The organism is Neorhizobium sp. NCHU2750, from assembly GCF_003597675.1.
In the GTDB taxonomy this organism is placed as follows: Bacteria; Pseudomonadota; Alphaproteobacteria; order Rhizobiales; family Rhizobiaceae; genus Neorhizobium.
The window spans coordinates 1-112,364 of record NZ_CP030830.1; the positions used below are offsets into that span (position 1 = coordinate 1).

Here is a 112,364-nt window from a genome sequence, read left to right on the forward strand (position 1 = left end):
ATGGCGAAGACCGCCGCAAAAATTGTCCCAACAGCCGAAGGACTGACCGCTTTGATGGAGCGGCATGCCGAGGCTTTGTCGACGCAGTTGCAGGCGCATCACCTCAAGGTTTTTCCGCCAACTGCCGAGAAAGGGATTCGATCCTTTGGTCCGTCAGAAGCCGCGAAGCTCTTAGGTATTGGTGAGTCCTATCTTCGCCAAACGGCAACCGAGATGCCAGAGCTTAACGTGAGTGTCAGTCCCGGTGGACGGCGTATGTTCTCGATCGAAGATATCCATGAGATTCGCAAGCATCTCGATCAGGTCGGCCGGGGTAATCGGCGCTATCTGCCGCATCGCCGGGATGGTGAGCAGCTCCAGGTCATTTCCGTGATGAACTTCAAAGGTGGTTCAGGAAAAACCACTACCGCGGCTCATCTTGCCCAGTATCTCGCGATGCGCGGCTATCGGGTTCTGGCGATCGATCTTGACCCTCAGGCAAGTTTATCGGCCCTTTTCGGCAGTCAGCCCGAGACGGATGTCGGCCCCAATGAGACATTGTACGGAGCAATCCGATATGATGACGAAAAGGTTCCTATCGAACAGGTAGTTCGCGGGACTTACATTCCCGATCTTCACCTGATTCCCGGCAATCTTGAGCTGATGGAATTCGAGCATGATACACCTCGTGCCTTGATGAAGCGCAAGGAAGGGGACACGCTTTTCTATGGGCGCATCAGCCAGGTGATCGAGGACATTGCTGATAATTACGACGTGGTCGTCATCGACTGCCCGCCGCAACTCGGATACCTTACGCTTTCTGCGTTGACTGCGGCCACATCCATTCTGGTGACCGTTCACCCGCAGATGCTTGACGTCATGTCGATGAACCAGTTTCTGGCGATGACATCGAATCTTTTGCGAGAGATCGAGAATGCTGGCGCACGGTTCAACTTCAACTGGATGCGATATCTCGTTACGCGCTTTGAACCGAGCGATGGTCCCCAGAACCAAATGGTCGGTTATCTGCGGTCTATCTTCGGTGAAAATGTCCTCAATTTCCCGATGCTGAAGACCACGGCCGTGTCCGATGCCGGCCTGACCAATCAGACGCTGTTTGAAGTCGAGCGCGGGCAATTCACGCGCTCGACTTATGACAGAGCCCTCGAGGCTATGAATGCTGTCAACAATGAAATCGAGGGTCTGATCAAGAAAGCATGGGGAAGGTCTGCATGAGCCGCAAACATATCCTGGGTGTCGCCACAGATGCGAGCGAGATATCAGCGAGCGATAGTCGTACGGCCCGACCCCGGTCCATGCCGTTGCTTGGTGTTGCTCGCAAGGAGCGTGATCCAGCGACGAAGTTGACTGCCAATATCGGCAATGCATTGCGCGAACAAAATGATCGCTTGGGGCGAGCGGAAGAAATTGAGCGGCGCCTTTCGGAAGGGCAGAGTGTTGTCGATTTGGACACTGCGGTCGTCGAACCCTCCTTTGTTCAAGACCGCATGTCGGACGACATTACCGGGCTGCTGAACTCGATCGAGGAGCAAGGCCAGCAGGTGCCAATCCTTGTTCGGCCCCATCCTGACAGACCAGGCCGATATCAGGTGGCCTTCGGCCATCGACGGCTTCGCGTGGTCGCAGAACTTGGCCGCACCGTCAAGGCTGTTGTCCGGGAGCTCAGTGATGAACAACTCGTCGTCGCCCAAGGGCAGGAAAACAACCAGCGAGAGGACTTGACCTACATAGAGAAGGCTCGTTTTGCCCACCAGCTCAACAAACAATTCTCTCGTGATGTTGTCATCGCTGCCATGTCGGTGGACAAAAGCAACCTCTCCAAAATGCTCCTGCTCGTCGATGCGCTTCCGCCAGAACTGATCGAGGCGATCGGACCCGCGCCGGGGGTCGGCAGGCCGAGTTGGCAACAAATGGTTGACCTGCTTGAAAAAGTGCCCTCCCCTCTTCGTGTGGTGGAGTTCGCACAGTCAGCTGATGTCCAACATCTCGCGTCCGCACAGCGGTTCAAGTCGATTTTCGCGAGTTTGAAGCCTCAGCGTGTACCACGTGGCATTCCTGAGGTTCTGTCGACGCCAGGCGGTGATCGCTTGGCTCAGGTCACGCAGAGCAAATCCAAACTTGAGATATCGATCGATAAGAAGGCAACGCCGGAATTTGCGGCGTTTGTCATGAAATATCTGCCGGTGCTCTATGAGGAATACCGATCCAAAGAGAATAGTAACAACGGAGAGTAAGCCGGAAAAGAAAAAGGCCCCCAACGGTTGTCCGCGGAAGCCCTTCTCGATGTCTAAGCAACTTGAGAATCGCATTTCCACGAATCGCAGTCAAGTCATTTTGGCACCGCTTTGGTGAGCGCTTTTTCTTTGCCTGAAGAAAGGTGAAGGGAACGATGCGAACTGGACAAGTCACGACGCCTTTCGGGCGGCGGCCGATGACGCTTGCCCTGGTCAAAGGGCAGCTTCAAACGCCTGCCGGCCAGATAAGCCGTCCCGTCGAGAAATGGAAAGTGTTTCGCGATATCGCAGAAGCGCGCCAGTTGCTTGGTCTCCAAGACCGAGCGCTTGCGGTTCTCGACGCGCTCCTGACCTTCTATCCGAGCAACGAATTGTCATCAGACGACAAGCTGGTGGTGTTTCCGTCGAACGCGCAGCTTTCCGTGCGTGCCCATGGCATTGCCGGCACGACGCTGCGGCGCCACCTCGCAGCACTGGTCGAGGCGGGGCTGATCCATCGCCGCGACAGCCCTAACGGCAAGCGCTATGCCCATCGCGGACAGGGCGGCGAGATCGAGGATGCGTTCGGTTTCGATCTTGAACCACTGTTGCTGCGTGCTGCGGAACTGGCAGGCCTTGCCCAGCAGGTGGCGGCCGAGCGGATCCGGTTCAAGCGGGCCAAGGAAGCACTCACTCTGTGCCGTCGCGATATTCGCAAGCTGCTGACGGCCGCCATGGAAGAGGGCGCCGAGGGAGATTGGGGCCAGATTGAAGAGATCTATGTGTCGCTGATCGCCCGCCTGCCACGCGCGCCAAGCCGTGAAAATGTCGAAGCGATACTCGAGGAAATGGCGATGCTGCGCGAAGAGATCGTCAATCGATTGGAAATGCAGGTAAAAACACAAAAAACAGACGGCAATGATGGCCAAAATGGGCGTCACATACAGAATTCAAATCCCGAATCCATCCATGATCTTGAACCCAGCTCTGAAAAAGAGCAGGAGGCGAAACCTGAGCCAACCAAGGTGCTGCAGAGCGAGACGCTGAAGGCATTTCCGCTCAGCATGGTGCTGAGGGCCTGCCCGCAAATCGGTGATTATGCGGTGGGCGGCGCGATTTCCCATTGGCGCGAATTCATGGCGGCCGCCGTTGTCGTTCGATCGATGCTGGGCGTCAGCCCGTCGGCCTATCAGGATGCCTGCGAGATCATGGGGTCTGAAAATGCGGCGGTTGCCATGGCTTGCATCCTGGAGCGGGCGGGACACATCAATTCGCCCGGCGGTTATCTGCGCGATCTGACATCGAAGGCGCGGCGCGGCGAATTCTCGCTCGGCCCGATGCTGATGGCACTGATGCGGGCAAATGGGGAAAGGACAAGATTGGTGGGGTAGCTACGCCCGCGATTGACCGAAATGTCGGTTTAGCCGGGGCGTAACCAATTCTGAGGCGCGGATCTCGACAAGGCGAGAAAAAAAGCGAGTCTTCGCGCCGCCGGGGCTGGTTCAGGCAGCGTCCTGAACCAGCAGTTCCTTCCGGTCATCGACTTCGACGGTCTGGTTTACTTCCGGTTCCGTATTGGGGGTACGGACCCGGTACCAGATCGCATAGAGTGCCGGAAGGAATAGCAGGATGATGACTGTGCCCACGGCCGTGCCGCCGATCAGCGTGTAGGCCAGCGCTCCCCAGAAGACCGAGAAGGTCAGCGGGATGAACGCCAGGACTGCAGCCAGCGCGGTCAGGATGACCGGGCGGGCACGCTGTACCGTGGCTTCGACGACAGCGTGGTAGGTGTCGAGGCCTTCATGCATATTCGTCTTGATCTGTTCCATCAGGATGAGCGTGTTGCGCATCAGGATGCCAGAGAGGCCGATCAGGGCAAGGATTGCCGTGAAGCCGAAGGGCTGGTGGAAGATGAGCAACGTCGGAACGGCGCCGAGCAGGCCCAGCGGAGCCGTCAGCAGCACCATGAACATTGCCGAGAACGACCGGACCTCGAGCATGATGACGAGCATTGTCAGCACGATCATGATCGGGAAGACCTTGGCGAGTGCCACGTTGGCCTTCAGGGATTCCTCGACGTCCGCGCCGACCTGGATCTTGTAGCCTGCCGGAAGCGACTGCATCAGAGGCTGCAGCGACTTCGTGATTTCGGCTGCCACGTCCGGAGGCTGGACACCTTCTTCCACGTCGCTGCGGACGGTGATCGTCGGAGTGCGGTCGCGGCGCTTCAGGATCGGATCCTCTGTCGTGACTTCCATCTTGCCGATCTGATCGAGCGGGATCGTCTTGCCATCAGGTGCCACGAGAGTGAAGTCACCGAGACGGGCAGGATCGAGGCGCTCTTCGCCATCGCTGCGAGCCACGACGGCAACATTGCGGATGTCTTCGCGGACGGACGTGACGTTCACGCCAGTCAGGAGGAACTGCAGCTGCTGGGCGGCCTGCACCGGAGAGAGGCCAATCAGCTTGAGACGCTCCTGATCGAACACGAACTTCACAGAGGCGACGCGTTCACCCCAGTCGCGGTTGACGGTGCGGGTATGCGGGTTTGCACGCATCACTTCGAGTACCTGGTCGGCGATGTCGCGAACCTTCGTTTCATCAGGGCCCATGACGCGATATGCGACGGGGAACTGCGAGTACGGGCCGAAAACGAGCTGGGTGACGCGAACACGACCTTCCGGGGCGAGACCGTCGGCAACCTTCTCGCGAAGACGGATCTTCAAAGCTTCGCGTGCCTCTGCATCGGGCGTCAGGACGACGATCTTTGCGAAGGAAGGATCGGGAAGCTCAGGCGCATAGGAGAAGAAGAAGCGTGGAGCGCCCTGCCCGACATAGGACGTGACGATCTTGGCTTCGGGCTGAGTGCGAACATAGTCCTCGACCTTCTTCACGGCGCGCTCAGTCGCCTCAATGCTCGTGCCCTCAGGCATCTGCACTTCAAGCAGCAGCTCAGGACGGTCGGATGCCGGGAAGAACTGCTTCTTGACGACGGTCATGCCAGCGCCGGCGGCGACGAACATGACGAATACGACGGATGCGACCAGGAACTTGCGATGGACGGCCCACTTCACGACGGCACGCAGGCGACGGTAGTTCGGAGTGTTGTAGATCGCCTCATGACCACCTTCGACGGGCTTGATGGTCGGCAGCAGCTTGACGCCCAGGTAAGGCGTGAAGGCGACGGCGACGAGCCACGATGCGATCAGGGCAAAACCGACGATCCAGAAGATATTACCGGCATATTCACCCGAGCTCGACTTCGCGAAACCAACGGGCATCAGCCCAATGATCGTGACAAGCGTGCCCGACAACATCGGTGCGGCGGTATGGCTCCATGCATAGCGGCGGCACGAATGCGATCCATTCCCTCCTCCATCTTCACGACCATGATCTCGATCGCAATGATGGCGTCGTCGACAAGCAGCCCAAGCGAGAGGATCAGCGCTCCAAGAGTGATGCGATCGAATGCGCGGTCTGTCGCCATCATGACGAGGAAGACGATGGCGAGCGTCAGCGGGATCGCAGCGGCGACGATAATGCCGCTTCTCCAGCCGAGGCTGATCAGGCTGACGAGAAGTACCACACCGAGGGCGACGAAGAACTTGAGCATGAACTCGTCGACAGCCTCTGAGATGTTGACTGCCTGGTCCGTGACTTTTTGCAGGCTGACACCAAGCGGAAGCGAAGAGGTCAGTTCGGAAGCCTTCTGCTCGAGAGCGGCACCGAGATTGAGACCGTTCCAACCATCCTGCATGACGACGCTGAGCATCAGCGCATCCTCGCCCTGATGGCGAATGCGGTAAGTGGCCGGATCCTCGTATCCGCGGCGGACCGCGGCAAGGTCCGAGAGCTTCATGTTGCGGGTGCCGACGACGATCGGTGTGTCCTTGATCTTCTGGACATCGTCATAGCTACCATCGACGCGGAGGTAGACCTGCGGGCCGTTGGTGTCGATCGAACCAGCCGGCGCCACATTGTTCTGCAGTTGAAGGCTCTGGAACACAGCCTGGGGGCTGATGCCAAGGCCAGCAAGGCGGGCATAGGAGAATTCGACGAAGATCTTCTCGGCTTGCTCGCCGAGGATGTTGACCTTCTTGACGCCCGGCACATGCAGGAACTCCTGACGGAGATCTTCCGCCTGGCGAACGAGTTCACGGGCAGGCATTCCCTGTGCCTTCAACGCATACAGAGCAAAGCTGACATCGGAATATTCATCGTTGATATAGGGCCCGAGCACGCCGCTCGGCAGCTTCAGGGCTTCGTCGCCGACCTTCTTGCGGGCCTGGTAAAATTCCTCGGGAACGCTCGCCGGCGGCATGCTGTCGAGCAGGCTAACGGTCATGAAAATTGCGCCCGGCCGCGCGATGGTCTCGACGCGGTCGTAGTAGCGCAGTTCCTGAAGCCGCTTTTCGAGAGGTTCGGCGACGAGCTGCTGCATTTCCTTTGCTGTGGCGCCCGGCCACACTGCGGTGACCGTGAATTGTTTGATGGTGAAGAGCGGATCTTCCGCTCTGCCGAGTTTCAGAAAGGCGAAACCGCCCGCTATCGCGATGGCGATGATGAGGAAGAGCGTGATCGCACGTTCCTTGACGGCGAAGGCCGAGAGATTGAAGCCGCTCATTTCGAAGCAATCCTTTCGTCGCCAACGCGGACAGCCATGCCGTCGTTGAGCAGATTGACACCTACGGCCACCACGACGGCGCCGCGCTCGATACCAGTGACCACTGCGTTCTCTTCACCGATCTTCAGAACCTTGACGGGTTCGAAGGCGACCTTGTCGGCCTTCACGACCCACACGCCCGTGCCGGAGCCACGGTCGAAGACGGAACCGATCGGCACGTCGACGGCGGGTTCCGCCGAGGCATTCGACTGCAGACCGATGGAGACCTTGATGGTTGATCCTAGCGGCACATCGGCAGCGTTCTGCAGCACGTAACGGGCTTCAAAAGTTCTGGTGGCCGGGTCGGCCGCACTGGAGAGCTGACGGAGGCGGACCTCGATAGGGTTCTCGTCCTCGCCGTACATCGTCGCGGTTCCCGTCGAGCCGATTGCCGGACGGACGGTTTCGGGGAGGTTGACGCTGGCTTCGCGCTCGCCGCCATGGGCAAGCTTGACGACGGGCTGGCCTGCTGCAACCACCTGGCCCGGTTCGGCGAGGGTCTCGGTGATCACACCGTCGGAATCGGCGACCAGCACCGCATACGAGGACTCGTTCTTCGCGAAGTCCGCATCCGCAATAGCGGCGTCGAGTTGCGCGACGTTCGTGTCATAAGCCTGCTTGGCTTGATCGTAGAGCTGCTTTGAAGCGGCGCCAACCGCCAGCAGCCTTGCGAACCGCTTCTCGTCCGCTTCGCTGCGTGCAAGCGCTGCCTTGGCCGACGTGACGGCGTTTTCTTTGGCGCGCAGGGCAAGGCCGAGGTCGATGTCGTCGAGACGCATCAGAGGCTGGCCCTTCTGGACCGTCTCACCCACGTCGACGAGGCGCTCGACGATCTTTCCGTTCACCCGGAAGCCGAGGTTGCTTTCGACACGTGCCATGACGATCCCGGTGAAGGAACGCTTCCCGGCGACGATTTCTTTTGCGAGCGCAGTCCTGACCACAGGCGCCTTCAAACGCGGGTCGCCCGCGTCGTCAGCGAAAGCCGGAAGTGCGATCATGATGGTTGATGCGAGGGTCGCTTTTTTCAGGAAGGACAGGACACTGCCTCCCCCGATTTGCTTCGTATTCTTCATTTCACTCTCTCCTATGTAGGTTGATATCAACCTATTATGACCAAATTTTCGGATATTTCGTCTGATGTCTGCGGCGCCGTTGCGCGCTCTTCAATAGCCTGGGAAGCCGCAGGCGAATGTGCGGCCCGCCAGATATTCAGTCCCTGCCCTAAAAGTTCCCGCCCGTCGTCAGTCAGCGCGACGGCACCTCTCCGTCCACCGCGGGACGGGAGCTTTCTTATTGCCTTCCGCTGCTCGAGCGGACGGAGTATTGCGGCGACCGTCGGACGGTCCATCACGAGCGCAAAGCCGATCTCGGAGTCCGTCGCACTCTCTTCGAGCTCGATGACATAGAGGGACGCGAGCTGCCAGTTCGTCAGTCCGACCGGAGCCAGGGCCTCGTCGTGAGGAACGGCTTCAGTTGGCGTCACGCGCTTAAGGCTGAGGCCCGTCCTTTCATCGAATGTGTAGATCCTCTTGAGGGCCATCGACCCATCTCCATTTAAGTTGACATCAACCTATATTATCCGGCAAAATCATGCGTTTCTTGCGGTGATAGATGCCAGAGCATTAAGAACACCGTCTTTGTCGGAAGCCACCGCGGAACTGATCTCCTCGTTGACGGACTGCCAGACCGGATACGTTTCCTCGAGCACGGCAATCCCGCTCTCAGTGATCTCGATACGGCGCGCACGGGCGTCGTCCTCGTCCACCTTGATCGAGATCAGTCCCATCCGCTCCAGCGGCTTGACGTTCGCTGTGATCGTCGTTCTGTCGACGACGAGCGATCGAGCCAATTCGCTCACGCTCATTCCGCCCGGAACGTTGACCGTCATCAGCAGTGCAAACTGCCAGTGGTTCACCCCGGCGCTCCGGAAGGCATCGTCGAACTTCTTCGCGACCGCCCTGCCCGCCCTGTGGATGTTCAGACCGAAGCAGCTCCGATCCACCATCAATCTTGCTTGAAAGTCCAGTTCTTGTGTCATTCTTTCAGAATAGGATGATATCAACCCATTGTCAATCTTGCCGACTAACTTTCTTCCGTTAGCTCACGCTGCGAAGATTGCTGGCGTGGTCCTGCCCTCGCCTATTAACGACCCTGCTCGAGGACCCTCTAGCCTGAGTCGGAGGCGCGTCATTTGCCTCGCCGCGGTCTACTCGATATCAACCAAGCCTGATGGTAGAATCATGGCTTGGCGTTGCATTTTGCCCTCCATCGCGCTGCCTCCGGTCGACACCATCCCGCATTCTTATTGTCTCTTCAGCTGCTTCCCAAGACTTTCTCCGTCGCCACGGCGGCGCGCAGCGATTGAGGCATCAGTGAGGGCCGCAGCATCGAGTGCTTGCCAGGTATCGTTAAGTGTGCCGACAATCCTGGAAACAAACGGAGCCTATATGCTCTGTCGCGTCTCGCGAAATTTTTCGAATGCCGCTCGGATGGAACTTGGTCAAAGTAACTATCAACTTGGTGGAGGGAGTGTGATCAAGCGACCGACGACGTATTCTAGCGGAAAGCTCGTGCCCAAGGTACATAGAGCAGGTGGTGGGCAGATCACAGGAGCTGTTTTTGATTGCAGAAAGTCGCGGCTGTTCCCTTGCCCATCGGAAGCTGCTTTACGCTCAATCAGGCATCTGACGCAAAGCCGCTAATCGCGCAGGATGGTTTCGGCAAGCTCAGACCTGCATTCATTGCAAATTTGAAGAATAAATTTAACGCTGGGGTCCTCCGATCGAAAGATGTGGTCAGCTGACCACAGGCTTATGTCTCTGATAATATGTAATTTTTCGCTGGTCTAGATTGTGCGTGCCTTCGTCGAGACCCTGCAGAGCGGGCTAATATCCGCCGATGACGCGCCACAATTGGGGAGGACGCCTCTTGGACTGCTGTGGCGCCGTGTCCTCCCACCTTGAGCCTTTGAACGACCTTACGAATGTCTCGCGTTTCCTGAGCTTTTGAGCCCTTCATCGGCAAGCGACATTTCCGTCAGTTTATAAGTTTGGTGGGCATGGCGTGCCGCGTATATCGATCAATGCACGAACCGCTTACACTTCCACAGCGCACTTGGTGATGGCGTGACCAAGGGCCGAGGGAGGCATGGTACTAGGTCCCGAACGTGGGGGCCTGAATGCCAATTCAGTCTGAACCTAACGCCTCACTGGGCTCGCAAGGAGAATTCGTGCAGCTTGAGAATTGTGAAAAACCATTCGCTGCACGCAGTCCATCCTCGGGCGAGTGGTTACCCGGCAATGGTCTGGGTCAGTCAACCTTGGAGCATCAATCACATTGATCGAACGAGAAGTATAGGGGACGCTGTGACCGAACAAGCTCGCCCCCATATGCGAGGCGATCACAGCTTGAGGCGCCATCACCATTCGAGCAGGCGCGTACTGCACTCGGAAGGTGTTCACGTCTTCCTTGGCGGCGGCCAACCGGGGCAATTGGCACAGCATGCAATCAGCCTCCTAGCGAGCCCATGAATCCGAACTCGGCGCAAGCCCTCCCCTCGCCCGGCACGTCAATCTTGTCGATCATGTCGTGTTTCGCTGCCGCCTCTGGTGCTCGGTGGCGGTGGTGGCTCACAGCGTCTTTGCATCGCGTCCGCCTCGTCGGGTTGCGTTGTTGTAATAGCTGGATGCTTGTTGCACTGATCTACGTAGCGACTGCTTCATCGCCTCGGCCCGCGGAATCTCTCGATTGGCCGCTTCGGTTAGATGCCCCGACCGCAACCCATGCCCCGAATTCTCCCGAGGTTCTGGCCCGGCCATAGCCGCCCGCCGCTTGACGATACCATTGACCGATTTCGGATAGAGCTTCCGCTTCGACACGTTGTCTTAGCGGTCCACCTTGTGAAACACGGAGCCTTTATCGATCCGTGCTGCCCCAATCCATGCATTCAACGCCTCGACCGGCCAATGAGATAAACGACCTCATCGTGATCGGCATCGGACACTTTCGTCCGCCAATATGAATGACAAGCGAGGGGGGGAGCCCGTCCTAGACGGGCGATTGGGGGCTCGACGGTCAGCTGCACTCACGCAATCCGGCGATCTCGCTGCGCCAGGGCCCGCCCAAAACAAAGGCGACCATCAAGATCGCTCGGTCGTGAATATCGCGGAGGCTGCCACTTGCGCAGGTCGCCAGCATTTTTTGCCAGTGTATCGCCTATGACCGCCCTGGCGTCTTTCTTTTTACGCGGCCGCGGCGTGGCCCGGACGGCGCGCCGGATAGCTGACTTGAGAGCAGCGGTGGCGAAGGCACCAGTGAAACCTCGCCATTTTGTCAGTGTCGATCATGTTGCCAGCCGCCTGCTGACCGTGTGCGGCGCACGCGGGCCTACCGCCTTCAGAAAGCCTTGGCCACGAAGATTTTGCTCGATCTCGGCCGGCGTCCCATGCTCCGGATCGTTTTCCCGTTTTTGCGAGTCTCACCGATGATGAGCGACGAATTTCAGAAGTAGCGCTTCGGGGTGCCGGTCACGGCAGCGATTTTTTGTATCCGCTAGGGACCAGGCCTGCAGATAGGCTAGATCGGATGTCAGGGCGCGAAGGGTGTTTTCGCCCATGCCTTCATCGGCCAGATAGCGAAGCATTTTGACATCCTGATCGGTCAATAGCTTGGCGAGTTCGTCGCGGCGATCGACGGCGTTCATCTTGGCAGTCCATGTTCGTCGCGGCTGGAGATGGCACCGCCTGGTACGTCCGCTCGCCCTTCGGCTGCCAGCATCCAGATGTCATCCAGAGTGAAAGCAGACTTCGGGATTGCTGCCAGCTCTGCGACCGGCTTTCCAGAGCGGGGGATCACGATCGCTGCACCACGGAGCGCAAGCTTGATCAGTTTCTCAAACGGCGCGGCGGCTTCAGCGACAACAACGGAAATACGCGTTCTCTTTCTCCATCCAGACATGGCCGCCAAACATCCAGGTGATAGCTGTCCAGCGGCGGGCAAGCCCCCTTTGGTGTCGCGACGATCGGGTGCGCGTGATGTTGCAAAACTCCGTAATCTCCGTAAATTTCATGAAACGGACTCTTGACATGACCTCCACAGCCAAGGCTGTTACAGTCTCCAAAAAATTTGGCGCCTACCAGGATGCCGCCGTCCGTGATCCGGTGATCATCACTAAGAACGGCCGCCCGCGCACGGTGCTGAACGCCTATGAGGATTATTTGCGGCTGACAAGGCGCGACCGCTGCATCGAGCTGACGAGCGCGCTCGGCGAAGACGATCTCGCCGCGATCGACGCTTCGGAGATGGACGGGTCGCACGATCATCTCAATGCCAAGCTGCTGTGAGATGCCGCCCAATCGACAAGTTGATGTTCCGCGCGTTCAACGACGGATGAGACCAAACCGATACGCCTCATCCAGCAGCTGGCGAACCGAGGAAGGTTGCCATTTCCGCCCGCCTCCTGCCGGCCCCTCTCCCATCTGATTCAGTTCGGCGGCAATATCGCGCAGCGACAGTCCGGGATCAGCAATGGCAATCGCCGCAACGAGTTTCATCAGGTGGTCTTCCGGGGCGCGCCGTGGCGACCGCGCCAGAAGCTCGGGGTCGGCAAGCTTCTCGCGGACCATCCGATGCACCGCGCGGCGCAGGCGTTCCACCGTCCAGTCATGGCCGCGGCGATTGAGAACCCGTACGACATTGTCCCAACTATGCTGGGGCCGAAGTTGCCGGACCATGGGCAGCCAGGTTTGGGCGGACGAGATCAGCGCGTCGAGGTAGAGCTTTTCGCGCGCCTTCGAGACTGCCTTGATCGCTTCCGGTCGCCGCTCTCGCAGCCCGGGGTTACCCGGCAGCCTGCCACGGGCCTTCGCCGCCTTGATCCCGGCCTTGGTTCGCTCGGCAATGAGCGCCCGCTCTAGCTGTGCGACGGCTCTGAGAACTTGGAGAGAAAACATCCCCTGTGGCGTGGACGTGTCGATGGGATCGCGGACCGATCGAAAATGGACCCCGCGTTCTTCAAGGTCCCCGATGACCTGCAACAGATGGCTGACGGAGTGGGCAAGGCGATCCAGCCGAACTACGACAAGCACGTCGCCGGCAACGAGGTCTTCGAGCAGCCTGGTCAATACCGGCCGAGCCCTTGAAGTGCCGGATCCGAGCTCCTGAAAAATGCGCTCGCAGCCAGCGGCGCGCAATTCGCCCATCTGCGCATCACGGACCTGATCTTCGGTAGAGATGCGGGCATAACCGATAAGACGTTTGGGGGCCGGCGTCAGATTGGCAGCTTGTCGTTCTGTCATGATTTTCTCGGGCGAATCCAGATAGCGCTATACAGACAAAAAAATGCGTTAATAAAGGTGCCTTTGCAAGCGTGGTTTATTGTCCAAATAAAGCCATGTCAGGCTTGAAGTCCAATGGTGGATGGGATCTCTCACCGCAACCAGTGCGGAACACGCTCTGGCGACCGTCTGTGGCGGAAATGCCGGAAACTAGAGCGTTCGAGGGGAGGGGAGGGAGGTGAGAAGCGCTGACCGAGGCGGAGATTGCAGAGAAATCCGCGCTCGCTCGAGAGGAGAGGGCTGCTCGGCGCGGCTCTTGTATCCACGCTATTGCGCCGATGCCCGCCGAAACCTGAAAGGTCGGAAAACCAAATGATTGCGGTTATCCACGCCGGCCGACATTCTGATTTGCTGGGCAAAGTTAATCAACCATCGATAAGAGGTAGAAATCGTGGGACCGCTTCCAGTCGGCGCGGCGAAGCTCAGCAGGCCTTCAATCCGGTCCTTGTGGCCGAGAGGCAACATAAGGCTTCAGACAAGCGCAAAAAGACGACTTTTAAAGTCAAGTAATTGAAGGCAATTTCCATAAAAGCTATTCAGCATCATCGGGTGGTTTCTCTGGGGCATCTTATGACAAACTATGATGATGAACTGGTGGGTGTCTTTCTGGACAACGAGTCGTCATTGAAGCGATACCTTAAAAAGGTCAGCGGCTCCCACAACGACGCAGATGATATGTACCAGGAAGCGTGGATCAGGCTATCGCGGAACAGGCAGGCGGCGGCGGCCACACCTGTGCCTTATCTGGTGCGGATCGTACGCAACCTTGGGATCGACTATAGCCGCGCCAAACGCACGAAATTGACCCGTGAGGATATTGCGGCATCTCTATCAATTCCCGATGATCGACCAGATCCTTACCGCCAGTTGGAAGATCGAAATCAGTTGTCCCGCCTCATGGACATTATTGAGGATCTGCCGGAGCGGCAGCGCGGATTGCTGCTTGCAGCGCGGCTCGAACAGCGTAGCCATGCTGCCCTGGCGAAAGAGTTCGATATCTCGGTAAGGACGGTGGAGCTCGAGATCCGCAGGGCGCTCGATTATTGCACCGATCGGCTAGCGAAAATAAATCGCACCTAATATTTCGGTTTGTTGTTCTCCCGTCGTCTATAGATATAGAGGCTTGTCAGGCGCAGGTTTTGCGTGGGGCCGAGCATTACAGGGGACGGACTTGAGCGACGACATTGAGGCGCTGAAAAAGGAGGCGATGGCCTGGATTGTGCGGCTCACTTCCGGGGAGGCGACGACGGATGATCGCGATGCGCTCATGCGTTGGCGAGCAAGAAGCCCAATTCATGAGGAAGCCTTCAGGGAGGCGACCCGGCTCTGGAAGAATATGGGGCCAGCGTTGTCTCACTACGCGGAGCCTCAGGCCGGGTTCATGAGCCGACGCACCTTCTTTGCCGGGAGCGCAGGAGTGGCTGCCGGCGCAGCTGCGGCCTGTTTGGGTCTTTCGGAACTGGGAATCCTGCCAACCATCGATGCGTTGACGTCGGATTACTCGACGGCCGTCGGGCAACAGAAGACAGTGCAGCTAACGGATGGCTCAACTGTCACACTGGATGCTGGAACCGTGCTCAATGCGAATTTCTCGGGGCAGATGCGCAAAGCCGAACTCATCGCCGGTGCGGCGGTTTTCAATATCGCCGAGGAACCCCGTCCATTTGTCATATCAGCTGCCGCGGGCATTTCGACCGTAAGGCAGGCCTCGGTCTCCATCAAACATGGTGCTGAAGACGTTCTGATCGACTGCATCGATGGCGCGGTTGATGTCGAGTGTCGGGGAACGGCGGCTCTGCAGAAAGGGGAGGGAATATCCTATTCCGTGTCTGGCCTTGGCGAAAAGCGGGACTTGGACCCAGAAACAGCCGCCTCATGGCGCCGCGGGCTTCTTGTCTTTCAAAACCGGCCGCTCGCAGATGTGGTCGCGGACATCAATCGGCATCGTCGCGGCAAGGTCATGATCGCGAGAAGCAGCCTGAGTGCAAGCCGAGTTTCGGGCGTGTTCCATCTCGACCGGCCGGAAGAAATTCTCGCGCATCTGGAAAATACGTTGCAGGTGCGCCCGATCAACCTGGTTGGCGGCATTGTGCTCCTTCAATAATTCAAGGGTGCACGCGAAGAAATTTCAGGAAAATTTGCGGGCGCGCGATTTCGCATCGTTGATAGGTATAGAGGGGTAGCAGAGGGGCTCCCCGAGTATCTATTGGGGCGTATAATGGGGCAGACCGGAGTTTCGTTTTTTGAATTTCATGGTGGCGGATCATACAGGCGCAGGCGGCTGATCGCGCGGCTGATGGCTTCGATTGCTTTTGGGGCCGTTACTATCGGCACCACCGTCGTACAGGCCCAGCAGAATGTCAGCTATTCGATCCCGGCCAGCTCCCTTGACACCGCCCTAACGCGATTTGGCGCGACAAGCGGCATCCAGGTTCTTTACAGTGCCGCATTGACTGAGGGACTTCGCAGCCAGGGTGCAAGCGGCAATCTGTCGCCTCAGGCAGCCATCACTCAGCTTCTATCCGGGACCGGGCTCGCATATCGCTTCACCGGTCCGAATGCCGTGACGATTTCACGGTCATCGGGCGGTCCGGATGCGGCCTCGGGCGAAGCAAACACCCTCCGGCCAATCGTAATAAAGAGCGCCAATCCGAACTCAACCATCGACCTGCCCGAGGCTTATGCTGGTGGACAGGTGGCGACGGGCGGTCAACTCGGGCTGCTCGGCAATCGTGATGTTATGGATACGCCGTTCAGTCAGACGAGCTACACCAGCAAGCTCATCCAGGATCAGCAGGCGAGGACCGTTCAGGACGTGTTGAACAACGATCCTTCCGTCGTCGCCAGCAATTCAAATGGTACGCCCCACGACTATCAGGTCATAAGGGGGTTCGGGGGATATGGAACCGACGGTACCCGCACCCTCAATGGCGTGCCCGGGATGGCGCCCCTGTTCTTCCCATCGACCGATTACATTGAGCGCGTGGAGATCCTCAAAGGCCCAAGCGCACTCCTGAACGGTATGGGGCTTTCATCGGCGGCCGTCAGCGGCGCTGTGGGGGGCTCGGTCAATCTGGTCACGAAGCAGGCGACAAGCGAACCAGTCACGCAGCTTACGACCCGCTACGAGTCGAACTCTCAAATCGGCACACATCTTGATGTTGGCCGCCGCTTCGGTGCCGGCGACGAATTGGGTATCCGATTTAACGGATCCATCGACGGTGGTCATGCTCCGATTGATTTCCAGCACTCAAACCTCGGCACCGCGGCCATCAACCTCGATTATGCCGGGGAAAGTGTTCGCCTTTCGGCGGACTTCGCACACCAATACCAGAAGCTGGAGTCGAACAGTCCGTATCTTTACGCACGCAATATCGCCGACTCGCTCACCACCTTTCCCCGTGCGCCGGGCTCGACTGTCAGTCTCCTTCCTCCAGGATCGGAGCAAACTACCAAGTCGACCATGGGGATGATCCGCGGGGAAATCGATCTGCTCGACAATGTCACTGCTTACGCTGCCATAGGCAAGCAGCGCGCGGATTATGACCTGAAGGGCTTCGAATATGCCTGGCTGCTCGATGGGGACGGGCAATACGGAATTGCGCCAGGAATACAACACTATACGCGAGATATCCTGACCATGCAGGGCGGCGTTCGCGCAACGCTGGACACCGGGCCGGTTAATCACGCGCTGAGCCTCAATCTGTCTCGTTCCGACCTCACATATAAAACGGCTGAGGCTGAAGGCGATTTTTACACAATCGGTTCGATGTACGATCCGGTATTTCCGAGTATCATTTTTCCGGCAGACCCCGGAGATCCCAAAAAAGCTTACGACGTGGAGGTTTCAAGTATCGGCGTCGCAGATGCATTATCGATACTGGATGACCGCATACAATTCCTGGCCGGTGTTCGTTATCAGGAAGTGGGCATAGACAACTTTAGCACCACGACGGGGCTGAAGACGTCAAGCTATGATGCAAATGCCTGGACGCCTTCTTTCGGATTGGTCGTCAAACCGTGGGAAAACGTCTCGCTCTATGCCAACTACATTGAGGATCTCAGACCGGGAGCAACTGTCAGCACGGCCTATGCAAATGCCGGCGAGGTTTTCTCACCCTATGTCAGCAAACAGTATGAGGCAGGTGTCAAGGTTGACTTGGGTCAGGTGATGACCACCTTGGCTCTCTTCCAGATCGCCATGCCCAACTCGATTGCAATAGATGATCCCCTGGGTGGGTTGCCGACACTGAGCCAGGACGGAGAACAACGCAATCGCGGCATCGAATTGAACGTCTATGGTGAACTGACGTCTGACATTCGGCTGATGGGCGGGTTGACCCTCATAGACCCGCGCCTGACCAAGACGGACGGCGGTATTCTCGACGGCAAGAGAAACGATACGACTCCAAAAGTGCGGGCAGTCATCGGAGGGGAATGGGATACGCCCTTTGTGGAAGGGCTGACGCTGACGAGCCGGCTGACCCATACCGGCGATGTGCTGGTCGCGGCTGGTGCTGACGTCACGATCCCTTCCTGGACGACGTTGGATCTTGGCGGACGCTACACCTTCAGATCCCCGTTGAACGAAAAGCCGGTCACCGTCCGCTTCAATGTCGATAATGTCTTCGACAAGGACTACTGGGCGGGAGCCTATGCAGCCGGTCTCGTCCACCGTGGTGCACCAAGGACATTCCGCCTGTCGACGGAATTCAAGTTCTGATGCGGAGCAGTTTTCCTCAAATGCGCCTTGCGGCTCGAACCAGAGCAGGATCGCTCGTGCGCTCGGCGATCGGGATGTGTTTATCCAAAACGCTTCTTTGCATCATGTTGATACTGCTGGCGGGCGTTTGCAGCGCCCGCGCTGACATAGTCGTGACCGATATCAAGGATCGCGAGGTCACCATGCCGGCTCCGGCAACACGTATTCTCCTGGCGTCGTCGTTCCAGTATCCCGCTCTCGCAATCCTTGACGTGGATGCGGCAAAGCGGGTCGTCGGGATAGGCGCAAATCCTGGCGAGACCTTGCCTGAGGCGGAGCGGGACCTGTCCGACACGCCGCGCGTCGGGAGCATCTGGTCTCAGAGCTTTTCAATTGAAAAGACGCTTGAATTGAGGCCGGATGTCGTCATCGCAGCACCCCTATCCCCTGTCTGGTCGCAGAAGCTAGAGACCGTATTATCCAAGGCAGGCATACCGATCGTCTATGTCGATTTCGACGAAAATCCATTCAGAAATACCGATCGAAGCTTCGAGATCCTCGGGCGCGTTCTCGGAGCGCAAGACAAGGCGAGCGAGTTCATCGACTTCTACCATCAGCATGTACGGGCGATAACCGAGCGCATGGCAAGGCCTGAGCTTGTCCGGCCGACCTTGCTCATGATGTTGCGCGGCCCCGGGGTCCCATGCTGCCTGGCATTGCCGGCCAATGACGTCACGGACTATTTTGGAGCGACAGGCGTGGAAAATATTGCCGGGGTCACGAACGGTGCGCCCGTGCAATTGAGCCTCGAATCCATCATCGAACGTGACCCGGATATCTTCGTGGTCATCGATGTCTTTTCCGATGCCCGTTCCCTGTTCGGCTTGCCGCGTACCTTGGCGCACGGCATGGCCGCGCTCAAGACGCTGAGGCAGGAACCGGGCCTTGGCGGAATTGCCGCGATGCGCAGCGGTCGTGTCCATGCGCTCGATTCGTATCTGATGAGATCACCGCTGAGCTTCCTGAGCTTCGAGGCACTGGCGAAGTGGATTCAGCCCGAGCTTTTCGCTGATGTCGATCCGCAGGCGACGCTGGACGAGATCAACCGTCGCTTCCTGAAGACACCGCTGAGGGGGCCGTTCTGGACAAGTTTCGATCCGACCATCGATCGAATGCCCGGTGGAAACCAATGACGAAGGATATCGTCAGTCCGGGCGATGCTATCGCGGATCGCCGAGAGGCCGTGCTCTCTGCCTATGGACGGCAAAACCGACGACGGGTCGTGATTGTGGTAGCGCTTGGTGCAATTCTCATCGTATCTTTCTTCATCGACCTGGCAATGGGGCCGTCGAGCCTCGGCACAATCGATACGCTCCGCGCAATCCTGTGGCCGGGGGAAGTGCCCCGCTCGGCGTCCGTCATTGTCTGGGATGTGCGCATGCCCGCCGCGATCATGGCGGTGCTGGTTGGTGTCGCTTTATCGCTCGCTGGAGCGGAGATGCAGACCCTTCTCAACAATCCGCTGGCCAGCCCCTTCACGCTCGGAGTTTCGTCCGCTGCCTCGCTGGGTGCCGCACTCGCCATCGTGCTCGGTATCGCTATCCCCGGCGTTCCCGAAAGCTGGATCGTCACCGGGAACGCTTTCGTCTTTGCCTTTGCCTCGGTGTTGCTTCTGCAAAGCCTGACGGGAATGCGCAGCGCCAGTGTCGACAGTCTTGTCATGCTCGGCATTGCGCTGGTGTTTACCTTCAACGCGCTGGTGGCGCTGATCCAGTTCGTCGCTTCGGCCGATGCGCTCCAGCAACTTGTCTTCTGGGGCATGGGCAGCCTGGCACGCGCCAACTGGGAATCCATCGCCACCCTTGGCTTTGTTACCGTCTTGACGATGCCGTTCTCGCTTGGCGCGGCATGGAAGCTGACGGCGCTTCGCCTTGGCGAGGATCGAGCCCGTTCCTTCGGCGTGAACGTGACGCGGCTCCGATTCTTCTCGCTTTTCAGAATCAGCCTGTTGGCCGCAACGTCCGTCGCCTTCGTCGGCACGATCGGCTTCATCGGCCTTGTCGGCCCCCATATTGCCCGGCTCGTGATCGGTGAAGATCACCGTTTCTTCCTTCCGGCTAGCGCGCTGACGGGAGCGGTCGTCATGTCGTTGGCAGATATCGCAAGCAAGACCATCGCGCCGGGCGTCATCGTACCGATCGGGATCGTCACGTCGCTCGTCGGTCTGCCGGTCTTCTTCTCGCTGATATTCCGTCGTCGGGAGGGTTTCCGATGAATGACATTCCCACACTCATTATCTCCGGCCTTTCAGCAGGTTACCGCAACCGCCCCGTGCTGGCGGGATTGAGCCTTGCGCCGCTCGAACCCGGCAAGGTGACCGCGCTGGTCGGCCCCAATGCAGCCGGCAAATCGACCTTGCTCCGCAGTCTGGCAGGATTGGTCCCCGCGATCGGTTCCGTCCGGCTCGGCGATCGCGACCTCAATGCGCTCGGCCTCGCCCAGAGAGCACAATACGTCTCCTATATGCCGCAGACGCTACCGCAGAATGCGGAGCTGACCGTCCTCGAGGGTGTGATCGGGGCTTTGAGGGCAACGCGGCTCTCGGATTTCGACGGTAGCGAGATGACGGCGCACCATCGTGCCGTCAACGTGCTGGACCGTCTCGGCATCCTCAACCTGGCGATGGAGGGTATCGGCCGCCTTTCGGGAGGACAGCGGCAGCTTGCCAGCCTTGCCCAGGCGATCGCTCGCGCTCCACAACTCCTTCTCCTCGACGAGCCAACCAGCGCGCTCGATCTGCGTCACCAACTCGACGTGATGACGATCGTGCGCGAACTGGCTCGCGAAGGCCGCATCGTCGTCGTGGTACTGCACGACCTGACACTTGCGGCAAGTTGGGCCGATCACGTTGTCGTTCTCGACCGCGGAACCGTCGCCGCCGAGGGACCGGTCGAAGAGGCGCTGTCGCCATCCATTCTTTCCACTGTCTATGGCGTGACGGCCCGCCTCGAGCACTGCTCGCGCGGCCGCCTGCACGTGATGGTGGACGGTCCTGCAACATCTCCGGAGCTACCCCATGCTAGCTGACCCTCCAAACGCTGCGTGGTCTCGTCGGTCGAAGCTTGAAATCGCGGTTGGCGAGCCTGAACGCCTCGTCAGGCGGCTGATCGAGCATTTCGCGGCAAACGATGCCGAAATATCACCTGTCACAGATGGTGCTTCGGCGACCTTCTTCTACAGTCAAATCATCATGCAGGCCCGTCCGAATGCGGTGGCAATAGAAGTAGTCGCGGGCGACGATGTGGCTCTTTCTCATATGAAATCGGTCGCGGCAGCTCTGTTGATTGAGTATTCGGATGGTGGACGACCACGGTTGAAGTGGATCGGGCATGGCACCGGCGCTACTTCCTTCCCTAATTTCCGAGAGATGACAGTCGCGCGGATTGCCGATGTGACGCCGCATATGCGCCGTATCACGCTATCGGGCCACAACCTCGATGAACGCTACGCAACGCACGGTCAGCATTTCAAACTGCTGGTGCCGCCGGAAGGCGTCGACAGGCCGGAATGGCCCGTTCCTGGCGAGGATGGGTTGCCGATCTGGCCGGCAGAGGACAAGCGACCGAAGGTGCGCACCCTGACAGCGCGGCGCGTCGATCTTGGCGCAGGTACCATCGATGTGGATTTTGCACTGCACGGCGACCTCGGTATTGCCTCTCGCTGGGCCTTGAACACACGGCCGGGCGACATTGTCGGCATTCGTGGCCCGATCGGCCAACCCGTGCCTAAGGCTGACTGGTATTTGCTCGTCGGCGACGAGACAGCGCTGCCAGCCATAGCGCGCACGCTCGAATCCTTGCCTGTCGGCACCAGAGGTGTTGCAATCATCGAGGTTTCGGACGAGAGCGAGCGTCAATCGATCCACCACAACACGGATATTGAACTGCGCTGGCTGTACCGCAATGGAGCAGAGGCAGGCACGACCTCGCTGCTCGTCGATGAGATCTATGCCGTCGAGATGCCGCCTGCCGGAACTATGATCCATGCTGCCGCCGGTGTCGAATACACTGCCTTCAAAGCGATTCGCAGATACTGGCGGGACGAATTAAAGCTCGACAAGAAGCAAGTGCTACCTGTCGCCTATTGGCGCAGGGGCCGCGCCGAAGGCGATACCGTCCCGGATGACGAGGAGAGTTAAGTACCATGATGCAAAAGCTCCTGATGCCCTTTCCAATCAGTCACAACGCAGCCTTTGACGCTTTGACAGCGGCATAAGGAATGACATGGCGTCTCAAATGATATTTAGATGGGGAGCGGGAGATCGAAGATATAGCGCAATGTAAAGGACCCCACAAATGGGCGACGGCTAAATCGCCATGGGTACTAATGGGAGGCTGATAGCGAATGCAACTTCTGTTAAATCGAAGCAGTGGTGGCTCTTCACAGCATCCTTGCAGCGCGTCCACTGTGCCGGGTCGCGTTGTTGTAGTAACTCGACGCCTGTTGAACCGACCGATGCCGTGACTGCTCCATTGCTTCGGGCAGAGGTATGCCGCGGTTGGCCGCTTCGGTCAGATATCCAGACCTCAGCCCGTGCGCCGAAAACTCCCCCGGATCGAGCCCCGCCATCGCTGCCCGCTGCTTGACGATATCGTTAACCGATTTCGGATCGAGCGTCCGCTTCGACACATTCCCCCAACGATCCACCTTGCGGAACGCGAAGCCTGCCTCGATCTTCGCCGCCGTCAGCCAGGCATTCAGCGCCTCGACCGGCCGGCCGGTGAGATAGACCACTTCGTCCTGATCTGCACCGGATGTTTTCGTCCGTCCGAGATGAATGGCAAGAGAGGGGAGGGGAGGGCCGTCCGCGACGACGATCGGCGGCTCGACAGTCAGCTGCTCGCAGCGCAACCCGGCAATCTCGCTGCGCCGGCGGCCACCAGAGGCAAACGCCACCATCAGGATTGCCCGGTCACGGAGATCACGCAGGCTGCCGCTTGCACAGGTCGCCAACATCTTGGCCAGGACATCGCCGGTGACCGCCTTGGCACTCTTTCGCTTTCGTGGCCGCGGTGTGGCGCGCACGGCAAGACGAATGGCCGACTTGAGGGCAGGGGAGGAAAAGACGCCGGAAAGGCCTCGCCACTTCGTCAGGGTCGACCAGGTCGCCAGCCGTCGGCGCACCGTGTCAGGCGCATGCGGGCCGACCGTTTTCAATAAGCCCTGGTTCCGAAGGTTCTGATCCACCTCGGCCGGCATCCCGTGATCCGGGTCGGTCTCGCGCCTTGCCGAGTCCCAAAGATGGTGCGCCACAAACTTCAGCAGCAGCGCCTCGGGTGCCGGCCAGGGCAGAGAGCGTCCGGTTGCCGCCAGCGACCACGCCTGAAGATAGGCGAGATCGGAGGTCAGGGCGCGAAGCGTATTCGCGCCCATGCCTTCGTTGACCAGATGGCGCAGGGTTTCGACGTCCTGATCGGTGAGCAGTTCGGCGAGCTCGTCGCGGCGCTCCATCGGCAGGACGGCAGCAATCGTATCCAGCTCGTTGGCGCGACGATCGACAGCGCTCATTTCGGCAATCCGTGTTCGTCGTAGAAATCGTCGTGGTTTGAGGTGGCACCGGCTGGTACGTTCGCTCGCCCTTCTTCTGCCAGTGCCCAGACGTCATCCAGAGTGCCAGCGGGTCTTGGAATCGCAGTCAGCTCCGCGACTGGCTTTCCCGAGCGGCAGATCAGGACCTCATCACCACGAGCCGCCAGTTCAATCAGTTCCTCAAGCCGTTCAGCGGCCTCGTCCACATCAACAAAAATCTGCATTCTCTTCACCTAACCCAACATGACCGCTACACATCTGATCCGTAAAAACCTCGGCGCCCGACGTGAGACGACCCAGCGACGCATATGCCGAGGGCAGGCTCCCGTTGCAAAACTTCCGTAATTTCCGTATATTCCGTAAAAAGGAGTTTTGACATGACGTCCACAGTTACGGCTGCAGCAGTCTCCAAAAACTTTGGCGCTTACCAGGATGCCGCCGTCCGCGATCCGGTGATTATTACCAAGAACGGCCGGCCACGCACGGTGCTGATCGCCTATGAGGATTATCTGCGGCTGACAAAGCGCGACCGGCGCGTCGAGCTGACGAGCACGCTCGGCGACGACGAGCTGGCCGCGATAGAAACTTCGGAGATGGACGGATCGCTCGATCATCTCAATGCCGAACTGCTGACGGGCAAACATGCTGCCGACTGAGCCAAAAGTTGGCTGGGTGTTTCGTTACTCGTATCTCTGGCACTGGCAGTTCGTCGAAGGTCGCGAGGAGGGCGACAAGGATCGCCCGGCGCTGGTGCTGGCGATCGTTGCGCATCTCGACGACGGTACACCGGCCGTGCGTGTCTTGCCGATCACTCATAGCCCGCCCAACAATCCGGACGAGGCGATCGAAATCCCGCCGGCGACCAAGCGGCGCCTGGGGCTTGACGACGAGCGCTCGTGGATCGTGCTGACGGAAAGCAACCGGTTTGTCTGGCCGGGTCCGGACATGCGGCCGGTCGACAGCGACACCGGCTACTTTGGACCACTGCCGCCGGCACTGTTTGCCGAGGTCAAACGGCGGTTCGTCGATCTGGCAAAAGCCCAGCGGCACCGGGCGGCGCCACGCAGCGAATAATCTTTTTGGCATCATTTTCCGATCTCCGGAAGGCAGCCTGAACGGCACAAACAGCGTGTGTTGTAACAATTCTCGATTGTCGATCGGCTTCATTCAATGGAAGCGTTCCCGCTCTTTCTATATAGTTTATTATCTCCCCAAATCACCGGACTCCTCCAGATTGACCGCAATGCGATAAATTCGACTGCCGCAGACTTCACCTTTGCAAATTCGCAAACGTCGCAAATTAAGCTCTCCGCCACCGGCGGCTGCACCTTGTTAAATCAGAGTGATGCAGCATGGGCGCGCAGGGACGTATGCGTTTACTGAAACACTTGGCAATGTGTCCCAGCCAAAAGCTGGCGTCACAGTACTTTCTGAACCTCGATTTCGAAGCTTTGAACGTGATGCATGGAGACCTGTTCTGCACGTCCCCCATCCCCGCTGCAAACAGCCTCTAGCATTATGATCTGTTCTCGCAGAACATCCTCCAGACGAGGGACGAGAACCGGAAATCGCTTCATTGAGACATAGAGAATGCGCAGCGAGAGATTGTGGTAATGTTCAAGGGTCTCCTGCAAATATCGGTTCTTTGCAGCCCGATATATGAAGCGGTGAACCCGACGATCCAGTGCCAGAATATCGTCGAGCTCCATAGGACCGACGGTCGCCTTCAATTCGTCTATAAGCGCCCGGGCTTCTTGGCGCTCATATTCTCGCAACCGCTCTGTAGCCAGGCGGGTGGCGTAGGATTCGATACGCGCCCGCGCCTCGTACACGGCCGTCAGATCGCTGAGATCGATTGTGCTAACGAAGGTTCCGCGCCGTCCGCTGACGACCACAAAGCCATCTCGCTGCAGCCGCTGAATTGCTTCGCGAACAGGTGTTCGACCAGCGTCGAGGCGATCCATAAGTTCAGTTTCCCGCAGTATTGTACCAGGCGGAAGCGCTGTCGTGATAATTTCCTCGCGTAGCTGAACGTACGTGCGATCAGCAATTGTTGGCTCCGATTCAATGTAATCGGCGTGGAGTGCCAGCATATTGTTCATTTCCTTCAGGACCCATCCAGTTTTTCATCAAATAGAGCAAAATTGCTCATTTTATGGGCATTACATGATCGTGCTTGACAGAAGGCAATATATGGATATCGTCAATATATCAGCAATATATAAGAGGGAATGCTGCTAATGAACACTGGAATTTTTGGGAAGTCTGTCGCACGCGGACTTTCTGCATTTGCTGGCCTTGGTCTGATTGCTCTTGCCATGGGTGGCGTCACCACTGCGCAGGCGGAAGATTTCGAACTTATCAAGCCAGGCACTCTGACCGTTACGATTCAGCCTTACATGCCCTACACCGCGGCAAAGGACGGCAAGCTCGTAGGTCTCGACAGCGACATCCTGTCGGCCGTTGCTGACAAGCTTGGCCTCAAGATCGAATACAGCGTGACCGACTTTGCCGGCATGCTCGGCTCGGTCCAATCGCAGCGCGCCGACATAACCATCGGCGGGATCGCCTGGTCCGCAGCGCGCCAGAAAGCCGGCCTGTTTACCGATCCGCCGTATTACTCGCCGCCGGCGATGGCGGTCCTCGAGTCGACCAATCTCCCCGACGTGACGAGCCTCGAAGGGAAAAGCCTCGGCACTGTCACTGGGTATGTTTGGGCGAAATCGATCGCTCAGGTTCCGAATGCCACCGCGCGCAATTTCCCGTCCGCAGATAGCGTGTTCGCTGATATTGCATCGGGTCGCCTGGATGCCGGTTTCCTCGATCCGCTGCTTATTACCTACCAGCAGCAGCAGCGGCCAGACATGAAGGTCAAGATCCAGTACATGGCCGCGCCGACGGCCGAGCAAATCAAGGCGCACCCGGACTACAAATACTTCGAGCCGTATATGACGTCGTTCTATATGCCGAAGCAGGCTGTAAAGCTGGAAAAGGCCATCTCTGCCCAGATCGACGCCATGTACAAGGATGGTTCGCTGGCCGCCCTCGTAACCAAGTGGGGTGGTGATCCAAAGCAGTTCCTGACGCCGTCAGCCGACATGGCGGCACAACGTCAAGGCGTTGATCGTCCTGCCGACTGGGTCGCTCCGTCAATCCAGTAAACTGTAATCCTATAAGGAGCCGTGGCCTTGTTCACAGCATTTGAAAACCTGTTCCAAGTGCCATGGAACGACTATCTGGGAAACATTGGCGAGGGTCTGTTACGGACCCTCGGCTACACAATAGGAAGTTTTATCGGAGCCACAGCGTTGGGGCTGGCTATTGCGCTTATGCGGCTCAACCGGTCGAAGCTGATCCGCTTCATTGCGGCGTTCTATACCGAAATTTTCAAGAACATTCCGCTCTTGGCGATCATCTTCCTGACCTATTTCGGTCTCCCGTCGGTCGGAGTTAAGCTGCAGGTCTTTGAAGCTGGTGTGCTCAGCCTTGTCCTGTTTTACGCTGCCTATCTCTCCGAGATATTCCGTGCGGCGATCTCCGGCGTTCATCGCGGCCAACAGGAGGCATCGGAGGCGCTTGGCCTCAGCAGGGGAAAGACATTCTCCCATGTCGTTCTTCCGCAAGCGGTCCGCCTCGCACTTCCCGGAACGAATACGATGTTCGTGGACCTGATCAAATCGACATCGTTGCTCGTAACGATATCGGCTGCTGAGCTGATGACAAATGCACAGCTGATCGCATCCGAGACATTCCGGTCACTTGAGGTCTACCTCGTGATCTCTGCAGTGTATTTTGCCATCTGTTATCCTGTTTCTCAGTCATTGCTGTTCCTGGAGCGCAAAATTCACGCGGGGATCCCGCTTTCAATCGGCAGGAGGCGCCGCCTCACACTCGCCAAGACACTTCTGGCCGAGGGGAGAAGCTGAGCCATGGCATCGATGAAACTTGAAGTCGTGAAAGACGCTGGAATCGCTGTCGATCGGCCTGAAATAAAGATCTCGGGCCTGCGCAAGTCCTTCGATGGGCGGCTGGTGCTGGATCGCGTTGATCTCGATGTGCCGAAGGGCAAAATTGTTACCATCATCGGCCAGAGCGGTGGCGGCAAGACTACGCTGATGCGGTGCGTGAACCTTCTTGAGCAACCGGATCACGGCTCAATCACGATTGGCGACGAGACCATATTTTCGGGCGACAAAGTCGTTTGTCGAGATCTAGCCAAGCTGCGCCAGAAGGTTGGCATGGTGTTTCAGCGCTTCAACCTATTCCCACACCTTACAGCAGTCGAAAATATTGTACTGGCGCAAATGCATGCCGCTGGAATTTCAGAAGCTGAGGCGGTCAAGACGGCCGTGAAACTCTTGACCCGTGTTGGGCTGGCAAAACGGGCAATGGCCTATCCTGACCAGATGTCTGGCGGTGAGCAACAGCGTGTCGCTATCGCGCGAGCGCTCGCATTGGGTCCATCAGTGCTTCTCTTCGATGAACCAACGTCGGCTCTGGATCCTGAATCGACTGGTGAGGTGTTGCGTGTCATGCGGGAACTGGCCGCCGACGGCATGACGATGATTATCGTCACACATGAATTGCCGTTCGCGAAGGATGTTTCCGACTGGGTTGTCTTCATTGACGGTGGACGGATCATCGAGCAAGGCACTGCAATCGACGTTTTGGAGCGCCCGAAGGAACCGCGTACCGCAGCGTATGTTGCTCGCTATGCAAACCCAGGCTGAGAGTTATCAAGTTAGCCCACAGCGTAACATGCCGACGAGATGTAGTGCCAGGCTTTCCTGGACACGATCTTCCGGCTTGCCTCCATCAGAACAACTGAAGTCTCATGCAAAAATTGAATACGGATATTGCTGTCATTGGCGGCGGTGTAATTGGGTTGGCTATAGCGCTGCAGTTGCAGACGGAAGGCCGTGAAGTTGCCCTCATCGAGCCGAATGAGCCTGGATCCGGAGCATCTTACGGTAATGCTGGAACGGTTGCAGACTATGCCGTTCTTCCGGTCGGGACGCCATCAGTCTTAAGAAACATAGCATCGCTGCTTCTCAACGCCGACAGTCCTCTTTCTATCCGCAAGGCGGCCCTGCCAACCCTGTTTCCATGGCTGATGCGGTTTGCCTACGAATCCTTGCCGCACCGGTTCCATGACAACACGCGAAAACTCTCGGAACTGCTTTCCGACACTTCATCGGAATGGCTAGACCTTGCGGCACAAATCGATGCATCCGCCTTGTTGAGCGCCAAAGGCTGCCTTTACCTCTATCAGACGGAGCAGGCATTCAAGGCGGCGCAATCCGATATTGCTCTGCGCCGTAGTGTGGGCATCGATCAAGAGCTGATGTCACCGGATGAGGTCAGCCGGATGGAGCCAAACCTGCCGCGGATCGACGGCGGGGGACTGTTCTTTCCGAAAGCCATCAACTTTACCGATCCGGGAATGGTGATGAAGCGGCTGGAACAGGCAGCGCTTGCTGCAGGGGTGCTCTTCGTAAAGGACACAGCCTCAAAGATCGTGCGCGAAAGTGGTAGCGTGCGGGTGACGGGCAATACCACGGTCGTTGCGGCCAGGACGGTCGTCATCGCAGCAGGGGCGCATTCAGGGCGGCTTGCAGCCCAGACCGGCGACCGGGTCCAACTCGATACCGAGCGCGGCTATCACCTCGAATTCGACATGGATGAAATGCCGGTCAAACGCCCCGTCTGCCCGACGCATCACGGTTTCTATTTTTGCCCCATGGCGGGGCGTCTACGTGTTGCCGGCACGGTCGAGCTTGGGGGGCTGACGGCTCCGGAAAACCAGAGACGGCTGGATGTTCTTCTCTCAAACGCACGGCGCGTGTTCCCCGATCTCGGCGCTCCGAGCCGGAGTTGGATGGGCTTTCGCCCGTCCATGCCGGATTCTGTACCGGTCATCCGCCCGTCCAAGGGCGGCAAGGACGTTATCCTTGCCTTCGGTCATGGCCATATCGGACTGACGCTTGCGCCGCGCACGGCCCGCATGGTGAGCGGTATGATCGCCGCATAGATGCACGGGGAGCAATCGTGACCTACCGAACGACACTGGCGAACAAGATGTGGGTATTCGAGGACCTGAAGACGTTGATGGCAAAAGCCACTCCGCCGAGGTCCGGAGACGTCCTCGCGGGTATCGCCGCCGGAAGCAGCGAGGAAATGGTTGCGGCCCGTATTTGCCTGGCCGACGTTCCACTGAAGACCTTTATTGCTGATCTTCTCATTCCCTATGAACAGGATGAGGTTACCAGACTGATCGTCGACACGCATGATGCGGTCGCCTTCGCGCCGGTTTCGCACCTTTGCGTCGGTGAATTCCGGGACTGGCTTCTTTCGGATCATGCGACGGGCGATCGGCTGGCACGCCTTGCGCCCGGGCTGACGCCGGAAATGGTCGCAGCCGTCTCGAAGCTGATGCGTAACCAGGATTTGCTCAAGGTCTCCGCAAAAATACAGGTGACCACGCGGTTTCGCAACACGATCGGGCTTGCCGGTACGATGGCGACCCGCCTACAGCCCAACCATCCGACCGACGATCCGCGCGGGATTCTCGCCTCGACCATCGAAGGCCTGACCTATGGATGCGGCGATGCGGTCATCGGTATCAATCCGGCATCGGATTCGCCGGCAGCGGTCGCACAAATCATTCACCTTCTGGATGAGTTGATCACGCGCTACGAGATCCCGACGCAATCCTGTGTGCTGACGCATGCGACCACGTCGATCAAGCTGATCGAAAACAATGTTCCGGTCGATCTGGTGTTTCAGTCGGTCGCCGGCACGCAAGCCGCCAATGCCAGTTTCGGCATTTCGCTTGCAACACTCCACGAGGCCTATGAGGCCGGCCTTTCTGCAAAACGGGGGACGGTCGGCCAGAACGTGATGTATTTCGAAACCGGACAAGGTTCCTGCCTTTCAGCTGATGCACATCACGGCGTCGATCAGCAGACATGCGAGGCGCGCGCCTATGCGACATGCCGCCCTTTCGCGCCGCTTCTGGTCAACACGGTGGTCGGCTTCATCGGTCCCGAATACCTTTATGACGGAAAGCAGATCATCCGGGCCGGCCTTGAAGACCATTTCTGCGGCAAGCTGCTGGGCCTGCCGATGGGTTGCGACATCTGCTACACCAATCACGCTGAAGCGGATCAGGATGACATGGATGTGCTTTTGACGCTTCTGACATCGGCCGGGGTGAATTTCATCATTACCGTGCCCGGCGCCGACGACATCATGCTGAATTATCAGTCGACCTCTTTCCACGACCAGCTTTATGTCCGCGATCTTCTGGGTGCACGCAGATCCCCGGAATTCGCGGAATGGTTGCTCAAAATGGACATTGCATCGGCTGACGGCAGGCTCAGACCATTGCAAAAAAATCACCCGCTGAACGTCGGCGCAATGAGGCTATCGGCATGAGCGCAGATGCGATTGGAGTGCAATCCGCTTCGGCGGTCGATTTTGTAACGCGCGATACGGTGCCAATCCCGGCCGATGCGACCGCGGCCCGCCTGGGGCTCGGAAGGGTAGGGGGCAGCCTGCCGACACGGGCAGTGCTCGACTTTGCCCTGGATCATGCGCGCGCGCGCGATGCGGTGCATGCTCCGTTGGATTTCGACAGTGTTCGGCAGGCCTGCGTCGGGCTGGAGCTTGAGCAAATGGTTGTCGAGAGCGCTTGCGGCGACCGGCAAATCTATCTTCGCAGACCGGATCTCGGGCGGCGTCTTTCTGGAGCGTCGCGCATGACTCTGTCTAAACTGGAAGCCGATGACAGTGATGTTGTCATCGTGGTCGCCGACGGCCTCTCGTCAAAAGCAGTTCAGCAAGGCGCCTCCGCCTTGCTCGCGCCGCTGGTGGCACGTTTGCGATCGATGCGCCTGTCGCTGGGGCCACTTGTGTTCGCCAGACAGGCGCGTGTCGCCATTGCAGACGAAATCGGCACGCTCTGCAAAGCGCGGCTATCGATCATTCTTGTCGGAGAAAGACCTGGACTTTCGGCGGCCGATAGCCTTGGCGCGTATATCACCTTGGGGCCGAGATCAGATCGGACGGACGCCAATCGCAACTGCGTATCGAACATAAGGGATGGGGGGCTCAGCTACGAGGCCGCCGCATTTAAACTTGCCTGGCTTGTTGGGCAGGCATTTCGATCCGGAGCAAGCGGCGTGCAACTGAAAGACGACAGCGACAGTGCTTTTATGAGTATTGGACAGCCCATCAAGACCCAGAGTGCGCCCGTCGAATAGTTTAAAACATCTATGCGGCAATCGAGCGCCTGGGATTGGTGCGCTGCATTGGCGGAGGCTGGAAATCCTAACGTGCAAAGCAGGGCAGGCAACAATCGGGATGATTTCCTGCCAGTCTCGCTTTGTCGCCAAACAGTCAATAATGCGACGTTCTACGAATTTAGCGACGTTATAAGAGCCTTGCCGCCCGTCCGCTGCGTCTCGTCGCGCTGTTATAGTAGCTCGACGCCTGTTGCACCGAGCGATGCCGTGACTGCTCCATCGCCTCGGGCAGCGGAATACCACGATTGGCGGCCTCGGTCAGATACCCCGACCGCAGCCCGTGCGCCGAAAACTCTCCCGGCTCCAACCCCGCCAGCGCCGCCCGCTGCTTGACGATATCATTGACCGATTTCGGATCGAGCGTCCGCTTCGACACGTTGCCCCAGCGATCGACCTTTCGGAACACGGAGCCTTTGTCGATCCGTGCTGCCTCAATCCAGGCATTCAGCGCCTCAACCGGCCGGCCAATGAGATAGACGACCTCGTCGTGATCGGCACCGGATGTTTTCGTCCGTCCGAGATGAATGGCAAGAGAGGGGAGGGGAGGGCGGTCCGCGACGACGATCGGCGGCTCGGTGGTCAGCTGCTCCCGACGCAATCCGGCGATCTCGCTGCGCCGCCGGCCGCCGGAGGCAAACGCCACCATCAGGATCGCCCGGTCGCGGAGATCGCGCAGGCTGCCGCTCGCACAGGTCGCCAGCATTTTGGCCAGCACATCACCGGTGACCGCCTTGGCGCTCTTGCGTTTACGCGGCCGGGGCGTTGCCCGCACGGCAAGGCGGATTGCCGACTTGAGGGCAGGGGAGGTGAAGGCTCCGCTTAGGCCACGCCATTTCGTCAGGGTCGACCAGCTTGCCAGCCGCCGGCGAACCGTGTCCGGCGCATGCGGCCCGGCCACTTTGAGAAAACCCTGGCCGCGGAGGTTTTGCTCCACCTCTATCGGCATCCCATGCTCCGGATCGGTCTCCCGTTTTTGCGGGTCCCAGAGATGGTGCGCGACAAACTTTAGCAGCAGCGCTTCGGGCGCCGGCCACGGCAGAGAGCGTCCGGTCGCCGCCAAGGACCACGCCTGCAGATACGCCAGATCGGAGGTGAGGGCGCGAAGGGTGTTTTCGCCCATGCCCTCGTTGACCAGATGGCGCAGGGTTTCGACATCCTGATCTGTGAGCAGCTCGGCGAGCTCGTCGCGGCGCTCCATCGGTAGGACGGCAGCGATCGTGTCGAGTTCATAGGCTCGACGATCCACCACGTCGGTGGCTGTTCGCTTAGTCGCCATGGGCGAATGGTCCAAGAACGGTAACACCCTCTTTACGCGCGGCAGCGGCCAGTTTGCGGTCGAGCGTTGCGAGCGGCGCGCTGCGATTGAGGGCAAGCGCCAGATAGGCCGCGTCGTACGCACTGAGCCCATGATTAGCCGCCAGCAGCAGAACATAACTATCGCCGCCAATGCCGGCATCGTCGAGCGGCAGCCGGCGCACCCGCTCCATGTTAACAAGGGCGGCACCGGCCGCAATCCGGCCGCGGCGCTCGGACATCGCCAGAATGTTGCGGATCTCGAAGAAGAACAACGAGGGCACAGGGCAAGGGGCGTCGATCGTGGCAATCACGGCCTCAGCCGCATCCGAAAACTCTTCCGGCAGCAGCCAGGCGGCCGCCATCGAGGCATCGATGACAAACATTAGCGGCGGCCTTCGTCGCGCCAGGAGAGGATTTCCTCATGGGTGGACACGGTGGCCTTGAGCCGGGCGGCGCGGACTTCGGCGAGCAGCAGCTGCAGGTCGTTTTCCTTGGCGATACGGGTCACATGAGCGATCGGATCGTTGCCGCGGGCGATGACAAAATCCTCGCCGGCCTCGACGCGGGCCAGCAGGTCGGACAGATGCGTTTTCGCTTCGGAAATTTTCACGGTTTTCGTCATCGGCGCGGGTCTCGGCGTATGCTTTGGCACGAGATTAGGCGGCCCAACGAAGTTGGTCAAGCGGTTGGTCTGATCACTTCCGATAAGGAGTACTTATCGATGGTTAGAACGCCAACCATCAATCATACCATGTGAGGAACCATAATATTCATATAGAGTTCCTTTAAAAGATCGTTTACCATAAAATCAATGGCTTACGATCTCGCGAAAATCAGCATATCAAACTTGATGGGTACTGCTTTTGACGCGGCCGTCGCCCTGACCCGTCTCGACGAGCGCATTGCCCGCTCGCTCATCGGATCCGGCTTTCTCAAGCGTATGCACTTTGCTGACGCTTGTGCCTCCCTCTGGATCGACGGCGAATTGGTGCATCTCGAAGACCTCGTTCTTCACGACGCGTTTCGCGATACCCGCACCCCAACCCACGAACTCACCATTGCCCGCGACGTCCTTCGCACCCGCCGACGGATTTCGGCGCAGTCACCCGACTGGGCTCTATCCGCCGACGGTATCCGAACCCTGCGACAGTCGTCTGACACCGGTGGAGGTGGCGTCGAAACTGCTGGGCCGGCCGGCGTTACCAGGCTCACAGTCCAGGTGGATGTCGAAGGGGAGTGGCATGATCGTGATGACGCCGAAGATCTGCCCGGCGTCGACTATGCCGCCATCGATGCGACGCTGGCCCGATCGTCAGCCGCGATCGAAAACGCAACGCGTCCCGGCCATGCCGTCGGCCGTGCGACGGCCAGTCGTTCCGAAAAGGACCCGATGATCTATGATCTCGACTGGGACGAAAATGCCCGGCTCGACGAATGGCGCGGCGTGCTGCGGCAGGCGCAAGACTTGCCAGCGGTGCTCCAGGCGATCATCGCCCTCGATGCCTGGAACGAGCTTTCCGTGCTTAAGCATGCCCCATGGCTCGGCAGACTGTTGGCCGCTTCGATCCTGCGGGAAGCTGGCATCACCACCGGCGCCCATCTCGCCGCCATCAATCTCGGCCTCAAAACCATTCCGGTTGATCGGCGCCGGCATCGCGACCGTGAAACGCGGCTGCTCGCCATCGCCCACGGGCTTTTGGCGGCCGCCGAGATCGGCATGAAAGAGCATGACCGGCTGGTGCTGGCCCGCACTCTGTTCGAGCGGAAGCTTGAGGGGCGGCGAACGTCTTCAAAACTGCCGGAACTGGTCGAACTGGTGATGGCGCGTCCGCTTGTGTCAGCCGGGATGGTGGCGAAAACGCTCGAGGTCACGCCGCAGGCGGCGCGGCGGATCGTTTTGGAACTCGGCCTCAGGGAGATGACGGGGAGGGGGAGGTTTCGGGCCTGGGGGGTGATGTAAACTATCAGTTTCGAGGCAAAAAATACCAATTGAGCCAAGAGATCCGCGCAACTAAGTTGGTTTGGATGCTTCGGGGAGCCTGCTATGAGTAACGCACAACGGATTGATGCCCAAGGGGCCGTCAAGTATGACGAGGCGGACCTGAAAGCTATTGTGCTCACCAAGCTCCTGTCTGAGAAGGTTGCCGATAGGAAGTCATTCATTTCCAATGAATTCAAGTTGGGACCTGAACGAAGGGCCGACATTGCTCTTTTCAATGGAACTGATTTTATCGGTGTCGAAGTGAAAAGTGATTTCGACAACCTTAAGCGACTGGAAGGGCAGCATTCGGCTTACTCGAAGGTATTCGACCGGATAATTGTCGTTGTAGCTGAGCGACATCTCTCACGAATAGTTCATGGCCATTGCGAGAGAGCAGATCTCTGGTCCGTTTCTCCTTTTGGCCAGGTGCGGCTTATTCGCGAGGCTCAAGAAGCACCAATTGCTTCCAAGACTGCGTTGGCCGACCTTCTGCAGAAGTCAGATCTTGCAAAGCTGGTCGGCGTGGAGAGAGGATCGAGAATTACTCGTGCCGCGCTGTATTCTAAGCTTGAAGAAATTGACGTGGAGGCAGTCCGCGCGGCCGTTGTTCAATCATTCAACGGGCGTTTTGAGATATCAAGTCGACGATTTTTCAAGAATGTTACAGGCGTCGAGGTAATGCCTAGACATCTCACTCGATTGAGCCGATTTGAACAGCAGCGAAAAAACATTCGAATTCATAAGCGTCAGAACGAGCAATTTTGGAAAGAATGGGCCAAAGTCGCTGACGAAGTATTTGCGGTTTCTGATTAAAAATCAGTCCAATCCTCATCGGTGTCATACTTCTCGCTCGGAGGCGCACCGTAATACGACTGCTCGTGCAGATGAAGGTTTATCCGTACCGCAGTTGATCGAGCAGGTGAAACGATTGCGTCATCGTCTTCATTCGCCGTTCGTTCTATCATTTGCGTCCCCCAAACTTTCAAGAGCGGATCCCATGCTGAAGACTCTGTCGCTCGGGTAGCTGCGTCGAAATATGCTTGATCGCGGTCGCCCTGATCTTCTTCTCGGTAAAACTCCCATTGCGAAGCAACGGCGAGATCAACCCGTGGAGCTGGCGTGCCCCCTCCACCCAGTTGGCGTTCAGCACGTGCACTTCCTCGATCGCTGTAAATGAACGCCCGTTCCGGATGCAGATCAGAGACAAGACGGTGAAATTGCCTTTCGTAAATCTCTTGGGACACTCGGCCGACGAAATCACTAGGAAACGAGGTGGCCGACAAAGCTATCGCGGCATTGGGCATCACTCCCATGATTGCAATCGAGATACCGTTTGCCGCCGCTGCTCGAGTTAGCAGCTCAGAGCTGGCTTGCTCGTAATCGATTACGAAGCAAACCTCGTCTTCGCTGAAGTGTTGGGAGACCGATTGAGCGATATTCACCGATTGGCCAAAAGCTTGCTGAGGCAATCTAATGACTAAGCCTCTTTCGAGGGTCGCCAGCCGAGCAAGCTGGGTTGGGAGCTCTACGAGATTCGCCAGCTGTAACGATGGTATATAATGCTCTCGAGCTTCAAGGAATTCGAACCAGTTACGATAGCCGTCCGTCGGGTTCCTTAATTCAGCGAGCTGTTGATGGACGGGACGTGGCTGACCTTCTATCGGCTCATTTGAACCAGCATCAATGATGACCGGCCGGGCGCCATAAGCTTCCTCAATGCGCACAAGTGCGTTGTCAAGTTGCTGGGCTGTGGTCCAGGGCCGCAAAAACATAAAAGGAAGAAGTCTATCTTTCGTTTTTTCGGGAAGCTCTTTGAGAGCCCGAATTTCGGCAGGACGAACAGACAGCAGAGGAACATAATCGACCTCTGATAACTCTCTTGGAAACATAGCCTCTCCCGTCGCGCCTATTCGATCCCGAGTCGAATTTTCATTGCAGCCTCAGATACTCCGAAGCGTTTTGCAAGGTAAGCGACAGGCTCATCCGCCCTTATTACCTCAGCCGTTTTAAGAGCACCTTCAACTAACGGTTCTGGCATCAATATATCTGCCGCGATCCGATTCGCTTCTGCTTCTCTGCGATCAGACAAAGTCGAGCGATAAAGCACATCGTCAGATATGCCATTCCCAATTTGATCGCGGTGAAGCAAGAAATGCCCCAGTTCGTGGGCTACAGTGAACCTCTGTCTACTAGGGGGATCGTGCCGGTTGACCTTAATTATGTACCGCCCAGGATTCTCGATATCGGGCCTGATCTCTCCGGAAATACCCGGAGGAAGCGTTGACGCCTTAACAGGGACACCAAGCGCCTGCGCAAGAGCGGAGAGTTTTATGGGATAGCTGGTTTGGAATTGTTGGATAGTTGCCCGAACGTCGGCGGGCAAGCCGTTCCATTCTCGACTGCTCATATGCCCGTCTCCTTAGTGCTAAGCGCCATATTCTTTTTCTTCGTCCCCCATGGGGTTGTCGTTATCATCTTCGTTAGCGCGTATACTAGGACCAGATATCAGGAACCGGTCTGCGCGCTCCTCAAGAATTCTCCTCAGCTTGCCGTCGTCCATTTGTTTGATAACTTCTTGAACGAGTAGCTTATTCAGCTCATCTCGTAGCTGACCTTCTTCCAGCTCGCTTTTCACATGGTCTAGTGCCGCGTTGGAAGCTGCCACTTTGAATTGCGAGTATCCCCAGAGTGCCAGGATCGCCATGAACACGCCCAGAACGGTCACAAGTACGCCCACAGCGCCCAGCATCAACGCTGCCATGTCAGCGTAGCTCATGGTCACTCCGCCATTTTCCGCCATCTCAGAGTTCTCAAAATGAAGGCCTTTTAGATAAAGGGAAGATACTATCCCCCCACCCAAGAGCCCCGCGCCGAAGACTTGGAAGTAGTAGTTTGATGCCCGAGCCATGACGAAGCCTAATATATGTTCCGCTTATGTTCACTTCAAGTGGCAGCCCACGAACCTATCTTTTGCTAGCGGCCAACCGTGAATTGTGCAAGGCCGGTAACGCCAGCATGACCCACACTTGAGTCCTTCTGTGGGAAAATTTCAGAAAACCTGGGGCCATATCGTATCTGGCACTGAAGATGATCGAGCGAGTCTAAATGCGTAGAATAATCAACGCAGAGCGCTTGGTTCTTCGGATGTTGGAAAGTTTGGCCTTTGATACGGCAAAATCACAAATCCTTCAGCCGTAGGAGTTCTCGCTCCACTTCGCGTTCAAACCGGCGTAACTGCCGCAAAATCAGGTCACCATTATCGAAAAGACTGGCACTACGGCGGGCGTAAGATGAAAAATTTCGGGCAGCGACTGATGTGAAACGCTTGCGCAGCTTCTTGGTGTAGACCTTGGACGCTTTACCCTGAGCGATCGCCTTGGTCGCAACCTCACGGGTCCGGCGTACACCTTTGCGCATCTTACGCCATTGCCTAGACAGGGAGCTTGGGCGGATTGCGGCGCCGTCGCCATGAAACGTAAATCCGAGGTATTGCGCGGCTCGCCTGGAAGCGAGCGCGGCGTTCGCTGGGTCGAACTCAGAGACTTCCGTCTTGTCTCGGCTGATTTGCAAAGCGTCTGCTTCGAGGAGAACTTCAATCTTAATCTCGACATCTCGAGCATGGGCGAGTTTGCACACGACGAGGATATCGTCCGAATATCGCCGATAAAGGGCTCCGATTGACCGGCAATAAGCACTCATCTCGACATCGAAATCTAGCATATAAAGATTGGAAAAAGCCGCGCTGATCGGGGTCCCTTGGGGTATGCCAAAGAAGTTCGGATTCTCGTGAATGGGAATGCCCGCTCGCTTAACCTCCGCGATGGTGGCAATCGGGTCTCGTGTCTTTTTCTGGAGGCTAAGCAGGAATTCGGGGCGTGTGCGAAGATCATCAAGATGGACGAAGCGAAACTTTGTCATAAATCGATAGATCTTGAACCAGTCGTCCGGCAAATTCTGATGGCCAAGAAGGTTACGAAGGCGGGTCTTTAGCCGGCGGTGATCAAGCGTGTCGAAGAACTTGGTGACGTCGTACGCAAGTATGGCAACTGGCGCGTTGGAAAGAGCGTACCGATAGACGTCTGACGCAAAATGATAGTTTCCTTTGCCAAGCGACCTATAAGCTATGACGCTCTCGCCGATAGTCTTCGCTGCATAGGTTTCTTCAAGTCGCTTATTCAACAGCCACGCATAGTACGAGAGGATACAGGCGTCGCGGTGGGACGCGTACATGATCGAGCGATCTTTGGCCTTTGTTTTGTGGTCCTTAGCTTTGTAGCGCTTTTCTGACTTTACATAGTGAATGAGCGGCGAAAACGAGTGTTGCTCCACGGATTTCGGCTGGGAAACAGCTTTGGCATAGGATAGCCCAACTTGCCGATCAAAATGCCGATATCCGCGAGGAGAAAACCAAGAAGAATCGTTCAAGCGTTGCGGCTCCGCAGAGTTCGGGAAGTTGACCCTGACCCTGGATCCCAGCTGCTATAGCCGGACACTTCCCGAACGCACGCCGCCATCTGCCTGTACCTCAATCGAATGGATCGAATGCGATTCCGACACGGGTCTGTTAACGCGAGGCGGTATTATATAACCATGGAGGTCCGAGCTATGCTCGATGTCTCGTTCATCATCACCTTCTTGCTGGCGCAGATCATCGATCTGGTCCTGCCTGGAAGCAACTTTCAACTTGACAGTCTCAACGGTCCGACCCGCTGGCCAATTCCAGGGGCATTCAAAACATAGGTGTGGTCATGCGATTCTGCAACTCCTTCGTCCCGGTCCCACCTTGCTCACAATGAGTGGTCTAGGGTTCGTGTCCGTTCAAGAGCGTAACGTCGAGCTCCATGCCGACCATCTCGGCAAATCCATCGGGCTAATAATATGAGTGAACAACTCTAGTATTGATATATCGACGATCTCGCGATAACGAAGCCGAATGCTGATGGGGCAAGATAGGTTCGAGCCACATCTTACTCGTTGGCGCCACATGACCGCTTGAACCGCCCAGAGAGGTTGCCGCGTGAGCGCGAGCTTCACCGACATATTTCTGAGCAACCGAAAGGCGCTGATCGGAACGGTTGTTAGGATCGTCGGAGATCATCAGGCCGCAGAGGATGTCGCGCAAGAGGCCTATGTGCGTGTCAGTCGGGCAGTCGAAGGCGGTACTGTCGAGCACATCGAGGCATTTCTCTTTCAAACCGCCCGAAATCTCGCCCTGAACCACAAGCGAAGTCGCCAGATCCGCGGCTCCGTGGAGCGAGACGATGTCTCTGAGACGGATGTCGAAACGATCGCTTCGCCAACTCCATCTCAGGAAGCCGAGATCATCCACCGTCAGCGCCTCCGTCTGTTGGAGGAGGCAGTGTCTCGGCTTCCCGAGCGGGCACAGAAGGTCTGGGTTTTGAGCAAGATCGAGAAATGGCCATACCCGAGGATCGCGGAGCATCTCGGCGTGTCGCCCAATACGGTTTTCAATGACTTGAAGATGGCTCATGCCCACTGCATGGACGCACTAGCTAAAATTGACCGAGGATGACGGCCTGATGCGGATAGGAAGAATTTTTGTGAGATTTCCTGGCGTTGACTGTCTCCTGTATAAGGCCACCGTCGTCGCCGAACCCGTGATGGGATGGAACTGAGTGGGACACGATCGATCAAACTCTGTTGGCGAACAAGCGTTCATCCATCCCGACCCGGTGATGGACGCTGCTCTCGACTGGTTCTTCAGGCTGCAGGGCGAGCCGGGTAATCGCGATCTGGCGGCACGTTTCGAGGCGTGGCGGGTCGCAGATCCGTCACATCAGAAGGCATTCGAAGCGGTTGGTGAAGCGTGGGAGCTTCCAGAGGCAGAGGAAGTCGCCCGGAATATTGCCGAGCAGATTTCTGGTGCCGAGGTTCCGGAACCTGCAAACGTCGTCCCGTTGCGGCGGCCTCGGCGCGCCATCCTGCCCTGGCTTGGCGCAGCGGCAGCAGCCATCCTTCTGGCAATCGGCGTTCAGCAGTATCCCGCCCTGAGAATCCAGTGGGAAGCGGATTACATCACGGACGCCGGCGTGCAGCGGGAAGTCGCCTTGCCTGATGGATCAAAGGTTATTCTGAACACTGATACCGCCATCGCCGTCGATTTCGAAGGGACCAAACGGTCCGTGCGGCTTCTGAAAGGCGAGGCCTATTTCGATGTCGTGCATAACCCTTCGCGTCCATTCGACGTCACAGCCGCGTTCTCTCAGGTCGAGGTCAAAGGGACCGCATTTTCGGTCCATCGAGATGACGACGAGGATGCTGTTGCACTCGAGCGCGGTCATGTCGAGGTGACCAGTCTGGGCGATCCAAGCGAGAAGGTCGACTTGGAGCCAGGGCAAGCTATCACGGCGTCAGCCTCCGACATTTCAACGGTGCGGTCTATCGATGGAGCGGTGGCGTTTGCGTGGCTGAAGGGTCAGGTCGTGTTTCAGGATCAATCATTCAAATCCGTCCTGCACGATCTTCAGCGATACTATGGTCACGCGGTGGTGCGAACCGGCTCGGCGTTTGATGATGTGAAGGTCAACGGGCGCTACCGTCTCGACGATCCCGAGCTTGCGATCCGGTCCTTGGCGACCACTGTTGGGGCGTCTGTAACCCGACTTCCGGGCGGCATCTTAATCCTTCGATAAAAATTCAACTTTTTTTGTGAGATCCGCCTTCGCCGCGTGTCCCTGTATCAGAGGCCGATTTCCGACGGGGAATTTCGGTCGCTTGAGTTTTGTCGAGAGGGATATGAAATGCCGGGGCATAGTTTCATGGGTGGTCAGCAATCCGCAGCGAAGACGGGGGGCAAGCGCCAAACGTCTCACCGAATTTTCCACATTCTGATTGCATCCACGGTGCTTGGGACCGCGATGGTTTCCGCATCCCATCAGGCCCATGCACAGCAGTCTGTCCAGACCTCTAGCTTCAACATCCCGGCACAATCTCTTTCGTCGGCCCTTTCTGCATTCATGCGTGCCAGCGACTGGGATGTATCCTTCACCTCCGAGGCGGTCGCGGGTAAGCGATCGGCAGCCGCTATCGGCCAGATGACTGCGGAACAAGCTCTTCGCACTCTTCTCTCGGGAACGGGGGTTTCCATCCGGATGGCTGGTGCCAAATCCGTGGCACTTATCGTTGCTCCGGCCGGAAGTGCCCAAGTCGGGCCAGGTGGAGCGACGGCACTTGAGCCCATCGTGCTCAAGGCTCAAGGGGCAACGACGGAGGGCACGAGCTCATATACGACCAGTCAGATGAGCAGCGCGACTGGCCTGCCTCTCTCGATCAAGGAGACACCGCAGTCCGTGTCCGTCGTCACCCGCCAGCAGATCGACGATCAGAACTCGACGTCGCTTACGGATGTCTTGCGCAATACGACCGGCGTTGCCGAGAGCGCCTACGATACCGAGCGCTCGTCATTCAACTATCGCGGTTTTTCCGTCGACAGCTATCAGTATGACGGTGTTCCGACGACGTTTTCATCACCCTATGCCGCCGGTGAGTCCGCGCTCGATTCCATCATTTATGATCGCATCGAGGTTGTTCGGGGCGCCACCGGCCTGATGAACGGTGCTGGAAACCCCTCCGCATCAGTCAATCTGGTTCGCAAGCGAGCGACTTCCAAGGAACTGACCGGCGAAGTCAGTGCCTCTGCGGGATCATGGGATAACTATCGTAGCACATTTGACGTCTCCTCCGCGCTCAACGACAGTGGAACGGTTCGTGGCCGTCTTGTCGGAGCCGGTGAATATGGAGAATCCTTCCTTGACCATTACAGCAAGAAGTCGGGCATTCTCTACGGGACGGTCGAAGCCGACCTGACCGAGGATACGACCCTGCGTGTCGGCGCCGACTATCAGAGAAATCGCCCGAAAGGCTCGACCTGGGGCGGCGCGCTGCCGACCGGGTGGTTCAAGACAGGTGAAGAAATCGATTGGCCAGAATCTTACAATGGCTCTCCGAAGTGGTCGAGCTGGTCCAGCGATACCCAGACCCAGTTCTTCACACTCGACCACGAGTTCGACAATGGCTGGAAGGGCCAGGTGGGCTATACGCATAGCAAGCAGACCTATGATGCCAAGATGGGCATGTCGATCGGTGGTCTGATCGATCCCACGACGTGGACCACATCGAGCACCAAGGTGTATTCCAACTGGTACGAGGGATATCGGGAGCAGAATTCCATTCATGCCAAGCTCGATGGCGAGTTCGATCTCTTCGGACGCACGCACGAGTTCATGGTTGGTGGCTCATCAACCTGGCAGGAAAACTACGGAACTGTCCGCTTGCCGCTGTCACGTGCCGACTACATGGGAAGCCTGCTGGATTGGACCGGCGACTATCCGGAGCCGGTATGGGGAGAGAAGGAGCCTGAGCTCGACAATCGGGTCCGCCAAGTCGGCCTTTACAGTGCGGCTCGTTTCTCGGTCACCGACGACCTGAAGCTCATTATGGGCGCGCGATATACGAACTACGATAACGAGGCGACGGATATTTTTAACGTCGTTTCGCCCTATGCCGGCATCGTCTACGATCTCACCAACAATTTCTCCGTCTATGCCAGCTACACCGATGTGTTCCAGCCACAGGAATATCTCGACCGGAACGGCAAATATCTCGATCCTATTCAGGGCACGAGCTATGAGACGGGTATCAAGGGGTCCTTCCTGGACGACCGCCTGACCGCATCGCTGTCATTCTTCTATACGAAACAGGACAATGTCGCAGAGGCCGATAACGACAATGTCGTGCCGGGTTCGCTTGAGCAGGCCTATTACGGTGTCGATGGCACGACCAGCAAAGGCTTCGAGTTCGAAGTCGGAGGCGAAATTCTACCCGGATGGAACGTCAAGACCGGCTACTCGCTCTTCAGCCTGAAGGGACCGGACGGTGACGAGCTCAGCACTCAGATCCCGCGCCAGACATTTAATCTCTTCACCACCTACCGGTTCCAAAGCGGTGCGCTCGAAAAACTGACCGTCGGCGGCGGGGTCCGCTGGCAAAGCGGGATAGACTACACCGTTTGGGGAGCCGACGAGAGCGGTGCATTTGTCCAACGCAAGGCAGAGCAGGATGGCTACGCCGTCGTCAACCTGATGGCCCGCTACGATTTCACGGAGCAAACCGCACTTCAGTTGAACGTGAACAACGTCTTTGACGAGAAGTACTATTCTCAGATCAACTTCTACAACACGCGAAACTACGGAGATCCGCGCAACTTCACCGTGAAGCTGACCCACAAGTTTTGACGCGGCACCTAGCCGGCCCTCGGGCCGGCTAGATCGCGAGGAGTTTGCATGCAGTCGGCAGAGATTGAAATCCAACGTGACGGCCCCGCCGGCATCAATCGTCGAGCAGTTTGCTTTGGGATCGCTGGTGTTCTCGTGAACGGCTTCGCTCCTGCGCTCGCTGGGGCATCCGCGGAAGGCTTCCCGCGGACGGTAAGGCATGCGCTTGGAACGACGGTAGTGACAGCTCGGCCGCGCCGGCTTGCTACACTTGGATGGAACTCAGAGGATATCGTCCTGGCATTAGGCTTGATCCCGGCTGCAATGGAGCGGCGTGGGCTTTTCGACAGCGGCATCTTTCCATGGAATGAGCCACTTCTGGGAGCGGAGATGCCGGTGCTGCTTCAATCGGAAATGCTTGATTTTGAGCAGATCGCCGTGCTTCAGCCGGACCTGATCATCGTTCTCGCCGCCTATTCCAACTTCAGTGCAATAGCCTATGAGAGATTGAGCCGGATCGCACCGACAGTGGTCCATCAGTCTATGGTGGGACGGGCGCCATGGCGTGTGCAGACCGCATTCGTTGGGAAGGTGCTCGGACGCACCGATGCGGCAGATGCCAGCGTTGCCGCGACCGAGCGTTTCCTTGCGGAGCTAAAGTCTCGATATCCATCGGCTTCGGGCAAAACATTTATGTTCGCGACCTATTCCGCCGGCGACGGCAATCTGGGCCTTTACCTCGCCACCGACCCCCGCATGCAAATTCTCCAGCAGCTGGGTCTCAAAATAGCACCAGCTGTCGAGCGGTTGACGGCCGCGAACCCTGGAAAATGGCGCACGTCGATCAGTCTGGAGCGGGTTGATGAGTTGGAGGCTGATATCTTCGTCTTCGGCTATGGCAGCGAAATCCAGCAGAGCGTCGAGGCCAGCAATCTTCTCCAGCAGGTCACTGCCATTCGAACCGGTAAGTGCGTCTACCTCGATGACCCTGAACTGGTCTGGGCTTCTTCGGCACTGAGCGTCTTGTCGATCCCCTATGCCTTTGGCTCATTTTTCCAACGAATTGCCGATATCTTTGAAAGTGAGCGCGGATGAGCGGACCTCGATATCTCCTCGGTGAGGTGATCAGCCACCACCATGTGACCCCGTCGATGATCCGAATCGTGATCGGTGGAGATGACGTACGGAGCTTTTCATCATCGCGGAAAGCCGACGAGTGGGTCAGACTGGTTTTCCCGCATGCAGAGACCGGTCAAGTGACGCTGCCGGTGTTCACCGGGTCAGGATGGGCGACACCCGAAGGACAGTTGTCGAGCGAGAGCCGTCCCTATTCCATCCGCGCCTGGGACACTTCCAACGGCACCGTCACCATCGACTTCGTTGCGCACGAGGGTGGCGTGGCCTCGACCTGGGCGATGAATGCGGTCACCGGGGTCAAGATTGGTATCGGCCCGGCGGGGGGCAAATATGATCCGCCGGAGGATCGCGACTGGACGTTGCTCCTGTGTGACGTGACAGGATTGCCGGCTGCGTCCCGTATCATTGAAGAGTGCCCAAAAGGCTGCCGTATACTGGCGAATATCGAAATTCCTGGTGAACGTGACCGACAGCGAATCCAGACCGAGGCTGATCTTTGCCTTTGCTGGCAAGAGAGTTTTGGAACGCCTGAAAAGTCCACCTGCCTCGTTGATATGGCCCGCGCCATCGAGCTACCTGAAGGTAATGGCTACATTTGGATTGCTGGTGAAGCGACTGCCGTCTCTGACTGCCGCAAGCACTTTCGAGATGCTGCCGGCATTGATAAGAGCAGGATCGTGTCCGTTGGCTACTGGATAGACGGTCAGGCCCGCTGATGGGTAGCGTGCAGCAACCGGCTGGCACAAGCGCGACATCACGCGCAGCTCGCCCGGAATTTTCCCAGACCCGGGTCCATTTACTGGCGGTTGGCTTTGTTTTGATTGTGCTTGCCTGTGCGCTCAGCTTCATGGTTGGCGCCAGACCGATTGCGTTGCGAACGGTCACAGAAACTCTTTTCGGGTATCATCAGACGTCGCTCGAGCAGACCATCATCCTCGATTACCGCTTGCCTCGCACGCTGCTTGGCCTGTTGTGCGGCGCGGCTTTGGGCGTCTCCGGCGCGCTGATCCAGGCGATGACGCGCAATCCGCTGGCCGATCCGGGCGTGCTGGGAGTGAATGCGGGTGCCGCCTTCTTCGTCACGGTGGCAGTCGGCATCTTCGGCGTCTCGATGATCTCTGGCTATATCTGGGCATCGCTCGCCGGTGCTATGGTCGTCACGGCGGTCGTCTACGGGATCGGTGCTGCGGGTAGGGATGGTGCCACGCCCGTCCGCCTCGTTCTGTCCGGCGTCGCCATTGCCGCCGTGCTATCCGGTTTCGGCTCTTCGATCACGCTTCTCAACCCGCAAGCCTTCGATGCACTGCGTATCTGGTCGATCGGCTCGATTGCCGGTCGAGGCATGGCCGTGGTGGAGACGGTCACCCCATTCATTCTGGTGGGACTGGTGGTGGCCTTTGCCGCAGCAAGGCCACTGAATGCCGTAGCGCTTGGCGACGATCTGGCATCCACGCTCGGCGCCAACATGCTGCGGGCGCGCATCCTCGTCATCATCGCGGTCACGCTTCTCTCCGGTGCTGCAACGGCCGCCGCGGGTCCGATCGCCTTTGTCGGGCTGATGGTGCCGCATGTGGTTCGTTGGCTGGTCGGGCCGGACCAGCGATGGATCATCGGGCTGACCATGCTGTTCTCGCCCATACTCCTACTCTCTGCCGATATCCTCGGTCGGCTTGTGCTTTATCCGGGCGAACTTGAAGCCGGCATTGTCACGGCCTTTGTCGGAGCTCCCGTTCTTATCCTGCTGGCTCGCCGCAGCAAGGCGACCGGCCTATGACGCAGGAAACCGCCAACCACGCCATTCACGGCTTCCACCGCAAAACCCTTCGTGTTCTCGGTGAGCGGGTCTCGATGCAGGCCGATCCATGGGTATGCGGCCTATGTGTCCTTCTGGCATTCGCAGCATTTGGTATCGGGGCGTTCTCGCTGACCAGCGGCACCTATCCGATTTCTTTCGCTGGCGCGCTCGAGGTTCTGGCTGAAGCTGTCACCGATCCATTCGAAGGCTTTCAAGGCTCCTTGGCTGGCCAGGATGCCGGCAATGGCAACGTGATCCGGATGGTCGTGGTCGAATGGCGCCTGCCAAGGGTTGCGCTCGCCTTTCTGCTCGGTGCCTGCCTTGGCATGAGCGGTGCAATCTTCCAGTCTTTGACACGCAATCCGCTGGGTTCCCCCGACATCATCGGCTTCTCGGCCGGATCCTATACCGGTGCGCTGATCGTCATCCTTCTCTTTTCCGGTGGGTATTACGAGACGGCGGCTGGAGCTCTGGTGGGCGGCATCGCAACCGCTTCGCTGGTCTACCTGCTGGCCTGGCGACGGGGTGTTCAGGGGTTTCGGTTGATCATAGTCGGAATTGGCGTTGCAGCCATGCTCGGGGCGTTCAATGCCTGGATGATCCGTGAGGCGGATCTGCAGGTGGCGATGTCGGCCGCGATATGGGGGGCAGGCTCACTCAACGGACTTGGGATCGAACAACTGATCCCGGTCATGATTGCGGTTGTGATCCTCGTGCCTGCGACACTGCTCTTCGGCCGGCCGCTGCATCAATTGGAGATGGGCGATGACGTGGCCCGTGCCTCGGGCGTCGATGTCAGCCGGGCGCGGCTGATCCTGATGACACTGGGCGTTGCACTGACGGCGATCGTCACGGCCGCGGCCGGGCCGATCTCCTTCATCGCGCTGGTCGCCCCTCAGATCGCCCGCCGGCTCGCAAGGTCAACAGGCCCCATGCTTGGCACGTCGGCCCTGATGGGAGGGTTTCTGCTCCTCATCGCCGATTGGACTGCCCAGCATGCATTTGGTGTCCAGCTGCCGGTCGGTGTGATGACCGTCAGCATCGGCGGGCTCTATTTTCTGTTTCTCCTCTTGCGCGAGGGTCGCAAATGACCGGTATAGGCTCCCTATCCATCGCGGACCGATTGCAGGCTGATGCGGTCACACTGCGATACGACCAGCGGACGATCTCCAAAAATCTGTCGGTGTCGATCCCCGATGGCGCTTTTACCGCTATCGTCGGACCGAATGCCTGTGGCAAGTCGACCTTGCTCAAGGCCCTGTCCCGCCTGATTCGACCGTCCGACGGACAGGTAATCCTCGATGGCCATGATATCCATCACATGGCGGCCAAGGACGTGGCCCGCCGTCTTGGGCTTTTACCGCAGAGTGCCATTGCACCCGATGGGATCACGGTTGCTGATCTCGTTGCGCGCGGTCGCTATCCCCATCAATCCTTTCTGCGGCAATGGTCGAGCGCCGATGAGGCGGCAGTCGCCAGGGCTATGGCGGCGACCGGTGTCACCGATCTCTCCGGCCGCTTCGTCGATGAACTTTCCGGCGGTCAGCGCCAGCGGGTCTGGGTGGCAATGGTACTAGCGCAGGAAACGCCGATCCTGCTTCTCGACGAGCCGACGACGTTTCTGGATATCGCCCATCAGATCGAGTTGCTCGATCTTCTAGCCGATCTCAATGACGAGGGTCGCACCATCGTCGCCGTCCTGCACGACCTCAATCACGCCTGCCGCTATGCCTCGCATCTCATCGCGATGAAGGATGGCGCGATCGTTGCCAGCGGCAAACCTGCAGAGATCGTCACTTCGGATCTGGTTGAAACCGTGTTCAACCTGCCCGCAATGGTCATACCCGACCCGGTCAGCGGTACGCCGATGATCGTGCCAAAAGGTCGCCGCCTGAAAGAGCCCCGCCATGACTGATCTGATCAAACGCTTTGCCATCTATTACCGCCCACATCGCGGCCTGTTCGCGCTCGATTTTGGCAGCGCGGTCCTGGCCGGCGTGCTGGAGCTTGCTTTTCCGGTGGCCGTGACCCTGTTCATCGACCGGCTTTTGCCAAGCAACCAGTTGGGATTGATCGCACTCGCCGTTGCCGGCCTGTTCATCATCTATCTGCTCAATGCCGGTCTTCAGGTGGTGGTCACCTATTGGGGGCACATGCTCGGCCTGAAGATCGAAACCGAGATGCGCCGCAAAGCGTTCGATCATCTGCAAAAGCTCTCCTTCGGCTTTTTCGACGAGCACAAGACCGGGCATCTGGTCGCGCGGCTGACCAAGGATCTCGAGGAGATCGGCGAGGTTGCCCATCACGGACCCGAAGATCTGTTCATTGCCGTGATGACGCTGATCGGTGCTTTCCTGCTGATGCTCTCGGTTCATGTGCCGCTCGCTATTCTGACGGGCCTGATCGTTCCACTGACGGCTGTGGTCACGGCAATCTACGGAAAGCGGATGACGGCGACCTGGCATGCGCTCTATGGAAGAGTGGGGGAGTTCAATGCGCGCATTGCAGAGAATATCGGTGGCATCCGCGTCGTTCAGGCCTTTGCCAACGAGGAGCACGAGCGGGTGCTGTTTGCCAGGAACAACAGCAATTATCTCAACACCAAGCTCGAGGCCTACCGGGTTATGGCGGCCTCCATGTCGCTCTCCTATCTGTCGATGCGCTTCGTCCAGATCGTGGTGATGCTGGCAGGCGCCTGGTATGTGACGTCAGGCGAGCTGACGGCCGGCGGATTTGTCGGCTTCCTGCTTCTGGTCGGCGTCTTTTTCCGCCCGATCGACAAGATCAACTCGATCATAGAGACCTATCCGAAAGGGATCGCCGGCTTCCAACGCTATACGGACTTCCTCGACCGGCAGCCAGATATCAGCGATCGAGGGGATGCGGTTGATATTCCGCGATTGAGCGGTCGCATCGCCTATCACGACGTCACGTTCAGCTATCGCGCCGGCCTGCCAATCCTCGAAGGCATAAACCTCTCGATCGAGCCCGGCGAAACTATCGCCTTCGTTGGTCCCTCTGGCGCCGGCAAGACGACGATCTGCGCTCTCTTGCCTCGCTTCTACGAGGTGACGATCGGTGCCATCAGCATCGACGGCGTGGACATCAGGGATATCACCCTCAACAGCCTTCGCTCCAATATAGGCATCGTTCAGCAGGACGTTTTTCTGTTTGCTGGAACGATCCGGGAGAATATCGCCTATGGCCGTCTCAACGCCGGCGAGAGCGAGATCATCGAGGCCGCGCGTCGTGCGCGGCTTGACGATGTGATCGCTGCCTTGCCCGATGGTCTCGACACTGTAGTCGGCGAGCGCGGCGTCAAACTGTCCGGCGGGCAAAAGCAGAGGCTGGCGATCGCCCGTATCTTCTTGAGGAACCCACCCATCCTGATCCTCGATGAGGCAACATCTGCGCTCGACAGCGAGACGGAGCGCGCCATCCAGCAGTCGCTCGCGGACCTCGCGCATGGGCGCACCACGCTTGTCATCGCCCACCGCCTGGCAACCATCACCAACGCGGATCGGATCGTCGTTGTCGAAGACGGGCGTATCGTGGAGGAAGGACGGCATGAGGATCTCCTGCACAAGGCCGGGGGGCGATATCGCGCACTGCATGTGGCACAGAGCAGGGTAAATGCACCGTGAGAATGCGGAAGACAGCAGCTTCGCTATTGAGGTGCTACGCCGAACACGCCGATCAAAATCGTGGAGGACAAACAGGTGAAGTTGAAACGGGAAACTGAAGTCGCGATTGCAATTCTAGTCGCCTGTGCACGATCGAATGACTGGCGGCTGAAGACCGCAGATGCAGCAAAAGCTGCCGAGACCACGTCCGATTTTGCCGCTCATGTTGCCTTGAAGCTGGTCAATGCCGGGCTGTTGACAGCCACCCGTGGGCGAAACGGAGGTCTGGAACTTACACGGTCGGCGAAAGAGATTTCCCTACATGACGTGATCTGTCGGATGGAAGACCAAAATCCCGTCGCATCGAATGCGGGAAATTCACGCGGAGAGCAGCTGAAGGCGAAAGCTCTCATAGAGGTCATGCGTGGTGTCGACGATGCCGTTCAAACCTATCTCAACCGCTTTTCCATCAACGATCTGGCGGAAGCCGAGCTCCCGCTTGAGGAGGGTAAAATCGGAGAAAATTCGGGGACCATGCGCGCTAAGCGAAAGGCGAGGCGCCCGTCAGGTTTGGAAAGCAGATTTGCGTAACGAGAGCATTCACCTAGCTAATAGACCCCAACCCGCCAAGGGTTCGACTCCCATCAAGACCTTGAGTATTTTGCCACGCTTCCGGTCTCTAGTCTGCCGCGCATTTACAGGTGAGCTAAACTTTCGTTCGATGTATGAGCGCTGCCATCTCCTCGGCCGGACCGGAAAGACAAGAGGGCCCTGGCTGTGACGAGACCAATGTTCGACAATTCCATCAGCATTGCCTATGACGCATAGACTTCCGCCAGTTTTATTCGCTCGAGATCTCCATGAACAAAAAATCCGCATCCCACTTTTCAAATGGCTTTCTCGGGCTCGATTACGGCGTAGCTCTCGGATTGGTCGGAACTCTCGTCTTTTTCGTGATAAGCGGGCTGGTGTCGTTCTATAATCTTCAGGCTTTGGATGATGGCAATCAACGTATCGTCCGAACTCACGTTGCAATTGTGGCGCTCGACGAGTTGCTGTCGCGGGTTCAGGATGCTGAGACAGGCCAACGCGGCTTTCTTTTAACCTTCAACGATAGCTATCTCGGGCCATATAACGCCGCGCTGCAGGCGATCCCCGCCAAGTTCGACGACATAGACCGACTAACGGCTGACAATTCTGGGCAGGGGCAGCGGCTCGCGACATTAAAACGGCGCGTCGCTGCCAAGCTCGATGAGTTGCAGCAAACGATTGACCTGAGACGCAGCCAGGGGCTGGATGCCGCAATGGCAGTCGTGAATACCGACCGTGGCAAGGAAGAGATGGACGCGATCCGGGCGCAGATTGCAGCTATGGCGCAACGGGAGGGCGAGGCCCGTGTCCAGCGGATTGCCGAAATGAAGAGCGCCCAGCAGACCGCACTCGCAAGCACGATGTTATCTGGCCTGCTTGGTGTTATGCTAACCCTTGCTATCGGCTTCCTGATCCGGCGCGCGACTATTGCTCGCCGGCGCGAAGAGTGGCTGCAATCCGGCCAGGTCGAGCTCGCTGCCGCTATGATGGGCGACCAGCCGATCGAGCAATTGGGCAACAGCATCTTGGAGTTCCTGGTGCGATATGTCGGCGGTGTCGCGGGGGCAGCATTCGTCGGGACCAGCGACGTGTTTCAGCGTGTGGCGGCTTACGGTGTGCCTGACGCGACGGCTCTACCCGCCCGCTTCCGTCAGCGCGAGGGACTTTTGGGTCAGGCAGCGGCGGAAGGTCGGCCGATGGTGTTCGGTGAGGTGCCTGACGGCTATCTTTCTTTCGGCTCCGCGCTCGGCCAACACAAACCCGGTCACATCGCGATCTTTCCCGGCGTCCTCGATGGCGACGTCAATTCGGTGATTGAAATCGGCTTTCTGCGCGCCATCGACCCGCTTGTCGAGACCTTCCTCGCGCGGGCGTCCGAAGCAGTTGCGATTGCCGTGCGTTCTGCCACTTATCGAAGCGAATTGCAGAACCTACTAGAAGAAACCCAGCGCCAGTCCGAAGAGCTTCAGACGCAGAGCGAAGAACTGCGGGTGTCCAACGAAGAGCTCGAAGAGCAGGGGCGTGCGCTGAAAGAATCTCAGACACGCCTGGAACAACAACAGGCAGAGCTCGAGCAGACAAACTCGCAGCTCGAACAGCAGACGCAGGAACTGGAAGCGCAGCGCGATAATCTCGAACGCGTAAACGCCTCGGTCGAGCTCAAAGCTAGAGAACTGGAGCAGGCGAGCCAGTACAAATCCGATTTCCTCGCCAACATGTCGCATGAACTGAGAACGCCGCTCAATTCATCGCTGATCCTGGCCAAGCTGCTGGCCGACAATCCTGATGAGAACCTGACGGCCGACCAAGTCAAGTATGCCCAGACGATCCAGTCCTCCGGCAATGACCTCCTCAACCTGATCAACGACATCCTCGACCTCTCCAAGATCGAGGCAGGCCATGTCGAAATCAGGCCGGAGGCCGTAGTCGTGGAACGCGTTGCCAATAACCTTCGCCAGATGTTCCAACCGCTGGTGACTGATAAAAATCTCGATTTCGCCGTTGAACTCGCTGCGGATATTCCGGTCGCGATCGAGACGGATCCGCTCCGATTGGAACAGGTGCTGAAAAACCTGCTTTCGAACGCCATCAAGTTTACTGGTTCGGGACGTGTGACATTGTCGATTAGGCCCGCGGGCGCGGGACGCATCTCCTTTGCCGTGACAGACACGGGCATCGGGATTGCAGCCGATCAGCAACAACGGATTTTCGAGGCATTCCACCAAGCCGACGGCACAATCAGCAGACGATATGGCGGGACAGGCTTGGGTCTATCCATTTCACGCCAGCTTGTGCGGCTACTCGGCGGCTCCATCGATCTTACCAGCCGGCCAGGAGAAGGCAGCACGTTCACGGTCACTGTGCCAGAGGCCTATGACCCGTCTTTTGTCGTGCCGAGGGATGCGACACCTCGTGTGGCCGCGGTGACAGTTGGAACGCAGCCTCCGGTCGGACCAGAACGTCACCAACCTGCTCGACCGGCGCTTACCGTCGAAGACGATCGCGCCACTTTGAGCAGCACCAAGAGAGTTCTTCTCGTCATCGAAGACGACGCGTCCTTCGCGGCGATCGTCAGAGACCTCTCACGAGAAATGGGCTTCCAGTCTCTGGTCGCCGGCACAGCTGAAGAAGCACTGCGGCTTGCAAAGGAATATAAGCCTAGCGCCGTCATCCTGGACGTCGGTCTTCCCGACCAGTCGGGCCTTGCGGTCCTTGATCGCCTGAAGCACGATGTCGAGACCCGACACATTCCGATCCACATGATCTCGGCTGAAGATCATACGGAGACCGCCTTCTCGCTGGGCGCTGTCGGCTATGTTGTCAAGCCCGTCATGCGAGAGCAACTGGTGGAAGTGCTCGAAAAGCTAGAAGACAAGCTGTCCCAGAATGTGCGTCGCATTCTCATCGTCGAGGACGATCCTGTACAAAGCGATGCCGTCGCGAGACTTCTGGGTTCGCGTGGCGTGGAGACGGTGACGGCGGGAACGGCGGCCGAGTGCCTGGAGCTGCTCAAGGACCAGACATTCGATTGCATGGTGCTCGATCTCGCGCTGCCCGACGCTTCAGGGTATTCGCTGCTTGAAACTCTGAGCCAGGAAAGCGCCTACGCTTTTCCTCCGGTGATCGTTTACACGGGCCGTGAGCTTTCCCAAGACGACGAGCAGCGACTGAGGCGCTATTCAAAGTCCATCATCATCAAAGGCGCCAAGTCGCCAGAGCGCCTGCTAGATGAGGTGAGCCTCTTTTTGCACCAGGTTATCGCAGAGCTACCGGACGAGCAGCAGAAGATGATCCGCAAGGCGCGTAACCGCGATTCCATTCTCGAGGGCCGCCGTATTCTCGTCGTGGAAGATGATGTCCGCAACGTGTATGCTTTGACCAACATCCTCGAGCCTCGAGGCGCGATCGTCACGATTGCCCGCAACGGTCAAGAAGCAATCACTGCTTTGGAGAAGGCCTCCCAGCCTGATGCTCCCATGGTCGATCTCGTGTTGATGGACGTAATGATGCCGGTCATGGACGGTCTGACCGCAACGCGAGAGATCCGCAATAACCCGGCGTGGAAGAAGTTGCCGATCCTGACGCTGACGGCGAAGGCGATGCCCGACGACCAGCAACGCTGCATTGAGGCGGGAGCCAACGACTACATGGCCAAGCCGCTCGACGTAGAGAAGCTGTTGTCCCTAGTGCGGGTGTGGATGCCGAAATGACTAGAGCGGAACCATCCGAGAAAGTCGAGGATATCGAGATCAGGCTGCTGTTGGAGGCGCTATTTCTCACCTATCACTACGACTTCCGCAACTATGCGATGGCCTCGATCAAGCGCCGGTTGCGGCAGGCACAGCAGGGGCTTGGCTTTTCAACCATTTCGGCGATGCAGGAAAGTGTCCTGCACGATGCGTCCATGCTGCCGCGACTTCTGGGGTACCTGACTGTTCAGGTCAGCGAGATGTTCCGGGATCCGAGCTATTTCAGGACACTGCGTGAAAGCGTTATTCCCCATCTGCGAACCTACCCCTCCTTGAAGGTTTGGATCGCGGGATGCAGCGGCGGCGAAGAGCTCTATTCCATGGTCATTCTTTTCCGGGAGGAAGGTCTGGAGGAGCGCACGCTCTTTTATGCGACGGACATCAATGCCGAGGCGCTGGCCACGGCGGAAGCTGGTATTTATGCTTTGGACCGTGTCCAACTCTTTACCGAGAACCATCGAAAGTCCGGCGGGAAATCATCTCTGTCTGAATATTATCAGGCGGCCTATGGCCGGGCCTCTTTCGATAAGAGCCTGCGGCGCAACGTCGTGTTCTCGGACCATAGCCTGGTGACGGACGCAGTCTTTGCTGAGATGCACCTGATCTCCTGCCGCAATGTGCTTATTTATTTCGATCGAGACTTGCAGGACCGTGCGATTGGGCTTTTTGACGCCTCGATGGTCAGGAAGGGTTTTCTCGGACTTGGGTCTAAGGAAAGCCTGCGGTTCTCACGGCATGCAGGCTCCTTCGAGGAGTTCTCGCGTGAGGAGAAGATCTTCCAGAAGAAGGGCCAAGGATGAGCAGCTTTCAAGCGGTCGTCATCGGGGCATCGGCTGGCGCGCTTGAGGCGCTTTCTGCCATCCTTCCGTATTTGCCGGCAAGCTTCCCGGTACCTATTCTGATCGTCGTGCATATTCCTCCGGATCGACCAAGCGCACTCGCCGATCTGTTCGCCGCCAAGTGCCGGATGGCGGTGAAGGAAGCCGAAGATAAGGAGCCTTTGCTCGCCGGCACTATCTACTTTGCACCGCCCGACTATCACCTGCTCGTTGAAGTTGATAAGACAGTCGCGCTTTCGAGCGATGAACAGGTATTTTTCTCCCGTCCATCCATCGACGTTCTGTTTGAAACCGCCGCAGATGCCTACCAGGAGAGGCTCATCGGGATTGTCCTTTCCGGCGCCAACAGCGATGGAGCAAATGGCCTGAAGACTATCATGGCAGCAGGTGGCGTCGGATTGGTGCAGAATCCAGACACGGCCTTCGCGGCAGCTATGCCAGAAGCCGCAGAAAAGATGAACCCTGACGCCGACGCCATGACACTTGCGGAAATCGCAGAATGTTTGAAAAAGGTTTGAGAATTTAATGGACCCTGTGCCTTTTCTGCTTGTCGATGATCTGGAGGAAAACCTCCTCTCCCTAGAAGCGCTCTTACGGCGTGACGACCTCCTTTTGCTGAAAGCACGCTCTGGTGACGAGGCGCTTGAGATATTGCTGCATAACGATGTTGCGTTGGCGCTGGTCGATGTCCAGATGCCGGGGCTTAACGGGTTCGATCTGGCCGAGCTGATGCGCGGCAATGAGCGCACCCGCCGGATCCCAATCATTTTCGTAACGGCTGGAAGCACCGACGCTCAGCGCCGGTTTCGTGGCTATGAAGCGGGTGCAGTCGACTTCATTCAGAAGCCGATCGAGCCGGATGTTTTGCGCAGTAAAGTCGATGTGTTTTATGAGCTCTATCGGCAACGCCAAAAGCTGGCAGCCCAGCGCGACGAACTCGCTCAACAGTCGCAGGCTCTCATAGAGGCCGCTGGCCACAAGGATATCCTCCTCAAAGAAATCAACCATCGCATCAAGAACCTGTTCAGCCTGACCGCGGGTCTCATATCCTTGAGCGCCAGGCCCGCCAAAAGCGTGGCGGAACTGGAGGCCGATTTACGCTCCCGGCTCCACGCGCTCTCACGCGCTCACGAATTGACGATGCCCGATCTTGCCAGCGACGCCAGTGGAGGGCAGATTGCGACGACCGTAACTGCTCTTTTGAGGGCAATCGTTGCACCACACGATCACGAATTAGCATCCCGAATCGAAATCACCGGAGCGGACGCGCCACTGACCGGTGCTGCACTAACCTCGCTTGCGCTTTTACTGCACGAGCTGACCACCAATGCGGCGAAATACGGGGCTCTCTGCGTGCCCGACGGGAAGCTCACCATCAACGTCACTGCTGAAGACGAGCATCTCGAAATACAGTGGACGGAGGCAGGAGTGCTCCGCGATCAAGGCGCACCCGATCGCGAAGGCTTTGGCTCCACCTTGGAAAAGGCAGCGCTACAAGGCTTAAACGGCAACATCGCACGGCAATGGACTAACGACGGCGTGTCTCTACGTGTAAGAATGCCGCTGCAAAGCCTTGTCAGGGCGTAGAGCGCACCTAGTCTGTCCTTATCGCTCAAATGACAGAGGGAAGAGGACCTGTCATTTAGATCGAATTTTTCGCCGACCAACGAGTGATCTCTTAGGTTTTCAACTGACTGGCTTGATTTAGCACGAGTTCCTCTAGATCATGCACGAACGCTAAAACAGTCTTCATCGATCAGAATGGAAAAGCACACCGAGGAACGCCTCGCCGCCATCGTAGAGTCGTCGTTCGACGCCATCGTCAGCCGCGACCTCTCAGGCATTATTGTCAGCTGGAATGGGGCCGCTGAGCGAATGTTCGGGTATACCGAACACGAAGCGATCGGTCAGTCCATTTTCCTCATTGTCCCAGCTGACAAACGTGAAGAGGAACTCGAAATCCAGCGCCGCCTCAAGCTCGGTGAACGGATTGAAACCTTCGAGACTTTTCGTCGTCACCAAAACGGAATGCGCATTCCGATTTCCATCACGATATCGCCCATCAAGAGCCAAAGTGGAGATCTCGTTGGCGCATCGAGTATAGCCAGAGATATTTCTCAAACGAAGGAAAGCGAACGGCGGCTTCAGCTGCTGATGCGAGAGATCAATCATCGCGTCAAAAATCAGTATGCGGTCATACTTTCGGTGATTAAGCAGACAGCGGCCCGATCAATTTCGGTCGGTGAGTTTGAAGCCAGGATTCGCGAGCGTATCATGGCCCTATCTCACTCCCATGATCTACTATCCCATGTGGATTGGGCCGGCGTCAGTCTTGCAGACCTCGTCGAGCATCAGATCAAACCGTTCACGAGTATCCGAACGGTCAAGGCCAGCGGACCTGAAATAGCGCTCGGCGCAAACGCCGTCCTCAATCTTGGAATGGCGCTGCACGAACTCATCATGAATTCCATACGGTTCGGCGCGACTGCAGACGGGGATGTTTCTGTTACATGGAGGGTCGTTCATGCAGGGAATGGCCACGATCAGATGTTCGAATTGACATGGTCGGAGCCCTCGCATGATCCCAACGATATTTTGGAGCAGGAAAACGGGTTTGGCTCCCTGGCGCTGCTGCGCATCGTGCCGTCAGCACTGTCGGCAGAGGCGACTTGGGCTGCAGACAGTAGCCAGATCGTATGGAACCTCTCCGCGCCCTTGGCACATATCAAAGTAAAGGCTGACTAAGGGGCGGAACAAAAGCCGATACCTTCTTGTTTTCTCGTTGGACTGAAAACAAAGGAGGAAACATCATGGACTGGAACCGTGTTGAAGGTAACTGGAAGCAGGCCAAGGGCAAGATCAAGGAACAGTGGGGCAAACTCACGGACGATGATCTCGATGTCATCAACGGCAAGCGCGACCAGCTCGAGGGTAAAATCCAGGAGCGGTACGGCTATGAAAAGGACCGCGCCACAAAGGACGTCGATGACTGGTATGGACGCCAAACCTGGTAATTCAGAGGACCCCGCTACGGCGGGGTTTTTCTTTTCAACCAATTGCTTAGCAAAGACGGAACTATTTCGGCGGCGTGGAGTTTCAGACCGCCACGGAACTCCGTGAGAACAATAAATAGCGAGGAAACACCCAATGAAAACGCTCATCGCCGCCACTCTCGCCCTCGGTACCATGACGTCTGCAGTCTACGCGCAGCAACCCGCAGCCCCGGCAGCGCAGCCCGCTGCGCCGGAGGCCGCTGCTTCGGGTGCCGACGCCACTATGGTTGGCCCGGGAATTACGATGGGCAAGGCGGCCACAATGCCGCTCAAGACTGTTGAGATCAAGGATACCGATCTCGTGACGTCGAAGCTTGTAGGGCTCAACATCTACAACAAGGAGAACGAGGAGATCGGCGAAATCTCCGACGTCGTCATCGGTGGCGGCAAGTCCGTAATCGGTATCGTTGCGAGCGTTGGCGGTTTTCTGGGTATCGGCGCAAGCTATGTCGTGATCGATCCGGCTTCGATGGCGCTGGCAGACGACAACGGCACCTGGAAGGCTTATGTCGATACGAACAAGGATAGCCTCTCGGCTGCTCCGAAGTTCGATTATGACAAGCTGAAAAAGTAATCAGTGCGCATCATGATCCGCGAGCCACGGATGTACTGGCGCGGGTCGATGGGACTTTGGTAAGGCCGGTGCGAGAGATCGCCCGGCCTTTCGCGCATCGTTCGGGTCACTCCACCTGCTTTGGCGAGTTCATCGCGGGTTGAGACGTTCGCAGATAACTAGCGCATCATAGGTGAATTGGGAGCCGTGTGAGCACCCGGTCGGTAGGATTGCGGGAAAAAGAGGGCCGCCGCGCAAATGGCGGCCCGTTGAAATCAGTTTAGCGTCTGCCACTGACTGCGGACGTCGTCGGCCGACTTTGAGAGGTGTACATGTTCATCCACGTGATCGACCCAGTCGAGCGGGATCAGGTGGTGCTTGCCATCCTCGGAGTCGGTCCTCGTCAACTTGATACGTGATGTGCCGTCCATATGATCGACCGTCCCGACATGCGCGCCGTCGGCGGCGATCACTTCCATATGCTCGCGTACTTGTTCTGCAGTAGCCATTGTTTCCTCCGGTTCTATTTGGGTGGCCGTCCAAAACATTAGGAGTCAAGGATTGTTCCTGACGAGGCGAGCGTCAGCTCGGCGGCGCAGCGGAATGATCGACTGATGCGCAAAAACGAAGAGGCATCTTGAATTTGTGCCGGATCCCATCACATCGCTCAGCGCTGTGAAGGAAGACTGGAATGCCATCATTTTTAGAAACCACGTTCGGGCCGGTCGAGTTGGAAATCATCGACATTGCGCTGCAGTCTTGGAGAACTCGGTTCGGCCTGACCAAAGACGATCCCGACGCAGTGATCGCCGCCGAAATCTGCCTCAATCTTTTCCGTGAGGGATACAATACCTTGCCTGACCTGGTTCAGGCCATGGATCGCCACAAGGCGCTAGCCGATATTGCTGCGGCCAACGACCTACCCAGAGCCCGCAGGCGAGCGAGCAGCTGATCAAGCGCCCATCATACTGTGAATTGTCTCGATGATCTGTTCCTCGCGGTAAGGCTTCGAGAAGAAGATGGTCTCGGCCGGAATGAGATCGCCCGGGTCGTCGACATGGCCAGACACGATAATGATCTTGATCGGTGGCCAGCGATCCCGGATGATGGCGGCAAGCCGCATCCCATCCACCCCGCGCGGCATGTCGACGTCGGTCATGACAACGCGGATATCGTTGCGGGCTTCGAGTATCTTGACAGCCTCTGTCGCGTCGGCTGCGGGTATAGCCTCGTATCCGGCCATCTCGATCAGATCGATAGCCGCGAGCCGCAGCAGTGGTTCATCCTCAACTACGAGAACAGCGGGTGGTGTCAGAGATTTAGGCATTGCGCTCATCATGACTGCCGCAGCTGGGAAACCAGCCCTCGCATTTCCACTTTCAACCCCGTGGGCTCGTAACTGATGTCGACGCCACCTGTTCCCATAAGGCCGAGACGGATGAGTTTCGAGCCGAAGCCCTTACCCGCAGGTGCGGCGACGGGCGGGCCATCACGCTCCTCCCAAACCAGGGCCAGCGTGTCCTCGCCGTTCCCTGCCTCTGTGCGCCACTTTATTGAGACGTAGCCCGATTCATTGGACCATGCCCCATACTTCAGTGCGTTCGTGCCGAGCTCATGCATCAGCAAGGCCAGTGACAATGCCGTTCTCGGGCCGAGCTCAAGATCGGGGCCGGCGATCTCATATCGCTCGGGCAGCGCCATCTGGTGAAGAACGGTGTCCATCACCTGGATCATGCGCGCCGATGTCCAATCCTGGCCTAGAAGCACCTCATGGGCTTTGGACAAGGCATGCAGTCGATTGGTGAAAGCTTCTACCGGCCCGCGGTCGGTGATTGGCCGCAGCGTTTGTGTCGCGATCGCCTGAACCATGGCCATGGTGTTTTTCAGGCGATGACTGATTTCGTGGTTGAGGACCTGCTGATCTTCCTCGGCGCGGATACGGGAGGCAGCTTCACGTGTCCGATCAGCAATCGTTCGTACGAAATCACGCTCCTCTGGCGTAAACTCATGCGGGTTGTCGTAGTGGACGAACATGACGCCGACAAAAACGCCGTGCTCGATAATCGGGATGTTGACCAACGTTGCGAGTGAGATCTGGCGGAAAAGATTAGCGGAGGCCGCCGTGCGAGGATCGATCGTGACATCCGGAATGATGATGTTGTCGCCGCGCTTCAGGTCATCGATGAAGCTGCCATAGTCCCGGAAATGATGGAGACCGGCAATCGGATCGATGCCAGGGGCACACCAGCCTGGCAACATCTGAACGGTCTCTGCCACGGCATCAACGACACCGTAGCCGGCGCGGGTGGCGCCCTCCAGATTGCGCACCATGATCTCGGATGCAGCAAAGGCGACGTCGGTTACTGTCTCCAGCTCCCTGATCCGGTCGCCGAATTCCAGGAATGCGAGCTGCCGGTCCTGAGCCTGCTTTTCCAATGTCGCATTCCGGGCAATCTTGATGTAGCCGCGAACGGAACCACTTTCAGTCACCAGCGGTCGGACAGTGCCGTCGAGATAGACACGCGTGCCGTCGGCGCGGATATGCCAACGTCGGTCAATTGCAACGCCGGTTTCCGCGGCGATGGCCAATTCAGAGTCGGGAATGCCGGCCGCCTGGTCTTCGGGCGTGAATATGTCGCGAAACGGGCGGCCGGTCATGTCGGCTTCGCTGCGTCCAAACGTTTCTTCAGCTCCGCCATACCAACTCGAAATCCGCCCATCGAGATCAAGCGTCAGGATGGCATAGTCCTTAGCGGCCTGGATGAGCAGGCGCAGCTGTTCTTCACTTCGCTGTAGGGATGCGACTGCAGACATGCGCTCGGTGATGTCGAGAAGCATGATAATGAATGTGTCTTCGCCCGTTGCCTGGATATAGCCATCGAACCACCGACCAAGAACGCCGACGGACCGGGTAAACCGTTTGGTCTCGCCGGTGGCAACCACCTCTTCAACATCCCTGACCCATTCATCTTCAACTCCTGGGATAACTTCGCGGATTGTCTTGCCGACTGTATTCTCCGAAGGAATGTTAATGTGGGCTCCCAAGGCTGGGTTCACCTCATCATAGCGCCAGTCAATTACCTTGCCAGTGTGATCGCGGATGACACTGCCGCGAATAATCCCTTCCTCAAGCTGCTGAAACAGATTGCTCCAGCGTCGATCCGACACGAGGGTCGCGATGTGATTGCTGGCGATCTTGGCGAACTGCGCGAGCAGGCCGAGTTCAGAGTGCGACCAGTCTCTCGGCTGTCCATCGATCGCCGCTATTGCCCCGATAATCGTGCCATCAGGGAGCGTGACCGGCACACCCATATAGGAGATGACCCCCAGGTCCCGGATAGCCAGGTTTTCGCGAACCCGCTCGTGCATGGTCGCATCACCGACGATGAACGGTTTCTTGTCGTCGACCACGTGCTGGCAGAACGAATGGGTCAAGGGGGTTTCGCCTCGCTCCGCCCATGGTGCGGGCAGGCCGACATGTGCCGCGAACACTTGCCTGTCTTCGTCGAGGATCGACACAATCGCAACGGGACAGCGTAGCGCTGTCTTCACTGTCTCAACGATGTCGTTAAATTCTGCTTGATGATGGGGCTCGAACAGCCCGGCGTTGCGGACGGCGCGAATGCGTTTGGACCTGTTCGGCAAGTGGATAAAAACCCCAGAATTAGCGGCGAATACGAAGATCGGGCAGAGATGACAGACCCGCTGTCTATTTACATGGGAAATACGCCCGAAAAGACAATCGTCCGGCAAATCTTCTGTTCACCCGAACTATTCGGCGCTCACGATTAACTTGAGGTCGACCGGATGTGTTCTCCATGAGCCGATCGGCACTCGGATCTTCTATCAGATACGCATGCCTTCGGAGCGCAATTCGCGTGGCTGGGCTCAACCAGTTGCCGAACTGATCGGCATGCCCTACTTGCACGCGCCAAGGAACGAAATGGCTGATCCGCCATTGTGGCACTTCTAAAGTAACTTCAGGACCATGGATGTCGGACAGGGACCAGCATCAGACAGACGCACGCGACGCAGGCGATAGGCTCGTATCCGGACATGTCAGCGAAGATCCATTCGCAGCAGCGTTCAAGGCAACGCGCATGCCCATGATCGTGACCGACCCCAATCAGCACGACAATCCGATCATTTTCTGCAATGCTGCATTCAGGAAGCTTACCGGCTATTCAGACGAAGAGGTCGTCGGCCGCAACTGTCGTCTTCTCCAGGGACCCAAGACGAATTCTGAAACTGTCACGAGGATCAGGCAGGCGGTTTCGAAAGGAGAGGATGTTGCTGTTGATATTCTCAACTATCGAAAGGATGGATCGACCTTCTGGAACGCCGTGTTCATCAGCCCGGTTCGGGATGACAACGGAAAAATCATTTACTTCTTTGCGTCGCAGCTCGATTTCACGAATGTCAAAAGCCGGGAAGCCGATCTTGCTGCCGCACGCCACAAAGCCGAAGAGGAAGTCGCAAAGCATACGGCAGAGCTGCGGGCTGGCCTGGCCGCCCGATCGCTGCTCGTCCACGAGGTCGACCACCGGGTCAAGAATAATCTTTTGACAATGGCATCCATCGTCAAAATGCAGGCGAGGGTGACGAAGGACAGCGGCCAGAAGCAGGCGCTGATGTCGGTCCTCAATCGGATCGAGGCCCTGAGCACCGTCCAGCGCAAGCTCTTCACCCTCGATGACGTCTCGAAATTCGATATATCTGAGTTCACGCAGGAGCTTGTGACCGACCTCGTGGGAGCTACTGGTCGCAAGGACATCCGACTGACGCTTGATCTGAAGCCGGTTCATGTTCCCGCAGTGAAGGCCACGCCTTTGTCTCTGATCGTCAACGAACTGGTCGGTGACGCTGTCCGTCGTGGACTTCACGACGGAGGTGGCGACATCCATGTGGTCGTCCATCGTACCAACGGCCATTTCCTCATCAGGGTTGAGGATACGTCGGAGCCAGTGGACGTCGATCCGGCAAGCGCGGAGCTTGGCAAGATGTTGCTCGATGCCTCGGCACAACAGCTCGGCGCTACGATCGAACGCAGAACCGAAAATAAACGGACGACGGTGGAGGTCACACTCCTCGTTGACGGGCATCAGGAGCATGCACATTGAAGGTCATGATAGTTGAAGACGAGATGCTTCTCGCCATGGAGCTTGAAAGCGAAGTCGAAATGGCTGGCCATCACGTGACCGCTCTCGCGATGAGCAGTGAACAGGCGCGCAGGGAATTGGAGGCGAACCGGCCGGATTTCGCCTTCGTCGATATTCACCTGATGGATGGGCCGACGGGCATTGACGTGGGACGCGCGCTTGCAGCGGCCGGCATTCCCTACGTGTTTGTTTCGGGCAACATCAAGAAAATCCCGGAGGATTTCGCAGGCGCATTGGGAGCGATTGAAAAACCCTACACAATGAACGGTATGAAGAACGCTCTAACTTACATTTCGGCGATCGTTGCCGGTGACGACAGTGTAGATCCGCCGGCAAGCCTCGTACTGGCCGAGGACGTCGGTGCATTAACTCTTCGTAGACGAGCCTAGACAGACACGCTGAGGGTTACAGGCGCTGGCGTAGCTCAGTAGCTCACCGAACGATATAAAGTATCGCCTTGCTTGTTAAGGGTTTCGATGTATGAGCCAGACCATCCTGCCACCTGCTGACGTGGGAAGGCTTCAACGGCGGCAGACAGACATCGCTTGTCCCCTCAGGGACGTCAAATGATGTCATTAGCTGCAGCCACGCGTGACATCATGCCCTTGCAATCGATCACTTCCTGGATCGCTCCCATAATTGCCTCGAACAGACCGGTCGCTGCAGCCTCGTCCGGCTCGACGAAATCTCCGACGAACAGAATAACGTTGTCTACTGTCAGAGGCATTCCCGCAAAAGAACACTTCAAGATTGCCTGGTTGGCGATCGCGGTCGCACTGATGCGTTCGAAGAGGCGCACGCTTTCCGTAGCCGAAAGTCCTGGGAGCAAGAGTTTTCCAATCGAGAGATAAGGTTGCGTCCCTATACTGCAGCAACGTGAGAATGAGTATGCCGTATATTAGAAAATAGGCATGCGCGTGTGTCATAGCGGCACGGAAGTGACTTCCTTTCGTCTTTCCAGCCGCTTTGGCTAAGGAGAAATGAAACAGAAACGGCTGCGCTGCGCTTATGAGATAGCTATAATTGAAGAGTACGGCCGGGATTACTAATTCTCTTTGTCCCAGACAGCCGGGGAACTTTCGGCCGGGTTGTCGGGTATCTCGCGCGCTTCCCATTCGGTGCTCGCTTGCTCCAAAAGCCTGAGGTCCTGTCCGTCAGGTCGCCCGGCTTGTTCCCACAGCTCATAGGCGCGCTTCGTGATCCATTCGTCTCTCTGTTCCGGCATGTGATCCTCCCGATCGACGTGGTCCAGAAACACTCTAGTTCCTCGTTTCACAAAGCTGATTGGCTTGAACCAAGTTCCGATCTAGCGCCAGCGCGTGAGGCCGTAGAGTTTGGTGCCTGAATTGCCTTGGGATTGGTTTCAATCTTTCGTGCGAGTGGCCGTGGAGGTTTATCGATCCTTTCCCCATCTGGTTCCAAGTCCGGAAGGCGTAGTGAGACAAAATAAGATGGTGTCCGGCTTCACGGAGTTCTGCATAATGCTGGACGCTAGCCCAGCCATATGAGCCGGTCGTCTCCTCCGGATCGTTGTTGCCCATGATCAGATGTTTGCGCCCGTTCAATTTGGCGAGGAGATCGGCGCAGGGTCCGGCCCTGACCGACATGAAATCTCCATGATGCCAAATGTCGTCATCCTCTCCCACAATATCGTTCCAGTCAGAGATGAGTGCCGCGTCGTGCGCGGCCATGTCGGAAAACGGGCGCCGGTCAATGCGCAGGACACGCGGATCGCTGAAATGCGTGTCTCCCGTGAAGTAGATCATGGCGGTCTATCCGAAGGATCGGACCGCTGCATATCCGCAGGCGCTTGCCGCTGCCGTCAAGACCGTGCCCCAAGCAAGATCGACAAGGGTCAGAGTGATCGGCCACCCTTTGAGCGTCGATAGGTTCGTCACGTCATAGGTGCCGTAGGCTGCCAGACCTAGAACCGCGCCGTAGCCGACTGCCATCCAGATCGAACCGGAATCCAAGGCAGGTCTAACAGCGAGAATGACAATCGCTGCGGCGAAGAATAGGTAAAAGACCGCGGCGACTGCAAAATTCGGAGATGGAAGCATCGTGTCGCCGAGCTGATTTCGGTAGAAGTTATTGGCGACAAGCCCGAGCCAGATGGCATCGACCAGAAGGAATGAGATGAGCGTGCCGGCGCAGGCGATGCCGAAAATCTTCACGGAGCTGGCGTCCTCAGATGGATCTCTGTAAATCGGGAACCCCGTCGTGTTGGGACCTGTTCCGATAGAGACCGGATCAACCCTGAGAGGTTCCTTGATAGGACCCCGTAGATCGAAACACTTTTGATGGGCTCGACGCGTTCCGGAGCAATCGATCCAAACGGTAAACCATTGGGCTCTATGGCCCGATGCTCTTTCGCCGGCTAATGTCGGCGGAGGTCGAACTGCCTGCGGGCTTCGTTGGCCGCTGCTTCGAAGGCGATACGCGCTTCATCGACGGTCCTGTGACCCGCAATCGCGCCGCGGCAGGCACTGCGGGCGCGGACGAAATCAAGCCCTTGCTGGGCCGGCCAGTTCTCAGTCATGTGCGCGAGTGCCTCAAAAGGACCGCTTACCTTGAGTGAGCCCGACGGGGAGGTGAGCTCGACAGGTTCATTCCATCGTGCGTTTGGACCAGACATGTGTTGAACTCCCTATAGATTCGCCGCAAGAAACGTCGCACTACCGGGTAAGTTCCCGTCACCGCGCGAATATTAGGCAAATGATATAAAAGAGAGCAATTACGCCATGCTCGCCGCCAGCACGTTCAGTGGCGCCGGTCAACTGACGGCTCGCCAATATCAAAATTGCCATTACTCAGCGCGTCGTAACTATTGACGCCTGCTCCTGCTCCACGAGTGCCGAAGCCAGTCAATTCGACCAGAATTTGTCGGGCGTGCTCGACGACGACGTCTTCGCTCGTGACTGCGTCGTCATTGACCTTCACCGAAACAGCTTCACCATCGTCGCCGATGAAGTCGACAACCCAGTTGCCGGCACCTTCGTGAACTACGCGTGTGTGTACAAGGTTCATCGCACCCTCCTGTCTGTGAACGGAACTATGACAAAGTCGCTTCTGTTCCGGGCCGAGCAGGGAATCGAGCGACGTTTCGTGATGTCTCGCGGTCGGGAAACAGAGGGACAGTCAGATGTCCGACATCACCCCGCACTGCAGCGTTTGCTCTTCCCAAGGCGGCCGACTAGCGACCAAATATTCGGTCCAGAAGCTCCGCGTGAGAGCAGGAACATCCTCGTTCAGTCGGCTGGGTCGACGATCGCCAGCGCGTGAGACCTGGCGGCCGAAATACTCGCGTCTTAACAGGCCGAAAGGGCAAGTACTTAGCCAGAACCGTAAGTGTCCGCCGACATTGACGCATAGCTCATTTTGAAGAGTTCGATCTGCCGCTAGTTTCTCTAGGGTCGTAGTTCAAATCGAAATCCTTTTCTTTCTTTTGCCCCGGCGGCGTCCGATTGACGGTCGCGTCTTCTGAACCCGTTACGACCGTCGGCTTCGCACTGTGGACGCCAGTCGCGTGAGGATCTGCCTGCGAAGGCGCGTATTGGCCCTTCGCATCATCCTGTGGCTTTGCCATTTGCTTTCTCCTTTGGTTAAGTTCTCCGCAGATCAAATGATCGGCTTGCCGCCCGTGACTGCGATCGTTGCTCCCGACACGTAGCTCGACAGCGGATCGGCCAGCATGACGTAGGCGGTTGCGAGTTCGGCGGGTTGGCCGGGGCGCTGCATTGGTACCTGCTTGCCGAAATTCTTGAGATTCTTATCGGGCATTGTGGATGGAATGAGCGGCGTCCAGATCGGTCCAGGTGCGACCGAATTGGCTCTAATGCCCTTCTCGGCGAGCATCTGAGCAAGACCTGCTGTGAAATTTTGGATGGCGCCCTTCGTTGTGGCATATGCGAGCAGATGTGGGCTTGGACTGTCTGCATTGATCGAGGTGGTATTGATGATGGAGCTGCCCGGTTTCATGTGCGGCACGGCGGCCTTCGTCAGGTAGAACATTGCATGGATATTGGTGCGGAACGTCACTTCCCACTCTTCGTCTGAAATATCCCCTATATCGCTGAAGCTCGCCTGGTGAGCGGCATTGTTGACAAGGATATCTATCCCGCCAAGCTGCGAGACCGCTGTGTCGATGATCTCGTTGCAGTGCGGGGCGTACTGAATGTCGCCGGGCAGCAAGATCGCCTTGCGGCCAGCCTTTTCGACCCAGGATTTTGTTTCCTCAGCATCCTCGTCTTCATCCAAGTATGAAATCAGGATATCGGCACCCTCGCGGGCGAAGGCAATTGCAACGGCACGCCCGATGCCACTGTCACCTCCGGTAATCACGGCCTTCTTTCCTGACAGACGGCCGGAGCCTCGATAGCTCTCCTCGCCATGATCGGGCAGAGGGGACATCGCTTCCGTCGTCCCGGGCATATCCTGGCGTGGTGTGTCGAATGGCGGTGTCGGATAGTTGGTCATTTTCACTCCTTGACCCAAAGGAAATGAGGAGAGCGGACGCCTGGCGGCGCCCGCAAGTGTTAAGATTATGCGCTGCGCGCCTGTGCTGGATGGCGGCCCTCGGCGAATTCCTCGACGATCTTCGCGCAGAAGGCCGGCAAGTCGTTCGGGTTGCGACTGGTGACCAGTCCCTTGTCGGTTACCACTTCCTGATCGACCCAGGTTCCCCCGGCGTTACGGATGTCAGTCGACACAGTCGGGTAGGATGTCAGCGTGCGCCCTTTCACCACGTCGGCCTCCACGAGGATCCACGGGCCATGGCAGATGACGCCAACTGGTTTCCGCTGGGCGAAGAAGTCATGCACAAAGGACACGATTTGCTCATTGCCGCGCAGTGTGTCGGCTCCAACACTGCCGCCAGGGATGACCAGGCCGTCGAAGTCGGACGCCGCGACTTCAGCTACCGCCTTATCGACGGAGAAGCGTGAACCCGGATCAAGGTCGTTATTGACGGTCTGGACCTCGCCCGCTTCAAAGCCGATGACAGTAACCGATGCGCCAGCGGCCTCTACAGCGCGTTTCGGCTCAACAAATTCCGGCTCCTCAGTGCCACGGGGCGCCAGCAGGATTGCGATCTTCTTGCCTTCCAGGGTCATGCTTATTCTCCGTTTGCGATAGGCGATCAGGCGGGCGGCAGGTTGAGACGCGCCCCTTAGGAGGCGCACGAAGATTCGGCCCGCCGTGTCTGAGTGAAGGTGATGTCTTGGTTCGTGTGACATCAGGAGAACCATCACATTGGGAGAAGGTTCCTGATGAGTTTGCGACGCATTTTCGTCGGCTCGACTCGGCGCCGTTGATCGCTAAGGAATTTGAGTTACGAGGCGACCCTCGGCCGAGTGAATCTTCAACGGCTGTACGATAGCGCACGGTTACGGCCTGATCTGGAACCTGTCAGACGCTGGGCCGTTTTGTCCGGCCTTCCATCACAACAAGCTCGTCGAGCCTCATGACACGTATCGCCATCATTGGTTCCGGTCCCACCGGCATCTACACCTTCAAGGGCCTCGTAGCCTCTCAGCAACCGCTGATGATCACTGTCTTCGAAGAGCTACCAGATCCCGGGAAGGGCACGCCCTATCATCCGGCGGTCAATGATAAGGCTATGCTTGCCAACATCGCGAGCATCGAAATCCCTCGCATCGTCGATACCCTCATCGAGTGGTTGAGTGGACATTCTGATGCGGACCTGCAGCAGCTAGGCCTTGAACGGGCACGGATCGGTGAGCGCGAATTTTATCCACGCGTCGTGCTCGGTGAGTTTCTGGCAGCTCAGTTCTGGAAGCTGGTGGATCGGGCGAAGGCCCGCGGCCATGCCGTGGCAATTCGGGCGAACACCAAGATAACCGATATCCGCCTGGAAAAATATCACATCGCGCTGGTCGCACGCCAAGGCGATGAACCGAAAAGCACGGAAAACTTCGACCATGTCGTCATGGCGACTGGTCATGATTGGCCGGAAAACACCGAGGTGAGGCCCGGCTACTTTATCTCGCCTTGGCCCGCCAGCGCCATCAAGCGCATCGGGCCGGTTGAGGTCGGCATTCTTGGAACGTCCCTGAGCGGCATCGATGCTGCTGTAACCGTTGCCACCGCTCACGGAATCTTCCTGCTTGATGAGCAAGGGCAGCTTGCTTATCAGCCCACGACCAATGGGCTTCACATGACAATGATGTCTCGGAAAGGGCTCTTGCCGGAAGCCGACTTCTTCTGCCCGATACCCTACGAACCTCTCCGGTTTTGCACGCCGGAGGCCGTCGATGCTGCTATCTCGCGGGGACCGGCAGGGCTATTAGACAACGTGTTCGAGTTGTTCAAAGCCGAACTCGGCGCTGCCGACCCGGACTACGCCTCATCGATCGGCCTGGGGCTTGCAACGATAGAGGACATCGCTGAGCGTTACTTTCGCACACGGGAAGCAATGGACCAATTCATCGCAGCGGCCCGAAATCTCGCCGAGGCGAAGAAGAACAAGGCGGAGAAGATCACGGTTCAGTGGCGGTACACGATCCTTCGCATGCACGAGGTGATTGCGCGCGCCGTTCCACATTTGGATGCCGAGGATCTGAAGCGCTTCCATAAGCATTTCAAGACGGTTTTTGTCGATGACTATGCCACGGTTCCGCATGAATCCGTGGAGCGTCTGCTTGCCCTTCACAATGCCGGAACGCTCGATGTCGTAGCGCTTGGAGAAGACTACAAAATCGAGCATCCGGAGAACAAACCCGGTGTGACGATCACGGTCGGAGAGCGTGAGACGCACTACGCGGCATTTATCGACGCGACAGGACAGCATGCGGCCTCCGCCTCCGATCTACCGTTCCCAAGCTTGAAACGTCCGGGCCTTGTCAAGGAAGCGGCGACGGAAACATCAGCAGAGATGTCCGCAAGTCTGAGGCGTACCGGTGGGATCGAAGTCGACCACGCGTTTCGGCCGATCATCGATCAGCCTGTCTCAAGGAACCTCTACTGTGTTTCCGTCCCTTTCTTGCTGCACAAGCTTCCTTTCATCCAAGGGATAACAAGTGCACGCGATATGGGGGAGATCGTCTCGAAGGCGATCATTACGGCGACAGAGTTTGCAGGCAATCCTCTGATCACGACTGAACCGCCCCGGCTTTGCCGGAGACCCCAACTCGTGAGAAGTAGGGTCTATGACAAGCAAGACGACGAACAAATTTTCTCCTGAAGTCCGCGCCCGGGCCGTTCGAATGGTGGCCGATCATGAAGCCGAACATCCTTCCCGGTGGGCGGCTGTATCTTCCATAGCGGCCAAGATCGGCTGCTCGGCGCATACGCTCAATGAATGGGTGAAGAAGGCCGAGGTCGACAGCGGCAAGCGTGCAGGTTTGCCGAGTGACGTGGCGGAGAAGATGAAGGCTTTGGAGCGGGAGAACCGGGAGCTTCGTCAGGCGAATGAGATTTTACGCAAAGCCTCGGCGTATTTTGCCCAGGCGGAGCTCGACCGCCCACTGAAGCGATGATTTCCTTCATCGATGCACACCGCTCGGTGCTCGGGGTCGAGCCGATTTGCAGGCTGCTGCCGATTGCCCCGTCCACCTACTATGAGGTCGTTGCCAAACGCACGGACGTGGACCGCCTGTCAGCCCGCGAACGGAATGATATTGCCATGAAAGTCGAGATACGCCGGGTGTTCAACGAGAACTTCCAGGTCTATGGCGTGCGCAAAGTCTGGCGGCAGTTGCAGCGAGAGGGTTACGATATTGCCCGCTGCACCGTCGCTCGGCTTATGAGAATGATGGGGCTTCAAGGCGTCATTCGCGGCAAGCCAGTCAAAACAACCATGTCGGACAAGTCTGCCCCGTGTCCGCTAGACCGGGTGAACCGACAGTTCTTCGCTCCCGCGCCGAACATGCTGTGGTTATCCGATTTCACCTATGTCGCGACCTGGCAGGGCTTCGTTTACGTGGCGTTCGTCATTGATGCCTTCGCCCGCCGTATCGTCGGTTGGCGGGCAAGCCGAACGGCCCATGCGGGCTTTGTGCTCGATGCCCTCGACCAGGCGCTTCATGATCGGCGGCCCGTCAAACGTGGCGGGCTGGTTCATCATTCCGACCGCGGCTCGCAATATGTGTCCATTCGTTATTCCGAACGGCTGGCGGAGGCAGGCATCGAGCCGTCGGTCGGAAGCGTTGGTGATAGTTACGACAATGCTCTCGCCGAAACGATCAACGGTCTTTACAAGGCCGAGGTCATCCATCGGCGAGGACCATGGCGCAACTTCGAAGCCGTGGAGTTCGCCACGCTCGAATGGGTCGATTGGTTCAACAACCGCCGCCTTCTGGAGCCCATCGGCAACATACCGCCAGCCGAGGCCGAAGAGCGATACTACGCCATGCTGGACGCACCAGCCATGGCCGCATAACTTAAGCCAAACGGTCTCCGGAAAAGCCGGGGCGGTTCAGACGCTTGGTCAGGAAAGCACCAACCTGTCGCCGACCGATAGTCTCCCAGCCCCTGCAACGGAGGCATAAACTCCAAGGCATCGAGCGCGCTCCCTGACGATTGTCCGCAGGATCTCCGGTTCTTCAGGCAGTCCCGGCTGTGCGATCATGGTCATGCCGCACCGCTTGGTCCTTTCGGTAATGGTTCCTTCGACCGAGCCGCAGGCCCAGCCAAGACCCAACCAATCTTCTTCATGACTTTCAGTCTCGAAGACGACATTCGGCCTGAAACGTCGGCGGTCTACCTCGCTGCTTGGAATAAGTGTCGCCAGATCTGTAAGGCTTTTGGTCGTCAGGAAATGTAGTGGCGCGAGATCATACCGAGGTTGAAGTTTACTTGCCTCAGGCCTTCCGTGTCCGAGAGGCGCGTCTTTGGGTCGAACGCCGCAGCCAAATCCCATGAGTTCGCTTAGTGCAACGTCGAGGCTGGGGCCGATCGGTTTCATTTTCCATGTATTTGATGAGACCAGCACCTCATCGCCACATCTACATGCCGAAAGCATCAGGGCAGGGCGCCAACGCGGTGTCGTTTCCGGTGAAGCGACCTCTCCGGTATCGAGATCGACCAGGAGGTGCGTGCGATCTCCCTCGATCCCATCATCGCCGACCGAAGCCGCGTTCAGACCCTCACCACCGTTCGAGGACACGGGATAGCGCCAGATCTCTTTGATTGTACCCACAGTCTCACTCATCCAAATCCCTACTGCTGCCGTTGCCAGCGTGGAACACCGCCCGCCGCCTTCGGGTTCCCAGTCGGTAAGCTTTGAAAGGATTGCTCATGGCAGAGATTGTGTGTGCGGCGTTTATCGACCATGGACGTGTGCTGCTTGTGAGGCGCGCAGCCCATCGAAAATGGTCTGCGAACAAGTGGGATCTGGTCGGCGGTCATGTCGAAAAGGGTGAGGGGCTCGATGTCGCCCTGGTTCGCGAATGCCAGGAAGAAGTGGGCCTGACGCCCCGCGCCTTTGATCACGTAGCCACGCTCTATGAAGACGACGATCGGAAGCGAAAGTCGCCCTTTCATATTTTCAGGGTACCTGTCTGGGATGGCGGAACTGCGCGCTTGTTGGGTCACGAGCATTCCGAGCTTGGCTGGTTTGCGGTTGCAGATTTTCTCGAGGCCAAGCTCGCGTTCGCTGCCTATCGCGAGGTGGTACTGCCTTTGCTGCAGACCGATCAATGAGAGCGAAACAGTTAGGCGCTGACGTTTCGTACGTTGCCGTACGAAGCTGATTATCACTCGTTTCCCCCGGAACTGCTATCGAAAGGCGTCGTTCTGTTCAGGATCTTCAATCAGGAAGACCCGGTTCTAGGGATTACGCAAATGAAACATGTTTTTCTCACAGCAAGCCTCGTCCTTTGTGCTGGCGGTGCTTTGGCGCAGTCGGCAACGGAGTCGACCGGCGTGAACTCCGCCCTCGGTGTCGCGCCAAAAACCGAGGACTTCATCATGGAGGCCTCCGCCAGTGACGTTTTCGAGATCGAGTCGAGCAAACTTGCTCTGCAAAAGGGAAATGACGCGACGAAGGCGTTTGCCCAGCAGATGGTCACCGATCACGAGAAAACCACCGCAGAGCTCAAGGCGCTTCTCGCTTCCGGCAAGGTGCAGGGCAACCCCGTTGCAACGCTGACCGAGGATTTCAAGGAAGAGATCGACGAGCTTGCCAAGCTCGACGGTGACGAATTCAGCGAGGAGTATATCGATGACCAGGTTGACGCGCACGAGGATGCGGTCGACCTGTTCAAGCGTTACGCCGAAGAGGGCGAGAATGCCGACCTCAAGGCGTGGGCTGCCAAGACACTGCCGGCCCTCGAGCACCATTACCAGATGGCACAGGATCTCGATAAATAATCTCCTTCCAGCGGCCGCCTCCAAGCGGCCGTTGTTTTTTCGTGCCGCTCACACCGATTGCGGCCGCCGTTGATCAATCGGAAGGAACAGATATGAAAGCGCTGACTTGGCATGGAAGCGGTGACATTCGCTGCGAGCAGGTAGACGATCCCGCCATCGAGGATGACCGCGATGCGATCATTAGGGTTACAAGTTGCGCTATTTGCGGCTCGGATCTGCATCTCTACGGCGGCTTCGTGCCAGGCATGCACCATGGCGATGTCATGGGCCACGAAACCATGGGGGAGGTCGTTGAGGTTGGCCGCGGAAACTCCAAGCTGAAAATTGGAGACCGCGTGGTCGTTCCCTTCACCATCTCATGCGGTGAATGCCGACAGTGCAAGTGGGGCCAGTTTTCGCTCTGCGAGCGATCCAATCCGAACGGCGCCATGCAAGCGAAACAGATCGGCTATCCGACTGCCGGCTTGTTTGGCTACTCCGAAATGTACGGCCGTTTTCCGGGCGGCCAAGCCGAATATCTGCGCGTACCCTATGCCGACGTCGGCCCGATCAAGGTGCCGGACGGTTTGAGCGACGAGCAGGTGCTGTTTCTGTCCGATATTTTCCCGACGGGTTACATGGCTGCCGAAAACTGCAACATCCAGCCGGGACAGACGGTTGCCGTGTTCGGTTGTGGGCCAGTTGGATTGTTCGCGATCAAGTCAGCGTTCCTGCTCGGCGCTGAACGGGTGATTGCAATCGACACTGTGCCAGAACGCTTGGCGCTTGCGCGAGGGGCGGGCGCGGAGACGCTGGACTATGCGGATGAAGACCTGCAGCAACGTATCGTTGACATGACCGGGGGGCAGGGACCTGATGCGGTGATCGAAGCCGTTGGACTGGAGAGCCATGGTGCCGGCGGTTTGATGGAGACGATGCAGACGAAGCTGTCGGCAACCGAGCGACCCTACGCTCTGAGTCAAGCCATCCTGGCATGCCGTCCGGGTGGAACAATATCCCTTCCTGGTGTCTTCATCGGTCCGGCCGTGCCAGCGCCGCTCGGGGCAGTTGTCGGAAAGGGACTGACGCTCAAGACTGGCCAAACTCACGTTCAGAAATACCTCGAGCCGCTGATGGATCTAATAATCGAGGGTAAGATCGACCCGTCTTTTCTCATCACCCATCGCATCGGCCTCGAAGAAGGGCCAGAAGCCTACAAGACGTTTCGAGACAAAGCCGATGGATGCGTAAAAGTCGTGATTCGTCCCCACGGTTAATCGATCGCGACGTTGAGCTCGGCTCCTGTTCTGGGGCCGGGCTAAAAGCGCCAGTCGTGCCGGATATGTTGCTCGTATTCCTTCTCTGCGATGCCATAGATTGGACTGGCAAGCTCTTTCAGTTTTTCGATGTCCTTGATGAGAATGAGACCGCGCTCGGCCCTGATCGCATGTTTGCCTTCCAGACGATGTAGTGCGTCCGTGACACTTGGGCGGCGGACACCAAGCATAAGTGCCAGAAAGTCGTGTGTGAGCGGCAACTCGTATCCGATGCGGTCACGGCCCATCAGGATCCAGCGGGCAAGCCTCTTCTCGACACCATAACGACCATCGGCGAGAGCGGTTGTGGCGACTTGTATCAGGAACACGTGGGCATAGCGTGTAAGAAGCTGGCGCAGCGAAGCACACGCGTCCATCGCGGAGCGAAGAGCCTCGACTTCGATCCTCAATGCGGGACCTCCACATTGCATGAAGGCGAAGTGCGGCGTGCTGTCTACACCGAGTACGGCCGGAACACTCGAAAAACCCTCCAGGCCCACGCAGCCGACTTCGATCGTCTTACTACCCTTACCGCCAGCGATTTCCGACGACAGTCCCCCTTCGAAAAAGAACACGTGGCGTAGCTGTTGATCGGCTTCAAACAAGTGCTCGCCCTGCTGCAACTCGACTCGCTCAAGATGAGGCCTCAGCCGTGTGACGACACTGTCCGGGAGCATCGATAGGATCCTATTCGTCGTCCAGCTCATGATCAGCTCCGGTGCCTTACTTGCATCTATCCAGCTACCTAGTGCGACAAACAGGGATATCCATAAAAACAACAGGTTCGCGGGAAACCTATGAGCCTCTGTCAAGTTATGCAGGTGCTACAAGGGAGTGATAAATGATCCGACTTTATTTCCATATTCGCGAAGGAGATCGATTGTCCAGGGATCCGGAAGGTGCCGAGTTTCAGGACGTCCAAACCGCACATACGGAAGCCGTGCGCTCGGCTCGCGAGCTTTTGTCCCAGCGCGTGCTGAATGGAGAAGAGATCGATGGGCAATCCTTTGAGCTGACCGACGAGAGCGGCGCTGTCGTGGATACCGTCAAGTTTCGCGACGTGCTTCGGTTGCACCAAGGTTGAAATATTCAGCTTAAGTATAAATGCACATGCAAGGCGGGTGAGGTCGATCACCCGCCTACACGCCTAGTTTTGAATTACTCTTCGTCGTCCCAAGATGGGCGATCAGGCTCGACTGCGTTCGGTCGAGCATCCCATTCGGCGCTGGCCTGGGACCAATGCTCATGCTCTTGACCCTCAGGCTGTCCAGCCTGCTCCCACAGTTCGTAAGCCCGACGGGCAATCCATTCCTCACGATTTTCGTCCATTTTCACCTCGCTGCGGGAAAGCGAAGAGATCCTCGCCACCCAGTTGCTGTCATTCTCGAACTGCTGATCCCGTCAGAGCCGCGAAGGGTGATTAATACCTCGGCGCGACACCTCCAAAAGGAACAGCGGGCGGAGAACGTCAGCTTCTCTAGGTGGGTTCCTGACGAAAGAGAAAAGTGGGTCAAGGGTACGATGCCGTACCAACGCGGCCACGGATTTCTCCCGTGAAGCGTGGCTCGCATAAGAGGTGATCGCTAGAGAAGTGTGACGCCGGAAGTCTTATGGTGAAACTGGCGGCTATCCCTGAAGCGATGTCGACGTCAAAGACATCGGCGCGAGCCTATCACCCGCGCCGATGATTGTGTTTAAGCTGCAGTTGCCGACGCCGAGCCGAGCTTTACTGACGGCTCGCGCCCCCAGACGCGAAGCTTGCCAAGCTCTTCGACAAAACTTGCCAAAGTCGTGCCGCCGGAGAGTTCCAGAAGACCTTCGTCAATGTCCTTTGCAATACCGGCTTTCTCAAGCAATGGCAGGGCGACATCGCTGTAGCCGATGAACTTGCAATGCTGGAACGCGTCCGCTACGAAATCCCGTGCTGTCGCCTCCTTCAGCAGATCTTCCACACCTGCATCGGAGGGAAGGAGCGCAACAGCATCGAAAAGCACCGAGGGGCCACCGTCGATCATGTGCTGCGCCTCGATGTAGCTCCCGTCGGAGGTCGTCACGCCGCCAACCTTTGGTGCGATAAGCTCGACCAGGCCCTTTTCCTTCAAGATGGCGCTCGTAAGAGCCTTCAACAGTTTCGCATCGACACCGTCGGTAACGAGTATGCCAAGCTTGCGCCCTTCGAAACGCTTCGGCCCACGTTCGATAATACTGAGCGCGGGTGACGGCTCGAGATCCTGTCGTGTTGCTACGGCTGCTGGCGCTGCCTTCGACATGGAGGCCATTCCCAACCGGTGGGCGACCTCGGACGCGAGTGTCTCATCAATGTTGATCAGATGAGAAACCATGCGCTCGCGGATCGCAACTGTCTCGACCTTGCTGAGCTCGAAGGTGAGCGCCATGATGATGTGACGCTGTTCCGGAGGTGTCTGGCTGATGAAGAATTGCCGCGCCTGACTATAGTGGTCCGCGAAGCTTTCGGGACGAAGCTGGACCTTGGTGCCGGATTCTTCCGCCGGGAAATGACGGTAGCCGCGAGACTTGCTCTCCCGCGGACCCTCACCGAAAGAGTTCGGTTCATAGTTCACCCGACCAACCGGATTGCGCATTGCCATATGGCCGTCCTGCTGGAAATGCGCGAAGGGACACTTCGGGGCATTAATTGGCAGATGGGTGAAGTTCGGGCCACCCAGCCGCTTCAGTTGGGTGTCGAGATAAGAGAAGTTGCGGCCCTGCAGCAGAGGATCGTTACTAAAGCCAATTCCCGGCGGCACATTCTGTGTCATGAACGCGACCTGCTCGGTTTCGGCGAAGAAGTTGTCCGGCATCCGGTCCAGCACCAGTCGGCCAATAGGTTTTACTGGCACTACCTCCTCAGGAATGATCTTCGTGGGGTCTAGGACGTCGAAATCGAAACTATCAGCAAAATCCTGATCGAAGAGCTGGACCCCGAGCTCCCATTCCGGGAAGTTGCCAGACTGGATGGCTTGCCATAGATCGCGACGGTGGAAGTCGGGATCCGCACCATTGATTTTCACGGCCTCGTTCCAGGCAACAGACTGCAGGCCGAGCTTCGGTTTCCAGTGAAATTTGACGAAGGTGGATTGATCCTTGTCGTTGATGAACCGGAAAGTATGGACGCCAAAACCTTCCATGTAACGCAGCGATCTTGGGATGGTCCGGTCCGACATGATCCACATGACCATGTTCATGCTCTCGGGCGTGAGACTGATGAAGTCCCAGAAGTTGTCGTGCGCCGTCTGAGCCTGCGGGAACGCTCGGTCCGGCTCTTGCTTGGCCGCATGGATGAGATCAGGAAACTTGATCGCGTCCTGGATGAAGAAGACCGGAATGTTGTTACCGACCAGGTCCCAGTTGCCTTCCTTGGTGTACATCTTGACGGCAAAGCCGCGGACGTCGCGCGCAAGGTCTGCCGAACCCTTGTTGCCGGCGACAGTCGAGAAGCGAACGAAGACTGGCGTCTTTTCACCAGCCCGCTGGAATACGTCGGCACGGGTATATTTGGCGAGAGATTCGTATGTCTCGAAATAACCGTGCGCCCCATAGCCGCGCGCATGGACCACCCGCTCGGGAATGCGCTCATGGTCGAAATGAAAAATCTTCTCTCTGAAGTGGAAGTCTTCCATCAATGCCGGGCCACGAGGACCCACACGCAAGGTGTTCTGATCGTCGGCGACCGGACCGCCCTGTGATGTCGTCAGCACATCGAAGCCATCTTCTGCTGTCTGATGAAGCTCGCCGCCTGCACCTCTCGAAAGTGTCTGATCGTGGATGGCGACGTGATCGGTTGATGATTGTGTTTTCTTGGCCATTTGCCCGTCCTCAGGTTTATGAAACAGAAAAAGGCCGCCTTGCGGGCGGCCTCTCGTCATTCCGGTTGATCAGGCAGCTTTCTTGCCCTTGTCGTTGGCGGAAGCTTTTGCCAGTGCCGTCAACTTTTTGTCGGTTGCCACCTCTTCCGACAGGTTCTGCTCGAGGAGCGGCACGGCGTCCTTCAGCCCGAGCTGCTTGGCCCACTCAATGAGGGTGCCGTAACGCGCAATTTCGTAATGTTCGACGGCCTGAGCAGACGAGATGAGACCGGCATCAAGCGCGGGCGAACCCTTGAATTCCTCGATGATCTCTTCGCCTTCGGCGATAATGCCCTGGATGGCCTCGCAGGTCTTGCCGCGCGCCGACTTGCCGAGGAGCTCAAATACCTGTTCGAGGCGCTCGATCTGGCCCTGTGTTTCCTCGCGATGCTGAAGAAAACCTTCCTTGCCTTCCTCGGACTGCGACGCACGCGCCATCTTCGGCAGTGCCTTCAGGATCTGTTTTTCGGCGAAGTAGATATCTTTGAGCGTGTCCAAAAAAAGGTCGTCGAGAGTTTTGGCGTTTGCCATGTCGTCCTCCATCGTTGTTGAGATGTTGCCAGTGGCGCGCACTGCCCGCCGCATCGGTGACAGTGGGAAATGTCCGATGCGAGTGAACGGTTCCCGTACGCCACCGTACCAGGAACGCCGACAGGCTTGAGGTCCAGTCGGGGCCGCCCCCGCAAGCGTGGGCCTATCGCGTGATCCCGAACAGAAATCCGACGAAGACCGCGATCCCAACTGCCTGCCAGGGGTTCCTGCGAATTCGAAAGCGTACTTCATCCGATGCGCGATACCGAAGACTATCGGCTTCTTCTCGCAGTGCCGACAGTGTCTCCTTCGGCTCAACATAAGGGTCGTTACGATGTTCGAGGACGGAATTCAGTGCCTGATCAACACGCGGCGCATCCGAAGTGTGGAGCGGACCGGAAACTGTCGGTGACGAGCTTTCAGCCACTACTGGAATGGCCGGTTCCTTCGTTTCCAGATCCTCACCGCGTGCAGGTGACCTGAAATGAGGGTCATATGTCATAGCGCTCTTATCCTCCTTGGGACGCCGCGGCGTTTATCCGCCGCTTTGGACTGACGAGGCTAAGCATTGATGCCGACAAATGTTCCACATGCTGCGGGGGCGTTGCGGGGGCGTACGAAACAGCTGGGCCTGGTGGCTGCGGCTATATTTTGGCTCGCACATGGACCTCAGAGTTGCCCGCGCATGGCCCAGAAGATCTTTACTGGCACCATTTTGCGAGTTTGGTCGGAACAATCACCGCAGTCCTGTTGTTTGCCCACCGTACCTGAAACCCACGAAGAGGAGGCAGATATGCTGAATCAGGAAAATCGCGTCACCGGTCAGGATCCTTACGTCAAGGATACCATTTCGTTGATCGCAAGCGACAAGGTCGAAGGCACGAAGGTCTACGGCGCCGACGGTAAGCGTATCGGCTCGATCCAGCGTCTTCTCCTGGAGAAGCAGGGCGGTCGAGTGGCCTACGCGGTGCTGAGCTTCGGTGGCTTCCTGGGCATCGGTGATGATTACTATCCACTGCCCTGGGAAAAGCTGACCTATGACGAAGGTCTTGATGGCTACCGGATTGACCTTACCAAGGACCAGATCACCGGCGCGCCGCGCTATGCTGATCTGGATGACGACTCCTGGTATCATGCGAACGATCGACGGATCGACGATTACTATGGCCTTCCGCCGACGCGGATGTAGTGGCCGTAGAAATCAAAAGAATGAGGCCTCGCTTTGGCGGGGCCTCTTTCTTGTTGACGCGCTGTTTTGGTGCAGCGACCGGCCAGCAGGTAAAACCCGCCTCTCAACGCATCTTATTGCGCCATGATCCTAACAGGGATCGCCTTAGCCGCTGGCGTTTTCGATAACGCGTCGTGGTGATCAATTGCGTTCAACACGTTGCATTCCGGATAGTAGCCGCCAATCGTGCCGGGTGGCAGCTTGTGAGCTCGAATGGCAAGCCCGCCGAGTTCGCGGTGCTTGCCATCGCCGAAGTCGCTGACAAGGGCAATCGTCTGACCTTCGCTCAGGCCGGCGGCTTCGATATCCTCCGGGCACATCAGCACCACGTCCCGCGTTCCCTCAATGCCGCGGAAGCGGTCCGAATAACCGTAGATGGTCGTATTGAACTGATCGTTCGATCTCATGGTGATCAATCGATAACGGCCAGGTGCATCCTCGAAGGAGAGGGCGTTCATCCGCTCAGGTTTGGTGAAGAGCGCTTTCTTCTCCTTTGTATTCCAGATCCGCTTATGCGCGTCGTTGCCCCGGTAAAAGCCTCCCGGCTCGAACATGCGTGCATTGTAATCCTTAAAGTCGTCGGGGTAGGTCGCCTCGATCAGATCCCGGACCAATCCATAATCCGCGGTCCACTCATCCCATTTTAGTGTCGGCTTGGGATCGAGCGTTGTCTTCGCTATGCCGGCAACAATCGCAAGCTCGCTTTTGAGGTGTTTTGAAGCCGGCGTCCGCTTTCCGGTCGAACCCGAGATGTGCGAGAAGCTGTCCTCCGTCGTCACGGACTGGTTGCCTGTCGCCTGCATGTCCATCTCCGTTCGGCTCAGGCAGGGAAGTATCCAGGCCTCCTTGCCGGGGAAAAGGTGGCTGCGGTTGAGCTTGGTCGAAACCATCACGGTCAGTTCCTGGCCGGCCCATGCTCTTTCCATTTCCTCCTGGTCCGGAACCGCACGCAGCAGATTGCCGCCCAGAGAGACCGTGGCGCGGATCGTGCCCGCCATCATGCCCTTCACCGCATCGACGATATGGGTGCCGTCCTCCGTCGGTGGATCAAAGTCGAAAAGCGCCTTCAACTTGTCCATCGGGATCAGCTTCGTTTTTTCCGCGATGCCGACGGTGCGCTGCCCCTGCACGTTCGAATGGCCGCGCACGGGGCAGCAGCCTGCCCCCTCGCGACCGATGTTCCCTCGCAGGAGCAAGAGGTTGATGAGCATCGCAACGTTGAGCGCTCCCTGGGCATGTTGGGTAAGGCCCATTCCGTAAACCCCGATGACACGTTCGGCTGCAATATAGCTTTCACCCGCCTCACGCAGATCGGTTTCCGACAATCCGCTTTCACGCTCGATATCCGACCAAGACGTTTCCCGCACGCAGGTGATGAACCTCTCGAACCCAGTCGTATGTTCTGCGATGAAGTCGACGTCGAGGATGCGCGGGGCACCCTTGGCGACAGCGGCGTCATCGGCCTCCACGACGACCTTGCAAAGACCGAGCATAGCAGCGACGTCACCACCCGCCTTCACCTGGCAGTATTGATCGGAGATTTTGGTCTCATTTCCTGTCAGCATGTCGAACGGGTTCTGCGGATTGACAAAGCTTACCAGCCCTTGCTCAATCACCGGGTTGAAAGTGACGATCTTGGCGCCACGTTTTTTTGCCTCCTGCAGCGGATGCAGGAACCGCGGGCTGTTCGTTCCCGGGTTCTGGCCGAAGAAGAAAAAGGCGTCGGCCTTTTCCAGATCGTCCCAGACAATCGTGCCGACAGGAGACCCGATCACCTTGTTGAGGCCGACGGACGTGGTCTCATGGCACATGTTCGAGCTTTGCGGCAGGTTGTTGTTGCCGTAGGCGCGGGCAAGCAGCGCATAGAGATAGGAAGCCTCGAGCCCCGCATGGCCGGACGAGTAGAAAACGACGCTCTGCTTCTCCAATCTTCGCAGGGTTCTGCCGATCTTCTCGAATGCCTCATCCCATGTCACCTCCACATATCGATCGGTTGCATGGTCGAAGCGCATCGGGTGGGTGAGGCGGCCGGTCATCTCAAGATCGTGGTCCTTCCACGATCGCAGCTCGGTCGCGGTATGCTCATTCCAGAAGTCGGGCGTGCAGCGAGCATTCGTGAGCTCCCACATGGTCGCCTTGGCGCCGTTCTCGCAGAATTCGAAGGGATGATAGTTCTTCGGCTTCGGCCAGGCACAAGAGACGCACATGAAGCCGCCCGGCTTATTCTGCCGCGCAAGCGTTTCCAGGAATGCTGCCGGCGGCTCGCTCTCACCATAAATGCGGGCGATCGATATCAACGATCCCCATCCCCCCGCAGGACCTTTGCCATCCGGATTGTCGATATGATCTGTCATGGAATGGCTCCAAAGAAGTCACGAGGTGGTGTTTGCGTCCGATCGCGGGGTGGACCGGCCAGGACCGATATGTGTCGCGGGAGAAACCTCCTGGCACCGACAACGTTCCGCGATGAGCCAAGCTTTCGGTCGCCCTGGGCGTGTCCTTTACGTGCTTCGAGAGCGGGAGTGAGCTGGGAACAATCTGATGACCACTCGGGTTACTGATGGGCCCGTCCCTGCGATCGACCGATCGCTGTCGACAAACTCTTTTGCATTGGAAGACCGATGACTGAACTTTGGGAATACCCTGTCGAGATCGCAACCGGCGCAGCCGGCGGTTCGAAATGCATCAGGAACACCCGAGAGGCCGTGGCGTCCTTGGCTCTCGACTTCCCCAAAGGCGGACCGGATGTAGGCACTGCCAAAAAAGTATGCCTCCGGGCAGTCTCTGGTGCAGTTCCTGGCGACAGCGCCGCTGCGGCTTTTAGAGTTGCCGCCAGAAATGCGGGTCTACTTCGGGAGTAAGCCGCGACGGAATTCTCTCCGCCACTCACTGAAACCAATATTGGTGTCGCCAGTTCACCCTTTACCATCACGAGGGAGTAAGACGATGTCCGACAACAGCACCACCACAGTCCGCGCAATATTTGAAACGCGCGAGGCAGCAGATCTCGCCGTCGAGCATCTGGTCCAGAAGCATGGCATTCCTAGATCTGATATTTTCGTTCAGGCGGCAGGTGATGGAAACACGGCCGGTTCGGCGCCCTCTGGAGGGGACGTTTCATCTTCTGGATATGTAAGAACGGATGCGCCGCTCGCAGGTGAAATTGAGATCTCAGTCGACATTGCAGCAGACCGGTTGGCCGCTATCCAGCGCAGCATGGGTGACCTAGGGGCGATGAGGGTGTCGGGCCGGTGACATCAATCGCCAGCGTTAGTTCAAGTCTTCGGATGCTCACTTGAAGTAGATAGTGAAGAGGTAGCACGAGTAATGAGTGACGCGGACGGATTTCAGACGACTTGGAGCAAATGGTCGCCCGCGCTGATACGGCCGGGGCGGCCCGCGACCGAAAGCGGCACTTTTCAGAAACTGACGTAGCTACAGGTCACTGAGTGCTTTCCATGAAAGCATGTAGTTACCTCCAACCTCCGAGTTTTGCCTACTCAGCTCCATGATCTTTCAGCCAGCCGGAAACTCCCGCCACTTCTCCCTCCCCTTTTTGCCAAGCACCGATTTGCCGCGACAAATGTCGCATCGGCCTTTCTCGCAGGGTCAAGGCGCCAGGCATTCGTCGCAAATGCCGCAGCCGTCTTCGTCCATGGCGGAGTGGGGACGCTGGCGACAGCAGCAAAGGCAAATGGCCATCTCGTGTTCAGTGTTGTGCGCCGGAGGCAAAATCTCAATGTCGGCGTCCGAAAACATCTCGGTCATTGCATCATCCATCCCGATGCTCCCAAAGCGAAGATCGCGACTCGAAATAGGACCGCATTTTCAGCGAACAAGATGATTTCAGATGAGCTGGAAAAATTTTCGAGCGGGGTCTTGAACGACAAAATATCAAAAACCAAATCGGTCCACGCCGACGGCCCAACCGGGGGTCGGCTGACCGAGGAGGCGGAATTCACCGCTTCCTTCCATGTTGCTTTACGGAGGATATGGTTATGAGAACTGAACTTGATTTTGCCCCGCTCTATCGTTCGAGCATCGGCTTCGACCGCGTGTTCAATCTGCTTAGCAATACGCAGCGCCTTAACGCGATCGAGACCTGGCCGGCCTATGACATCGTCAAGACCGGTGAAGACGACTATCGCATCACGATGGCGGTGGCAGGCTTTGGCGAAGGCGATCTCGATATCACGCAGGAGCGCAATGTTCTGGTGATCAAAGGCGGGAAGGCTGAAGAGCTCCAGGGCGAGTATCTCCACCGCGGCATCGCCGGTCGTTCTTTCGAGCGAAAGTTTGAGCTTGCCGATCATGTGAGGGTGGAAGGGGCCGATCTGAAAAATGGCCTGCTGACAATTGCTCTGAAGCGCGAGGTGCCGGAAGCCATGAAACCGCGCAAGATCGAAATCGGCGTCGATCCGGCCGCTAGCGAGCCGCTCCGGCTCGAAACCGACCGTAAGGTCGCCTGACCCGAGGGCCAGGAAGAATGAGCGATCGCTATCAGTCGGCCCGATCCAGGGCCGGCTTCAGTCATCAGTCGGTACCGAGCAAACGAAGGAGGTTGCCATGTTGCTCGCTCAATTTGACAAGCCCGTCTACGCACAGCGCCGGTATTTCGTGCAAGAAATCACTGGACTGGATGACGTATTCGATTTTCTCGATGAATGGCCTATGGAGAAGCGCAATCTCGCTTACGAGACGCTTGTCCGATACTGTCGTGAGGCGGCGAACGGTCACTGGCCGATCGACGCAGTCAGAGAGAACTTTCGAATTTTTCTGAAGCAGAACGGCAAGCTTGCCGAGCTGGAAGACGTCCCGCCTCATCTCCGGCGCGATACGAGCGCGAAGATCGGCGGGGCGTAACAGCCAGAAAAGCTGCGACAGTTTCAAAGCTAGTGGCCGGCGTAGATCCGGTGCATCGTCTCTGCGGCGGCCTGTTCAACTGGAATTTCGAAGAAAATCTCCGGATTGTTCGCCAACGCCTGAAACGTTCGCTCGATCAAGTTGTCTTTCTCTGGCCCAGCGAGATGGTAGCGCGCCGCATAGCGGCCCAGCAGCGTTCTCAGTATGCGCATGTCGCTCGTGGAAAGACCCCGGCTCCCTCTGTTAATGTTTTCCTCCCTGATCTTACCGGTCTTGGAGGTCGCCCATATCAGCGCCTTCGATTATTCCGATGAGGCCCGAGATAATTTCGACCGCGTCTGAGATCAAGGAGCCTGCGCAATAGCAGCTTGCCATTGGGCGCAAACGCCAGCCGTCATCGCAGATATGCACGTGGGGGTCTTCAAGATCTGGAGGGGGCCACATCACGAAGTGAATACTGCCGGAAAGGACGCGGTCAGGTTCAGTCGGCATCCCGCCTAGCGGCTTCGGAGGAGGCGGGTTCCAATGCACCAGTGGCAAATTTGGATCGATGAGTGCGGCGTGTCGCGAGTTCATTGTATCGAGACCTGAGCTCGGAGATCTCGTACTCGCCGCTGATCCACAGCTCGACCCAACCCAGGAACTCTGGGTCATCGTCGATAGGCGTGCCCCGCGACATCGCCTTGCTGCGAACCTGATCGAAAATCACTCGCCGTCTGTCGCTGTCGATCGCCAATCCAGGTTCCTCGATAAGTCGGGGGCGCTAAAGGAAAACTGCGACCCCCTCCGTATTGACGACATAGATGAACTCTTCCCATGCCTCATGAGCTGACGCAAAGGGTTCATTCCAGTCGGTGAGCTGGTCTTCTAGGCTGGTCACTTCCATCCGCCAATCATCTCCGCCTGAAGGGCGGAAGATTTCCACAAGGACCGTGATCCCATTGTCGGTGTAACGGCCAGAGAGTTCGGAGCGTTCGGATAGCTGCTGATGCGGGTTCATTGTATCACTGAGAATGTTTGTCCGTAGCGAATGATATCCCTGCCTTTTTCGGTTGCAAGGTGATTCAAGCTGGAGCGGGCAGATCGCGATGGTAAGGTCGGGATAATGCGGAGATGGACATTTGGCCTCTGGCGCTTTAGAGTCATTCTATCGTTCGCAGACTGATAGGGCGCGGACGGCTGGGAGATGATCCGCTCTTGCCCCAAGCAGGAGTGAAGCCGTGTCTATCTCTATTGAAATCACTCCCGTCGAAATCGAAACTTTGAAAGTCGCGACACCCCTGTCGACGCTGAATAAGGCGATCGCAGCGATGGGACGTGCCGAGAGTTTCGAAGATGTCGTGGAAACGCTGCGCGCCACCGCCCGTTCGCTGATCGGCTGCGATGGTATTGCCATCATCCGTCTTGACGGCGATCTCTGCCATTACATCGAGGAAGATGCGATCGGCCCGCTGTGGAAGGGCCATAAGTTTCCTGCTTCGGCCTGCATCAGCGGCTGGGCCATGATCCATCGGCAAACGGTCGTCGTTCCTGACGTGACAAAGGACGATCGAATTCCCTACGAGCTCTATGCCGGCACCTTTGTCAAATCCGTCGCGATGGCACCAGTTCGTGTCGAAAATCCGATCGGCGCCATTGGGGCCTATTGGGCGCGACCGTATTCACCGGCCGACTGGGAAGTCGATGTGCTGGAAACGCTCGCGGGAGCGGCTGCCATCGCAATCGAGAAGACCCAGGCAGTCCAAATCGTTGCCAACGCCGAGAAGGCGCCTGTCGTGGACGATGCCGCAAGCGCGGAAGACTTCTCCAAGGATATAGCACGCGTCGCCGGTATCGCCGCGGTCCCGACGATCCTCGATGTCGTTCTTCGCATGACGGGAATGGGCTTTGCTGCCGTCGCTCGGGTGACCGACGATCGCTGGATCACCTGCCAATCGCTCGACCATGTCGGCTTTGGTCTGAAGCCCGGCGACGAGCTGCCGGTCCAAAGCACGCTCTGCGACGAAATTCGCGGGCATCGCCAGCCGATCGTTTTCGATGATGCCGCTGAAGAACCTCTCTATCGCGACCACCATACGCCGCGGATCTACGGTCTGCGCAGCTATATCTCAGTTCCGATCATCCTGGCCAATGGCCAGTTTTTCGGCACACTCTGCGCCATCGATCCCCATCCGGCCAAGGTCAACAATCCGCAAGTCATCGGCACCTTCAAGCTGTTTGCTGAACTGATCGGCCATCACCTCTATGCGGACGACCGCCTCAAGGCGACGGAAGAGCTGCTCGAACGCGAGAAGGGTCTGTCGGAGCTGCGCGAGCAGTTCATCGCCGTTCTTGGCCATGACCTGCGCAATCCGATTGCCGCGGTCGACGCCGGCACCTCGCGCCTCCTGAAGGAAGGCTGGACCGCCCGCAGCCCTCTCGTCCTGAAACTGATGAAGGCCAGTATTTCGCGGATGATCGGCCTTGTCGACAACGTGATGGACCTGGCTCGCGCGCGGATGGGTGGAGGCATTGTCCTCGATCTGGCAGACGACGACCTTGGCCTCACTCTACGGCATGTCGTTGAAGAACTGCAGCTGTCTCATCCGGATCGGGAGATCGCCGTATCCCTCGATCTCCCGGCAGCACTTGCCATCGACCGGCTGCGGCTTGCCCAGTTGTTTTCCAATCTGGTGTCGAATGCCATCACCCATGGTGTCGAGACCGAGCCTGTCAGGATTGTGGCTGGCGTGAATGGTCAGATGCTGGAAGTGTCCGTTGCCAACGGCGGGCAGCCGATTTCGGAAGAAACGGTTGCTAAGCTATTCCAGCCGTTTAGACGCGGTGATCTGCGGCCGAGCATGCAGGGGCTCGGTCTTGGCTTGTTCATCGCCTCGGAGATCGCCACTGCTCATCGCGGGACGATCGAGGTGAAGTCAGACGAGATCGAGACGCGCTTCACCTTCCGCATGCCTTTGGTCGGTTGAGGCTTTAGATGAACGCGGTGCGGTTCAAGTCAGGTGAATTCGGTAGCTTGATGACTGACTTCTTGTGAACACATTGGTCGCGTAGAAGATGCCATCGGTATTGCTGATGAGCGCTGAATGAATTCGCCGCTCGCAATGCTTCGTCGCCACCTGGCTTTGACCACGGATGTACTGGCACTGGTAAAGAGGCGACGGTGAGGGAGGTCGGTGCGATTTTGCCCCGGCCTTTTTTGTCGTCGCCGCGTCCAATCATTTAGATGGTGCGTCGATAAGTGTATGATTTCGCTATGGTTCGAAACGGCGGGTCACCGGTTCGTATCGGTTCAAGATCTAAACTTAGCCAAGCCGCTTGAATTCCTTGACTTCCTCCCCACATCGCTTTGCGCTGTGAAGGAATACCGAAATGCCATCATTCTTCGAAACAACATTTGGCCCGCCCGAACTGGAAATCATCGACGTCGCCTTGAAATCCTGGCGAAATCGGTACGGGCTGACCAAAGATGACCCCGACGCATTAATTGCTGCCGAGATCTGCCTCAATCTATTCCGCGAAGGTCATAATACACTGCCCGAGTTGGTTCAGGCCATGGACGGTCACAGGGGACTGGCTGATATCGCAATGGTTCACGACTTATCAGAGTTCGGCAACTGACCAGGCGCTCATCATCCCATGGATTGTCTCCATGATCAATCTCACGACGATTTCTCTTCAGCTCTCACCTGGGTTGTTCGCCCGTGACTGACTTTAGGGCAGCGTTGAGAAGCTCGTCACGATCCTGCATACCTCTGTTGTAAAGTCTGGCAACCGTTGCGGTCAGGCGACCTATTGCTGCGGGATCGCGCAAGATGCCTTGAGCGCGTGCGACCTCCTTGACGACGCTGGCACAAAAGCGCGCATCTTCTTTCGAAATTGGTGCTGTCATATCATCCCCGCCAGAATAGCCCGCCCCTCGGTGGGGCGGGCGTTGGAACTGGTTAGAAGTCCATGCCCGGACCAGCGGCAAGGGCGGGGGCGGCGTCCTTCTTTGGCTTTTCGGCGATCATCGCTTCTGTTGTCACCAGCAGACCTGCGACCGACGCCGCGTCCTGGAGCGCGGTGCGCACCACCTTGGCCGGGTCGATGACGCCCTGGGCAAAGAGATCACCATACTCGCCGGTCTGGGCGTTCCATCCGAACGACAGATCGCTCTTTTCCCGAAGCTTGCCAACGATGATGGAGCCTTCGGCACCGGCATTCTCAGCGATCTGACGCACAGGTGCCTCGATCGCCCTGCGAACGATGTCGATGCCAACCCGCTGATCGTCATTGGCCGTCGGTAGACCGTCCAACGCCTTGACCGCACGAAGCAATGCTACGCCACCACCAGGCAGAATACCCTCTTCGACGGCTGCACGCGTCGCATGCAGAGCATCGTCGACGCGGTCCTTCTTCTCCTTGACCTCGACTTCGGTAGAGCCGCCGACGCGGATGACGGCGACACCGCCCGCGAGCTTAGCAAGACGCTCCTGCAGCTTCTCGCGGTCATAGTCGGAGGTCGTTTCCTCGATCTGGGCGCGGATCTGGGCCACTCGTCCGTCGATCTCGGCCTTGGAACCAACGCCGTCGATGATCGTCGTGTTCTCCTTCTCGATCGCCACCTTCTTGGCCCGGCCGAGCATGTTCAGCGTGACGTTTTCCAGCTTGATGCCGACGTCTTCGGAGATGACCGTTCCGCCCGTGAGGATGGCGATGTCTTCGAGCATGGCCTTGCGACGATCGCCGAAACCAGGGGCCTTGACGGCCGCAATTTTCAGGCCGCCGCGCAGCTTGTTGACGACGAGCGTTGCGAGGGCCTCACCTTCAACGTCTTCGGCAATGATCAGCAGAGGCTTGCCGGACTTCACAACAGCTTCGAGCACAGGCAGAAGAGCCTGCAGGTTCGACAGCTTTTTCTCGTGGATGAGGAGGTATGGCTCCTCGAGCTCGACCCGCATCTTGTCCTGATTGGTCACGAAGTACGGCGACAGATAACCGCGGTCGAACTGCATACCTTCGACGACTTCCAACTCGGTCTCGGCGGTCTTGGCTTCCTCGACGGTGATGACACCTTCGTTGCCGACCTTCTCCATCGCTTCGGCCAGATACTTGCCGATCTCCTCGTCGCCATTGGCCGAGATGGTGCCGACCTGAGCTATCTCCGAATTGCTGGTGATCTTGCGAGCGTTGGTCTTCAGCTCCTTGACGACTGCATCGACAGCGACATCGATGCCACGCTTCAGGTCCATCGGGTTCATGCCCGACGCAACCGCCTTAGCGCCTTCCTTGACGATGGCCTGGGCGAGAACGGTCGCAGTTGTCGTACCGTCGCCGGCCAGATCATTGGTCTTCGACGCCACTTCGCGCAGCATCTGCGCGCCCATGTTTTCGAACTTGTCTTCCAGTTCGATCTCTTTGGCGACGGAAACGCCGTCCTTGGTGATGCGTGGCGCGCCGAACGACTTGTCGATGACGACGTTGCGGCCCTTGGGACCAAGCGTGACTTTTACCGCATTGGCAAGAACATCGACGCCACGCAGCATGCGTTCGCGGGCATCGGTGTTGAATTTGACTTCTTTCGCAGCCATTTGTTCACTCCTTCAATAGGCAGCTTTTTGACTGATAGGGTTGCCGGCTGATGCTCAGGCAGCGATCTTCTGCTCAGCTTGGGCTTCGATAATGCCCAGGACGTCACTTTCCTTCATGATCAACAGGTCTTCGCCGTTGATCTTGATTTCGGTGCCTGACCATTTGCCAAACAGGATGCGATCGCCCGCCTTGACGTCGAGCGCCTGGATCTGGCCGGCTTCGTTGCGCGCACCAGGACCGACGGCGACGACCTCGCCCTCGGATGGCTTTTCCTTGGCGGTATCCGGAATGATGATGCCGCCTTTGGTCTTTTCCAGGGAATCGACCCGGCGGACGAGAATGCGATCGTGAAGTGGTCGGAACGACATGTTTTCCTCCATTGGACAAAAAAGATGACGCAAAATCCCCTACCGGACCGGGTGACCAATCCGGACGGGTGCGAACCTCATTCGAGCGTTCGCGGGCAAAATTTATTTTTGAGATTTTTCGATTTCAAGAGGGTGAACTGAAAAAATTAGCACTCGGCCGCATCGGCTGCTAACGCACTGCAATCGTTGAGTAAAATCGACAAGAATAATGGTTCTATCTTGAAGTCCCTCATAATTTGGGTCACCTTAGCATTGTCACGAAACGGAGATGAAGCATGCAATTCTCATCGGACATTGATCGACAGCTCAAGGGCTACGGCCACCACCGCACACATCCTCTATCGCATCCCAGACTTTGAATTCGCTCTTCAGACCTATGTCTGGCAGGACTACGATCTCGCACCTGATTTCCCCGAGATGCGCAAGTTCCTGGATTTCTGGAAGACCTCTCTCGATGGGCCTTTGCATTCTGTTCGTTACAGCCACCAGCGCCTGATCGGGCCGAATGAATGGCGACGCGTCGATGGCGAATTCAAGCTGCAGTGAACCTTGAATTCGATTTCTCGCTCTCCTAGCTGAGCGGCGGCCGAGGCTTGATGAGCTCGGTCGCTTTTCCACGTCTGTATGGAGTCGAGACCGCATGGAACAGAATATCGAGATCATGAAAAACGCGAGCGTTTCCGAAAGGGAAGAAATCATTATCGATTTCGCCCGGTGGCTCGAGACAACGTCCCAGGATGCATTGGTCTATGGCGAGGGACGTTTCGCCTTGATGTCTGCAAACTTGGCTCAGGCGATCCGTGCCAACGCTGATGACCTTGCGCGCGACACGCCTGAAACGGCGGCGCGCCTGTTGCAGCAGGCATGCGCAATGATATCGCAGTTCAAGGCAACTTATCCCCATCGCGTCCTAAGCCGCTCGATCCACTGATACCGTCGATTTTTTTCGCGACAGATCTTGAATCGAAAAATCGGCAAACCAAAATCGAATGTCGCCAGCCGCTCAACAATGGGCTGGCTTTGCCGGGAGCGCCGCTTTTGGCATTCCCGTACCCATGTTGCTTCAAGGAGGATATGGCTATGGCAACATCTTACGACTACGCACCGCTCTACCGTTCGAGCGTCGGCTTCGACCGGATCTTCAATCTTCTCGAAAACGCCCAGCGCGCCCGCTCGTCGAACGACTGGCCGCCCTATGATATCGTCAAAACGGATGATGACACCTACCGTATCTCGATCGCGGTCGCGGGCTTCGCTCAGGATGATCTCGACATCACCTTCCAGTCCAATCTGCTGACAGTCACGGGCAAGAAGCAAGACTCTCCGTCGGAGGACTACCTGCATCGCGGTATCGCAGGTCGTCCGTTTGAGCACCGCTTCGAACTAGCTGATCACGTCCGAGTGAACGCGGCCGACTTGAACAACGGTCTGCTGACGATCGAGCTCGTTCGTGAAATCCCCGAGGCTCTGAAACCGAGGAAGATTTCGATCCAGAGCACGCCTGCATTGACGTCGGTCGCTCCAGCACAGATCGAAGCCCAAAAAGCGGCGTGATCCTGAAATTCGTTCATTGGGTCAGGGCGCCATTGCGATGGCGCCCATCAACATTGCGGGTAGGGAAGGAGAAAACGATGAAACCCGATATGTTCAGAGAACCCGTCACCATTCTGGTTGGCCTCGGGTTCCCGGCGCAAGTTCGAGGGGTGACAGATGCTTACCGACACCTTGTTGAGTGGCCAGGCTCACTCAGGGACAGGGCTCACGCTGTCGCCTTGAACGCGTGCCAGGCAGCACTGCATGGCGAGATCGAATCGGAGACGGCGCGCGGCCTTTTCGTAGCGTTCGCAGAGAAGCACGAGCTTCTTACGACTGAGACGCCGGCGGTTGTGGCAGCTCGGTCGCGTAGCGACACAGATCCCCATGTGCAGTGAGGGGCTCACCAGGTCCCCACATGCAGGAGCATCTGCCCAGCGATTTTATAAAAAACTCCGCTCACAGTCAAAAAAGACGGGCTCTGCTAAAGGTTCCCGCTCAGCACTCTTTGCCGTCGAGTTGGACAGGTTTTGCGTTGGCTCGGCGGTATTTTGCTCATCCACCAGACCACTGTCCGCCCTCACAACTCGTCATTGACGGCATTGTAGGTTCGTTGGAGCCAATCGGGTTGTCACGGCTTTTGAAGAAGTAACGATGGCAACCTCGTCACGACGCGACGTGACACAGAGACGGTTTGATTGAGGGCTGTCGAGCAGTGCTAAACTTGCTTGCGGGTCGTCTTATTCAGCTGCTTGAAGACGGAATGCCGTTTTAGGCTGCTCGATCTCGCTGAGGATCTCGAAGTCGTCGATCATGAAATGCTGATACGATCCCGGCACCGCCAAGGTCCAGAATTCTCGACTTGTGCCAAATATCGTAGAAACCTTCACAACCGTAAGACGCCCCTCGTTATGTTTTACGGAACGAGCCCAATAGAATGCGTTCGGAACCAGATTGCTCATGTCGCTACTCCTGTCAGACAGGATCGTACGAGAGTAAGTCGGGAAGACACTACGAAAATGAGACGCTCAGGTAGCGCTGTCTCCAGGTTTCAGACACGAACGAAAAAAGTCTTAGAAAAGTGTCAAGTGGGCGAGGGCGATGGCGCTTGAATTCTTATCCCAGAAAAACCATTTGACCGGCGATTTCTGTACGAATGGAGGTATTCGTGACGACAGTAGAAGAGCTGCAGCCCGAGCAACACGTATTTGCGGCCGACGTCAGCCGGCTCCTGCACATGATGGTGCATTCTGTTTACTCGGACAAAGATGTTTTCCTCCGGGAATTGATCTCGAACGCCGCGGATGCCTGCGAAAAGCTGCGGTATGAGTCCATTTCCAAGCCGCAGCTCGCGTCCGATGGAACCCCGCCGGCGATTCTCGTAACGCTCAATGAGGCGGCGCAGACACTCGTTATTGAGGATAACGGCATCGGCATGAACCGCGAGGAGATGATCGACGCGCTTGGCACGATCGCGCGCTCCGGAACAAAGGCGTTCATGGAGCGGCTTGAGGCGGCCAAGGCTGGCGAGAAGGCGGAGCTGATCGGCCAGTTCGGCGTCGGGTTCTATTCTTCGTTCATGGTCGCCGATCGGGTCGATGTCATCTCCCGCCGCGCCGGCGAGGGCGAGGCCTGGAAATGGTCATCCGACGGTAAGGGAAGCTATGACATCGTCGGGACCGAAGACGGGCAAGCACCAGCACGCGGTACGCGTGTCGTGCTACATCTCATGGACGATGCGAAGAAATACGCCAGCAAATGGACGGTCGAGAAGATCATTCGTGATCAATCCGGCCACGTGCCTGTTCCTATACGTCTGGTAGAAAACGAGGGCGCGGAGCCGTCACAGGTGTCCGATGGTGCAGCGCTCTGGCTCAAGCAGAAGAGCGAGATATCTAAGCAGGACTACGACGATTTCTATCGTAGTGTCTCGGGCCAGTACGATGAGCCGCTGGCTAACGTGCATTTCCGCGCTGAGGGCCGCCACGAATATACTACGCTTGCCTTCATACCGGGCTCTCAACCATTCGATCTGATCGATCCAGACCGACGGGGTCGGATGAAGCTCTACGTGAAGCGCGTCTTCATAACCGATGAGGCCGAATTGCTGCCGCGCTACCTGCGCTTTGTCCGTGGCATCGTCGACACCTCGGACCTGCCGCTCAACATTTCCCGTGAGATGATCCAGGAAAGTCCCGTGCTTGCCGCTATCAAAAAGGGCGTAACGAGTCGGATCCTTTCGGCTCTGGAGAAAATGGCTGAAGGCGAAGCCGAGACGTTTTCCAAAGTATGGGATCTGTTCGGCCCTATTCTTAAGGAAGGTATTTACGACGACTTCGAGCGGCGCGCACAGTTGCTGAAGCTGGCGCGCTTTCGTAGTACCGTATCCGATGGGGCAACTCGGAGCCTGGCCGACTATCTGGCCGGAATGAGGGAAGGGCAGTCGGCGATCTATTACATTAGCGGCTCCAGTCTGGACCAACTGAGATCGTCGCCGCAACTCGAGGGTTTTCGAGCCAAAGGGATAGAGGTGCTTTTCCTGACTGATGGCGTGGACAATTTCTGGCCAACTAATGTTGCGGATTTCGAGGGCAAGCCATTCAAATCGGTTACCCAGGGCCTTGCCGATCTGAACGCTGTTTCAAGGGCGGGCGGGGACGATGAGGCTGGCCGGCAAGCCTCTCCTAAAGTTACCGCGTTCATCGATTTCGCTCGAAGCGTCCTCGGCGAGGAAGTCGCTGACGTGCGTGTCTCCGATCGGTTGACCGAAAGTGCGGTATGCCTTGTCGCGTCGGAGCATGGGCCCGATCGCCAACTCGAAAAGCTCCTCCAGGGGGCGGGGCGTTTGCAGACGGCAACGAAGCCGATCCTGGAGATCAATGCCCAGAGCGAGCGTGTTAGAAGTATCGCCTCGATCGACGACCCGGCCTTCCGGGAGGATGCGGCTTGGCTGCTGCTTGACGAAGCACGCATTCTTGACGGGGACAAACCAGCCAATCCGCGGGCTTTTGCCGACCGACAGGCCAGGCTGTTTGCGCTGGCCATTGGGCAAGGCAAGTGAAAGGTCCTGGCGAGGTGGTCTTCGGCTGCCTAGCCACAAGCCTAGGCAGAGAAGGGTTCAGCGCGATCGGCGGTGTTTCGCGTTCTTCGGGAATGCACAGCGCTTCTCGGTTCACGATCTGAGGTCATCGCCAGCCGCACTCAGTGCACAGACCGCCAAACTTCTGTTATTTAAAGGATCTTTGAATACTAGGTTCGTTTGAACTTTGCGGGTCGAAGGTTCGGCTCCCATCAAGAGCCCAAGTGCTAAAGCCACCGTAGGGTGATACACAAGGATAAGCTCGGTAATCACCGCGCATAACGCTGTCACGCGCTATCTCTCTCAACCAGCTCGCCACAAAATATCCGGTTAAAGTCACGATCATCTTTTTCGCCGAGTACATGAACGAGATACTGCGTCATCTCGGTGAGGGGTTGACGGTAGGTGGTAAGTCGATAATTGGCGCTCGCTGCCTCGGGTACGTCATCGAAGCCGATAACCGCGATATCTTCGGGGATGCGCAGCTTGAGGCTGTGGCGAATGGCATCGATTGCACCTATGGCAAGCGCATCGTTTTCGCAGACAAGAATGTCAGGCATTTCCGGTTCCAGGCGCCCGGAAAGCGTCTGCTCGACAATTGCCGCGCCGAGCGCAGGATCATAAGCCGTCACGGCGACCGTTTCCGGCTCGCTGTCGAAATGCTGGCGCCAATAGTCGACAAATGTCTCTTGGCGCAACAGATGCGCCGAGGCCGTGCGCGGGCCGGCCAGGAACAACGGTCGCCGGTAACCGCGCTCATGCACGTAGTTCGCGATCTCCGTCATGGCGCTCACATCGTCAACCGCAATCGAAATCGTGTTGGGATTGCGTGAGGTGCGGGCGAAAATAATCAGCTTACGGAAACGACGTGCATGAAGGGCGGCATCGAGGACGTCGTCATCGAACTGGATGCCGATCAGGATGACGGCATCGACGCGGCGCTGGCTGGCATTTGCCAGCGCATTCCCCGTGTCGTCGCGGTCGATCGTGTTGACGAGAAGGATATCCCAGCCTGCGCGCCTCAGAATTCGCGTCAACCGCTCCATCATCACCAGCTTGTGCGGATTGGCGAAATCATCGATTAGCAATGCAACGAGGTTTGTCCTGTCCGAGGCGAGGCTGGCCGCCCGCAGATCCGGTACATAGCCCAAGCGTTCTGCGGCGATGCGAACCTTTTCGAGACTTTTGGGCGAGATCGAGGCCTCCTTGCGGAACGCGCGATTCACCGTCCAACGCGATACGCCCGCCTCCGCGGCTACATCGTCCGCCGTTATATGCCCCGAGAAGGAAGGTCTCTTTTCATTCGGCATTCAAATCCCCCAAACCTTCCCTGGATCGGTCGGTCTGCAATTTCATAGCGCATTTTCAAGGCGTTTGAAATTTATTCTGCTCACGGGAGCAAAACACCCTTGCTCACGGGAGCAAAACTTGCAATCCTTCGCTCGTGGGCAGTCGGGAGCTGCCTGATGGGAGGAAGAAAGTGCTGAAAGTCGGATTGCTCGGCGCAGGCCGTATCGGCCGCGTGCATGCCATCAATATCGCCGCTCACGCGCGCAGCCAGCTGGTTGCGGTCTCGGATGTCAACGCGGATGCGGCGCAGACGCTGGCCACGGCGCATGGCGCGAAAGCTTCGACATGGGATGCGATCCTGAACGACCCGTCGATCGACGCGGTTCTGATCGCCACGTCGACGGACACCCATTCCGATCTGATCGAAAAGGCGACCGCCGCCGGCAAGCGCGTTCTGTGCGAAAAGCCGGTGGATCTGTCGCTGGAGCGCGCGCAGCGGTGCCTGGCCGCCGTTGCGAAAACGGGCATCCCCGTCATGATTGGCTTCAATCGCCGGTTCGACCCGAATTTTTCCACATTGAAGGCGTCGCTGACGGCGGGGGAGATCGGCAAGCCCGAGCTTCTGTCTATCACCTCCTTCGATCCGTCGCCGCCGCCGGTTTCCTATGTGAAGGTTTCGGGCGGCCTGTTCCGCGACATGATGATCCATGATTTCGACATGGCGAATTTCCTGATGGGAAGCGCGCCGCAGAAAATCCACGCGGCCGGCACCTCGATCGTCGACCCCGAAATCGGCAAGGCCGGCGACGTTGATACGGCGGTGGTGACGCTCACCTATGCCGACGGCCGCATCGCGGTCATCAAGAACAGCCGTCGCGCCGTCTATGGCTACGACCAGCGTGTCGAGTTGCTCGGGTCGCAGGGGCTTCTGTCGGCCGGCAACGTTCTCGAAAACACCGTTTCAAGATCGACCGGCAGCGGCGTGGTCAGCGCCAAGCCGGAACTGTTCTTCCTCGAGCGCTACATGCGCGCCTATGTGGCGGAATGGGATGCGTTCGTCGCCTCGGCGCTCGACGGCGCCGCCGTGCCTGTTTCGCTGGAAGACGGCGTTGCCGCGCTGGCGCTGGCGGAAGCGGCAACGGAATCGGCACGCTCCGGCCAGGCGGTCCTGCTCGCGCAATAGGACCGGCGATTGCCTGTGTTTGCGGCCGAAAAGGGCCGATCCGGGATCCCTTGCAGTCGCCGGATCGGATCGCAAAATCGAAAGTTAGGACACGTCATGAAGGCACTCGATGTCATCACCATCGGCCGCGCCGGTGTCGATCTCTATGGCGCGCAGGTCGGTGGGCGCCTCGAGGACATGGGCTCGTTCGAGAAATATATCGGCGGTTCCCCGACCAATATCGCCTGCGGCGGCGCACGGTTGGGTCTGAAAACCGCGCTGATCAGCCGGGTCGGCAACGAGCATATGGGTCGCTTCATCCTCGAACAGCTCAAACGCGAGGGTGTTTCCACCGAAGGCGTCAGGATCGATCCCGAACGCCTGACGGCCCTCGTCATCCTCGGCATTCGCGACGACACGCAGTTTCCGCTGATCTTCTATCGCGAGAACTGCGCCGACATGGCGCTCTGCGAGGACGACATCGACGAGGATTTCATCGCCTCCGCCCGCGCTGTCGTCGTCACCGGCACGCATCTTAGCAATACCAGAACCGAGGCCGCCGTCCTCAAGGCGTTGACGCTGGCGCGCAAGCATGGGCTTCGCACCGCGCTCGATATCGACTATCGCCCCAATCTCTGGGGCGTCGCCGGCCATGGCGACGGGGAAAGCCGGTTTGTCGAAAGCGCAAGCGTGACCGCCAGGCTGCAAGCCACGCTCCACCTGTTCGACCTGATTGTCGGCACGGAAGAAGAATTTCACATTGCCGGCGGCTCGACGGACACGCTGGAGGCGCTGCGCGCGGTGCGGGCCGTGAGCAAGGCGACGCTTGTCTGCAAGCGCGGCCCCATGGGCGCGACGGCTTTCGAACATGCCATTCCCGACAGTCTCGACAAGGGGCAGGCAGGGCAAGGCTTTCCGATCGAGGTGTTCAACGTGCTCGGCGCCGGCGACGGTTTCTTCTCGGGCCTTTTGCGCGGCTGGATGACCGGCGAGGACTGGCCGACATCGCTGAAATTCGCCAATGCCTGCGGCGCGTTCGCCGTCAGCCGCCATGGCTGCACGCCGGCCTATCCGACATTCGAAGAGCTGCAATTCTTCCTCAAGCGCGGCGTGGTTCGGCCTGATCTGCGCAACGATCCCGAACTGGAGCAGCTTCACTGGTCATTGACCCGTCACACCCGCGTCGATGGCGACTGGTCGACGATGCGGGTCTTCGCCTTCGACCATCGGGTGCAGCTTGAAGCAATGCCCGGCTATTCGTTGAAAAAGGGGGCGGCATTCAAGGAATTGTGCCTCAAGGCAGCGCTTGCCGTGCAGGCCGGTAGGCCCGGATACGGCATTCTCTGCGACAATCGCATTGGCCGCTCCGCCCTGCACCGCGCCTCCGGCTCCGGCCTGTGGATCGGACGTCCGGCGGAATGGCCGGCGTCGCGGCCGCTGGAACTGGAGCCGGAACTGGGAAGCGATTGCGGAACGCTGAGCGAATGGGCGCGCGAGGATGTCGTCAAGGTTCTCTGCTTCTGCCACCCGGACGATGACGCGGCGACGCGGGCGGATCAGGAGGCGACCGTCAAGCGCCTCTTCGAAGCCGCTAGACGCAACAGGCTGGAATTCCTGCTCGAAATCATTCCCTCCAAGGTCGGCCTGACCGACGACCTCACGGTTGCGACCCTGATCGGGCAATTCTATGCCGCCGGGATCTATCCCGACTGGTGGAAGCTGGAACCGATGAAGACTGCGGTCGCATGGACCCATGCGATCGCCGCGATCGAAGCCCATGACCGGCACACGCGCGGCATCGTCGTGCTCGGGCTTGATGCGCCGGAGGCCGAGCTTTCGGCGAGTTTCGAAGTGGCGGCGGCATTCGGTCTGGTCAAGGGGTTCGCGGTCGGCCGTACGATCTTCGGCGAGGCGGCACGGCGCTGGCTTGCCGGCGAGGTGACGGATGCGGAAGCGGTCGCGGACATGTCGGCACGCTATCAGCGGCTTTGCCGGATCTGGGACGTGGCAAGGGACAAGGCACGGGAGCAGGCAGCATGACTTCGACGAGACTGACGGCCGCGCAGGCCATGGTGAAATGGCTTGCCGCGCAGATGACGGAAGACGGCGAGCGTTTCGTCGACGGTATCTGGGCGATCTTCGGTCATGGCAATGTGGCAGGTCTCGGCGAAGCCCTGCAAAAGGCGGGCAACAGCCTGCCCACCTGGCGGGGCCAGAACGAGCAGACCATGGCCCATGCGGCCATAGCCTTTGTAAAGGCTTCGAAGCGCCGCCGGGTGCAGGCGGTGACGTCGTCGATCGGCCCGGGCGCGACCAATATGGTGACGGCGGCGGCTCTCGCGCATGTCAACCGGCTGCCGCTGCTTCTCATTCCCGGCGATGTCTTTGCCAATCGACGGCCCGATCCGGTGCTTCAGCAGATCGAGGATTTCGACGACGGCACGGTATCGGCGAATGACTGCCTGCGCCCGGTCAGCCGCTATTTCGACCGCATAACACGGCCCGAACAGCTTTTAACGGCGCTGCCGCGGGCGTTGCGCGTGCTGACGGATCCGGCCAATTGCGGGCCGGTGACGCTGTCCTTCTGCCAGGATGTGCAGGCGGAAGCCTATAACTGGCCGGAGGCGTTTTTCGAGCCGAAAGTCTGGCGCATTCGCCGACCGGAACCGGATGCCGTCGATCTCGAAGAGGTGGCGGGCCTCATCCTTGCGGCGAAAAACCCGGTCATCGTTGCCGGCGGGGGCGTGATCTATAGCGGCGCCGAGGCAGATCTCGCCGAATTCGCCACCCGTCACGCCATTCCCGTCATCGAGACGCAGGCCGGAAAATCGGCGCTGGCGCAAAGCCATCCGATGAATTTCGGCGCAGCCGGCGTGGATGGCTCGGCGGCCGCCAATACACTTGCGCGAAAAGCCGATCTCGTCATCGGCCTCGGCACCCGCTTCCAGGATTTCACCACCGGCTCATGGTCGCTCTTCGAAGCCAGGGGGCGTCGGCTTGTATCGATCAATGTGCAGGCCTATGACGCCGACAAGCATGGCGCAACCGGCCTTGTCGCCGATGCGAAGGTTGCGCTTGCCGCACTCGGCAGGAAGCTCGGCGCCTTCACCGCACCAGCCCCGGATGCCGCCATCCGGACGGCCTGGCTTGCGGCCGTGGACAAGCATTGCGCGGCCCCCGAGGCGGCCGGCCTGCCAAGCGACGCGCAGGTGATCGGCGCCGTGCAGCGGGCGACCGGCGAGAGCGCCATTGCCATGTGCGCGGCAGGCACGATGCCGGGGGCGCTGAAGCTTCTGTGGCAGCCCAGCCAGGGCGGCTACCACATGGAATATGGTTTTTCCTGCATGGGCTACGAGATTGCCGGTGCGATGGGGCTGAAGCTCGCCAGCCCCGAGCGGGAAATCATCTGCTTCGTCGGCGATGGTTCCTACATGATGGCGAATTCCGAGCTTGCGACCGCCGTCATGCGCAAGGTGCAGTTCACCGTGGTTCTGACCGATAACCGTGGCTATGGGTGCATCAACCGTCTGCAACGCGGCACCGGCGGCGAGGCCTTCAACAATCTCTATCGGGATTGCAATGTCGAACAGCAGCCGCAGATCGACTTCGTCGCCCATGCCGCCGCACTCGGCGCGGCCTCGGTCAAGGCAAGCGATATCGCGGATCTCGAGCGGCAGATCGAGAAGGCCCGCTCGCGCGACATACCGACCGTCATCGTCATCGATACCGATCCGACGGATGGTCCGGGTTTCGGCGATGCCGGCAACTGGTGGGATGTCGCGGTGCCGCAGGTCGGCAATACGGAAAAGCTGAAACAGGCTTACGCGCGTTATCTCGAGAGCGCCGCCAAACAGAACACCGTCAACTGAGGACAAGAGATGATCCGCTACGGCACCAATCCCATCGCCTGGGCCAATGACGACGACCAGAGCCTCGGCGCCAATATCCCCACGGAGCAGATCCTTCGGGAGGCAAGCGAGATCGGCTTTGACGGTATTGAAAACGGTCATCGCTGGCCGAACGATCCGCAGGCCCTGAAGGAATTGCTCGGGAGCTTCGGCCTCGCCTTCGTCTCCGGCTGGTATTCGCTCAACCTTCTGACGCAGCCGGTCGAGGACGAGAAGAAGGCGATCCAGCCGCATCTCGACAAGCTCAAGCACAATGGCTGCACGGTCTGCATCGCCTGCGAAACATCGAACAGCGTGCAGGGGCTGCAAGAACCGCTGTCGCAGAGCCCCGTACTCTTGTCCGAAGAAATGAAGGCTTTCGGGGCAAAGGTGGAGGCGCTTTCGGCCTTCACCGCAAGCCAGGGCATCAAGCTCGTCTATCATCACCACATGGGAACGGTGGTAGAAACGCCGGAAGAGATCGATGCCTTCATGGCGGCGACCGGCCCCCAAACCCGCCTTCTGTTCGATGCCGGCCATTACTATTTCGGCGGCGACGGCCGAGATCCGACGCCGGTGCTTGCCCGCCATATCGACCGGGTCAGCCATTTCCATGCCAAGAATGTCCGCCCTGCGATCATGCGGAAAGTGCGCGAGGAGGGGCTTTCCTTCATGGATGGCGTGCGTGCCGGCGTGTTCACCGTGCCGGGCGACGAGGAAGGCGGCGTCGATTTCGCACCGCTTCTGAGTATCCTCAAGCAGGCCAGCTATGACGGCTGGATCGTCATCGAGGCAGAGCAGGACCCTGATGTCCGCAATCCCTTCCATTATCAGTCGCTCGGCCTAAAGACGCTGAAGGCGCAAGCCGCAAGCCTCAATCTCGCCTGACAGGGAACAGGAGTTCGTCATGTCCCATCTTCTCCATCGCCCCTTCGGCACGCATGGCAAGGTTCACGAGATCACGCCTGCTCTTGCGGGCTGGCGCCATGTCGGCTTTTCGCTCTATCGCCTGCGCGCCGGCGAAACGGCCAGCGAAGCGACAGGCGAGCGCGAGGTCATCCTCGTCATGATCGAGGGAAAGGCTGCAATCGAGGGGGTGGGGCGGTACTGGGGCGTGCTCGGCGAGCGGATGAGCGTCTTTGAAAAATCGCCTCCCCATTGCCTCTACCTGCCGAATGGCAGCGAATGGACGGCGAAGGCTGCGACCGATTGCGTCATCGCGATCTGCTCGGCGCCCGGCAAAGGCAGCCACGAGGCGCGCCGCATCGGCCCCGACGGCATCACGCTCACCCAGCGCGGCGAGGGCAGCAATACCCGTTTCATCAACAATATCGCCATGGAGAACGAGGATTACTGCGACGCCCTTCTGGTGACGGAGGTCTTCACGCCGGCCGGGAACTGGTCGAGTTATCCGAGCCATCGCCATGACGAGGACGATTTTCCGCGCGTCACCTATCTGGAAGAGACCTATTATCACCGGATCGATCCCGCCGACGGCTTCGGCATCCAGCGCGTCTATACGGACGACCGCCAGCTCGACGAAACCATGGCCGTGCATGACGGTGATGTCGTCTGCGTGCCGCGCGGACACCATCCATGCGGCGCGCCGCATGGATTTGAAATGTACTATCTCAACGTGATGGCCGGCCCCTTGCGCAAATGGCGCTTTGTCGCCGCCCCACCGGTGGCGCATCTCATGCGGTGACGGCATCGCCCGGCGGAATTCCGTCGGACGATACGGCATTCAGAAACGATCAAGCGCCATGGCCTGTAGCGACCATGGCGCGGCCATCAGGGATCGAGCCTTTTTCCCCCCGCGTCAAAGTGGTGCAGATTGCCAGCAGCCGCCGACACGCTCACCTCGTCGCCGATAGCAATCCGCGAGCGGCCGGGAACGCGGAAGACGATCGGATGTCCGGTGGCCGTCGTTGCATGAACATAGCTTTCGGCGCCCACGAGTTCGACGGCAGCCACGGTCACGCGAACGGCGAAGGGATGGGAAGGGTCCTGCCCGAGAACGAGATCTTCCGGCCTGACCCCGATCGTTCCGCCTTTCTCCGCGCCATCCGCCAGGGCGGCCCCTGCCGCAACGACGGTTTCCTGCGCGATCAGGTTCATGGAGGGCGAGCCGATGAATGTCGCGACGAAGGTCGTTGCCGGCCGCTCGTAAAGCTCGATCGGGGTTCCCACCTGCTCGATCCGGCCGCCGTTCAGGACCACGAGCCGATCCGCCAGCGTCATCGCCTCCATCTGGTCATGGGTGACATAGATGCTGGTTGTGGCAAGCGACCGCTGGAGTCTTCGGATTTCCACGCGCATTTGCACACGCAGCTTGGCGTCGAGATTGGACAGAGGCTCGTCGAACAGGAAGACGGCCGGCTTTCTGACGATTGCCCGGCCCATCGCGACGCGCTGACGCTGGCCGCCGGAAAGCTGGCGGGGTTTTCTGTCGAGAAACGGCTCGATCTCCAGCGCCCTCGCAGCCTCGGTGATGCGGCGGTCGATCTCATCTTTCGGTGTGCCACGGTTCTTCAACCCGTAGGAGAGGTTCTGGCGCACCGTCATATGTGGATAAAGCGCATAGTTCTGGAAGACCATAGCGATATCCCGTGCGGCTGGTTCCAGGTCATTGACCCGCCTTCCGCCGATTGCCACCTCGCCGGAAGTGATGCCTTCGAGGCCCGCCACCATTCTCAATAGCGTGGACTTGCCGCAGCCGGATGGGCCGACGAGCACGATCATCTCGCCATCCGCGATCTGCAACGAGACGCCCTTGATCGCCTCGATGGTGCCGCCATAAATTTTGCGGACATCGTTCAATTCGATCTGTGCCATTACTTTTCAGTCTCCACCAAACCTTTGACGAACCAGCGCTGCATCAGGACCACGACGACGACCGGCGGGATGATGGCGAGAATTGCTGTGACCATGACGTAGTTCCACGGCGTTGACGCGTCGGCGAAATCGACCATCCTGCGAAGCCCGATGATGATCGTGTTCATCTCGGCCTTGTCGGTGACAAGAAGCGGCCAGAGATATTGCGTCCAGCCATAGATGAAGAGAATGACGAACAGGGCGGCGATGTTCGTCAGCGACAGCGGCAGGAGAATGTCGCGCATGAAGCGGAAAGGCCCGGCGTTGTCGATTCGGGCAGCCTCGACCATTTCTCCGGGAATTGTCAGGAAGAACTGGCGGAACAAGAAGGTCGCTGTTGCGGACGCCATCAGCGGCAGCGTCAGGCCGGCATAGGTGTTGAGAAGGCCGAGATCAACGATCACCTTGTAGGTCGGTAGGATGCGGACTTCGACCGGCAGCATAAGCGTGACGAAGATCATCCAGAAGAACAGGTTTCGGAATGGAAACCGGAAGAAGACGATCGCGAAGGCGGACAGGAAGGATATGACGATCTTGCCGATGGCGATCGTCATCGCCACGACGAAACTGTTGAAGAGAAGACGTTCGAGGCTCACGCCGACCACCCGTTCGACGCCGCCGCCGATCGCATCGGCGTAGTTTTCGACCATATGTCCAGCCGGGAGGAGAGAGAGCGGCGGACGCAGAATGGCCGACGACGTCGCGGTCGACGCAACAAACGTATAGTAGATCGGAAAGGCGACGATGATGATCCCGATAATCAGCATCAGATGCGCCATGAGCCGTGCAAGGGGGCGGTTTTCGATCATTTCGGAACCTCACGCATAATGCACGCGCCGCTCGACGAAGCGGAACTGGAAGGCCGTGAGCGCAATGACGATGACCATCAGCACCACCGATTGGGCCGCCGACGAGCCGAGGTCGAGATTGACGAAGCCATCGTTATAAACCTTGTAGACGAGCGTTTCCGTTGCCTTCGCAGGCCCGCCGCCCGTCACTGCATGAATGATGCCGAACGTGTCGAAGAAGGCGTAAACAGTGTTGACCACCAGCAAGAAGAAGGTCGTCGGCGCCAGAAGTGGAAAGACAATCGTCCAGAAACGGCGGCTGCCACGCGCGCCATCGATTGCGGCAGCCTCGAGCAACGATTTCGGGATCGCCTGCAGCCCTGCGACGAAGAAGAGAAAATTGTAGCTGATCTGCTTCCACGCGGCGGCGATCACCACGAGAACCATCGCCTGATTGCCGTTAAGCAGCGGGTCCCAAGGCACGCCATTTCGGCGCAGCAGATAGGCAAGTGTCCCCATGGCCGGGTTGAACATGAAGAGCCATAACATGCCGGCAAGCGCTGGCGCTACCGCATAGGGAATGATCAGCATGGTACGGTAGAGCCCCTTGCCGCGCACCACAAGATCGGCAGAGGTCGCAAGCAGAAGCGCCACGGCCATCGCCAGAAAGGCGGTCGCCACGCTGAAGATTACGGTCGTCCTGAGTGACGACAGATAGGTCTCGTCAGAAAGGATGGCGGTGAAATTCGCCAGCCCAACGAAGCCGCTCTGCAGCCCGAACGGGTCTTCGCGCATCATCGACTGGTAGAGCGCCTGGCTCGCGGGCCAGAAGAAGAAGATGACCGTCAGGATGATCTGTGGGGCGACCAGGAAATAAGGCAGGATCCTGTTTGGAAAAATGACGTTCTGCATGGGGCTCCTCCAGGCCTCAGGAAGGGCAGCTCCCGAGAGCTGTCTCGGGAGCCGATTCACGTCACTTTCCGATCATTTTCCGATGGCCTTCTGGATCGCCGCATTGCCGCGCTCGACCGCCTTGTTCAGGGCCGTCTTGGCATCCTGCTTGCCGGCGAGCATAGCTTCGAATTCCTCGTTCATGATGTCGCGAACCTGCGGCAGGTTGACAAGTCTAACACCTTTGGAATTCGGCGTCGGCGCCTTGCCCATCATCTGCTGGATCGGCGTCTCGCGGCCGGGGTTCTTGTCGTAGAAACCTGATTTCTTCGTTTCGTCATAGGCGGCAAGGGTGACGGGAAGATAGCCGGAAACCTGATGCAGTCTGGCCTGGATCTTAGTTTGCGACAGGAAATGGAAGAAGGCTGCGGTGCCCTTGTATTCCGCATCGCTCTTGCCGGCAAAGACCCAGAGGCTTGCTCCTCCAGGAATGGTGTTTTGCGGCCGTCTGTCACCTTCGTAGTAAGGGAGTTGGCCGATGCCGTAATTCATGCCCGACTTGATGATATCGCCGAGACCACCGGAAGATTCAGTCAGGATGCCGCATTCGCCCGACGTGAAGAGCTGCTTAGCCTCGGATGTACGACCGCCATAGCGGAAAGTGCCGTCCTTGGCGAGATCGGCGATCGACTGGAAGTGCTTGACGAAAAAATCGGAATTGAACGTCAGCTTGACATCGGTCCCGCCGAGGCCGTTCTCATTACTGCCATAAGAAACGTTATTCCAGGCGGCGAGGTTTTCCGTCTGGATCCACGTCAGCCATGTCGATGTGAAACCGCAAGGTGCCGCCCCGCTGGTCTTGATCTTGCGGGCCGCCTCAAACAGTTCGGGCCATGTTTTCGGTGGATTGGCAGGATCGAGCCCGGCCTTCTGGAAGACGTCCTTGTTGTAATAGAGGATCGGCGACGAGGAATTGTAGGGGAAGGACAGCATGGTGCCGTCGGGCTTAGAATAATAGGCGACGATGCCGGGGAGATATTCCGACTTGTCGAATGTGTATCCACCCTTGGTCAGCACGTCGGCCACCGGCACGATCGCGCCCTGCGCGCCCATCATCACGCCGCTGCCGGCATCGAAGACCTGGATGATGGCCGGCGGCTGCTTGGCCCGGAAGGCGGCAATCCCGGCATTCAGTGTTTCGGGGTAGGTGCCCTTGAACACTGGAACGATCTTGTAGTCGCCCTGGCTGTCGTTGAATTCCTTGGCGAGCTGCTCGACGACTTCGTTATTGGCCCCAGTCATGGCGTGCCACCACTGAATCTCAGTGGTGGCCATCGCGGACGAACCCATCACAGCCGACAAGCCGGCTGCAACAATTGCTGTCTTCATACTGCTTCTCATGGATGTTCCTCCCTTTACCATGAAGCCGATCTCTGCGAGCGGGATCCTCCAATCCCACCTTGGGCCGCCTCCATGTTTCGATCGGGGCAGCGCCATGTTGTGACTATGTGTGCGCTAGACTTGCGGCGTCAATGCCTGCAATCCGTGTGAGATCGTCGAGGGCACCAGGTCCGCCGGCAACGACGGGTGCGCCCCTTGTCAATTGCTCTTGCCCGGTCGGGAACGGATGATACCAGCCGCCCGCCTCCTTCACGAGGCAATAGCCGGCAAGGCAATCCCAAGCATGCATGTAGGGTTCGTAATAGCCGACGAGGCGACCGGCCGCGACATAGGCGAGCATCAGTGCACCGGAACCATTGCGAATGAAGTTTCCGCCGGCCTCCAAGAGGCTTTCGACCATCCTTGCGACGAAGGCGGGCGTGACGTGACTATTGGCGCCGATACCGGTGACGGCATTGCGGATGGTCTTGTCAGGTGAGAGTGACAAAGGATTGCCGTTCAGGGTTGCGCCGCCGCCGGCGCGCGCGGCGTATGTTTCATCAAAGCAAGGCGCATAGATCACGCCAAGCACTGGACTTCCATCGTGAAGGAGGGCGATCGAAACGCACCAGTTGGGCATCCCATTGACGAAGGGGCTGGTGCCGTCGATCGGATCTACAACCCATGTAAAGCCGGAATTGCCATTTTGCAGACCATATTCTTCGCCAAGAACACCATCGTCTGAGAAGGCTTCGGCAAAGCGGGATCGGATCAGTTCTTCTACCTCACGGTCCGCGATGGACACTACATCTTGAGGGTCGCGCTTGGTTTCGATGACCAGCTTGTCACGTTCCTTGAAATAATGAAAAGCGAGCTTGCCCGCTTCCTGCACAACGACCTGTGCCAGCTGGAACCTTTCGTCAAGGCCGGCGATCGACGGGGAATTCATGGAGGAGATCCTTTGCGTGGTTGGCTCGTAAGAAAAGGAATTAGCCGATGATAGCGATGCCGCGATCGCGAAGTCCGATCTTGACCCTTGTCGAGATGGGAAGCGGTTCATCGGCGGTGGCATCGACAACGAAGAGTTTCGAGGATCCGGTGTCCACTTCATACTCGACATGATCCCCAAGATATGCCGCGTGGATGATCTCTCCAGAAAAACCGACAGCCGAGCCATCGGGGGAAAGGTCGATGGCGTTAGGTCGGATTGCAAGCTGTGCGGCCCCTTGCTGCGCCTTGCCGGCGGGCAGGCGGTGGCGAAGACCCGCGATGTCGATCAGGGCCTGTCCGGCGTCCACCGCGAGCACGTTGCAATCGACGACATTGGCCTCGCCCATGAAATCGGCAATAAAGGCGGATGTCGGCGCCTCGTAGAGATCGCGCGGGGCGCCCTGCTGGGCAATACTGCCGTCCTTCATGACGATGATCTCGTCGGATACTGCAAGGGCCTCATCCTGGTCATGCGTGACATACACCGCAGTGAAGCCAAGCCGCTGCTGCAACTCGCGAATCTCGGTTCTCACCCGCCTGCGCAAACGCGCATCAAGATTGGATAGCGGCTCGTCGAGCAGTAGGACCTGCGGTTCCAGGACCAGCGCGCGGGCCACTGCGACACGCTGCTGCTGACCACCGGAAAGCTCGGCAGGCAACCGATGTCCCATGCCGGCAAGTCCCACCAGCTTCAAGCCCTCCTCGGCTTGCTCGCGCGCTTCGTTACGCTTGATGCCGGAAGACTGGAGACCGTATGCGACATTGTCGAGCGAGGTCATGTGGGGAAATAGAGCGTAGCTCTGAAACACCATCGACACGTCGCGCTCGTTGGCGGGCAACATTGTGACATCCTTGCCGCCGATCAGGATGCGGCCGGAACTCGGATGTTCCAGACCCGCCAGCATCCGCAGCGTCGTCGTCTTGCCACAGCCGGACGGACCAAGGAGGGTGACAAGCGTGCCGGGCTTGATGGTGAGCGACAGATCTGGAATGGCCGTAAAGGCACCGAACGACTTGCGGACATTCTCGAAGACAACGGAGCCGGGATTAATCATGCTCATGCTACTTTCTCCTGAGCGATTGGCGTTCTCGCCGAAGCTGCCGGCGCCGCCGACGCAACCCGGTTTTCGCGCCGCAGGCGCCGCTCCCCGACAAGCAGCTGGAAGCCGGCAATGACGGTGAGCATGACGAGGATGAGGGCGGAGGAATAGGCGATGGCGACACCATACTGGCCATTTTCCACCAGCCCGACGATGAAGGCGGTCGACATGTTGTATTGCGCACTGACGAGAAAGATGACGGCGCTGATCGAGGTGATGGCCCGCACAAAGGAATAGACCAGTGCCGCATTGATCGCGGGACGTAGGAGCGGCAGAATGACCTTGCGGATTGTTCTGAAACTATTCGCTCTCAAGGTTAGCGACGCCTCATCCAGGCTCTTGTCGAGCTGGCTCATGGCCGCGACGCCGCCGCGCACGCCAACCGGCATATTGCGGAAGACGAAGCAGGCGACAAGGATCAGCGCCGTTCCCGTCATTTCCAGCGGCGGCAGGTTGAAGGCCATGATGTAGCTGATGCCAATCACGGTTCCCGGAATGGCAAAGCTCATCATCAGCGCAAAC

General features: G+C 58.0%; 112 protein-coding genes, 3 pseudogenes and 1 other annotated feature (1 of these 116 running past the window's edge). Of the genes and pseudogenes, 65 read left to right on the forward strand and 50 right to left on the reverse strand.

What is annotated here, in order from left to right; translation table 11 throughout:
- From repA to repC, 3 genes are all read left to right on the forward strand, one after another.
- Positions 1-1,215 (forward strand): plasmid partitioning protein RepA, encoded by a 1,215-nt coding sequence (gene repA / locus NCHU2750_RS26140; protein ID WP_119944746.1) that lies wholly within the window; start codon positions 1-3, stop codon positions 1,213-1,215.
- The gene (gene repB, locus NCHU2750_RS26145) at positions 1,212-2,234 is read left to right on the forward strand and encodes a plasmid partitioning protein RepB (RefSeq protein ID WP_119944747.1); all 1,023 of its coding nucleotides are present in this window, start codon (positions 1,212-1,214) and stop codon (positions 2,232-2,234) included. The genes repA and repB overlap by 4 nt, the downstream gene beginning before the upstream one ends.
- Before the next feature lie 155 nt (positions 2,235-2,389).
- Positions 2,390-3,604 (forward strand): plasmid replication protein RepC, encoded by a 1,215-nt coding sequence (gene repC / locus NCHU2750_RS26150; protein WP_119944748.1) that lies wholly within the window; start codon positions 2,390-2,392, stop codon positions 3,602-3,604.
- Positions 3,605-3,715: 111 nt separating this feature from the next.
- On the opposite strand, the pseudogene NCHU2750_RS26155 reads toward repC, so the two are convergent.
- From NCHU2750_RS26155 to NCHU2750_RS26180, 6 genes and pseudogenes are all read right to left on the reverse strand, one after another.
- Positions 3,716-6,837: pseudogene (locus tag NCHU2750_RS26155) on the reverse strand (efflux RND transporter permease subunit).
- Positions 6,834-7,949: an efflux RND transporter periplasmic adaptor subunit gene (locus NCHU2750_RS26160; protein ID WP_119944749.1), complete on the reverse strand. Its 1,116-nt coding sequence runs from the start codon at positions 7,947-7,949 to the stop codon at positions 6,834-6,836. Before NCHU2750_RS26160 ends, NCHU2750_RS26155 begins: the two are co-directional and overlap by 4 nt.
- A 26-nt stretch (positions 7,950-7,975) precedes the next feature.
- Complete coding sequence (locus NCHU2750_RS26165; protein WP_119944750.1) at positions 7,976-8,416, reverse strand: helix-turn-helix domain-containing protein; 441 nt, start codon at positions 8,414-8,416, stop codon at positions 7,976-7,978.
- A 48-nt stretch (positions 8,417-8,464) separates the two neighbouring features.
- Positions 8,465-8,914 carry a MarR family winged helix-turn-helix transcriptional regulator gene (locus tag NCHU2750_RS26170; RefSeq protein WP_119944751.1) on the reverse strand — a complete coding sequence of 150 codons (450 nt, stop codon included), beginning with the start codon at positions 8,912-8,914 and terminating at the stop codon, positions 8,465-8,467.
- Between the two features lie 1,591 nt (positions 8,915-10,505).
- Positions 10,506-11,578 (reverse strand): annotated as a pseudogene (locus NCHU2750_RS30855) (site-specific integrase).
- Complete coding sequence (locus NCHU2750_RS26180; RefSeq protein WP_119944752.1) at positions 11,575-11,832, reverse strand: hypothetical protein; 258 nt, start codon at positions 11,830-11,832, stop codon at positions 11,575-11,577. Before NCHU2750_RS26180 ends, NCHU2750_RS30855 begins: the two are co-directional and overlap by 4 nt.
- Before the next feature lie 128 nt (positions 11,833-11,960).
- Between NCHU2750_RS26180 and NCHU2750_RS26185 the strand changes: the two genes are divergently transcribed.
- Positions 11,961-12,218, forward strand: coding sequence for a type II toxin-antitoxin system prevent-host-death family antitoxin (locus NCHU2750_RS26185; RefSeq protein ID WP_119944753.1), 258 nt, complete (start codon positions 11,961-11,963; stop codon positions 12,216-12,218).
- 36 nt (positions 12,219-12,254) lie between these two features.
- Here the strand turns inward: NCHU2750_RS26185 and NCHU2750_RS26190 are convergent, their stop codons facing one another.
- Complete coding sequence (locus NCHU2750_RS26190) at positions 12,255-13,172, reverse strand: recombinase family protein (protein WP_119944754.1); 918 nt, start codon at positions 13,170-13,172, stop codon at positions 12,255-12,257.
- Between the two features lie 609 nt (positions 13,173-13,781).
- On the opposite strand from NCHU2750_RS26190, the gene NCHU2750_RS26200 reads away from it, so the two are divergent.
- The 7 genes from NCHU2750_RS26200 (at position 13,782) to NCHU2750_RS26230 (ending at position 22,111) form a co-directional block, all read left to right on the forward strand.
- Positions 13,782-14,291, forward strand: coding sequence for an RNA polymerase sigma factor (locus NCHU2750_RS26200; protein WP_119945062.1), 510 nt, complete (start codon positions 13,782-13,784; stop codon positions 14,289-14,291).
- A 91-nt stretch (positions 14,292-14,382) separates the two neighbouring features.
- On the forward strand, positions 14,383-15,315 hold the full coding sequence (locus NCHU2750_RS26205) for a FecR family protein (RefSeq protein WP_245480538.1): 933 nt from the start codon (positions 14,383-14,385) through the stop codon (positions 15,313-15,315).
- A 114-nt stretch (positions 15,316-15,429) separates the two neighbouring features.
- Positions 15,430-17,934: a TonB-dependent receptor gene (locus NCHU2750_RS26210; RefSeq protein WP_119944756.1), complete on the forward strand. Its 2,505-nt coding sequence runs from the start codon at positions 15,430-15,432 to the stop codon at positions 17,932-17,934.
- A gap of 152 nt (positions 17,935-18,086) precedes the next feature.
- Entirely contained in the window at positions 18,087-19,106 is a 1,020-nt protein-coding gene (locus NCHU2750_RS26215) for an ABC transporter substrate-binding protein (RefSeq protein WP_162939808.1), read from the forward strand.
- The gene (locus tag NCHU2750_RS26220; protein ID WP_119944758.1) at positions 19,103-20,188 is read left to right on the forward strand and encodes a FecCD family ABC transporter permease; all 1,086 of its coding nucleotides are present in this window, start codon (positions 19,103-19,105) and stop codon (positions 20,186-20,188) included. The genes NCHU2750_RS26215 and NCHU2750_RS26220 overlap by 4 nt, the downstream gene beginning before the upstream one ends.
- Positions 20,185-21,000, forward strand: a complete 816-nt coding sequence (locus NCHU2750_RS26225; protein ID WP_119945064.1) for an ABC transporter ATP-binding protein — start codon at positions 20,185-20,187, stop codon at positions 20,998-21,000. The genes NCHU2750_RS26220 and NCHU2750_RS26225 overlap by 4 nt, the downstream gene beginning before the upstream one ends.
- Positions 20,990-22,111 (forward strand): siderophore-interacting protein, encoded by a 1,122-nt coding sequence (locus NCHU2750_RS26230; protein ID WP_119944759.1) that lies wholly within the window; start codon positions 20,990-20,992, stop codon positions 22,109-22,111. The genes NCHU2750_RS26225 and NCHU2750_RS26230 overlap by 11 nt, the downstream gene beginning before the upstream one ends.
- Before the next feature lie 242 nt (positions 22,112-22,353).
- Here the strand turns inward: NCHU2750_RS26230 and NCHU2750_RS26235 are convergent, their stop codons facing one another.
- Both NCHU2750_RS26235 and NCHU2750_RS26240 read right to left on the reverse strand, forming a co-directional pair.
- Positions 22,354-23,481 (reverse strand): site-specific integrase, encoded by a 1,128-nt coding sequence (locus NCHU2750_RS26235; protein ID WP_119944760.1) that lies wholly within the window; start codon positions 23,479-23,481, stop codon positions 22,354-22,356.
- Positions 23,478-23,726: a type II toxin-antitoxin system Phd/YefM family antitoxin gene (locus tag NCHU2750_RS26240; RefSeq protein ID WP_119944761.1), complete on the reverse strand. Its 249-nt coding sequence runs from the start codon at positions 23,724-23,726 to the stop codon at positions 23,478-23,480. The genes NCHU2750_RS26235 and NCHU2750_RS26240 overlap by 4 nt, the downstream gene beginning before the upstream one ends.
- A 153-nt stretch (positions 23,727-23,879) precedes the next feature.
- On the opposite strand from NCHU2750_RS26240, the gene NCHU2750_RS26245 reads away from it, so the two are divergent.
- Both NCHU2750_RS26245 and NCHU2750_RS26250 read left to right on the forward strand, forming a co-directional pair.
- A complete protein-coding gene (locus NCHU2750_RS26245) occupies positions 23,880-24,158 on the forward strand; it encodes a type II toxin-antitoxin system Phd/YefM family antitoxin (RefSeq protein ID WP_119944762.1) in 279 nt (92 codons plus the stop codon).
- A complete protein-coding gene (locus NCHU2750_RS26250) occupies positions 24,145-24,576 on the forward strand; it encodes a plasmid maintenance toxin (PemK-like) (protein ID WP_119944763.1) in 432 nt (143 codons plus the stop codon). Before NCHU2750_RS26245 ends, NCHU2750_RS26250 begins: the two co-directional genes overlap by 14 nt.
- Before the next feature lie 344 nt (positions 24,577-24,920).
- Here NCHU2750_RS26250 and NCHU2750_RS26255 read toward each other — a convergent pair whose 3' ends face one another.
- Positions 24,921-25,595, reverse strand: a complete 675-nt coding sequence (locus NCHU2750_RS26255) for a GntR family transcriptional regulator (protein WP_119944764.1) — start codon at positions 25,593-25,595, stop codon at positions 24,921-24,923.
- A 147-nt stretch (positions 25,596-25,742) separates the two neighbouring features.
- Here NCHU2750_RS26255 and NCHU2750_RS26260 point away from each other — a divergent pair, with 147 nt between their 5' ends.
- The 6 genes from NCHU2750_RS26260 (at position 25,743) to eutC (ending at position 31,766) form a co-directional block, all read left to right on the forward strand.
- The gene (locus tag NCHU2750_RS26260; protein ID WP_119944765.1) at positions 25,743-26,663 is read left to right on the forward strand and encodes an ABC transporter substrate-binding protein; all 921 of its coding nucleotides are present in this window, start codon (positions 25,743-25,745) and stop codon (positions 26,661-26,663) included.
- Between the two features lie 27 nt (positions 26,664-26,690).
- Entirely contained in the window at positions 26,691-27,428 is a 738-nt protein-coding gene (locus tag NCHU2750_RS26265; RefSeq protein WP_502703881.1) for an amino acid ABC transporter permease, read from the forward strand.
- Positions 27,429-27,431: 3 nt separating this feature from the next.
- Positions 27,432-28,232, forward strand: a complete 801-nt coding sequence (locus tag NCHU2750_RS26270; RefSeq protein WP_119944767.1) for an amino acid ABC transporter ATP-binding protein — start codon at positions 27,432-27,434, stop codon at positions 28,230-28,232.
- A gap of 104 nt (positions 28,233-28,336) precedes the next feature.
- The gene (locus NCHU2750_RS26275; RefSeq protein WP_119944768.1) at positions 28,337-29,533 is read left to right on the forward strand and encodes an NAD(P)/FAD-dependent oxidoreductase; all 1,197 of its coding nucleotides are present in this window, start codon (positions 28,337-28,339) and stop codon (positions 29,531-29,533) included.
- Positions 29,534-29,550: 17 nt separating this feature from the next.
- On the forward strand, positions 29,551-30,939 hold the full coding sequence (locus NCHU2750_RS26280) for an ethanolamine ammonia-lyase subunit EutB (protein WP_119944769.1): 1,389 nt from the start codon (positions 29,551-29,553) through the stop codon (positions 30,937-30,939).
- On the forward strand, positions 30,936-31,766 hold the full coding sequence (gene eutC / locus NCHU2750_RS26285; RefSeq protein ID WP_119944770.1) for an ethanolamine ammonia-lyase subunit EutC: 831 nt from the start codon (positions 30,936-30,938) through the stop codon (positions 31,764-31,766). The genes NCHU2750_RS26280 and eutC overlap by 4 nt, the downstream gene beginning before the upstream one ends.
- Before the next feature lie 169 nt (positions 31,767-31,935).
- On the opposite strand, the gene NCHU2750_RS26290 is transcribed toward eutC, so the two are convergent.
- From NCHU2750_RS26290 to NCHU2750_RS26300, 3 genes are read right to left on the reverse strand one after another with little or no spacing between them, the layout of a single operon-like run.
- Positions 31,936-33,084 (reverse strand): site-specific integrase, encoded by a 1,149-nt coding sequence (locus tag NCHU2750_RS26290; RefSeq protein ID WP_119944771.1) that lies wholly within the window; start codon positions 33,082-33,084, stop codon positions 31,936-31,938.
- On the reverse strand, positions 33,074-33,487 hold the full coding sequence (locus NCHU2750_RS26295; RefSeq protein ID WP_119944772.1) for a type II toxin-antitoxin system VapC family toxin: 414 nt from the start codon (positions 33,485-33,487) through the stop codon (positions 33,074-33,076). The genes NCHU2750_RS26290 and NCHU2750_RS26295 overlap by 11 nt, the downstream gene beginning before the upstream one ends.
- Entirely contained in the window at positions 33,487-33,726 is a 240-nt protein-coding gene (locus tag NCHU2750_RS26300; RefSeq protein WP_119944773.1) for a type II toxin-antitoxin system Phd/YefM family antitoxin, read from the reverse strand. The genes NCHU2750_RS26295 and NCHU2750_RS26300 overlap by 1 nt, the downstream gene beginning before the upstream one ends.
- Positions 33,727-33,906: 180 nt before the next feature.
- On the opposite strand from NCHU2750_RS26300, the gene NCHU2750_RS26305 reads away from it, so the two are divergent.
- On the forward strand, positions 33,907-35,064 hold the full coding sequence (locus NCHU2750_RS26305; protein ID WP_162939839.1) for an RHE_PE00001 family protein: 1,158 nt from the start codon (positions 33,907-33,909) through the stop codon (positions 35,062-35,064).
- An 84-nt stretch (positions 35,065-35,148) separates the two neighbouring features.
- Complete coding sequence (locus NCHU2750_RS26310; RefSeq protein WP_119944775.1) at positions 35,149-35,898, forward strand: sce7726 family protein; 750 nt, start codon at positions 35,149-35,151, stop codon at positions 35,896-35,898.
- Here NCHU2750_RS26310 and NCHU2750_RS26315 read toward each other — a convergent pair.
- The 4 genes from NCHU2750_RS26315 to drt2 all read right to left on the reverse strand — a co-directional run bounded on the left by NCHU2750_RS26315 (position 35,895) and on the right by drt2 (position 39,510).
- Positions 35,895-36,974: a beta family protein gene (locus NCHU2750_RS26315; protein WP_119944776.1), complete on the reverse strand. Its 1,080-nt coding sequence runs from the start codon at positions 36,972-36,974 to the stop codon at positions 35,895-35,897. The two genes, NCHU2750_RS26310 and NCHU2750_RS26315, sit on opposite strands and share 4 nt — an antisense overlap.
- Positions 36,975-36,991: 17 nt before the next feature.
- On the reverse strand, positions 36,992-37,492 hold the full coding sequence (locus tag NCHU2750_RS26320; protein ID WP_119944777.1) for an ImmA/IrrE family metallo-endopeptidase: 501 nt from the start codon (positions 37,490-37,492) through the stop codon (positions 36,992-36,994).
- 18 nt (positions 37,493-37,510) lie between these two features.
- Positions 37,511-37,861 (reverse strand): hypothetical protein, encoded by a 351-nt coding sequence (locus NCHU2750_RS26325; protein WP_162939809.1) that lies wholly within the window; start codon positions 37,859-37,861, stop codon positions 37,511-37,513.
- A gap of 401 nt (positions 37,862-38,262) precedes the next feature.
- Positions 38,263-39,510 carry an antiviral reverse transcriptase Drt2 gene (drt2, locus tag NCHU2750_RS26330; protein ID WP_162939810.1) on the reverse strand — a complete coding sequence of 416 codons (1,248 nt, stop codon included), beginning with the start codon at positions 39,508-39,510 and terminating at the stop codon, positions 38,263-38,265.
- Positions 39,511-39,690: 180 nt separating this feature from the next.
- On the opposite strand from drt2, the gene NCHU2750_RS31195 reads away from it, so the two are divergent.
- From NCHU2750_RS31195 to NCHU2750_RS26415, 18 genes are all read left to right on the forward strand, one after another.
- The gene (locus NCHU2750_RS31195) at positions 39,691-39,825 is read left to right on the forward strand and encodes a hypothetical protein (protein WP_256377718.1); all 135 of its coding nucleotides are present in this window, start codon (positions 39,691-39,693) and stop codon (positions 39,823-39,825) included.
- 277 nt (positions 39,826-40,102) lie between these two features.
- Positions 40,103-40,618, forward strand: a complete 516-nt coding sequence (locus NCHU2750_RS26335) for an RNA polymerase sigma factor (RefSeq protein ID WP_119944780.1) — start codon at positions 40,103-40,105, stop codon at positions 40,616-40,618.
- A 103-nt stretch (positions 40,619-40,721) separates the two neighbouring features.
- Positions 40,722-41,738, forward strand: coding sequence for a FecR family protein (locus tag NCHU2750_RS26340; RefSeq protein ID WP_245480539.1), 1,017 nt, complete (start codon positions 40,722-40,724; stop codon positions 41,736-41,738).
- A gap of 225 nt (positions 41,739-41,963) precedes the next feature.
- The gene (locus NCHU2750_RS26345) at positions 41,964-44,339 is read left to right on the forward strand and encodes a TonB-dependent siderophore receptor (protein WP_245480540.1); all 2,376 of its coding nucleotides are present in this window, start codon (positions 41,964-41,966) and stop codon (positions 44,337-44,339) included.
- 48 nt (positions 44,340-44,387) lie between these two features.
- The gene (locus NCHU2750_RS26350) at positions 44,388-45,413 is read left to right on the forward strand and encodes an iron-siderophore ABC transporter substrate-binding protein (RefSeq protein WP_119944782.1); all 1,026 of its coding nucleotides are present in this window, start codon (positions 44,388-44,390) and stop codon (positions 45,411-45,413) included.
- Positions 45,410-46,171: a siderophore-interacting protein gene (locus tag NCHU2750_RS26355; protein WP_119944783.1), complete on the forward strand. Its 762-nt coding sequence runs from the start codon at positions 45,410-45,412 to the stop codon at positions 46,169-46,171. The genes NCHU2750_RS26350 and NCHU2750_RS26355 overlap by 4 nt, the downstream gene beginning before the upstream one ends.
- Positions 46,171-47,229 (forward strand): iron chelate uptake ABC transporter family permease subunit, encoded by a 1,059-nt coding sequence (locus tag NCHU2750_RS26360; protein ID WP_119944784.1) that lies wholly within the window; start codon positions 46,171-46,173, stop codon positions 47,227-47,229. Before NCHU2750_RS26355 ends, NCHU2750_RS26360 begins: the two co-directional genes overlap by 1 nt.
- Positions 47,226-48,341 carry a FecCD family ABC transporter permease gene (locus NCHU2750_RS26365; protein WP_245480541.1) on the forward strand — a complete coding sequence of 372 codons (1,116 nt, stop codon included), beginning with the start codon at positions 47,226-47,228 and terminating at the stop codon, positions 48,339-48,341. Before NCHU2750_RS26360 ends, NCHU2750_RS26365 begins: the two co-directional genes overlap by 4 nt.
- 20 nt (positions 48,342-48,361) lie before the next feature.
- Positions 48,362-49,165, forward strand: a complete 804-nt coding sequence (locus tag NCHU2750_RS26370; protein ID WP_119945065.1) for an ABC transporter ATP-binding protein — start codon at positions 48,362-48,364, stop codon at positions 49,163-49,165.
- Complete coding sequence (locus NCHU2750_RS26375) at positions 49,158-50,894, forward strand: ABC transporter ATP-binding protein (RefSeq protein ID WP_119944785.1); 1,737 nt, start codon at positions 49,158-49,160, stop codon at positions 50,892-50,894. The genes NCHU2750_RS26370 and NCHU2750_RS26375 overlap by 8 nt, the downstream gene beginning before the upstream one ends.
- Positions 50,895-50,969: 75 nt before the next feature.
- Complete coding sequence (locus NCHU2750_RS26380) at positions 50,970-51,464, forward strand: RrF2 family transcriptional regulator (RefSeq protein ID WP_162939811.1); 495 nt, start codon at positions 50,970-50,972, stop codon at positions 51,462-51,464.
- A gap of 269 nt (positions 51,465-51,733) precedes the next feature.
- Complete coding sequence (locus NCHU2750_RS26385) at positions 51,734-55,174, forward strand: response regulator (RefSeq protein ID WP_119944787.1); 3,441 nt, start codon at positions 51,734-51,736, stop codon at positions 55,172-55,174.
- Positions 55,171-56,013: a CheR family methyltransferase gene (locus NCHU2750_RS26390; protein ID WP_119944788.1), complete on the forward strand. Its 843-nt coding sequence runs from the start codon at positions 55,171-55,173 to the stop codon at positions 56,011-56,013. The genes NCHU2750_RS26385 and NCHU2750_RS26390 overlap by 4 nt, the downstream gene beginning before the upstream one ends.
- A complete protein-coding gene (locus NCHU2750_RS26395) occupies positions 56,010-56,570 on the forward strand; it encodes a chemotaxis protein CheB (RefSeq protein ID WP_119944789.1) in 561 nt (186 codons plus the stop codon). Before NCHU2750_RS26390 ends, NCHU2750_RS26395 begins: the two co-directional genes overlap by 4 nt.
- A gap of 7 nt (positions 56,571-56,577) precedes the next feature.
- Complete coding sequence (locus NCHU2750_RS26400; RefSeq protein WP_119944790.1) at positions 56,578-57,639, forward strand: response regulator; 1,062 nt, start codon at positions 56,578-56,580, stop codon at positions 57,637-57,639.
- A 174-nt stretch (positions 57,640-57,813) separates the two neighbouring features.
- Positions 57,814-58,797 (forward strand): sensor histidine kinase, encoded by a 984-nt coding sequence (locus tag NCHU2750_RS26405; RefSeq protein ID WP_119944791.1) that lies wholly within the window; start codon positions 57,814-57,816, stop codon positions 58,795-58,797.
- Positions 58,798-58,862: 65 nt separating this feature from the next.
- The gene (locus NCHU2750_RS26410) at positions 58,863-59,066 is read left to right on the forward strand and encodes a CsbD family protein (RefSeq protein WP_119944792.1); all 204 of its coding nucleotides are present in this window, start codon (positions 58,863-58,865) and stop codon (positions 59,064-59,066) included.
- A gap of 133 nt (positions 59,067-59,199) precedes the next feature.
- Positions 59,200-59,679, forward strand: coding sequence for a PRC-barrel domain-containing protein (locus NCHU2750_RS26415; protein WP_119944793.1), 480 nt, complete (start codon positions 59,200-59,202; stop codon positions 59,677-59,679).
- A gap of 254 nt (positions 59,680-59,933) precedes the next feature.
- On the opposite strand, the gene NCHU2750_RS26420 is transcribed toward NCHU2750_RS26415, so the two are convergent.
- The gene (locus NCHU2750_RS26420; RefSeq protein ID WP_119944794.1) at positions 59,934-60,167 is read right to left on the reverse strand and encodes a DUF2171 domain-containing protein; all 234 of its coding nucleotides are present in this window, start codon (positions 60,165-60,167) and stop codon (positions 59,934-59,936) included.
- A gap of 182 nt (positions 60,168-60,349) precedes the next feature.
- Here NCHU2750_RS26420 and NCHU2750_RS26425 point away from each other — a divergent pair, with 182 nt between their 5' ends.
- On the forward strand, positions 60,350-60,610 hold the full coding sequence (locus NCHU2750_RS26425) for a hypothetical protein (RefSeq protein ID WP_119944795.1): 261 nt from the start codon (positions 60,350-60,352) through the stop codon (positions 60,608-60,610).
- Here the strand turns inward: NCHU2750_RS26425 and NCHU2750_RS26430 are convergent, their stop codons facing one another.
- Entirely contained in the window at positions 60,611-60,985 is a 375-nt protein-coding gene (locus NCHU2750_RS26430; protein WP_119945067.1) for a response regulator, read from the reverse strand.
- Between the two features lie 8 nt (positions 60,986-60,993).
- Entirely contained in the window at positions 60,994-63,411 is a 2,418-nt protein-coding gene (locus tag NCHU2750_RS26435; protein ID WP_245480542.1) for a GAF domain-containing protein, read from the reverse strand.
- A gap of 239 nt (positions 63,412-63,650) precedes the next feature.
- Here NCHU2750_RS26435 and NCHU2750_RS26440 point away from each other — a divergent pair, with 239 nt between their 5' ends.
- Together NCHU2750_RS26440 and NCHU2750_RS26445 are read left to right on the forward strand one after the other, a co-directional pair.
- On the forward strand, positions 63,651-64,778 hold the full coding sequence (locus NCHU2750_RS26440) for a PAS domain-containing protein (protein WP_119944797.1): 1,128 nt from the start codon (positions 63,651-63,653) through the stop codon (positions 64,776-64,778).
- A complete protein-coding gene (locus tag NCHU2750_RS26445; RefSeq protein WP_119944798.1) occupies positions 64,775-65,206 on the forward strand; it encodes a response regulator in 432 nt (143 codons plus the stop codon). Before NCHU2750_RS26440 ends, NCHU2750_RS26445 begins: the two co-directional genes overlap by 4 nt.
- Before the next feature lie 173 nt (positions 65,207-65,379).
- Here the strand turns inward: NCHU2750_RS26445 and NCHU2750_RS26450 are convergent, their stop codons facing one another.
- The 9 genes from NCHU2750_RS26450 to NCHU2750_RS26490 all read right to left on the reverse strand — a co-directional run bounded on the left by NCHU2750_RS26450 (position 65,380) and on the right by NCHU2750_RS26490 (position 69,928).
- A complete protein-coding gene (locus NCHU2750_RS26450; protein ID WP_162939812.1) occupies positions 65,380-65,616 on the reverse strand; it encodes a hypothetical protein in 237 nt (78 codons plus the stop codon).
- A 246-nt stretch (positions 65,617-65,862) separates the two neighbouring features.
- Positions 65,863-66,042, reverse strand: a complete 180-nt coding sequence (locus tag NCHU2750_RS26455; RefSeq protein ID WP_162939813.1) for a DUF2934 domain-containing protein — start codon at positions 66,040-66,042, stop codon at positions 65,863-65,865.
- Positions 66,043-66,076: 34 nt separating this feature from the next.
- Entirely contained in the window at positions 66,077-66,583 is a 507-nt protein-coding gene (locus tag NCHU2750_RS26460) for a hydrolase (protein WP_245480543.1), read from the reverse strand.
- A 6-nt stretch (positions 66,584-66,589) separates the two neighbouring features.
- A complete protein-coding gene (locus NCHU2750_RS26465) occupies positions 66,590-66,991 on the reverse strand; it encodes a DUF2177 family protein (protein WP_119944801.1) in 402 nt (133 codons plus the stop codon).
- 203 nt (positions 66,992-67,194) lie between these two features.
- Positions 67,195-67,452 carry a DUF982 domain-containing protein gene (locus tag NCHU2750_RS26470; RefSeq protein WP_119944802.1) on the reverse strand — a complete coding sequence of 86 codons (258 nt, stop codon included), beginning with the start codon at positions 67,450-67,452 and terminating at the stop codon, positions 67,195-67,197.
- A 125-nt stretch (positions 67,453-67,577) separates the two neighbouring features.
- Complete coding sequence (locus tag NCHU2750_RS26475; RefSeq protein WP_119944803.1) at positions 67,578-67,844, reverse strand: hypothetical protein; 267 nt, start codon at positions 67,842-67,844, stop codon at positions 67,578-67,580.
- Between the two features lie 346 nt (positions 67,845-68,190).
- Entirely contained in the window at positions 68,191-68,403 is a 213-nt protein-coding gene (locus NCHU2750_RS26480) for a hypothetical protein (RefSeq protein ID WP_119944804.1), read from the reverse strand.
- Positions 68,404-68,435: 32 nt separating this feature from the next.
- Complete coding sequence (locus tag NCHU2750_RS26485; RefSeq protein WP_119944805.1) at positions 68,436-69,293, reverse strand: SDR family oxidoreductase; 858 nt, start codon at positions 69,291-69,293, stop codon at positions 68,436-68,438.
- A 65-nt stretch (positions 69,294-69,358) separates the two neighbouring features.
- Positions 69,359-69,928: a type 1 glutamine amidotransferase domain-containing protein gene (locus NCHU2750_RS26490; RefSeq protein WP_119944806.1), complete on the reverse strand. Its 570-nt coding sequence runs from the start codon at positions 69,926-69,928 to the stop codon at positions 69,359-69,361.
- 350 nt (positions 69,929-70,278) lie between these two features.
- On the opposite strand from NCHU2750_RS26490, the gene NCHU2750_RS26495 reads away from it, so the two are divergent.
- Positions 70,279-72,018 (forward strand): FAD/NAD(P)-binding protein, encoded by a 1,740-nt coding sequence (locus NCHU2750_RS26495; RefSeq protein ID WP_119944807.1) that lies wholly within the window; start codon positions 70,279-70,281, stop codon positions 72,016-72,018.
- A protein-coding gene (locus NCHU2750_RS26500) for an IS3 family transposase (protein WP_119939629.1) occupies positions 71,984-73,215 on the forward strand; the annotation gives its coding sequence in 2 pieces (ribosomal slippage) (positions 71,984-72,275 and positions 72,275-73,215; 1,233 coding nt in all). The genes NCHU2750_RS26495 and NCHU2750_RS26500 overlap by 35 nt, the downstream gene beginning before the upstream one ends.
- Positions 72,268-72,384, forward strand: a sequence feature (AL1L pseudoknot). (Overlaps the previous gene by 117 nt.)
- Positions 73,216-73,263: 48 nt before the next feature.
- On the opposite strand, the gene NCHU2750_RS26505 is transcribed toward NCHU2750_RS26500, so the two are convergent.
- Entirely contained in the window at positions 73,264-73,986 is a 723-nt protein-coding gene (locus NCHU2750_RS26505) for an MOSC domain-containing protein (protein ID WP_119944808.1), read from the reverse strand.
- An 86-nt stretch (positions 73,987-74,072) separates the two neighbouring features.
- Between NCHU2750_RS26505 and NCHU2750_RS26510 the strand changes: the two genes are divergently transcribed.
- From NCHU2750_RS26510 to NCHU2750_RS26520, 3 genes are all read left to right on the forward strand, one after another.
- Complete coding sequence (locus tag NCHU2750_RS26510; RefSeq protein ID WP_119944809.1) at positions 74,073-74,477, forward strand: NUDIX domain-containing protein; 405 nt, start codon at positions 74,073-74,075, stop codon at positions 74,475-74,477.
- 141 nt (positions 74,478-74,618) lie between these two features.
- Positions 74,619-75,146, forward strand: coding sequence for a DUF4142 domain-containing protein (locus NCHU2750_RS26515; protein WP_119944810.1), 528 nt, complete (start codon positions 74,619-74,621; stop codon positions 75,144-75,146).
- A gap of 92 nt (positions 75,147-75,238) precedes the next feature.
- Positions 75,239-76,402, forward strand: coding sequence for a zinc-dependent alcohol dehydrogenase (locus NCHU2750_RS26520; protein WP_119944811.1), 1,164 nt, complete (start codon positions 75,239-75,241; stop codon positions 76,400-76,402).
- A gap of 41 nt (positions 76,403-76,443) precedes the next feature.
- Here NCHU2750_RS26520 and NCHU2750_RS26525 read toward each other — a convergent pair whose 3' ends face one another.
- Positions 76,444-77,148 (reverse strand): Crp/Fnr family transcriptional regulator, encoded by a 705-nt coding sequence (locus NCHU2750_RS26525; protein ID WP_245480544.1) that lies wholly within the window; start codon positions 77,146-77,148, stop codon positions 76,444-76,446.
- A 134-nt stretch (positions 77,149-77,282) separates the two neighbouring features.
- On the opposite strand from NCHU2750_RS26525, the gene NCHU2750_RS26530 reads away from it, so the two are divergent.
- On the forward strand, positions 77,283-77,525 hold the full coding sequence (locus tag NCHU2750_RS26530; RefSeq protein ID WP_119944812.1) for a DUF6894 family protein: 243 nt from the start codon (positions 77,283-77,285) through the stop codon (positions 77,523-77,525).
- Between the two features lie 74 nt (positions 77,526-77,599).
- Here the strand turns inward: NCHU2750_RS26530 and NCHU2750_RS31220 are convergent, their stop codons facing one another.
- The 3 genes from NCHU2750_RS31220 to NCHU2750_RS26545 form a co-directional block, all read right to left on the reverse strand.
- Positions 77,600-77,770, reverse strand: coding sequence for a DUF2934 domain-containing protein (locus NCHU2750_RS31220; RefSeq protein WP_119944813.1), 171 nt, complete (start codon positions 77,768-77,770; stop codon positions 77,600-77,602).
- Positions 77,771-78,135: 365 nt separating this feature from the next.
- Entirely contained in the window at positions 78,136-80,268 is a 2,133-nt protein-coding gene (katE, locus tag NCHU2750_RS26540) for a catalase (RefSeq protein ID WP_119944814.1), read from the reverse strand.
- A gap of 69 nt (positions 80,269-80,337) precedes the next feature.
- Positions 80,338-80,838: a YciE/YciF ferroxidase family protein gene (locus NCHU2750_RS26545; RefSeq protein WP_119944815.1), complete on the reverse strand. Its 501-nt coding sequence runs from the start codon at positions 80,836-80,838 to the stop codon at positions 80,338-80,340.
- A gap of 793 nt (positions 80,839-81,631) precedes the next feature.
- Here NCHU2750_RS26545 and NCHU2750_RS26550 point away from each other — a divergent pair.
- Entirely contained in the window at positions 81,632-82,027 is a 396-nt protein-coding gene (locus NCHU2750_RS26550; protein ID WP_119944816.1) for a PRC-barrel domain-containing protein, read from the forward strand.
- A 113-nt stretch (positions 82,028-82,140) separates the two neighbouring features.
- Here the strand turns inward: NCHU2750_RS26550 and NCHU2750_RS26555 are convergent, their stop codons facing one another.
- A complete protein-coding gene (locus tag NCHU2750_RS26555) occupies positions 82,141-84,420 on the reverse strand; it encodes an FdhF/YdeP family oxidoreductase (protein WP_119944817.1) in 2,280 nt (759 codons plus the stop codon).
- Between the two features lie 267 nt (positions 84,421-84,687).
- On the opposite strand from NCHU2750_RS26555, the gene NCHU2750_RS26560 reads away from it, so the two are divergent.
- Positions 84,688-84,927, forward strand: a complete 240-nt coding sequence (locus NCHU2750_RS26560; RefSeq protein WP_119944818.1) for a DUF982 domain-containing protein — start codon at positions 84,688-84,690, stop codon at positions 84,925-84,927.
- A gap of 85 nt (positions 84,928-85,012) precedes the next feature.
- Complete coding sequence (locus tag NCHU2750_RS26565) at positions 85,013-85,321, forward strand: hypothetical protein (RefSeq protein ID WP_119944819.1); 309 nt, start codon at positions 85,013-85,015, stop codon at positions 85,319-85,321.
- Between the two features lie 354 nt (positions 85,322-85,675).
- On the opposite strand, the gene NCHU2750_RS30700 is transcribed toward NCHU2750_RS26565, so the two are convergent.
- The gene (locus NCHU2750_RS30700) at positions 85,676-85,846 is read right to left on the reverse strand and encodes a hypothetical protein (RefSeq protein WP_162939815.1); all 171 of its coding nucleotides are present in this window, start codon (positions 85,844-85,846) and stop codon (positions 85,676-85,678) included.
- Positions 85,847-86,064: 218 nt separating this feature from the next.
- Here NCHU2750_RS30700 and NCHU2750_RS26570 point away from each other — a divergent pair, with 218 nt between their 5' ends.
- Positions 86,065-86,535 carry an Hsp20 family protein gene (locus NCHU2750_RS26570; RefSeq protein WP_119944820.1) on the forward strand — a complete coding sequence of 157 codons (471 nt, stop codon included), beginning with the start codon at positions 86,065-86,067 and terminating at the stop codon, positions 86,533-86,535.
- Positions 86,536-86,632: 97 nt separating this feature from the next.
- On the forward strand, positions 86,633-86,929 hold the full coding sequence (locus NCHU2750_RS26575; protein ID WP_119944821.1) for a DUF982 domain-containing protein: 297 nt from the start codon (positions 86,633-86,635) through the stop codon (positions 86,927-86,929).
- 29 nt (positions 86,930-86,958) lie between these two features.
- Here the strand turns inward: NCHU2750_RS26575 and NCHU2750_RS26580 are convergent, their stop codons facing one another.
- The 3 genes from NCHU2750_RS26580 to NCHU2750_RS26590 form a co-directional block, all read right to left on the reverse strand.
- Entirely contained in the window at positions 86,959-87,141 is a 183-nt protein-coding gene (locus NCHU2750_RS26580; protein ID WP_119944822.1) for a hypothetical protein, read from the reverse strand.
- Between the two features lie 269 nt (positions 87,142-87,410).
- Positions 87,411-87,665: a hypothetical protein gene (locus NCHU2750_RS26585; protein WP_119944823.1), complete on the reverse strand. Its 255-nt coding sequence runs from the start codon at positions 87,663-87,665 to the stop codon at positions 87,411-87,413.
- Between the two features lie 27 nt (positions 87,666-87,692).
- Entirely contained in the window at positions 87,693-87,929 is a 237-nt protein-coding gene (locus tag NCHU2750_RS26590) for a hypothetical protein (protein WP_119944824.1), read from the reverse strand.
- A gap of 220 nt (positions 87,930-88,149) precedes the next feature.
- Here NCHU2750_RS26590 and NCHU2750_RS26595 point away from each other — a divergent pair, with 220 nt between their 5' ends.
- Together NCHU2750_RS26595 and NCHU2750_RS26600 are read left to right on the forward strand one after the other, a co-directional pair.
- Complete coding sequence (locus tag NCHU2750_RS26595) at positions 88,150-89,895, forward strand: GAF domain-containing sensor histidine kinase (protein ID WP_245480545.1); 1,746 nt, start codon at positions 88,150-88,152, stop codon at positions 89,893-89,895.
- Between the two features lie 403 nt (positions 89,896-90,298).
- Positions 90,299-90,547 carry a hypothetical protein gene (locus NCHU2750_RS26600; protein WP_119944825.1) on the forward strand — a complete coding sequence of 83 codons (249 nt, stop codon included), beginning with the start codon at positions 90,299-90,301 and terminating at the stop codon, positions 90,545-90,547.
- A gap of 323 nt (positions 90,548-90,870) precedes the next feature.
- Here the strand turns inward: NCHU2750_RS26600 and groL are convergent, their stop codons facing one another.
- Positions 90,871-92,499, reverse strand: coding sequence for a chaperonin GroEL (gene groL / locus NCHU2750_RS26610; protein WP_119944827.1), 1,629 nt, complete (start codon positions 92,497-92,499; stop codon positions 90,871-90,873).
- Between the two features lie 54 nt (positions 92,500-92,553).
- The gene (locus tag NCHU2750_RS26615; protein WP_119944828.1) at positions 92,554-92,868 is read right to left on the reverse strand and encodes a co-chaperone GroES; all 315 of its coding nucleotides are present in this window, start codon (positions 92,866-92,868) and stop codon (positions 92,554-92,556) included.
- 275 nt (positions 92,869-93,143) lie between these two features.
- Here NCHU2750_RS26615 and NCHU2750_RS26620 point away from each other — a divergent pair.
- The 4 genes and pseudogenes from NCHU2750_RS26620 (at position 93,144) to NCHU2750_RS26635 (ending at position 94,799) form a co-directional block, all read left to right on the forward strand.
- Positions 93,144-93,414, forward strand: a pseudogene (locus NCHU2750_RS26620) (usg protein).
- A 94-nt stretch (positions 93,415-93,508) separates the two neighbouring features.
- Positions 93,509-93,799 (forward strand): hypothetical protein, encoded by a 291-nt coding sequence (locus tag NCHU2750_RS26625; protein ID WP_119944829.1) that lies wholly within the window; start codon positions 93,509-93,511, stop codon positions 93,797-93,799.
- Positions 93,800-93,948: 149 nt separating this feature from the next.
- Positions 93,949-94,422 carry an Hsp20 family protein gene (locus NCHU2750_RS26630; RefSeq protein WP_119944830.1) on the forward strand — a complete coding sequence of 158 codons (474 nt, stop codon included), beginning with the start codon at positions 93,949-93,951 and terminating at the stop codon, positions 94,420-94,422.
- Between the two features lie 77 nt (positions 94,423-94,499).
- Positions 94,500-94,799, forward strand: a complete 300-nt coding sequence (locus NCHU2750_RS26635) for a DUF982 domain-containing protein (RefSeq protein ID WP_119944831.1) — start codon at positions 94,500-94,502, stop codon at positions 94,797-94,799.
- A 342-nt stretch (positions 94,800-95,141) separates the two neighbouring features.
- Here the strand turns inward: NCHU2750_RS26635 and NCHU2750_RS26640 are convergent, their stop codons facing one another.
- Positions 95,142-95,363: a hypothetical protein gene (locus NCHU2750_RS26640; RefSeq protein ID WP_119944832.1), complete on the reverse strand. Its 222-nt coding sequence runs from the start codon at positions 95,361-95,363 to the stop codon at positions 95,142-95,144.
- A 206-nt stretch (positions 95,364-95,569) separates the two neighbouring features.
- Here NCHU2750_RS26640 and htpG point away from each other — a divergent pair, with 206 nt between their 5' ends.
- Positions 95,570-97,462: a molecular chaperone HtpG gene (gene htpG / locus NCHU2750_RS26645; protein ID WP_245480546.1), complete on the forward strand. Its 1,893-nt coding sequence runs from the start codon at positions 95,570-95,572 to the stop codon at positions 97,460-97,462.
- A 305-nt stretch (positions 97,463-97,767) separates the two neighbouring features.
- On the opposite strand, the gene NCHU2750_RS26650 is transcribed toward htpG, so the two are convergent.
- Positions 97,768-98,790 (reverse strand): LacI family DNA-binding transcriptional regulator, encoded by a 1,023-nt coding sequence (locus tag NCHU2750_RS26650; RefSeq protein ID WP_119944834.1) that lies wholly within the window; start codon positions 98,788-98,790, stop codon positions 97,768-97,770.
- Positions 98,791-98,960: 170 nt separating this feature from the next.
- Between NCHU2750_RS26650 and iolG the strand changes: the two genes are divergently transcribed.
- From iolG to iolB, 5 genes are all read left to right on the forward strand, one after another.
- Positions 98,961-99,953: an inositol 2-dehydrogenase gene (iolG, locus tag NCHU2750_RS26655; protein ID WP_119944835.1), complete on the forward strand. Its 993-nt coding sequence runs from the start codon at positions 98,961-98,963 to the stop codon at positions 99,951-99,953.
- 96 nt (positions 99,954-100,049) lie between these two features.
- Positions 100,050-101,972 (forward strand): bifunctional 5-dehydro-2-deoxygluconokinase/5-dehydro-2-deoxyphosphogluconate aldolase, encoded by a 1,923-nt coding sequence (locus NCHU2750_RS26660; RefSeq protein WP_119944836.1) that lies wholly within the window; start codon positions 100,050-100,052, stop codon positions 101,970-101,972.
- Positions 101,969-103,801, forward strand: coding sequence for a 3D-(3,5/4)-trihydroxycyclohexane-1,2-dione acylhydrolase (decyclizing) (iolD, locus tag NCHU2750_RS26665; RefSeq protein WP_119944837.1), 1,833 nt, complete (start codon positions 101,969-101,971; stop codon positions 103,799-103,801). Before NCHU2750_RS26660 ends, iolD begins: the two co-directional genes overlap by 4 nt.
- Positions 103,802-103,810: 9 nt before the next feature.
- A complete protein-coding gene (gene iolE, locus NCHU2750_RS26670; RefSeq protein ID WP_119944838.1) occupies positions 103,811-104,707 on the forward strand; it encodes a myo-inosose-2 dehydratase in 897 nt (298 codons plus the stop codon).
- 19 nt (positions 104,708-104,726) lie between these two features.
- Complete coding sequence (gene iolB / locus NCHU2750_RS26675; RefSeq protein WP_119944839.1) at positions 104,727-105,524, forward strand: 5-deoxy-glucuronate isomerase; 798 nt, start codon at positions 104,727-104,729, stop codon at positions 105,522-105,524.
- A gap of 86 nt (positions 105,525-105,610) precedes the next feature.
- Here iolB and NCHU2750_RS26680 read toward each other — a convergent pair whose 3' ends face one another.
- The 7 genes from NCHU2750_RS26680 to NCHU2750_RS26710 all read right to left on the reverse strand — a co-directional run.
- On the reverse strand, positions 105,611-106,654 hold the full coding sequence (locus tag NCHU2750_RS26680; protein WP_119944840.1) for a sn-glycerol-3-phosphate import ATP-binding protein UgpC: 1,044 nt from the start codon (positions 106,652-106,654) through the stop codon (positions 105,611-105,613).
- Complete coding sequence (ugpE, locus tag NCHU2750_RS26685; protein ID WP_119944841.1) at positions 106,654-107,502, reverse strand: sn-glycerol-3-phosphate ABC transporter permease UgpE; 849 nt, start codon at positions 107,500-107,502, stop codon at positions 106,654-106,656. The genes NCHU2750_RS26680 and ugpE overlap by 1 nt, the downstream gene beginning before the upstream one ends.
- 9 nt (positions 107,503-107,511) lie before the next feature.
- Complete coding sequence (gene ugpA / locus NCHU2750_RS26690; protein ID WP_119944842.1) at positions 107,512-108,393, reverse strand: sn-glycerol-3-phosphate ABC transporter permease UgpA; 882 nt, start codon at positions 108,391-108,393, stop codon at positions 107,512-107,514.
- 72 nt (positions 108,394-108,465) lie between these two features.
- Entirely contained in the window at positions 108,466-109,761 is a 1,296-nt protein-coding gene (gene ugpB, locus NCHU2750_RS26695) for a sn-glycerol-3-phosphate ABC transporter substrate-binding protein UgpB (RefSeq protein WP_119944843.1), read from the reverse strand.
- 115 nt (positions 109,762-109,876) lie between these two features.
- On the reverse strand, positions 109,877-110,701 hold the full coding sequence (locus NCHU2750_RS26700) for an inositol monophosphatase family protein (RefSeq protein ID WP_119944844.1): 825 nt from the start codon (positions 110,699-110,701) through the stop codon (positions 109,877-109,879).
- Between the two features lie 40 nt (positions 110,702-110,741).
- Positions 110,742-111,803, reverse strand: coding sequence for an ABC transporter ATP-binding protein (locus NCHU2750_RS26705; RefSeq protein WP_119944845.1), 1,062 nt, complete (start codon positions 111,801-111,803; stop codon positions 110,742-110,744).
- Positions 111,800-112,364, reverse strand: the 3' end of a protein-coding gene (locus tag NCHU2750_RS26710) for an ABC transporter permease (protein WP_119944846.1). The gene runs 1,688 nt beyond the window's last position; 565 of the gene's 2,253 nt are visible here — the last part of the coding sequence; its start codon lies beyond the right edge, outside the window — the gene reads right to left on this strand; its stop codon occupies positions 111,800-111,802. Before NCHU2750_RS26710 ends, NCHU2750_RS26705 begins: the two co-directional genes overlap by 4 nt.

Excerpts from the sequence above, each read along its gene's own strand:
- repA (WP_119944746.1), top strand. The coding sequence starts at position 1 with ATGGCGAAGACCGCCGCAAAAATTGTCCCAACAGCCGAAGGACTGACC.
- repB (WP_119944747.1), top strand. The coding sequence starts at position 1,212 with ATGAGCCGCAAACATATCCTGGGTGTCGCCACAGATGCGAGCGAGATA.
- repC (WP_119944748.1), top strand. The coding sequence starts at position 2,390 with ATGCGAACTGGACAAGTCACGACGCCTTTCGGGCGGCGGCCGATGACG.
- NCHU2750_RS26160 (WP_119944749.1), bottom strand. The coding sequence starts at position 7,949 with ATGAAGAATACGAAGCAAATCGGGGGAGGCAGTGTCCTGTCCTTCCTG.
- NCHU2750_RS26165 (WP_119944750.1), bottom strand. The coding sequence starts at position 8,416 with ATGGCCCTCAAGAGGATCTACACATTCGATGAAAGGACGGGCCTCAGC.
- NCHU2750_RS26170 (WP_119944751.1), bottom strand. The coding sequence starts at position 8,914 with ATGACACAAGAACTGGACTTTCAAGCAAGATTGATGGTGGATCGGAGC.
- NCHU2750_RS26180 (WP_119944752.1), bottom strand. The coding sequence starts at position 11,832 with ATGTCTGGATGGAGAAAGAGAACGCGTATTTCCGTTGTTGTCGCTGAA.
- NCHU2750_RS26185 (WP_119944753.1), top strand. The coding sequence starts at position 11,961 with ATGACCTCCACAGCCAAGGCTGTTACAGTCTCCAAAAAATTTGGCGCC.
- NCHU2750_RS26190 (WP_119944754.1), bottom strand. The coding sequence starts at position 13,172 with ATGACAGAACGACAAGCTGCCAATCTGACGCCGGCCCCCAAACGTCTT.
- NCHU2750_RS26200 (WP_119945062.1), top strand. The coding sequence starts at position 13,782 with ATGACAAACTATGATGATGAACTGGTGGGTGTCTTTCTGGACAACGAG.
- NCHU2750_RS26210 (WP_119944756.1), top strand. The coding sequence starts at position 15,430 with ATGGGGCAGACCGGAGTTTCGTTTTTTGAATTTCATGGTGGCGGATCA.
- NCHU2750_RS26220 (WP_119944758.1), top strand. The coding sequence starts at position 19,103 with ATGACGAAGGATATCGTCAGTCCGGGCGATGCTATCGCGGATCGCCGA.
- NCHU2750_RS26225 (WP_119945064.1), top strand. The coding sequence starts at position 20,185 with ATGAATGACATTCCCACACTCATTATCTCCGGCCTTTCAGCAGGTTAC.
- NCHU2750_RS26230 (WP_119944759.1), top strand. The coding sequence starts at position 20,990 with ATGCTAGCTGACCCTCCAAACGCTGCGTGGTCTCGTCGGTCGAAGCTT.
- NCHU2750_RS26235 (WP_119944760.1), bottom strand. The coding sequence starts at position 23,481 with ATGAGCGCTGTCGATCGTCGCGCCAACGAGCTGGATACGATTGCTGCC.
- NCHU2750_RS26240 (WP_119944761.1), bottom strand. The coding sequence starts at position 23,726 with ATGCAGATTTTTGTTGATGTGGACGAGGCCGCTGAACGGCTTGAGGAA.
- NCHU2750_RS26245 (WP_119944762.1), top strand. The coding sequence starts at position 23,880 with ATGACGTCCACAGTTACGGCTGCAGCAGTCTCCAAAAACTTTGGCGCT.
- NCHU2750_RS26250 (WP_119944763.1), top strand. The coding sequence starts at position 24,145 with ATGCTGCCGACTGAGCCAAAAGTTGGCTGGGTGTTTCGTTACTCGTAT.
- NCHU2750_RS26255 (WP_119944764.1), bottom strand. The coding sequence starts at position 25,595 with ATGCTGGCACTCCACGCCGATTACATTGAATCGGAGCCAACAATTGCT.
- NCHU2750_RS26260 (WP_119944765.1), top strand. The coding sequence starts at position 25,743 with ATGAACACTGGAATTTTTGGGAAGTCTGTCGCACGCGGACTTTCTGCA.
- NCHU2750_RS26270 (WP_119944767.1), top strand. The coding sequence starts at position 27,432 with ATGGCATCGATGAAACTTGAAGTCGTGAAAGACGCTGGAATCGCTGTC.
- NCHU2750_RS26275 (WP_119944768.1), top strand. The coding sequence starts at position 28,337 with ATGCAAAAATTGAATACGGATATTGCTGTCATTGGCGGCGGTGTAATT.
- eutC (WP_119944770.1), top strand. The coding sequence starts at position 30,936 with ATGAGCGCAGATGCGATTGGAGTGCAATCCGCTTCGGCGGTCGATTTT.
- NCHU2750_RS26290 (WP_119944771.1), bottom strand. The coding sequence starts at position 33,084 with ATGGCGACTAAGCGAACAGCCACCGACGTGGTGGATCGTCGAGCCTAT.
- NCHU2750_RS26295 (WP_119944772.1), bottom strand. The coding sequence starts at position 33,487 with ATGTTTGTCATCGATGCCTCGATGGCGGCCGCCTGGCTGCTGCCGGAA.
- NCHU2750_RS26300 (WP_119944773.1), bottom strand. The coding sequence starts at position 33,726 with ATGACGAAAACCGTGAAAATTTCCGAAGCGAAAACGCATCTGTCCGAC.
- NCHU2750_RS26310 (WP_119944775.1), top strand. The coding sequence starts at position 35,149 with ATGAGTAACGCACAACGGATTGATGCCCAAGGGGCCGTCAAGTATGAC.
- NCHU2750_RS26315 (WP_119944776.1), bottom strand. The coding sequence starts at position 36,974 with ATGTTTCCAAGAGAGTTATCAGAGGTCGATTATGTTCCTCTGCTGTCT.
- NCHU2750_RS26320 (WP_119944777.1), bottom strand. The coding sequence starts at position 37,492 with ATGAGCAGTCGAGAATGGAACGGCTTGCCCGCCGACGTTCGGGCAACT.
- NCHU2750_RS26325 (WP_162939809.1), bottom strand. The coding sequence starts at position 37,861 with ATGAGCTACGCTGACATGGCAGCGTTGATGCTGGGCGCTGTGGGCGTA.
- NCHU2750_RS31195 (WP_256377718.1), top strand. The coding sequence starts at position 39,691 with ATGCTCGATGTCTCGTTCATCATCACCTTCTTGCTGGCGCAGATCATC.
- NCHU2750_RS26345 (WP_245480540.1), top strand. The coding sequence starts at position 41,964 with ATGGTTTCCGCATCCCATCAGGCCCATGCACAGCAGTCTGTCCAGACC.
- NCHU2750_RS26350 (WP_119944782.1), top strand. The coding sequence starts at position 44,388 with ATGCAGTCGGCAGAGATTGAAATCCAACGTGACGGCCCCGCCGGCATC.
- NCHU2750_RS26355 (WP_119944783.1), top strand. The coding sequence starts at position 45,410 with ATGAGCGGACCTCGATATCTCCTCGGTGAGGTGATCAGCCACCACCAT.
- NCHU2750_RS26360 (WP_119944784.1), top strand. The coding sequence starts at position 46,171 with ATGGGTAGCGTGCAGCAACCGGCTGGCACAAGCGCGACATCACGCGCA.
- NCHU2750_RS26365 (WP_245480541.1), top strand. The coding sequence starts at position 47,226 with ATGACGCAGGAAACCGCCAACCACGCCATTCACGGCTTCCACCGCAAA.
- NCHU2750_RS26375 (WP_119944785.1), top strand. The coding sequence starts at position 49,158 with ATGACTGATCTGATCAAACGCTTTGCCATCTATTACCGCCCACATCGC.
- NCHU2750_RS26385 (WP_119944787.1), top strand. The coding sequence starts at position 51,734 with ATGAACAAAAAATCCGCATCCCACTTTTCAAATGGCTTTCTCGGGCTC.
- NCHU2750_RS26390 (WP_119944788.1), top strand. The coding sequence starts at position 55,171 with ATGACTAGAGCGGAACCATCCGAGAAAGTCGAGGATATCGAGATCAGG.
- NCHU2750_RS26395 (WP_119944789.1), top strand. The coding sequence starts at position 56,010 with ATGAGCAGCTTTCAAGCGGTCGTCATCGGGGCATCGGCTGGCGCGCTT.
- NCHU2750_RS26400 (WP_119944790.1), top strand. The coding sequence starts at position 56,578 with ATGGACCCTGTGCCTTTTCTGCTTGTCGATGATCTGGAGGAAAACCTC.
- NCHU2750_RS26405 (WP_119944791.1), top strand. The coding sequence starts at position 57,814 with ATGGAAAAGCACACCGAGGAACGCCTCGCCGCCATCGTAGAGTCGTCG.
- NCHU2750_RS26410 (WP_119944792.1), top strand. The coding sequence starts at position 58,863 with ATGGACTGGAACCGTGTTGAAGGTAACTGGAAGCAGGCCAAGGGCAAG.
- NCHU2750_RS26415 (WP_119944793.1), top strand. The coding sequence starts at position 59,200 with ATGAAAACGCTCATCGCCGCCACTCTCGCCCTCGGTACCATGACGTCT.
- NCHU2750_RS26420 (WP_119944794.1), bottom strand. The coding sequence starts at position 60,167 with ATGGCTACTGCAGAACAAGTACGCGAGCATATGGAAGTGATCGCCGCC.
- NCHU2750_RS26425 (WP_119944795.1), top strand. The coding sequence starts at position 60,350 with ATGCCATCATTTTTAGAAACCACGTTCGGGCCGGTCGAGTTGGAAATC.
- NCHU2750_RS26430 (WP_119945067.1), bottom strand. The coding sequence starts at position 60,985 with ATGCCTAAATCTCTGACACCACCCGCTGTTCTCGTAGTTGAGGATGAA.
- NCHU2750_RS26440 (WP_119944797.1), top strand. The coding sequence starts at position 63,651 with ATGTCGGACAGGGACCAGCATCAGACAGACGCACGCGACGCAGGCGAT.
- NCHU2750_RS26455 (WP_162939813.1), bottom strand. The coding sequence starts at position 66,042 with ATGCCGGAACAGAGAGACGAATGGATCACGAAGCGCGCCTATGAGCTG.
- NCHU2750_RS26460 (WP_245480543.1), bottom strand. The coding sequence starts at position 66,583 with ATGATCTACTTCACGGGAGACACGCATTTCAGCGATCCGCGTGTCCTG.
- NCHU2750_RS26470 (WP_119944802.1), bottom strand. The coding sequence starts at position 67,452 with ATGTCTGGTCCAAACGCACGATGGAATGAACCTGTCGAGCTCACCTCC.
- NCHU2750_RS26475 (WP_119944803.1), bottom strand. The coding sequence starts at position 67,844 with ATGAACCTTGTACACACACGCGTAGTTCACGAAGGTGCCGGCAACTGG.
- NCHU2750_RS26480 (WP_119944804.1), bottom strand. The coding sequence starts at position 68,403 with ATGGCAAAGCCACAGGATGATGCGAAGGGCCAATACGCGCCTTCGCAG.
- NCHU2750_RS26485 (WP_119944805.1), bottom strand. The coding sequence starts at position 69,293 with ATGACCAACTATCCGACACCGCCATTCGACACACCACGCCAGGATATG.
- NCHU2750_RS26490 (WP_119944806.1), bottom strand. The coding sequence starts at position 69,928 with ATGACCCTGGAAGGCAAGAAGATCGCAATCCTGCTGGCGCCCCGTGGC.
- NCHU2750_RS26495 (WP_119944807.1), top strand. The coding sequence starts at position 70,279 with ATGACACGTATCGCCATCATTGGTTCCGGTCCCACCGGCATCTACACC.
- NCHU2750_RS26505 (WP_119944808.1), bottom strand. The coding sequence starts at position 73,986 with ATGAGTGAGACTGTGGGTACAATCAAAGAGATCTGGCGCTATCCCGTG.
- NCHU2750_RS26510 (WP_119944809.1), top strand. The coding sequence starts at position 74,073 with ATGGCAGAGATTGTGTGTGCGGCGTTTATCGACCATGGACGTGTGCTG.
- NCHU2750_RS26515 (WP_119944810.1), top strand. The coding sequence starts at position 74,619 with ATGAAACATGTTTTTCTCACAGCAAGCCTCGTCCTTTGTGCTGGCGGT.
- NCHU2750_RS26520 (WP_119944811.1), top strand. The coding sequence starts at position 75,239 with ATGAAAGCGCTGACTTGGCATGGAAGCGGTGACATTCGCTGCGAGCAG.
- NCHU2750_RS26525 (WP_245480544.1), bottom strand. The coding sequence starts at position 77,148 with ATGAGCTGGACGACGAATAGGATCCTATCGATGCTCCCGGACAGTGTC.
- NCHU2750_RS26530 (WP_119944812.1), top strand. The coding sequence starts at position 77,283 with ATGATCCGACTTTATTTCCATATTCGCGAAGGAGATCGATTGTCCAGG.
- NCHU2750_RS31220 (WP_119944813.1), bottom strand. The coding sequence starts at position 77,770 with ATGGACGAAAATCGTGAGGAATGGATTGCCCGTCGGGCTTACGAACTG.
- katE (WP_119944814.1), bottom strand. The coding sequence starts at position 80,268 with ATGGCCAAGAAAACACAATCATCAACCGATCACGTCGCCATCCACGAT.
- NCHU2750_RS26545 (WP_119944815.1), bottom strand. The coding sequence starts at position 80,838 with ATGGCAAACGCCAAAACTCTCGACGACCTTTTTTTGGACACGCTCAAA.
- NCHU2750_RS26550 (WP_119944816.1), top strand. The coding sequence starts at position 81,632 with ATGCTGAATCAGGAAAATCGCGTCACCGGTCAGGATCCTTACGTCAAG.
- NCHU2750_RS26555 (WP_119944817.1), bottom strand. The coding sequence starts at position 84,420 with ATGACAGATCATATCGACAATCCGGATGGCAAAGGTCCTGCGGGGGGA.
- NCHU2750_RS26560 (WP_119944818.1), top strand. The coding sequence starts at position 84,688 with ATGACTGAACTTTGGGAATACCCTGTCGAGATCGCAACCGGCGCAGCC.
- NCHU2750_RS26565 (WP_119944819.1), top strand. The coding sequence starts at position 85,013 with ATGTCCGACAACAGCACCACCACAGTCCGCGCAATATTTGAAACGCGC.
- NCHU2750_RS30700 (WP_162939815.1), bottom strand. The coding sequence starts at position 85,846 with ATGGATGATGCAATGACCGAGATGTTTTCGGACGCCGACATTGAGATT.
- NCHU2750_RS26570 (WP_119944820.1), top strand. The coding sequence starts at position 86,065 with ATGAGAACTGAACTTGATTTTGCCCCGCTCTATCGTTCGAGCATCGGC.
- NCHU2750_RS26575 (WP_119944821.1), top strand. The coding sequence starts at position 86,633 with ATGTTGCTCGCTCAATTTGACAAGCCCGTCTACGCACAGCGCCGGTAT.
- NCHU2750_RS26580 (WP_119944822.1), bottom strand. The coding sequence starts at position 87,141 with ATGCGCATACTGAGAACGCTGCTGGGCCGCTATGCGGCGCGCTACCAT.
- NCHU2750_RS26590 (WP_119944824.1), bottom strand. The coding sequence starts at position 87,929 with ATGAACCCGCATCAGCAGCTATCCGAACGCTCCGAACTCTCTGGCCGT.
- NCHU2750_RS26600 (WP_119944825.1), top strand. The coding sequence starts at position 90,299 with ATGCCATCATTCTTCGAAACAACATTTGGCCCGCCCGAACTGGAAATC.
- groL (WP_119944827.1), bottom strand. The coding sequence starts at position 92,499 with ATGGCTGCGAAAGAAGTCAAATTCAACACCGATGCCCGCGAACGCATG.
- NCHU2750_RS26615 (WP_119944828.1), bottom strand. The coding sequence starts at position 92,868 with ATGTCGTTCCGACCACTTCACGATCGCATTCTCGTCCGCCGGGTCGAT.
- NCHU2750_RS26625 (WP_119944829.1), top strand. The coding sequence starts at position 93,509 with ATGGAACAGAATATCGAGATCATGAAAAACGCGAGCGTTTCCGAAAGG.
- NCHU2750_RS26630 (WP_119944830.1), top strand. The coding sequence starts at position 93,949 with ATGGCAACATCTTACGACTACGCACCGCTCTACCGTTCGAGCGTCGGC.
- NCHU2750_RS26635 (WP_119944831.1), top strand. The coding sequence starts at position 94,500 with ATGAAACCCGATATGTTCAGAGAACCCGTCACCATTCTGGTTGGCCTC.
- NCHU2750_RS26640 (WP_119944832.1), bottom strand. The coding sequence starts at position 95,363 with ATGAGCAATCTGGTTCCGAACGCATTCTATTGGGCTCGTTCCGTAAAA.
- NCHU2750_RS26650 (WP_119944834.1), bottom strand. The coding sequence starts at position 98,790 with ATGCCGAATGAAAAGAGACCTTCCTTCTCGGGGCATATAACGGCGGAC.
- NCHU2750_RS26660 (WP_119944836.1), top strand. The coding sequence starts at position 100,050 with ATGAAGGCACTCGATGTCATCACCATCGGCCGCGCCGGTGTCGATCTC.
- iolD (WP_119944837.1), top strand. The coding sequence starts at position 101,969 with ATGACTTCGACGAGACTGACGGCCGCGCAGGCCATGGTGAAATGGCTT.
- iolE (WP_119944838.1), top strand. The coding sequence starts at position 103,811 with ATGATCCGCTACGGCACCAATCCCATCGCCTGGGCCAATGACGACGAC.
- iolB (WP_119944839.1), top strand. The coding sequence starts at position 104,727 with ATGTCCCATCTTCTCCATCGCCCCTTCGGCACGCATGGCAAGGTTCAC.
- NCHU2750_RS26680 (WP_119944840.1), bottom strand. The coding sequence starts at position 106,654 with ATGGCACAGATCGAATTGAACGATGTCCGCAAAATTTATGGCGGCACC.
- ugpE (WP_119944841.1), bottom strand. The coding sequence starts at position 107,502 with ATGATCGAAAACCGCCCCCTTGCACGGCTCATGGCGCATCTGATGCTG.
- ugpA (WP_119944842.1), bottom strand. The coding sequence starts at position 108,393 with ATGCAGAACGTCATTTTTCCAAACAGGATCCTGCCTTATTTCCTGGTC.
- ugpB (WP_119944843.1), bottom strand. The coding sequence starts at position 109,761 with ATGAAGACAGCAATTGTTGCAGCCGGCTTGTCGGCTGTGATGGGTTCG.
- NCHU2750_RS26700 (WP_119944844.1), bottom strand. The coding sequence starts at position 110,701 with ATGAATTCCCCGTCGATCGCCGGCCTTGACGAAAGGTTCCAGCTGGCA.
- NCHU2750_RS26705 (WP_119944845.1), bottom strand. The coding sequence starts at position 111,803 with ATGAGCATGATTAATCCCGGCTCCGTTGTCTTCGAGAATGTCCGCAAG.